This is a genomic window from Azonexus sp., from assembly GCF_041909095.1.
Classification (GTDB): Bacteria; Pseudomonadota; Gammaproteobacteria; order Burkholderiales; family Rhodocyclaceae; genus Azonexus.
Window position 1 is genome coordinate 1 of record NZ_JAYREB010000003.1, and the last position, 111872, is coordinate 111872.

Sequence of the window (111872 nt, forward strand, 5' to 3'; positions counted from 1 at the left end):
GTTCGGTAGCTGAACATCTCCGATTGGGTTATGTCGGCACTGCGCATGAAATCGCTATCTCGTTGAATTCGAAAGACAAATTATACCATTTGCATGGAATTTGCAGGGTTTTTCAACAGCCTGTTAACGGCGGCCGCCGGGGAAAACTAAAGCGCCATCAGGTGGGGTTGCAACCAGCGTTTGAGCGAGGCGAGGTCGAGGGCGCCGCTTTGCCGGGCCACTTCGCGACCGTTCTGGAAGACGGCCAGGGTCGGGATGCTGCGGATGTTGAAGCGGCCAGCCAGTTGCTGCTGTTCTTCGGTATTGACCTTGAGGAAGCGGGCGGCTGGTTCAAGGTCGATCGCTGCCTGGTGGAAGGTTGGCGCCATCATCCGGCAGGGGCCGCACCAGGGCGCCCAGAAATCGACGACCAGCGGCAGTTCGCTGCGCAGCAGGTGGCGCTCGAAACTGGTGCCGTCGACTTCCAGCGGCTCGCCGGTGAACAGGGGCTGCTTGCACTGGCCGCAGTTCGGGCTGGCGGCAAGGCGGGCGGCAGGCAGGCGGTTGACCGCGGCGCAATGGGGGCAGACGAGGTGCAGGGTATCGCTCATGAGGGGCTCCGTTGTATCAGTAATTTCTGATATGCGGGCGCCGCCCGGGATTTCAAGAGGGCGCGCCGAAGCGTCGGGCTTCGCTGGCTTCCGTGGCGAGGCTGGCGGCATCCGGTTCGCCCCGGGTGTCCCAACCGGCTAGGTGGCGCTCGGTGATGTCGGCGAGGGCGGCGATCCAGTCCGGAGCGTCGTTGAGCGCCGGGATGTAGTGATATTCCTTGCCGCCGGCCTTGAGGAAGTCATCACGGCCTTCCTGGGCGATTTCTTCCAGGGTTTCCAGGCAGTCGGCGGAGAAGCCCGGGCAGATCACGTCGACCCGGCGCACGCCGGCCTTGCCCCAGGCTTCCAGGGTCGGTGCCGTGTACGGCTGCAGCCATTCGGCCTTGCCGAAGCGTGACTGGAAGGTGATCAGGTATTGCTCGGCGGCGAGGCCGAGGCGTTCGGCGAGCAGGCGGCCGGTCTTGTGGCATTCGCAGAAGTAGGGGTCGCCGAGATCCAGCGAGCGCTTGGGCAGGCCGTGGAAGCTGATCAGCAGGCGGTCGCCGGCGGCGGGCCGGCCGACCTGCTGCCAGTGCTTGCGTACCGAGGCTTCGAGCGCAGCCAGGTAGCCGGCGTCGTCGTGGTAGTGGCGCAGAAAGCGCATTTCCGGCTGGTTGCGCGTCTGCAGCAGCCAGCGGGCCGCCTCGTCGACGACGGTGGCGGTGGTGCTGGCGGCGTATTGCGGGTACATCGGGACGATCAGGATGCGTTCGTGGCCGGCGGCCTTCAGGCGGTCGAGGACGCTGCCGAGCGATGGCTGGCCATAGCGCATCGCCCAGGTGACGCTGACGCGGTGGCCGCGCTCGCCCATGTGTCCCTGCAGCAGCTTGGCCTGGCGTTCGGTGTACACCCGCAGCGGCGAGCCGTCCGCCGTCCAGATGCTGGCGTACTTGGCGGCGGATTTCTTCGGTCTGGTGTTGAGGATGATGCCGTTGAGGATCGGCCACCAGACCAGGCGCGGGATTTCGACGACGCGTGGGTCGGCGAGGAACTGCCCGAGATAGCGGCGCAGGGCCGGCGCCGTTGCGGCGTCAGGGGTGCCGAGATTGACCAGGACGACGGCGGTGCCGCGCGGGCTGCCGTGGCGGTGCGGCGGTTCGGGCTGGAATTTTGGCATCGGGGGGTCAGTTTTCGTTCTTGTGGGAGAGTGCCGAGGAGAGCAGGCGGGCGGTGATGTCGACGATGGGGATGACGCGTTCGTAGGCCATCCGGGTCGGGCCGATGACGCCGAGCGAGCCGACGATCTGGCCATCGACAGCATAGGGGGCGGTGATGACGCTGCATTCGTCGAGGGTGGCGATGCCGGATTCGCCGCCGATGAAGATCTTGACGCCTTCGGCGCGGCTCGAGACGTCGAGCAGGCGCATCAGGCTGGAGCGTTGTTCGAAGAGGTCGAAGAGTTCGCGCAGGCGCTTCATGTTCGATGACAGTTCCTCGACATCGAGCAGGTTTCTTTCGCCGCTGATCACGTAGGGCTGGGCGCTCTCGCTGAGGGCTGCGTCGCCGGCATCCAGGGCCAGCGTCATCAGCGGCTTGATGTCGTCGCGCAGTTGCTGGATCTCGCCGGCCAGGCGCTGGCGAATCTGCTCGAAATCGAGGCCGGTGAAATTCTGGTTCAGGTAGTTGGCGGCGCTGGTCAGTTCGCTCGGCGAGTAGGCGCGGTCGCAATTGAGGATGCGGTTCTGCACGTCGCCGTCGGCGGTGACGATGATGAGCAGGATGCGCTTGTCCGACAGGCTGAGGAATTCGATCTGCCGGATGCGGTTGGCGGTGCGCCGGGGAGCGATGACGACGCCGGCGAAATGGGTCAGGCTGGACAGCAGTTGCGAGGCGTTGGCGATGATCTGCTTCGACGGCAGCCCGTGCAGCGCATCTTCGATGGCGCCGCGCTGGTGTGCTTCGAGCGGTTGCACGGTGAGCAGGTTGTCGACGAACAGCCGGTAGCCGCGGGCGGTCGGGATGCGCCCGGCCGAGGTGTGCGGGCTGGCGACGAAACCGGCTTCTTCGAGGTCGGCCATGACGTTGCGGATGGTGGCCGGCGACAGTTCGAGCCCGGAGAATTTGGACAGGGCGCGCGAGCCGACCGGTTGCCCGTCGGCAATGTAGTGTTCGACCAGAGTCTTGAGCAGGGTGCGCGAGCGATCATCAAGCATGCCGCCGATTCTACCGAAAAGCAGCGGCGGCACGGCAAGGCGTTTTTTATGCAAGAATTCGCACCCATGAACCGCCTCCGTCATCCCCGCACGATTGCCCTGGTCGGCAAATACCACAGCCCGGAAATTGCCGAGTCCTTACGCCGTCTGGCCGAGTACCTGCACGAGCGCGGCGTCTCGGTCTTCGTCGAGCGCGAGACCGCCGAACACATCGGCAAGCGGGTCGATCTGGCGCGCTGGGTCACCTGCGGTTTCAACGACATCGGCGCCCACGCCGACGCCGCCATCGTCCTCGGCGGCGACGGCACCATGCTCAACGCGGCGCGCCGGCTGGCCCGCTACTGCGTGCCGCTGGTCGGCGTCAATCAGGGGCGGCTCGGCTTCATGACCGACATCGCCCGCGACGACATGCTCAGTTGCATGGACGATCTGCTTGACGGCCGTTTCCAGCGCGAGAACCGCATGCTGCTGGCGGCCGAGGTGATGCGCGACGGCAAGGAACTGGCGAGCAACATGGCGCTCAACGACGTTGTCGTGGATAAGGGCGCGATCGGCCGGATGATCGAGTTCGAACTGTTCATCGACGGTGAATTCATCTACAACCTGCGCTCCGACGGTTTGATCGTGTCAACGCCGACCGGCTCCACCGCCTATTCGCTGTCCGCCGGCGGCCCCATCCTGCATCCGACGCTGACCGGCATCGCGCTGGTGCCGCTGTGTCCGCATGCATTGACCAACCGCCCGGTGATCGTCAACGACAATGCCAACATCGAACTGCGCATCGTCCGCGCCGACGAGCCGCGCGTACACTTCGACGGTCAGTTGACCCTCGACCTGCAACCCGGCGACAGCGTCCGCCTGTACCGCTCCGAGCACACCATCTGTTTCCTGCACCCGCCCGGCTACAGCTACTTCGCGATGCTGCGCCAGAAGCTGCAGTGGAGCGAACGGCCAAAGGGAAGCTGATGCTGCGCCACCTGACCTTGCGCGATTTCGTCATCGTCGACCGCCTGGAGCTGGAATTCGCCGCCGGTTTCGGCGCGCTGACCGGTGAAACCGGTGCCGGCAAGTCGATCCTGATCGACGCCCTGGCCCTGGCGCTCGGCGAGCGCGGCGATGCCGGCGTCGTTCGCGCCGCTTGCGACAAGGCGGAGATTGCCGCCACCTTCGACATTGCCGGCCTGCCGGCGCTCACCGCCTGGCTCGACGAGAACGGCCTGGATGCCAGCGAGGACCTGCTGCTGCGCCGCGTGGTCGATGCCAATGGCCGCTCGCGCGCCTGGATCAACGGCTCGCCGGCGACCGTTCAGCAACTGCGCGAAGTCGGCGAATGGCTGGTCGATATCCACGGCCAGCATGCCCATCAGTCCTTGTTGCGGGCCGACGCCCAGCGTCAGTTGCTCGACGGCCATGGCGGCTTGCTCGAACTGGGGCGCGAGGTCGCTGCGGCCTGGAAAGCCTGGCGCGACGCTGAACAGGCCTGGCAGGCGGCGAATGATGGTATGCAGGCACTGTTACGCGAACGCGAACAGCTCGAATGGCAGGTCGGCGAACTTGCCGCGCTGGCTTTTACCGCCGACGAATGGGAAACGCTGGAAGGCGAGCATCGCCGCCTGGCTCATGCCGCCAGCCTGATCGAGGGCGCCCAGTTCGCGCTCGCCGTGCTGGCCGATGACGATGCCGCCTGCGAACGACAGATCGACCAGGTGTCGTCGCGGCTCGCCGATCTGGCCGCCTACGATCCGGCGCTGGCCGATGTCGCCGGCGTGCTCGCCTCGGTGCAGGCCGAGCTTGCCGATGCCGTGTCGACGCTGCGCCGCTATGCCGACCGTGTCGATCTCGATCCCGGGCGCCTGGCGGAAGTCGAGAAACGGATTGAGGCGATCCTCGCCCAGGCCCGGCGCCACCGTGTGACGCCGCCGGAGTTGCCGGCCTTGCTTGCCGGCTGGCAGCAGCGCCTCGCCCAATTGGCGGCCGCCGCCGACGTGGATGCGCTGCGCGCGGCGGCTGATGCAGCGCAAGCCGCTTACCGGACCCTGGCGCAGCGTCTGTCGGCCGGGCGACAGACGGTCGCTGCCGAGATGGGCGAGCGGGTGAGCGAGATCATGCGCCGCCTGGCGCTGTCTTCCGGGCGCTTCGAAATTGCCTTGCCGGCGCTCGACAACCCCGCGGTCTACGGTCTCGAACAGGTCGAATTCCGTATCGGCGGTCTCGCCGGCAACGATGCCAGGCCGTTGGCCAAGGTGGCTTCCGGCGGCGAACTGTCACGCATCAGTCTGGCCATCCAGGTGCTCACCTCGCGCTCGGCCAGTGTGCCGACGCTGATCTTCGACGAGGTCGATGTCGGTATCGGCGGTGGTGTTGCCGAGATCGTCGGCCGTTTGTTGCGCGAACTGGGGGGCGAGCGCCAGGTGCTGTGCGTCACCCACCTCGCCCAGGTCGCAGCGCAGGCCGACTGGCAGTGGCAGGTCAGCAAGACGACGCGCGAAGGTGTCACGCTCTCGGCAATTCAGCCGCTCGACGGTGAAGGGCGGGTGGGCGAGATCGCCCGCATGCTGGGCGGCGTCGAATTGACCGGAATCACGCTGGAGCACGCCCGCGAAATGCTGCGCGCTGGCGCCGAGCAGCCGCGCTGAAGCGGCGGGAGGCTTATTCGTCGGTGCCGGGGGTGGTCTGGTGCTTGCTGCAGATGCCGTAGATGTACAGCGCGTGGTCCTGGATTTTGAAACCGCGCTCTTCGGCGATCAGCTTCTGCCGGCGCTCGATTTCCGGATCGTAGAACTCTTCGACCCGGCCGCATTCGACGCAGACCAGGTGGTCGTGGTGCTTGCCGTGGTTGATTTCGAAGACCGCCTTGCCGGCTTCGAAGAAGTGGCGCTCAAGCAGGCCGGCCTGCTCGAACTGGGTCAGCACCCGGTAAACCGTCGCCAGACCTATGTCCATGTTTTCCGCGATGAGCATGCGATAGACATCTTCCGCAGTCATGTGCCGCATCGTGCCCTTTTCGAACAACTCAAGAATCTTGAGGCGCGGGAAGGTGGCTTTCAGGCCGATGCTTTTGAGGCTCTGCGGGTCACTCATCGTGTGGGGTTCCTGGTGTTACGCGGGGCTGGGCAAGGAGGATTTCGGGTATGATATACCGCTTCAACGCCGTTACGAAATTTCCGGAAGCCCGCATGCGCCGTTACCGTACCCTGCTTCTTGCCTTGGCCTGCACGCTGCCTGCGGCGTGTTCCTACAAGCCGAGTTTCATCAACGAATACAAGATCGACGTCCAGCAGGGCAATGTGCTGACTCAGGACATGGTCGCCCAGCTCAAACCCGGGCAGACCCGCGAGCAGGTCCGTTTCATCCTTGGCAGTCCGTTGATCACCGACATTTTCCATCAGCAGCGCTGGGATTATGTGTACCGCTTCCGTGAAGGCAGTAGCGGCAAGGTTCAGTCCCGTCGCTTTTCGGTGTTCTTCGATGCCGGGGATCGGCTGGAGCGGGTGAGCGGCGATGTCGAGGTGGCGACGGTGGCGGAATTGACGACGCCGGTGGAGCGGATGCGGCTGGTGGACCTGGGGACGATTTCCCCGGAAGCGGCCGCCGAGGATGCGCCGCCGCCCGAAGAGCCGGGATTCTTCCGGCGCATGATCAAGAAGATCGGATTCTAGAACCATGAACAAGGCAAGAATCGGCATCGTTGGTGCCGGCGGTCGCATGGGCCGCATGTTGATCGAGGCGGTGCTCAAGGATCAGGGGGCGCTTCTCGGTGCCGCCTTCGACGTTCCGGGTAGCCCGGCAATCGGCAGCAACGCCGGGGCGCTGGTCGGCATGGCGAGCGACGTCGTGATCACTGACGACATTGCCGCCGGGTTGGCGCAGGTTGATTGCCTGATCGACTTCACGCGTCCGGAAGGGACGCTGGCGCACCTCGCACTCTGTCGCCAGGCTGGTGTGGGTATGGTCATCGGCACCACTGGTTTCGATGCGGCCGGCAAGGCGGCGATTGCTGCAGCGGCGAACGATGTGCCGGTGGTCTTTGCTGCCAACATGTCGGTTGGCGTCAATCTGGTGTTCAAGTTGCTCGATACCGCCGCCCGCATTCTCAACGAAGGCTACGACATCGAGATCGTCGAGGCGCACCACCGGATGAAGGTCGATGCTCCTTCCGGGACGGCATTGCGCATGGGCGAGGTGGTGGCTTCGGCGCTTGGTCGGGATCTCGCCGAATGCGCGGTCTATGGCCGCGAAGGCGTGACCGGCGAACGCGATCCGTCGACCATCGGTTTTGCGACGGTGCGTGGTGGCGACATTGTTGGCGATCACACGGTGATGTTCTGTGCGCTCGGTGAACGCGTCGAAATCTCGCACAAGGCGAGCAGCCGGGTGCCTTACGCGCTGGGCAGCCTGCGCGCGGCGCGCTTCATCGCCGGGCGGAAAAACGGCCTGTTCGACATGCAGGACGTGCTCGGTTTGCGCTGACGACGATGAAATCCCGCTTGCTGCAGCGTCAGCTCGAAGAGTTGTTCGGCGGCGAAGGGGAGGCCGGCTACCGGCAATGGCTGGCAGCGGCCCGGCAGCAGGGGGCGGCGGCTTTGGCCGATGACGTCGAGCGTTTGCTGCAGCGCGTCGATGCTTCCTTTGGAGCGCTGACCGGTTTTGCCAAATGGAACAGCGTGCTGTCCGGCGACGCGCTGGCCGACTGGAACCTGCGCAGCGGCACCATCGACTCCGGGCGACACTGGAAGGAAATGCTGGGCTATGCCCAGGGCGACCTCGACGATTCAATCATCCAGTGGCAGCGCCTGCTGCATCCGGAAGATCAGCGGCTGTTGCAGTCGCGGATGGCGGCGCATGTCCGCAACCGTGATCGTTGGTTCGAGCTGGAATGCCGCCTGCGCGCCAAGAGCGGTGGCTGGCAGTGGTTCATGGTGCGCGGTGCGGTGGCGGCCCGCGATGGCGATGGCGAGCCGGCGCGGATGCTGGTCCTGCAGCGCGACATCACCCAGATCAAGGTGGCGCAGGCCGACCTGATCGCTGCCAAGGAGACGGCGGAATCGGCCAACAAGGCGCGCGGCGCCTTCCTGGCCAACATGAGTCACGAAATCCGGACGCCGATGAACGGCATCATCGGCATGACCGAGCTGGCGCTCGATACCGAGTTGGATGCCGAGCAGCGCCACTACCTGAAAACCGTCAAGTCGTCGGCAGAGTCGCTACTCACCATCGTCAACGACATTCTCGACTTTTCGAAGATCGAAGCCGGGCGGATGGAAGTCGAGGCGGTCTCTTTCATCCTTTCCGATGTCGTCATGGAGGCGGTCCGCGTCCTCGCCGTCAATGCGCACCGCAAGGGGCTGGAGCTGGTCGTCGATATCCGTCCGCAGGTGCCGGAGCGCCTGGTCGGCGATCCGACGCGCTTGCGTCAGGTGATCATCAACCTGCTCGGCAATGCCATCAAGTTCACCGAGACCGGCGAGGTGGTGATCAGCGTCGAACTTGTCGATCCGTCGGCCGGTAAGCCCGAACTTTGCGTGACCGTGCGCGATACCGGGATCGGGGTGCCGAAAGACAAGCAGCAGGCCATCTTCGATGCCTTTTCCCAGGCCGACGTGTCTACCACCCGGCGTTTCGGCGGGACCGGCCTTGGTCTGGCGATCTGCGCCAAGCTGGTGCAGTTGATGAACGGCCGGATCTGGCTGGAGAGTGAGCCGGGGCAGGGCTCAGCCTTCCATTTCACGGTCGGTTTGGGGGGCGATGCGGCGATTGGTGCGCCGCCGGCGTGTACGCAGTCTTTCCACGGTCGTCACGCGCTGATCGTCGACGACAATCCGGTGGCTGGCCAGTGCCTGCGCGACCTGCTGCAGCGTCTGGGGTTGCAGGCCTCGCTGCTCAGTGACCCGGTGCAGGCGGTGGCGGTGATGAACAAGCGCCGCGGCATGGATTATCCCTTCGATTACCTGTTCGTTGACGCGGCGATGCCGGCACCGGCTGGCATGGCCCTGGTCGAGACCTGGCGCAACTCCGGGCGTCTGGAGCGGATGATGGTGATGCTGACGACGGAGAACCAGCGCCACGATCTGGGGCGTTTGCGCGAACTCGGCGTCGCGGTGCATCTGCTGAAGCCGGTCGGGATCGGCGATCTCGAGGTTGCGCTGGGCTTGGCAGAGGCCTCCGGCCGCGGCGCCGAAGAGGCACTGACGCTGGCTGCCTTCGATCCCGGTCTTGGCGAGGTGGCGAACGAAGCGGTCGATTTACGCGTGTTGCTGGCGGAAGACAATCCGGTCAATCAGGAACTCGCGCTGCGCTTGCTCGAGCGGCGCGGTTACCGGGTCCGGGTGGCAAACAACGGTGCCGAGGCAGTCGACATGTTCGATGAAGGAGCCTTTGATGTCATCCTGATGGATCTGCAGATGCCGGTGATGGGGGGTATCGAAGCTACCGAAACCATCCGTTCTCGCGAAATGCGGCGCAGCTGGGTGATCTCGCACGAGCTGAAACCGATCCACATCATCGCGATGACCGCCAACGCGATGGACAGCGACCGTGAGCGCTGCCTGGCTGCCGGCATGAACGATTACCTGTCCAAGCCGCTGCGGCCGGAAGCCTTGTTTGCTGCCCTGCGTCGGGTTGCCGGCGAAGAGGATTTGCCACTGGTGCCGGCGCTGGCGGCAACTGCATCGGCAACGCCGTCGGCGATGCAGGCGCTGGATCTGAAGTCCGCCCTCGACAATTTGGGCGACATTGACCTGCTGGCGACCATGGCCGAGATGTTTCTCGGTGAATGGAAGGGGCATCTCGATAATCTCGCGACGGCGCTGGGCGCGCGGGAGGCCGTGGCGAGCCGGCTGCATGCGCATACGCTGAAAGGCTTGCTGGCGATGTTTCATGCCGAGCAGGCGCGTCAGCACGCGTTGGATATCGAGCGTGAGGTGATGCGGGAAGCGGTCGACTGGGGGCGTTGTCAGGATATTTTCCATGCCTTGGCGGCAGAGATGGAAAGCATCCGGCCGCGTTTGCAGTCCTTCGTCGAGAATCGCGTAATGCCTTGAATTTGCCTGAAAAGGGCCTTGTCGGCTAAAATGGCAAGGTTAAAAAGCACAAGCGGGGAGGCGCGAGCCTTCCCGCTTGGCACATGAACGAGCAGAAAAATTACAGGAGAGCTGACGTGTCGCTGCTGCCCTCATTCACACCCGCCATCCTCGCCCTCGCCGACGGGACGGTTTTCAAGGGCCAATCCATTGGCGCCGACGGCGTAACCAGCGGTGAAGTCGTTTTCAATACCGCCATGACCGGCTACCAGGAAATCCTGACCGATCCGTCGTATTCCCGCCAGATCGTCACCCTGACCTATCCGCACATCGGCAACACCGGCTGCAATGTCGAAGACTTCGAGTCGCGCGCCAATTTTGCCGCCGGCCTGGTGATCAAGGATTTGCCGCGTCTGGCCTCGAACTGGCGCTGCCAGGAAGACCTCGGCGCTTACCTGAAAAAACACGGCATCGTCGCCATCGCCGGCATCGATACGCGCAAGCTGACCCGCATCCTGCGTGAAACCGGCGCCCAGGCCGGCTGCATCCTCGCCGGTGACGTCGACGAAGCAAAGGCGCTGGCCGCCGCTCGTGCCTTCCCCGGACTGGCCGGCATGGACCTGGCCAAGGTCGTCTCGGCGACCGAACGCTACACCTGGAGCGAAGCCGAGTGGACGCTCGACGGCTACCAGCAGCGTGGCGAAGCGCGTTTCCATGTGGTCGCCTACGACTTCGGCGTCAAGAGCAACATCCTGCGCATGCTCGCCGAACGCGGCTGCAAGCTGACCGTCGTCCCGGCCCAGACGCCGGCTGCCGACGTCCTTGCGCTGCAGCCGGACGGCGTCTTCCTGTCCAACGGCCCGGGCGACCCGGAACCCTGCGACTACGCCATTGCCGCGATCCGCGAAATCCTTGCCGCCGGCGTGCCGACCTTCGGCATCTGCCTCGGCCACCAGCTGCTGGCCCTGGCCTCCGGCGCCAAGACGCTGAAGATGAAGTTCGGCCACCACGGCGCCAACCACCCGGTCAAGGACATGGACACCGGCCAGGTGCTGATCACCAGCCAGAACCACGGTTTCGCGGTCGATCCGGCGTCGATGCCGGCCAACCTGCGGGTCACCCATGTCTCGCTGTTCGACGGTTCCAACCAGGGGATCGCCCGCACCGACGTGCCGGCCTTCTCCTTCCAGGGGCACCCGGAAGCCAGCCCCGGCCCGCACGACGTGGCCTACCTGTTTGATCGCTTCCTCGACACCATGACGCGCGGCGTGGCTGCGCTCAACAACGCGCAATAAGCGGCACAGAGAGAGATTACGATGCCGAAACGTACAGACATCAAGAGTGTTCTGATCATTGGCGCCGGCCCGATCATCATCGGCCAGGCCTGTGAATTCGACTATTCCGGTGCGCAGGCCTGCAAGGCGCTGCGTGAAGAGGGTTACAAGGTCATCCTGGTGAACTCGAATCCGGCGACGATCATGACCGATCCGGAAATGGCCGACGTCACCTACATCGAGCCGATCACCTGGCAGGTCGTCGCCAAGATCATCGAGAAGGAACGGCCGGACGCGCTGCTGCCGACCATGGGTGGCCAGACCGCGCTCAACTGCGCGCTCGACCTCGACCGTGAAGGCGTGCTCGCCAAGTTCAACGTCGAGCTGATCGGTGCTTCCAAGGAAGCCATCGACAAGGCCGAGGACCGCCAGAAGTTCAAGGACGCGATGACCAAGATCGGTCTCGGTTCCGCCAGGTCGGCCACCGCGCACAGCATGGAAGAGGCCTACCAGGTGCAGGCGATGATCGGCTTCCCGACCATCATTCGCCCGTCGTTTACGCTCGGCGGCACCGGCGGCGGCATCGCCTACAACATGGAAGAGTTCGAGACCATCTGCAAGCGCGGTCTCGAAGCCTCGCCGACCAACGAGCTGCTGATCGAAGAGTCGCTGCTCGGCTGGAAGGAATACGAAATGGAAGTGGTCCGCGACAAGGCGGACAACTGCATCATCGTCTGCTCGATCGAAAACCTCGATCCGATGGGCGTGCACACCGGCGACTCGATCACCGTCGCCCCGGCGCAGACGCTGACCGACAAGGAATACCAGCTCCTGCGTAACGCCTCGATCGCCGTGCTGCGCGAAATCGGCGTCGACACCGGCGGTTCCAACGTGCAGTTCTCGATCAATCCGAAGGATGGTCGCTGCATCGTCATCGAAATGAACCCGCGCGTCTCGCGCTCGTCGGCGCTGGCTTCCAAGGCGACCGGCTTCCCGATCGCCAAGATCGCCGCCAAGCTGGCCGTCGGCTACACGCTGGACGAGCTGGCCAACGACATCACCGGCGGCAAGACGCCGGCCTCGTTCGAGCCGTCGATCGACTACGTCGTCACCAAGGTGCCGCGTTTCGCGTTCGAGAAATTCCCGCAGGCCGACAGCACGCTGACCACCCAGATGAAGTCGGTCGGCGAAGTCATGGCCATGGGCCGGACCTTCCAGGAATCGCTGCAGAAGGCCCTGCGCGGGCTGGAAGTCGGCGTCGATGGCTTCAACCTGAAGACGGTCGACCCGGAAACCATCGACGAGCAACTGGCCCGGCCGACGCCGGACCGCCTGTGGTACGTCGCTGACGCCTTCGGCATCGGCATGTCGGTCGAGCGCGTCTTCGAGCTGACCAAGATCGATCCTTGGTTCCTCACCCAGATCAAGGAGATCGTCGATCTCGAACTGGCCGTGGAAAAGCGCGAGTTCTCGTCGCTGACCGCCGAAGAAGTCCGCTTCCTGAAGCAGAAGGGCTTTGCCGACCGTCGTCTGGCTTATCTGCTGAAGACCAGCGAGTCCGAGTTCCGCGCCCGCCGTCACGCCCTCGGCGTACGGCCGGTGTACAAGCGCGTCGATACCTGCGCCGCCGAATTCTCGACCGGCACCGCTTACCTCTACTCGACCTACGACGAGGAGTGCGAAGCGCAGCCGACCGACAAAAAGAAAATCATGGTCCTGGGCGGCGGTCCGAACCGCATCGGCCAGGGCATCGAATTCGACTACTGCTGCGTGCATGCCGCGATGGCGATGCGCGAAGACGGTTACGAGACGATCATGGTCAACTGCAACCCGGAAACGGTTTCCACTGACTACGACACTTCCGATCGCCTCTACTTCGAGCCGCTGACGCTGGAAGACGTGCTGGAAATCTGTGCCATCGAGAAGCCGGTCGGCGTTATCGTCCAGTACGGTGGCCAGACCCCGCTGAAGTTGGCGCTGGCTCTCGAAGCCAACGGCGTGCCGATCATCGGCACGACGCCGGAATCGATCGACATCGCCGAAGACCGCGAGCGATTCCAGAAGCTGCTGCACGAGCTCGGCCTCAAGCAGCCGCCCAACCGCACGGCGCGCACCGAAGAGGATGCCCTGCGTCTGGCGCAGGAAATCGGCTACCCGCTGGTCGTTCGCCCGTCCTACGTGCTCGGCGGCCGGGCCATGGAAATCGTCCATGAGCAGAAGGACCTCGAGCGCTACATGCGCGAAGCGGTCAAGGTCTCCAACGATTCGCCGGTGCTGCTCGACCGCTTCCTCAACGACGCCGTCGAATGCGACGTCGATGCCCTGTCCGACGGCGAGGAAGTGATCATCGGCGGCGTCATGGAACACATCGAACAGGCTGGCGTGCACTCCGGTGACTCGGCCTGCTCGCTACCGCCGTACTCGCTGTCCGCCGCCGTCCAGGACGAACTACGTCGGCAGACCAAGCTGATGGCCAAGGCGCTCAACGTCTGCGGTCTGATGAACGTGCAGTTCGCGATCAAGGACAACGACGTCTACGTGCTCGAAGTCAATCCGCGCGCCTCGCGCACCGTGCCTTACGTGTCCAAGGCGACCGGGCTGCAACTGGCGAAGATCGCCGCCCGCTGCATGGCCGGCCAGAGCCTGAAGGCCCAGGGCATCACCAAGGAAGTCGTGCCGCCTTACTTCTCGGTCAAGGAAGCCGTCTTCCCCTTCGTCAAATTCCCGGGCGTCGATACCATCCTCGGCCCGGAAATGAAGTCGACCGGCGAAGTCATGGGCGTCGGCACCAGCTTTGCCGAAGCCTTCGTCAAGTCGCAGCTCGCCGCCGGCGTCAAGTTGCCGTCATCCGGCAAGGTCTTCCTGTCGGTCAAGGACAGCGACAAGCCGAAGGCGGTCGAGATCGCCCGCCACCTGCACGAAGCTGGTTTCCAGCTCGTTGCCACGCGCGGCACGGCACACGCCATCGCCGCCGCCGGCCTGCCGGTGCAGCCGGTGAACAAGGTGACCGAGGGCCGTCCGCACATCGTCGACATGATCAAGAACAACGAGATTTCGCTGATCATCAACACCGTCGAGGAAAAGCGCGGCGCGATCAACGACTCGCGTTCGATCCGGACTTCCGGCCTGCAGGCGCGGGTGACGATGTACACGACGATCTGGGGCGCTGAAGCCGCGGCCGAAGGCATCCGCAACCGGGGCGAACTCGTGGTCTATCCGATCCAGGCGCTGCACGCGCAGCTTCACTGAAACCAACCAGAACCACCGCCGGGCCGCCCGATTAGGGCGCCGGCGGTTTTGCTTTTGCAGGGAAATGAGATGAGCAAAGTTCCGTTGACCGTAACCGGCGCCGAAAAACTCCGCGAGGAACTGCATCGGTTGAAGACCGTCGATCGCCCCTGGGTGATCGCCGCGATCGCCGAGGCGCGTGCCCACGGCGATCTATCCGAAAACGCCGAATACGATGCCGCCAAGGAGCGCCAGGGCTTCATCGAAGGGCGCATCCAGGAGGTCGAGGGCAAGCTGTCGAACGCCCAGATCATCGATCCCAAGCTGCTCGACGCCGATGGTCGCTGCGTTTTCGGCGCCACCGTCGAAATGGAAGACCAGGATTCCGGCGATACGGTGACTTACCAGATCGTCGGCGAGGACGAGGCCGATATCAAGACCGGCAAGATTTCGGTCAATTCGCCGGTGGCCCGCGCGCTGATCGGCAAGTACGCCGGCGACATCGCGCAGGTCCAGGCGCCCGGCGGCATCCGCGAGTACGAAATCATCGACATCCGTTACGAATAAGCATGCGTCGCCTGTCGGAAGCTTTCTACCAGTTTGCAATCACGCTGTGGGTTGGCGGTTTGTGGGCGATTGGCTATCTGGCAGCGCCGGTGCTGTTCGCCGAGCTCGGCGACCGCCAGCTGGCCGGGGTGCTGGCTGGCAAGCTGTTCGCGCTGATCGGCTGGTTCGGACTCGGGGCGGCGCTTTACCTGATGGTTTTCCTGTTTGCCCGGTCCGGCGCGCGTGCGCTCCGCCAGGCCGGGTTCTGGCTGGTTCTGCTGATGGCGGGAATGGCGGCAGTACAGGTGTTCGGCATCCAGCCGCTGATGGCGCAGCTCAAGCTCAATGCCCTGCCGCGCGAAGTCATGGAAAGCGTGTTCCGCGACCGTTTTGCGACATGGCACGGCATTTCCAGCATCGTCTATCTGCTGCAGAGTCTGTGCGGGCTTGGGCTGGTCCTGTGGAGCGGCCGCGGCTTGCGCTGATCAGCCCTGGTAGCTGCGCTTGGTACGGCGCGGTGCCGTCGGACGGGGTTTTGCCGTATCCTTGGCAGCGGCTTTTTCGGGATTCTCGCGATAGACGACGAGCAACTTGCCGATGTGCTGGACCGCCGATGCCGACAGTTCGCTGCAGATGCGCTCCAGGTAAGCCAGTCGATCGTCGCGGCTGTCGCCATAGACGCGGATCTTGATCAGTTCGTGGGCCTTCAGGCAGACGTCGATTTCCTTGAGGACGGCGTCGCTGAGGCCGTTTTCGGAAATCGAGACGACCGGGTTGAGGCCGTGGGCCTGGGCGCGCAGTTCGCGAACCTGGGCAGAAGTCAGTTGTTGCATTGGAAAACCTTTCAAAAACGGCATTTTACCGAATGAAACGAACCAGAACCAGCAAGGCGTGGATGCGCGAGCATATCAACGATCCTTATGTCCAGCTTGCCAGGAAGGAAGGCTGGCGTTCGCGCGCCGCCTTCAAGCTGATGGAGATCGACGACAAGGACAAGTTGCTCAAGCGCGGCGAGGTCGTCGTCGACCTGGGGGCGACCCCCGGTGGCTGGTCGCAGGTTGCCGTGGAGCGCGTGGGGGGCGGTGGTCTGGTGTTTGCGCTCGACCTGCTGGAGATGGCGCCAATCCCCGGTGTGCATTTCATCCAGGGTGATTTCCGCGAGGACGAGGTGCTGCGCCAACTGGAAGAATTGCTCGGCGAGCGTCGGGTGGGGCTTGTCATGTCGGACATGGCACCCAATATGTCCGGGGTGCCCCTGGTCGATCAGGCCCGGGTCATGCATCTGGCGGAACTCGGTCTGGAGTTTTCGCAGGCGCATTTGAAACCGGATGGCGCTTTTCTGGTCAAAGTTTTCCAGGGAAGCGACTATGAGGCTTTCGTCAAGGCGATGCGTGCGGCTTTTCAGACCGTCGTGGTGCGCAAGCCGGATGCCTCGCGTGATCGCAGCCCGGAGATTTACCTGCTCGGTCGCAACTTGCGCTGACGGATTTTGTTTAGAATGACATTTTTGTCGCTCGACGTAATTGAAGGAGTGCCCACTTGAACAACATGTTCAAAAACCTCGCGATCTGGATGGTGATCGGCCTCGTGCTGATGACCATCTTCAACCAGTTCAATACGCGGCAGGTCGCGGCCGGCGGTGTCGAGTACTCGCAGTTCCTGGAAGAAGTGAAGCAGGGAAGGATCGACAAGGTGGTCATGGAAGGTCGCACGCTGAAGGCGACGACCAAGGAAGGCAAGCGCCTGACCGTCTATTCGCCGCCCGACCTGTGGCTGGTTTCCGACCTGCTCAAGTACGACGTCAAGATCGAGGCCAAGCCGGAGGAAGAACCATCCTTCCTGATGAACATCTTCGTCAGCTGGTTCCCGATGCTGCTGCTGATCGGCGTCTGGGTCTTCTTCATGCGCCAGATGCAGGGCGGTGGCAAGGGCGGCGCCTTCTCCTTCGGCAAGTCGAAGGCACGTATGATGGATGAGGCGCAGAACACCATCACCTTCGTTGATGTTGCCGGTTGCGACGAGGCCAAGGAAGAAGTCCAGGAGATCGTCGATTTCCTGCGCGACCCGTCGAAGTTCCAGAAGCTTGGCGGCCGTATTCCCAAGGGCGTGCTGATGGTCGGCAACCCGGGGACCGGCAAGACCCTGCTCGCCAAGGCGATTGCCGGCGAGGCCAAGGTGCCGTTCTTCTCGATCTCCGGTTCCGACTTCGTTGAAATGTTCGTCGGTGTCGGCGCCGCGCGTGTCCGCGACATGTTCGAGAACGCCAAGAAACACGCTCCGTGCATCATCTTCATCGATGAAATCGACGCCGTCGGTCGCCATCGCGGCGCCGGTCTCGGTGGTGGCAACGACGAACGCGAACAGACGCTGAACCAGTTGCTGGTCGAGATGGACGGTTTCGAAGGCCACTCCGGCATCATCGTCATCGCCGCCACCAACCGTCCGGACATCCTCGACCCAGCACTGTTGCGCCCGGGGCGCTTCGACCGTCAGGTCGTCGTGCCGCTGCCGGACATCCGTGGTCGCGAGGAAATCCTCAAGGTGCACATGCGCAAGGTGCCGATTGCCGGCGACATCAAGGCCGACATCATTGCTCGCGGCACCCCCGGCTTCTCCGGTGCCGACCTCGCCAACCTGGTCAACGAGGCGGCGCTGTTCGCCGCCCGCGCCAACAAGCGCCTGGTCGACATGGAAGACTTCGAGAAAGCCAAGGACAAGATCATGATGGGCGCCGAGCGCCGCAGCATGGTGATGACCGAGGAAGAGAAGATGAACACGGCCTACCATGAGTCCGGTCACGCCGTCGTCGCCAAGCTGGTGCCGAAGTCCGATCCGGTGCACAAGGTCACGATCATTCCGCGCGGTCGTGCGCTGGGCCTGACCATGCAGTTGCCCGAGCAGGACCGTTACGCCTACGACAAGCAGTACCTGCTGTCGCGCATTGCAGTTCTTTTCGGTGGTCGCATCGCCGAAGAACTGTTCATGAACCAGATGACGACCGGCGCGTCGAACGACTTCGAGCGGGCGACGGCGATGGCGCGCGACATGGTGACGCGTTACGGCATGTCCGAGCTTGGTGTCATGGTCTATGGCGAGAACGACGGCGAAGTTTTCCTTGGTCGCTCGGTGACGCAGCACAAGAATGTCTCCGAGGCGACGATGCAGAAGGTCGATGCGGAAATTGGCCGCATCATCGATCAGCAGTACGCGCTGGCCCGCCAGTTGCTGGGAGACCATCGCGACAAGGTTGAGGCAATGACCAAAGCGCTGCTCGACTGGGAAACCATCGATGCCGAGCAGATCGATGACATCATGGCCGGCAAGCCGCCGCGCCCGCCAAAGCCGGCACAAAGCCTGTCCCGGTCTACGCCGCCGGACGAAAAGCCCGGTGCCGAACCGAGCGCCCCGGCGACTGCCTGATCCATGCCATGCTGACCCAGCCGGGAGCGGGAACGCTCCCGGTTTTCTTTTGATGAACACGATACACTGCGGCGCATATCGTCTCGGGGGCGAACGCCCCCTGCTGATGGGCATCGTCAATCTGACGCCCGATTCCTTCTCCGGCGACGGCCTGGCCAGTGATACGGCGCAAGCCATTGCCCACGCCCGGCGACAGCTCGAAGCGGGAGCCGATATCCTCGATCTCGGTGCCGAGTCCTCGCGTCCCGGGGCGCAACCGACGCCGGCCGACGAGGAGTTGCGCCGCCTGCTGCCGGTGCTGAAGGAGCTGGCTGGCTGGGGGGTGCCGATTTCGGTCGATACCTACAAGCCGCAGGTCATGCGGGCGGCACTCGCGGCTGGTGCCGCGATGATCAACGACATCAGCGGGCTGGCGACCGCGGAGGCGCTGGCCGCCGTTGCCGGTAGTGATTGCGGCGTCTGTGTCATGCACATGCAGGGCAACCCGGGCAGCATGCAGCAGGCGCCGCTCTATCAGGATGTCGTTGGCGAAGTTTCGACCTGGCTGGCTGCGGCGGTCGAGCGTTGCCAGCGGGCGGGGATCGTTCGCGAGCGCATCGTCGTCGATCCGGGATTTGGCTTCGGCAAGACGCTGGCGCACAATCTGGCATTGTTTCGCGCCATCGAGACCGCTTGCTGGGGCGGTTTGCCTGTGCTGGTCGGGGTTTCGCGCAAGTCGATGCTGGGCCAGATCACGGGGCAGCCGGTCAGCGAACGGCGTGCGGCCAGTGTTGCCGCGGCCTTGCTGGCTGCGCAGCGTGGTGCGGCGATCCTGCGCGTGCATGATGTCGCGGAAACCAGGGATGCGTTGGCCGTCTGGTCAGCGATCGAGAATCGAGGGAACGATGAGTAGAAAATATTTCGGAACTGACGGTGTACGCGGACAGGTAGGTCAGGCGCCAATCACCCCAGACTTCGTGATGCGTCTCGGCTATGCGGCGGGCAAGGTGCTGCTCGAGACGACGCAGATGCCCGCAGGTGAACGGCCGGCGGTGCTGATCGGCAAGGACACGCGGATCTCTGGCTACATGCTGGAATCGGCGCTCGAGGCGGGTTTGTCCGCGGCGGGGGTCGATGTCTTCCTGGTCGGCCCGATGCCGACGCCGGCCATTGCCTATCTCACCCGTGCCCTGCGTCTGCAGGCGGGTATCGTCATTTCGGCGTCGCACAATCCCTACTACGACAACGGGATCAAATTCTTCTCGGCCCAGGGCAGCAAGTTGCCCGACGAGGTCGAGCGGGCGATCGAGGCGGCAATCGACCAGCCAATGGTCTGCTCGCCGTCAGCCGGCTTGGGCCGGGTTCGTCGGATGGACGATGCGCGGGGGCGGTATATCGAGTTCTGCAAGAGCACTTTTCCCAATGAAAGTGATCTGCGGGGCTTGAAAATCGTCGTTGATTGCGCCCACGGTGCGGCATATCACATCGCTCCCGATGTCTTTCATGAACTGGGTGCCGAAGTGGTGAAGATCGGTGTCTCGCCCAACGGCATGAACATCAACGACAAGGTCGGGGCGACCGCGCCGCAGGCCTTGCGCGATGCCGTGCTGGCCAATCGCGCCGATCTCGGGATTGCGCTCGATGGCGATGCCGACCGGATTCAGATGGTCGATGCGGAAGGCAACCTGTACGACGGTGACCAGTTGCTGTTCGCCATTGTCTGCCAGCGCGCGAAAAAGGGGGCGGTGCACGGCGTGGTCGGTACGCTGATGAGCAATCTGGCGCTCGAGCATGCCTTGCAGGAAATGGGAATTCCCTTCGAGCGGGCCGCCGTCGGCGACCGCTACGTTGTCGAAGGCTTGCGGCGCAACGGCTGGCTGTACGGTGGCGAGAACTCGGGTCACATCCTGGTCCTCGATCGCCACTCGACGGGTGACGGGATCGTTGCCGGGCTGCAGGTGCTGGCAGCCTTGCGCGAGAGTGGCGGTAGTCTGAAATCGCTCCTCGGCGGGCTGCTGCTGTACCCGCAGAAGCTGATCAACGTGCCGGTTGTCAAAGGTTTTGCCTGGCAGGAGAGCCCGGCCATCGTCGCTGCTCAGGCGACCGTTGAACAACGGCTGGCGGGGCGCGGGCGGGTCTTGTTGCGTCCTTCCGGCACCGAGCCGCTGTTGCGGGTGATGGTCGAAGGCGAGGATGCCGATGAAGTGGCTCGGGCTGCCGAGGAGATTGCGGCGGTGGTTCGGGCGGCGGCTAACTGAGCCAGGGTGGTGCAAGATTGACCGGCGCCTGAGCCGGTCGCTATAATTCCGCAATTTTCCTCCACAGGGGTCGCCATGTCTGATCGCCGCAAGCTCGTAGCCGGGAACTGGAAGATGCATGGCAATCTGTCGCGAAATCGGGATTTGCTGGCCGAAGTGCTGGCTGGCTGTGCCGATCTGAACTGCGATGTGCTGGTCTGCCCGCCTTTTCCGTATCTGGCTCAGGCGCAGGCGATGCTGGCTGGAACCCGGGTGGCGCTTGGGGCGCAGAATGTCAGCGAGCACGGCGAAGGGGCGTTCACCGGTGAGGTGGCGCCTTCGATGCTGCTTGATTTTGCTTGTACCCATGTTCTGGTCGGTCACTCGGAGCGGCGCAGTCTATACGGCGAGTCTGATGCGGTGGTGGCTGCCAAGTTCGCGGCGGCTCGCCGGGCGGGGCTGGTGCCGGTGCTCTGTGTTGGCGAGACGCTGGACGAGCGCGAGGCGGGGCAGACCGTGGCAGTGGTCGCCCGGCAATTGCAGGCGGTTGTCGCGCAGGTCGGCATTGCCGCGCTGGCTGATGCCATTGTTGCCTACGAGCCGGTTTGGGCGATTGGTACCGGGCGGACGGCTTCGCCCGAGCAAGCGCAAGCGGTGCATGCGGAGATCCGTGCGCAGCTGGCGGAGCATGATCCGGAGGTGGCGGCTGCTCTGTTGATTCTTTATGGTGGAAGCGTAAAGCCGCAGAATGCGGCGGAGTTGTTCAGTCAGCCCGATGTCGATGGTGGTCTGGTCGGTGGGGCTGCGCTGGTGGCAAGTGATTTTCTGGCGATTTGTCGCGCCGCAAACTGATAGGCATATAAATACATGAACTGGTTGTTTTCCCTGCTTCTGACGGTCCATATCCTGGTGGCTCTGGCAATCATCGCGCTCGTGCTGATGCAGCACGGCAAGGGGGCCGACATGGGGGCTGCCTTCGGTAGCGGTTCTTCGGGTAGTCTTTTTGGTGCTTCCGGGTCGGCCAATTTTTTGAGTCGTACCACGGGTGTGCTTGCAACGGTCTTTTTTCTGACCAGTCTTTCCTTGGCCTATGTTGCATCCGATAAGCCAAAAACGACTGGTAGTCTGATGCAAGAATCTGTACAATCGCAGTCTGTTCCTGCGGCGGCTCCGGCTGCTGGGGATGTGTCAGGAAGTCCTGTGGCAGGGGGTTCCAAGGCGCAAGATATTCCGAAATAATAAAATTAAACAGTTCGTCCTGCTACATGTACGGGCGGGTTGTGCAGATGTGCCGACGTGGTGAAATTGGTAGACACGCTATCTTGAGGGGGTAGTGGCGCAAGCTGTGCGAGTTCGAGTCTCGCCGTCGGCACCAGAGCACTGGAAGTTTCCGGTATGGCCGGAGCTTCTTCGGAACAACGACAATTTGGCGGCGGATGATGGAAACCTATTTTCCTATTCTGATGTTCGTTCTTGTGGGGGTTGCTGTCGGTGTACTGCCGGTGGCGATGGGGTTTGTTCTCGGGCCGCGGAAGCCCGATGCAGAAAAGCTTTCCCCTTACGAGTGCGGTTTTGAGGCGTTCGAAGATGCGCGCATGAAGTTTGATGTGCGCTATTACCTGATCGCCATCCTGTTCATTCTCTTCGATCTGGAAGTCGCCTTCCTCGTGCCGTGGGCGACGATCTTCAAGGATATCGTGGCGACCGATGCCATCAAGGTTTTCGGTTTCGTCGAGATGCTGATTTTCGTCGCCATCCTGACCGTGGGCTATGTCTATGCCTGGGCCAAGGGCGCGCTGGAATGGGAATAAGGTCGAGAGATGGCGATTGAAGGAATCCTGCAGGAAGGTTTTGTCACCACCACGGCTGACAAACTGATCAACTACATGCGCACCGGCTCGATCTGGCCGATGACTTTCGGTCTGGCCTGTTGTGCCGTCGAGATGATTCACGCCGGTTGTTCGCGCTACGACCTTGACCGCTTCGGGATTGTTTTTCGTCCCAGTCCGCGCCAGTCGGATGTGATGATCGTTGCCGGTACCCTGACCAACAAGATGGCGCCGGCGTTGCGCAAGGTCTACGACCAGATGGCCGAGCCGCGCTGGGTTGTCTCGATGGGTTCCTGTGCCAACGGTGGTGGCTATTACCACTACTCCTACTCGGTGGTGCGCGGTTGTGACCGCATCGTGCCGGTCGACATCTATGTGCCGGGCTGTCCGCCGACGGCCGAAGCGCTGCTCTACGGGCTGATCCAGCTACAGAACAAGATTCGCCGCACCAATACCATTGCCCGCTAATTTTCGAGGCTGATTCCTTATGTCTGCCAAGCTGGAAGCGCTTAGCCAAAAATTGCAGGAACGTTTCGGGGATAAGCTGCAGTCAACAAGGCTTGCCCTGGGCGAGTTGACCGTGGAAGTTGCCGCGGCCGACTATTCCGAATTCATGAAATCGCTGCGTGATGAGGCTGATTTCTCCTTCGAGGAGCTGATCGACCTCTGCGGTGTCGATTATTCCACCTATGGCGATGGTGCCTGGACGGGGCGTCGCTTCGCCGCCGTCACCCATCTGTTGTCCATTGCTCACAACTTCCGCTTGCGGGTGCGCGTCTTCGCCGAAGATGATGCCTTCCCGGCGGTGGATTCGGTGACCTCGTTGTGGAAGAGTGCCAACTGGTTCGAGCGCGAGGCCTTTGATCTTTACGGCATCGCCTTCGTCGGCCACGAGGATCTGCGCCGCATCCTGACCGACTACGGCTTCATCGGCCACCCCTTCCGCAAGGATTTCCCGATTTCCGGGCATGTCGAGATGCGCTACGACCCCGATCAGGCGCGCGTCATCTACCAGCCCGTCACCATCGAACCGCGTGAAAACACGCCGCGCATCGTCCGCGAAGACACCTACGGAGATCCGGCACATGGCTGATATCCGCAATTTCACCCTGAACTTCGGTCCGCAGCACCCGGCGGCGCACGGCGTGCTGCGTCTGGTGCTGGAACTGGACGGCGAAGTCGTTCAGCGTGCCGATCCGCACATCGGCCTGCTCCACCGGGCGACCGAAAAGCTCGCCGAAACCCGGACCTGGGTGCAGTCGGTGCCGTACATGGATCGCCTCGACTACGTGTCGACGATGTGCAACGAGCACGCCTACTGCCTTGGCGTCGAGAAGCTGTTGCAGATCGAGGTGCCGGAGCGCGGCAAGTACATCCGCACGATGTTCGACGAGATCACCCGTCTCCTCAATCACCTGTTGTGGATCGGCTGTCACGCGCTCGACGTCGGTGCGATGACCATGGCGCTCTACACCTTCCGCGAGCGCGAAGACCTGATGGACGCCTACGAGGCGGTCTGCGGCGCGCGTCTGCATGCGGCCTATTACCGGCCGGGCGGTGTCTACCGCGACCTGCCGGATCGCATGCCGCAATATCGTGAGTCGACCTGGACCAGCGCCAAGAAGGCGAAGGAACTCAACGACAATCGCAGCGGCTCGTTGCTCGATTTCATCGAGGACTTCACCGAGCGTTTCCCGAAATACCATTCTGAGTACCACACCCTGCTGACCGACAACCGGATCTGGAAACAGCGTCTGGTCGGTGTTGGCGTGGTCAGCCCGGAGCGCGCCATGCAGCTCGGCTTCACCGGCGCCATGCTGCGCGGTTCCGGCATTGCCTGGGACTTGCGCAAGAAGCAGCCCTACGCTGCCTACGACAAGGTCGATTTCGACATCCCGCTCGGCGTCAATGGCGACAGCTACGACCGCTATCTCGTCCGCATGGAAGAGATGCTGCAGTCGAACCGCATCATCAAGCAGTGCGTCGACTGGCTGCGCAAGAACCCCGGCCCGGTGATCACCGACAACCACAAGGTGGCGCCGCCGAAGCGCGAAGCGATGAAGTCGAACATGGAAGAGCTGATCCACCACTTCAAGCTGTTCACCGAAGGTATCCATGTCACGCCCGGCGAAGCCTATGCGGCGATCGAGCATCCGAAGGGCGAATTCGGCATCTATTTCATTTCCGATGGCGCCAACAAGCCTTACCGCATGAAGATTCGTGCGCCCGGCTTTGCCCATCTGGCGGCGATGGACGAAATGGCGACCGGCCACATGCTGGCCGACGTCGTGACGATCATCGGTTCCCAGGATATCGTTTTTGGCGAGATTGACCGCTGATGTTTTCCGCTGACACCCTACAGAAATTCGCCCGCGAGGTCGCCAAGTACCCCGCCGATCAGAAACAGTCGGCGGTCATGGCCTGTCTGGCCCATGCCCAGGAAGAGAAGGGCTGGCTGCCGCCGGAAGCGATCGAGGCGGTCGCCGACTACCTCGGCATGCCGCCGATCGCGGCCTACGAAGTGGCTTCCTTCTACAACATGTACGACCTCAAGCCGGTCGGCAAGTACAAGATCACGGTCTGCACCAACCTGCCGTGCGCGCTGTCCGGCGGCTATCACGCTGGCGAGTACCTGCAGCAGAAGCTCGGTATCGGTTACAACGAAACGACCGCCGACGGCAAATTCACGCTCAAGGAAGGCGAGTGCATGGGGGCCTGCGGCGATGCGCCGGTGTTCATCGTGAACAACCGCTCGATGTGCAGCCACATGCACCCGGAACAGATCGACAAGCTGCTCGAGGAGTGCAAGTAATGGCCATGATGGGGGCGATCAACCCGGTCCTGATGGCCGGTCTCAAGGGCGACGATGGCTGGTCGCTGAAGGATTACGTGGCGCGGGGCGGCTACGAGCAACTGAAGCGCATCCTGCAGAGCGGGATGACTCAGGAAGACGTGATCAGCGAGGTCAAGAAGTCCGTGCTGCGCGGTCGTGGCGGCGCCGGCTTCCCGACTGGTCTGAAGTGGTCCTTCATGCCGCGTTCCTTCCCGGGCGACAAGTACATCGTCTGCAACACCGACGAAGGCGAGCCGGGGACGTTCAAGGACCGCGACATCATGCGCTACAACCCGCATGCCGTCATCGAAGGCATGGCCATCGCCGCCTTCGCGATGGGCGCGACGCGCGGTTACAACTACGTGCATGGCGAAATCTGGGAAATCTACCAGCGCTTCGAGGCTGCGCTCGACGAGGCCCGCGCCGCCGGTTTCATCGGTCAGAACATTCTTGGCTCGAGTTTCAGCTTCGAGTTGTTCGCCCATCACGGTTATGGCGCCTACATCTGCGGCGAGGAAACCGCGCTGCTCGAATCGATCGAGGGCAAGAAAGGACAGCCGCGCTTCAAGCCGCCGTTCCCGGCCTCTTTCGGTCTCTACGGCAAGCCGACGACGATCAACAACACGGAAACCTTCGCTTCCATCCCCTTCATCCTGAACATGGGCGGCGAGGAATTCCTCAACCTGGGCAAGCCGAACAACGGCGGCACCAAGCTGTTCTCGGTGTCCGGCCACGTCAATCGCCCGGGCAACTATGAAATTCCGCTCGGCACGCCGTTCGCGACGCTGCTCGAGATGTGCGGCGGCATGCGCGGCGGGCGCAAGCTGAAGGCGGTGATCCCCGGTGGTTCGTCGGCGCCGATCATGCCGGCCGAGGTGATCATGGACTGCACCATGGACTACGACTCGATCAGCAAGGGTGGATCGATGCTCGGTTCCGGCGCCGTCATCGTCATGGATGAGACGGTGTGCATGGTCAAGGCGCTCGAGCGCCTGTCCTTCTTCTATCACGAAGAGTCCTGCGGCCAATGCACGCCCTGCCGCGAAGGCACGGCCTGGATGTACAAGGTGGTGCATCGCATCGAAAACGGGCAGGGCAAGCCGGAAGACCTGGATTTGCTCAACAGCGTGCTCGGCAACATCGCCGGTCGCACCATCTGCGCGCTCGGCGACGCGGCGGCTTTCCCGGTGCAGAGCTTCATCAAGCACTTCCGCAGCGAATTCGAATACCACATCGAACACAAGACCTGTCTGGTGCCCAAGGATGTGCAGTGGGCCGGCAGCGGTTTCCACAAGATCCCGGCCTGACGGGTTGTTCAAGAAAACTGGCTACAAGGTAGCGACATGCTAGAAATCGAAATCGACGGCAAGAAAGCGCAAGTGCCCGACGGCAGCACGGTGATGGATGCCGCGCAGCAGTTGGGTGTCTACATCCCGCATTTCTGCTATCACAAGAAACTCTCGATTGCCGCCAACTGCCGCATGTGTCTGGTGCAGGTGGAAAAGGCGCCGAAGCCCTTGCCCGCGTGCGCGACACCGGTGACCAACGGCATGAAGGTGTTTACCCACTCCGATCTCGCCGTCAAGGCGCAGAAGGGAGTGATGGAATTCCTGCTCATCAACCATCCGCTCGATTGCCCGATCTGCGACCAGGGCGGCGAATGCCAGCTGCAGGACATGTCGGTCGGCTACGGCCCGATGCAGAGCCGCTACACCGAGGAAAAGCACGTCGTCTTCCACAAGAACGTCGGCCCGCTGATCTCGATGGAAGAAATGAGCCGCTGCATCCACTGCACGCGCTGCGTTCGCTTTGGTCAGGAAATCGCCGGCATCATGGAACTCGGCATGGCCAACCGCAACATGCATTCCGAGATTCAGACCTTCGTCGGGCGCTCGGTCGATTCCGAACTCTCCGGCAACATGATCGACCTCTGCCCGGTCGGCGCGCTGACCTCGAAGCCCTTCCGCTACACCGCGCGTTCCTGGGAACTGCAGCGGCGCAAGTCGGTCAGCCCGCACGACTCGGTCGGTGCCAACCTGGTCGTTCAGGTCAAGCACGATGCCGTGATGCGCGTGCTGCCGCGTGAGAACGAGGCAGTCAACGAGTGCTGGATTTCGGACAAGGAACGCTTCGCCTACCAGGCCCTCAATTCCGATCAGCGTCTGACCAAGCCAATGGTCAAGCAGGGTGGCGAATGGGTCGAATGTGACTGGAACGTCGCGCTCGACTATGTCGCCCACGGCCTCAAGGACATCGTCCGCGACCACGGTGGCGATGCGGTCGCCGCGCTGGCGACCCAGAACGCGACGGTCGAGGAGCTCCATCTGCTGGGCAAGCTGATGCGGGGCCTGGGCAGTGGCAACGTCGATTTCCGTACCCGCCAGTCCGACTTCGCCAGCGATGGCAAACGCGCCGGCGCCCCGTGGCTGGGCCTGCGCCTGGCCGAGATCAAGGATCTCGACGCGGCGCTGGTGATCGGTTCCTTCCTGCGCAAGGATCATCCGCTGATCGCCCAACGTCTGCGCCAGGCCGCCAAGAAATTCACCAAGGTCAGCCTCGTTTCGGTAACGGCGGACGACCAGTTGATCAACCTGCATGGCCGTCTGACCGTGGCGCCTGCGCAACTGGTCTTCGCGCTGGCGGCGGTGGTAAGCGCCGCGGCTGAAGCCAAGGGGCTGGCGGTGCCGGCCGGCCTGGAAAATGTCGCCGTCTGCGACGAAAGCCGCAAGATCGCGCAAAGCCTGGTCGAAGGCGAAAAGCGCGCACTCTTCCTCGGCAACGTCGCCACGCAATCGGCCGACGCCACGCAGATTCATGCCCTGACCTGCCTGCTCGGTGAAATCACCGGCGCCAGCGTCGGCTTCCTGGGCGAGTCCGCGAATACCGTCGGCGCCCACCTGGCTGACGCGCTGCCGAGCGCAGCCAATGCCCGCCAGATGTTCGAACAGCCGCGCCAGGGCTATGTCCTGTTCGGTGTCGAACCCGAATTCGATTGTGCCAATCCGCAACAGGCCCTGGCCGCGTTGCGTCAGGCCAGGATGGTCGTCGTCATGTCGGCGTTCAAGCATGACCCGGCGCTCGACTACGCCGACGTGATGCTGCCGCTGGCGCCTTACACCGAAACCTCCGGCACCTTCGTCAATATCGAAGGGCGCATCCAGTCCTTCAACGGCGTCGTCAAGCCGCTTGGCGCTGCACGTCCGGGCTGGAAGGTGCTGCGCGTGCTCGGCAACGTCCTGGCGCTCGACGGCTTCGATTACATGAGCAGCGAGGCAGTGCGCGACGAGGCGCTGGGTAGCGGCAAGGAATTTGCCGCCGGTCTCGACAACGCGCTGAGCGGTGTCGCCGTGGCCTTGCCGGCCGCCGCCAATGGCGGCTTGCAGCGCATCGCCGACGTGCCGATCCACTTTGCCGATGCCATGGCACGCCGCGCACCGGCTCTGCAACAGACGGCCGACGGCAAAGCGCCGACCCTGCGCGCCGCTTCCGCAACCCTGGCGGCGCTGGGAATTGAATCCGGCGCAACCGTCAGTGTTCGACAGGGTGATGGGGTTGCCACCCTGCTGGCCCAGGCCGACGACAAGGTACCGGCCAACTGTGTCCGCGTTGCCGCGGCCCATCCGACGACCGCAATGCTGGGCGAGATGTTCGGCGCGATTTCCGTGGAGCGTGCATAAATGGACGCACTGATGAATTTCGGACAGGGAATCTTCGGCGGCGTCTGGCCGGCGGTGTGGACCCTGATCAAGATCGTTCTGATCGTTGCCCCGCTGCTGCTGGGCGTTGCCTACCTGACCTGGGTCGAGCGCAAGGTGATTGGTTACATGCAGGTCCGTATCGGTCCCAACCGGGTCGGCCCCTACGGCCTGATCCAGCCGATCGCCGACGGTCTGAAGCTGTTGCTCAAGGAAGTCATCGTTCCCAGCAGTTCGAGCAAGGGCGTCTTCATCATCGCGCCGATGCTGGCGATGGCGCCGGCGCTGGCGGTCTGGGCCGTGGTGCCGTTCGGTGACGGTCTGGTGCTCGCCGACATCGACGCCAGCCTGCTCTACATCATGGCGATCAGCTCGATCGGCGTGTACGGGATCATCCTCTCCGGTTGGGCGTCGAATTCCAAGTACGCCTTCCTCGGCGGTATCCGTTCCGCAGCGCAGATGGTGTCCTACGAAATCGCCATGGGCTTTTCGCTGATTACCGTGCTGATGGTTTCCAACAGCCTGAACCTCGGTGAGATCGTCAATGGTCAGGCAAGTGGCCGTTTCGCCGATTTCGGCCTCGGTTTCCTGTCCTGGAACTGGCTGCCGCTGCTGCCGATGTTCGTGGTCTACCTGATCGCCGGCACCGCCGAACTGAACCGCGCGCCGTTCGACCTCGCCGAAGGCGAATCGGAAATCGTCGGTTTCCACGTCGAATACTCCGGCATGGCCTTCGCGCTGTTCTTCCTCGCCGAATACGCGAACATGATCCTGGTCTCCGCGCTGACCTCGCTGCTGTTCCTCGGCGGCTGGCTGTCGCCGGTCGGCTTCCTGCCCGACGGCATCCTCTGGCTGTTCGCCAAGATGTTCTTCGTGCTCGTCCTTTTCCTGTGGTTCCGCGCCACCTTCCCCCGTTATCGCTATGACCTCTTGATGCGCCTGGGCTGGAAAGTCTTCCTGCCGCTGTGCCTGATCTGGCTGGTTGTCGTCGGGGCGTGGATGCTGTCCCCGCTGAACATCTGGAACTGAGGAGAATAAGAATGGGTTCGATGATGGAAGTCTTCAACAGCCTCTTCCTCAAGGAGCTGTTGAAAGGCATGTCGGTGACGGGCAAGTACTTCTTTGCCCGCAAGATCACCGTCCAGTATCCGGAAGAAAAGACGCCGCAAAGTGGCCGTTTCCGCGGTCTGCACGCCTTGCGCCGCTACGAGAACGGCGAAGAGCGCTGCATCGCCTGCAAGCTGTGCGAGGCGATCTGCCCGGCGATGGCGATCACCATCGAGGCCGAGCCGCGCGACGACGGTTCGCGGCGCACCACCCGCTACGACATCGATCTGACCAAGTGCATCTTCTGCGGTTTCTGCGAAGAAGCCTGCCCGGTCGACGCGATCGTCGAAACGCGCATTTTCGAATACCACGGCGAAAAGCGCGGCGACCTCTACTACACCAAGCAGATGCTGCTGGCCAACGGTGAGCGCTACGAAGCGCAGATCGCCGAAGACCGCGCGCTTGATGCGCCCTACCGCTGACAGGTGCCCGCGATGGATTTCCCGACTGCCGTTTTCTTCTTCCTCTCCGCGATCCTGGTGTTTGCCGCGCTGCGCGTAATCACTGCGCGCAACCCGGTTTATGCCGCGCTGCACCTGATGCTTGCCTTCTTCACCTGCGGTGGCATCTGGGCGCTGCTGCAGGCGGAGTTCCTGGCGATCGCCATCATCCTCGTCTATGTCGGCGCGGTCATGGTGCTCTTCCTGTTTGTCGTCATGATGCTTGACATCAATCTCGACCGCATCCGCGAGGGCTTCTGGCAATACCTGCCGCTCGGCGCCGTGCTCGGCCTGCTGATGGTCCTCGAGATGGGCCTGGTGCTCGGCAGCAAGTACTTCCAGGTGCCCGCCGCCGAGGCTGTCGTTCCGGCCGGCGTATCGAACACCAAGGAAATCGGCACGCTGATGTTCACCGATTACGTGTTCCCCTTCGAACTCGCGTCGATCATCCTGCTCGTCGGCATGATTGCTGCCATCGTGCTGACCTACCGCGGTCCGAAGAAATCGAAGATTTCCAATCCGAATACGCAGGTCTTCGTCAAGGCCAAGGACCGCATGCGCGTGATCCAGATGCCTGTTGAAAAAGACTGACCCGGGGCTAACATGCTGACGCTTTCCCTCTCTCATTTCCTGATCCTTGGCGCGATCCTGTTCGCGATCAGCGTGGTCGGCATCTTCCTCAACCGGAAGAACCTGATCGTTCTGCTGATGGCAATCGAGTTGATGCTGCTCGCGGTCAATATGAACTTCGTCGCCTTCTCGCACTATCTGGGCGATCTCTCCGGGCAGATCTTCGTCTTCTTCATCCTGACCGTCGCCGCCGCCGAGGCCGCCATCGGCCTGGCGATCCTGATCGTGCTGTTCCGCAACCTCAAGAGCATCCACGTGGATGACCTGGGCAGCCTGAAGGGTTAACCATGGAAATGCAAAAACTCTACCTGCTCGTGCCGATGGCGCCGCTGATCGGCGCCATGATCGCCGGCCTCTTCTGTCGTGTCCTCCCGCGCTGGCTCGCTCATACCGCAACCATCGCCGGTGTAGCCACTGCCTTCGTCGCCTCGCTGTTCATCTTCCAGGACGTGATGGCCGGCAACACCTACAACGGCCCGGTCTATACCTGGCTGACCAGCGGCGATTACAAGTTCGAGGTCGGTTTCCTGATCGACACCCTGACCGTGACGATGATGCTGGTCGTCACCTTCGTCTCGCTGATGGTGCATATCTACACCATCGGTTACATGCACGACGATCCGGGCTACAACCGTTTCTTCAGCTACATCTCGCTGTTCACCTTCTCGATGCTGATGCTGGTGATGGCCAACAACTTCACCCAGCTCTTCTTCGGCTGGGAAGCGGTCGGTCTCGTCTCCTACCTGCTGATCGGCTTCTGGTACACCCGGCCGACGGCGATCTTCGCCAACATGAAGGCCTTCCTGGTCAACCGCGTCGGCGACTTCGGCTTCATCCTCGGCATTGGTCTGGTGCTGGCGCATTTCGGTACGCTCGACTACGCCGAAGTGTTCAAGCTGGCGCCTTCGCTTGCCGACGCCAAGATCAACATCTGGGGCGATCAGCAGTGGTCGTTGATGACCGTTACCTGCATCTGCCTGTTCATCGGCGCCATGGGCAAATCGGCGCAAGTGCCGCTGCACGTCTGGCTGCCGGACTCGATGGAAGGCCCGACCCCGATCTCTGCGCTGATCCACGCCGCGACCATGGTTACCGCCGGCATCTTCATGGTGTCGCGGATGTCGCCGTTGTTCGAGCTGTCCACGACGGCACTGTCCTTCGTCATCACCATCGGCGCCATCACCGCCCTGTTCATGGGCTTCCTTGGCATCATCCAGAATGACATCAAGCGCGTCGTCGCCTACTCGACGCTGTCGCAACTCGGCTACATGACCGTCGCCCTCGGTGCTTCGGCCTACTCGGTGGCGATCTTCCACCTGATGACGCACGCCTTCTTCAAGGCACTGCTCTTCCTCGCCGCCGGCTCGGTGATCATCGGCATGCACCACGACCAGGACATCCGCAATATGGGCGGCCTCCGGAAGTACATGCCGATCACCTGGATCACCTCGCTGATCGGCTCGCTGGCGCTGATTGGTACGCCTTTCCTGGCCGGGTTCTACTCCAAGGATTCGATCATCGAAGCGGTCAAGTTCTCGCACATCCCGGGTGCCGGCTTCGCCTATTTCGCGGTGCTGGCCGGGGTCTTCGTCACCGCCTTCTACTCCTTCCGCATGTACTTCCTCGTCTTCCACGGCGAAGAGCGCTTCGGCAAGGCGGACGACGCCCACCATCATGAACACCATGGCGATCACGACGACGAAGAAGTCGCCCACGATCACCACCATGGTCTGGCACCGGGCCAGAAGCCGCACGAAACGCCGTGGGTGGTGACGTTGCCGCTGGTGCTGCTGGCGATTCCGTCGCTGGTCATCGGCTACATCGCCATCGGTCCGATGCTCGGTGGCGACTTCTTCAAGGGCGTCATTCATGTCGATGAAGCCGCCCACCCGGCGCTGTCGCACTTCCTCGAGCATTTCCACGGCGCCGCCGCCATGGGCCTGCACGCTTTCACGACACCGCCGTTCTACCTGGCACTGGCCGGCGTGGTGCTGTCCTGGTTCTTCTACATGAAGCGGCCGGATATCCCGGCGGCGATCCAGCGTCGCTTCTCGGCGATCAACACGATTCTCGAAAACAAGTACTACTTCGACCAGATCAACGAGACCGTCTTCGCCGGTGGCTCGCGCCTGCTCGGCAAGGTGCTCTGGCGCGGTGGCGACGTCGGCATCATCGACGGCCTGATCGTCAATGGCTCGGCCAAGCTGGTCGGCTGGGTCTCGACCATCACCCGGCTGTTCCAGACCGGCTACGTTTATCACTACGCATTCACCATGATCATCGGCCTGCTGGCCATGATGACCTGGTGGATCAACCGCGCATAGCATGAATCGCCCGCAGAACAGCAAGGAATAACATGTCGAATTACCCGCTGCTATCTCTCGCCATCTGGGTTCCCATCGTCGCAGGCGGTATCGTCCTGCTGACCGGTGGCGACCGTAATGCGCCCATGGCCAGGATGCTCGCCCTGGTCGGCGCAGTACTTGGTTTCCTGGTCACCCTGCCGTTGTGGACCGGGTTCGATGTGTCGCAGGGCGCCATGCAGTTCGTCGAACTGCATAGCTGGATTCCGCGATTCAACATCCACTATCACCTTGGGGTCGATGGCATCTCGATGTTGTTCGTGATCCTCAATGCCTTCATCACGATCATCGTCGTTGCTGCCGGTTGGGAGGTGATCAAGGAGAAGGTCGCCCAGTACATGGCCGCCTTCCTGATCATGTCCGGGCTGATGAACGGCATCTTCACCGCGCTTGACGGCATCCTCTTCTACGTCTTCTTCGAAGCTTCGTTGATCCCGCTCTACCTGATCATCGGCGTCTGGGGCGGTCCGCGCCGGGTGTACGCCGCGTTCAAGTTCTTCCTCTACACCCTGTTCGGCTCGCTGCTCTTCCTGATTGCGCAGATGTTCCTGTTCTTCCAGTCCGGCGGCAGCTTCTCGATTCTCGACTGGCACCAGTTGCCGCTTGGCATGGCGCCGCAGATCGGCGTTTTCCTCGCCTTCCTGATCGCCTTCGCGGTCAAGGTGCCGATGTGGCCTGTTCACACCTGGTTGCCGGATGCCCACGTCGAAGCGCCGACCGGCGGTTCCATCGTCCTGGCGGCAATCGGCCTCAAGCTGGGCGCCTACGGTTTCCTGCGCTTCTCGCTGCCGATCGCCCCGGATGCATCACACGAATTGTCCGGGCTGGTCATCGCGCTGTCGCTGATTGCTGTGGTCTACATCGGCTTCGTCGCGCTGATCCAGGAAGACATGAAGAAGCTGGTCGCTTACTCGTCGATCGCCCACATGGGCTTCGTCACGCTGGGCTTCTTCATGTTCAGCGCGATGGGTATCGAAGGCGCGCTGGTGCAGATGGTTTCGCACGGTTTTGTTTCCGGCGCGATGTTCTTCTCGATCGGCGTCATGTACGACCGCGTGCATAGCCGGCAGATTGCCGATTACGGCGGTGTCGTCCACACCATGCCGAAGTTTGCCGCGCTGTTCATGCTGTTCTCGATGGCCAACGCCGGCCTGCCGGCGACTTCCGGTTTCGTCGGCGAATTCATGGTCATCCTGGGCGCCGTCAAGTTCAACTTCTGGGTTGCCTTCGCTGCCGCGACCTCGCTGATCCTTGGTGCGGCCTACACCCTGTGGATGTACAAGCGGGTGATTTTCGGCGAAGTCGCCAACCATCACGTCGCCGAACTGAGCGACATCAATGGCCGCGAATTCGCCATCCTCGCCGTACTCGCCCTGTGCACCCTGTGGATGGGTCTCTATCCCCAGGCCTTCACCGACTTCATGCACGCATCGGTCAATGACCTGCTGCGTCACGTGGCCATCAGCAAGATTCAATAAACGGTAGCCGACATGTTCGACAATTTCGTTGTTCCCGATCTCCTGCCCGCTGCATCGGAAATTTTCCTGGCGGCGATGTTGCTGGTCATCCTGATGGTCGACCTGTTCGTCAAGGACAGCCGCCGGACGCCGACCTTCCTGCTGACCCAGTTGACGTTGCTCGGCTGCGCCGCGATCCAGGTCTATACCAGCACCGCCGACATCACCTACACCTTCAGCAACATGTTCGTCGACGACATGATGGCCGACCTGCTGAAGCTCTTCGTCTATATGACGATGATCGTCGTCTTGTTCTACTCCCGCGGTTATCTGTTCGACCGCCCGACGATGAACAAGGGTGAGTACTACGTGCTGGCGCTGACCGCGACCCTGGGCATGATGGTGATGATCTCGGCCAACAACTTCGTCACCATCTACGTCGGTCTCGAATTGCTGTCGCTGTCGCTCTACGGCATGGTGGCGATGAACCGCGATAGCGTCGCTTCCACTGAAGCGGCGATGAAGTACTTCATCCTTGGTGCGCTGGCTTCCGGCATGCTGCTCTACGGCATGTCGATGATCTACGGCGGCACCGGCACGCTGGAAATCACCAAGATCGCCGAGACCCTCTACAACGCCGAAAGCAACCGCACCGTGCTGGTCTTCGGCCTGGTTTTCCTGGTCGCCGGGCTGGCTTTCAAACTCGGCGTGGTTCCTTTCCACATGTGGGTGCCTGACGTCTACCACGGTGCGCCGACGACGGTGACCCTGCTCATCGGCTCGGCGCCGAAGCTGGCCGCCTTCGCCATCGTCATGCGGCTGCTGGTCGGTGGTCTGATCACCCTGGCGGCGGATTGGCAGGACATGCTGATTGTCCTCTCGGTGCTGTCGATGGCCGTCGGCAACCTCGCCGCCATCGCCCAGACCAGCCTGAAGCGGATGCTGGCCTATTCGGCGATCTCGCACATGGGCTTCATGCTGCTCGGCATCGTCACCGGCGTCGTTTCCGGTGACGCGCGTTACGCGCTCAATGCCTACAGCTCGTCGATGTTCTACGTGATTTCCTACGTGCTGATGTCGGCCGGTACCTTCGGCATGATCCTGCTGATGGCTCGCGCCGGTTTCGAGGCGGACAATCTCGACGACTACAAGGGACTAAACAAGCGCAGCCCGTGGTTCGCGGCGATCATGATGATGCTGATGTTCTCGATGGCAGGCGTGCCGTTCTTCATCGGCTTCTTCGCCAAGTTCTCGGTGCTGCAGGCGGTGGTCGCCGCCGATTACCTGTGGCTGGCGATCGTCGCCATCCTCTTCTCGTTGATCGGGGCCTTCTACTACCTGCGCGTCGTCAAGCTGATGTACTTCGATGCGCCCACCGACGAAACGCCAATTTCGGCCGGTCTCGACATGCGCCTGCTGATTTCGGCCAACGGCCTGGCGGTCGCGGTTCTGGGCGTCTTCCCGCAGGTGCTGATGTCGCTCTGCGCATACGCGCTGCTGCGCTCGCTGTAAATCGCGTTTTCAGATTGAACTGACGCCCCGCTGGTCGGGGCGTTTTTTCTGGAGTGAATCATGGGGGCGGATAGCCATCTGCGCGAAGCCGAAGTGGAAAGCGAATCGGTTTTCAAGGGCGTCATGCTCGACGTCAGGCGGGATCAAGTGCGTCTGCCCGATGGCAAGATCTCGGTCAGGGAATATATCCGCCATCCTGGCGCGGTGGTGATCCTGGCGCAGTTGCCCAATGGCAATCTGCTGTTTGAGCGCCAGTTCCGTTATCCGCTACGCCAGGTGTTTCTCGAACTGCCGGCCGGCAAGATCGATCCCGGCGAGACGCTTCTTGACACCGCACAACGCGAACTGCTCGAGGAGACCGGCCATCAGGCTGAGGCATGGGAGCATCTGGGGACGATGCATCCCTGCATCGGTTATTCCGACGAGCGGATCGAGATTTTCCTGGCCCGCGGCTTGCGCTCAGTTGGTGCGCAGGCGCTCGATCACAACGAATTTCTGGATGTCTTGCAGCTTTCACCGGCGGCTGCCCGGGAAGCGATCTTCGCCGGCGAGATTACGGACGCCAAAACGATTACTGCGCTTTACTGGCTGACACGCTGAGCCAACCAGGACGGCCGCAACACGGTGCGGCCCATGAAGGGGCAATTCAGTCCCGGTCGTTTGACCGCAGGCACCTTGCCAGATGAATTCCCACACCTACTGCAAGCGCCAGCAGTAGTGCTTTCAGCGGGTCGGCGTCGCCCTCGATCAGCCATTGTCCACCGGTCACCCCGAGGAAGACCGCCAGGCTTTCGTGGAGTGGCAGGTCGCCCGACACGGCAAGACGGTTCAACGCTGACGCATGACCGGGATGCTTGCCAGTTGCGGGGTTGCTGCCGGCGGTGGAACGAGGCCGAGCAGGTAGTGGCGGGCGGCGGCGATGAAGGCCTTGATGTTGGTTTCGAGCATGATGTCCTCTTCCATTTCCTGGGATGGTGCCGGGTTCGTCATGGCGGTCATTCTAGGTAAATCCGCCGGGCGAGGCTGTGCTTGCTGCGTGGCGGCGAAGTAACCACAAGGCTGCGTATGATGACGGTGTGTAACCGTGCAGCTACTGGTGTGCCATCCAGCGTAAAGTGAAGCGGGCACCACCAAGCGGTGACGCAGAGGCGTAGGCGGTTCCGCCGTGCAGTTCAAGAACGCGTCTGGCGATCGCTAGGCCCAGACCATAGCCGCCGGTTGAACGATCGCGCGAGCGATCGAGGCGGGTGAAGGCCGAGAAGATGTGTTCGCGCTCGCTTTCCGGAATACCGATGCCGTCGTCGTCGACATGCACGGCAATCTGGTCGCCGAGGAGTTCGCTGCTGACCCGGATTTCCCGGGCTGCGTACTTGAAGGCATTGCGCAGCAGGTTGCGCAGTGCGTAGGGCATGGCCTTGCGATCGAGGTCGACCCGCAGGTTTTCCGGCAACTGGCTGGTGTCGACGCTGACATTCAATTGACGGCCGAGCAGCCTGACTGAATCGACCTCGTCACCTAGCCAGTTGGCAAAGGCGACGCTGGAAAAATGGGCTTCGGGGGCTTCGCGTTCGAAACGCGCGTAGGTCAGGCTGGTGTCGATCAATTGATCGAGTTCGTCGAGGTCGGCCTCCATCATCGCCCAGAGACGCTGTCGTTCCGCAAGTTCGGCGGTTTCCGAGAGCATTTCCAGCGCGAAGCGCATGCGGGCGATCGGCGTGCGCAGTTCATGCGAAATGCCGCAGGAAAGCTCCCGGTGCGTGGCCAGCAATTGCCGGACGCGCTCAGCCATGCTGGTCAGGGTATCGGCAAGCGGAGCGAACAGTTGGGTGTGCACGACGGGCGGTGCTGCTTCGAAGTTGCCGTCGCCAAGGTCGCGCGCCGTCTGGCGCAGCGATTCGAGGTCGCGCCAGACCGGTCGCACCCAGAACCAGAGGGCGATCGCGAAGATGACGCCGATCAGGCTCCAGGTCAGCAGGCGTAGCCGCAGATCAAGCGGCAGGCGTTCATTGTGTTCGGGATTGCGGGTGGCCGACAGGGGGCCGACGACCAGCACTTTGCTGCTGGTGCCCAGACGGTGATACATCACGTCGTGGTCGTGGGCGATGGCGATGTCGCCGGCGTCCAGTTTTTCTACCTGGGCGCTGGTCAGGCGGATGTCAAGCGAGCGGCGCTCGACGATGTCGAGCTTGTAGGAAAACTTGTCGTCGATCTCCCGGATCTTGCGTTCCCACTGGCGGCGTGGGTGGCGGAACAGTTCATCCTCGATCAGGGTGATGGTGCCGCGCATGAAGCGGCGGGCATAGTCGTCGGTAATGCCTTGCTGCGCCGTCGAGATGATGAAATCGGCGATGAAGGCGATGGCGACGAAGGAGCCCATCGCCAGCAGGTAGAAATTGAGGAAGAGCTTGGACAGACTGTAGCGGCTGCCCCGCCAGCGCGGCAAGGAAACCCGGAACAACGAACGGGCCAGGCCCTGGCGACCTGCTTTGCCGGTGTCGCCGGTATCCGCCTCAGTTCCAGTCATGCTTGCTGAACAGGTAGCCCTTGCCGCGCACCGTCTTGATGCGGGTCGGGTTTTCCGGGTCGTCGTTCAGCTTCTTGCGCAGGCGGGAGATGCGGGCGTCGATCGAGCGGTCGAGGCCGTCGAAGCCGATGCCGCGTAATTCCTGCAGCAGATCGTCGCGCGACAGCACGTTGCCGGCGTGGCTGGCGAGCAGCCAGAGGAGGTCGAATTCGGCAGTGGTCAGGTCGATCGCCTGGCCATTGAGGGTGGCGGTGCGGGTTGCCTGGCTGATGCGGAACTGGCCGAAGACCTGCGAGTCGCTGTCGCTGGGGTCATCGCCGGCCACCGGCAGGCGGCGCAGCAAGGCCTTGATCCGTGCCAGCAGGACGCGCGGTTGCACCGGTTTGGCAATGTAGTCGTCGGCGCCGAGTTCAAGGCCGAGAATCTGGTCGAAATCCTCGTCGCGGGCGGTCAGCATCAGGATGACGCCGCGGTAGTGCTGGCGGATGCCACGGCAGACCTCGAAGCCGTCCTTGCCGGGCAGCATCACGTCGAGTATCACGAGGTCGGGCTGTTCGGCGAGGATGCGGGCCTCGGCGGTATCGCCGCGGGGCTCGATGCTGACTTCGAGATCGTTGCGGGACAGGTATTCGGCCGTCAGTCCGGCCAGACGTTCGTCGTCTTCGACAAGCAGGATGCGCGTGGTCATGGGCGCCAGTTTAGCGAGCGAAGGGGCGGCGGTCCACAGGGAAAATCAACCAGCAGCAATGCTGCTGGCCCTTTCTTTTTGCCGTGGCCGGTGATGGCTGCTCAGGGCTGGATCGCAGAGGCGGCTGGTCTCGGTGTCCGGAAGCGCCAGTCGCCCTCCGATCAGCAGCGCGCAGTACTGCCCGGAAGGGAGGGGGGGGCTGAAAAGAAAGCCTTGTCCTTCCTCGCAATCGAATTCCCGCAGCAGGTCCAGTTGTTCCCTGCACTCGACCCCTTCGGCGACGACGCCAAGCCCCAGTTTGTGAGCCATGGCGATGACCGCCTGGGCGATCGCCGCCGCATCCGGTTCAAGATGCAGGTCGCGGATGAAGCTGCGGTCGATTTTCAGGATGTCGAGCGGTAGCCGGCGCAGGTAGGCGAGACTGGAGTAACCGGTGCCGAAATCGTCGAGGGAGATATGGGCGCCGAGGTCGCGAATTTCGCGCAGTACCTGCGAGGTGTGCTCGAGGTCGTGCATGACTACGCTCTCGGTCAACTCGAATGCCAATTGTTCTCCGGCGATGCCGTACTCGGCGAGCGTTCGCCGGATGCTGGCCGCCAGGTTGTCACGCCGGAACTGACGGGCCGACAGGTTGATGGAAATCCGTCCGCTTGGCAGGCCGTGCTCGCGCCATTGCCGGAGATCGCGGCAAACCTGTTGCAGCACCTGTTCGCCGAGCTCGATGATCAGTCCGCTTTCTTCAGCCAGTGGGATGAATTCGCCGGGCGGGATCATCCCCCGTTGCGGATGCTGCCAACGCACCAGTGCTTCGGCGCCGATGATCGCGCCGCCGGCCAGTTCGACCAGCGGCTGGTAGTGCACCACCAGTTCGCCGTGGGCGATGGCGTGGCGCAAATCGCCCTCCAGACTGAGAGGGTCGATGACGGACGGTCGCGTCGTCGGCATGAAAAAGCGGTAGCTGTTGCGCTCCCCCGCTTTCGCCTGATGCATCGCGATATCGGCATGGCGCAGCAGGGTCTCTCCCTGCTCGCCGTCGCGCGGATAGACGGCAGCGCCAAGCGAGGCGGTGATGACAATTTCACGATCGGCGCAGGGAATCGGTTGATTGATTGCGTGCAGGATTTTGCTGGCGGTGTTGGCCAGTTCGTCCGCGGCCGTCAAGCGGCCGATGACAACGACAAATTCGTCGCCGCCGAGGCGGGCCACCGTGTCGGTGTCGCGGACGCACTCGCGCAGGCGCTGGGCGACCACTTTCAGGACTGCGTTGGCCGATTCGTGGCCCAGGCTGTCGTTGATCCAGCGGAAGCGATCCAGGCCCAATTGCAGTACCCCGCTCATCAGGCCATCAGTGCGGGCCTGGAGAATCGCCTGGGCGATCCGGTCGCCGAGCAGGTTGCGGTTGGCCATCCCTGTCATGGGATCGTGGGTGGCGTGGAATTCCAGCTGCTTTTCGTAGTTGATGCGTTCGCTGACGTCGTTGATGATGCTGACGAAATGTGTCGTGAAACTGCCACTTTCGTCGCGGACGGGGGCAATGAACAATTCGTTCCAGAACAGCGAGCCGTCCTTGCGATAGTTGCGCAGGATGGCATGCGCCTGGCGGCGCTTGCGCAGGGCTTCGCGGATCGCGGCCAGGCCGCGTTGCTGGAGATCCTGGCCGACCAGGAAGCGACCGCTGCGGCCAATGACTTCCGCCGCCCGGTAGCCGGTGATCCGCTCGAAAGCAGGATTGACGTAGACAATGGGATGATCGAGCTGGGTTGAGGAAGTGATCATGACACCGTTGAGACTTGAATCGAGCGCCCGGGACAGTTGCCGCAAGCGGGATTCGAGCTGTCTGCCGGCGCTCGCCTGGCGGATGCGGGACAGGGTGGCGCCCATGTTCTTGGCCACGATGTCGAGCGCAAGCCGCTCGGCAGCCGTAAAATCCTGTCCGGTTTTCTCGATGTGCAGTTTTCCCTGGGTTCGTGCTTCGTCGAGGTGCAGGGTCAACGTCGCCGTCGCTGCCGTTTGGGGGGATCCGGCAGGCGCTACGGCGACGTGGGCGATGACGCTGGTGTCCGCTTCGCTGCCCTCTGGTGTCTCGTTGCCAGCAAGCGCAACGCCAGCCGAGAGATAGCCGCCGCGATCGACAAGGAGTTGGCATTGTTGGCGTAACATTGACGCCTCCTCGGAGGCTGACAGCCGTGGCGTATTGCACGCCGCGAGCAGGGCGAGCAGATGCTCGCTGTCCCGCTGTGGGGAAGGGTTGGGCAAAACTTGTCTCCGCAATAATGTGGCCTTTTCGGCGCTTTATTTTTACATTTTGCGGTAATCAAACCATGTTCGCAAGATTTTTGCGAAATATTGTCCGGTATTGTTGGTTTTGGAGGTTTTGATGTTCGCTGTTTTTTCCGGGTTTTTCGCCCGCTATCCCTTGCGGGCCTGGTTCGCTGCGCTGGCCTTGGGTGGTTTTGGTGTTGCTGCGGCTGGCTTGCAGTTGCAGCACTTGCTCAGTCTTTCCCCTTGTCCTTACTGCATCTTTCAGCGCGTGCTGTATCTCCTGATTGGCGGGCTGGCCTTGCTGGGTTTTCTGATGCCACTTCTCGCGCCGCTCTGGGCACTGGCGATTGGTGGGCTGGCCTTGCTCGGGGTCGGGATCGCGGCCTACCAGACCTGGATGCAGGCTTATCCCGATCTGGCGCCGGAGTGCGGTTTCAGCGATCCTGACGTGATCGAGCGTCTGGTCGATTGGTTGGGTATGGAGTGGCCGTCGCTGTTCATGGCCACCGGTTTCTGTTCGAGCAAGGAATGGGTTTTCCTTGGGCTGTCGATGGCCAACTGGTCGTTGCTGCTGTTTGCCGGGATTGCGCTGTACGCGTTGCTGCTGGGAAAGCGGGGTAACTGATCCTGGAGGCAATAAAAAACCCGCCGGCGGCGGGTTTTTTAATCGGCTGAACTTACTTCAGCTTGATTTCCTTGTAGGCCACATGCTTGCGGGCCTTCGGGTCGTACTTCATGAATTCCAGTTTTTCAGGCGTCGTGCGCTTGTTCTTGGAAGTGGTGTAGAAGTGACCGGTACCCGCGGTGGATTCCAGCTTGATCTTTTCGCGACCGCCTTTGCTAGCCATTTGTCAGTTCCTCTTGATTAGATTTCGCCGCGGGCGCGGAGGTCGGACAGGACGGCATCGATGCCCTTCTTGTCGATGACGCGCAGACCGGCGTTGGAAACGCGCAGACGGACGAAGCGGTTCTCGCTTTCGACCCAGAAGCGACGATACTGCAAATTCGGCAGGAAGCGGCGCTTCGTTTTGTTATTGGCGTGGGAAACGTTGTTCCCAACCATCGGGCCTTTACCCGTTACTTGGCAGACTCGCGCCATGATGGTGCTCCAGAATTGGCTAGAAGAAAGCCCGTGATTCTAACCGGAAGGTATTGTCAGGGCAAGTTTTTTTCGCTTCAAATCAACCCGCGTTCGGCGAACGAGAGCGGGCGGGCGTTGCCGGCAACGATGAAGTGGTCGAGCAGGCGGACGTCGACCAGCGCCAGCGCCTGCTTGAGGCTGCCGGTGAGCAACTGGTCGGCGTTGGAGGGTTCGGCCAGGCCCGAAGGATGGTTGTGCGCCAGGATGACGGCGGCGGCATTGGTGCTCAGGGCGCGCTTGACCACTTCCCGGGGATAGACCGAAGTTTGGGTCAGGGTGCCGGTAAACAAGGTTTCCGCAAGCAGCAGCCGGTTCTGGGCGTCCAGCCAGAGCGCCATGAAGACTTCGTGCTGGTGCATCGCGAGTTGCAGGCGCAGCCAGTCGCGGACCAGTTCCGGCGAGCTGAAGTTGTCGCGTTCGCCCATTTCCTCAACGAGCGCGCGGCGCGCCAGTTCAAAACTGGCCTGCAATTGCGCTGCCTTGGCCTGGCCGATGCCCGGCGTTGCCGCCAGTTGCGCCAGCGGTGCGGTGGCCAGCTTGCTCAGGCGACCGTCGTGGCGGCGCAGCAGGTCGCGGGCGAGGTCGACGGCGCTGCGGCCCCGTACGCCGACGCGTAGGTAGATCGCCAGCAGTTCGGCGTCGGAGAGCGCTTGCGGCCCGAGGGTGAGCAGTCTCTCGCGGGGTCTTTCGCTGGCCGGCCAATCGGTGATCGCCATGTTCCGGACTCCAGTAGAATACGGGTCCGGCTATCTTACCAATAAATGACAATGGAATTAAGTGGCAAGCGTATCGTGCTCGGTGTCACGGGTGGTATCGCCGCCTACAAGGCGGCGGAACTGGTCCGCCTGCTGGTGCGCCAGGGGGCAGATGTCCAGGTGGCGATGAGCGAAGGGGCAACCCACTTCGTCACGCCGACCACCTTCCAGGCCCTGTCCGGCAAACCGGTATTCACCGACCAGTGGGACCCGACGATGCCCAACGGCATGGCGCACATCGATCTCTCGCGGCAGGCCGACCTGATCCTGGTGGCGCCGGCGACGGCGGATTTCCTGGCACGCATCGTTCATGGCCTGGCTGACGATCTGCTGGCGACCATGGTGCTGGCACGCGCTTGCCCCTTGCTGGTGGCGCCAGCGATGAACCGCCAGATGTGGGAGAACCCGGCGACACAGCGCAACGTCGCGCAACTGGCGGCGGACGGCGTCGGCCTGCTCGGTCCGGCCAGCGGTGCCCAGGCCTGCGGCGAAGTCGGACCGGGGCGGATGCTCGAGCCCGAGGAAATCGTCGAACGGGTGATTGATTTCCTGGCCGCCAAATGCCTGGCCGGGCGGCGCTTGCTGATGACTGCCGGACCGACTTTCGAAGCGATCGATCCGGTGCGCGGCATCACCAACCTGTCGTCCGGGCGCATGGGCTACGCGATCGCCCGCGCCGCTCGGCAGGCCGGTGCCGAAGTTACTCTGGTTTCCGGACCGGTGGCGCTGGCGGCGCCGCTGGGGGTTGAGCGGATCATGGTGCGCAGCGCACTCGACATGCACGGCGCGGTGATGGCGCGGGCGGCGGCTACGGATATCTTCATCGGCGTTGCCGCGGTCGCCGATTACCGGGTTGCCAATGCCGCCGAGCACAAATTGAAGAAGGACCACGGCGGCGTGCCGGCGATCGAACTGGTCGAGAATCCGGACATCCTGGCCGAGGTTGCGGCCTTGCCGGGCGGCCCGTTCTGCGTCGGCTTCGCCGCGGAAAGCCGCAATCTCGAGGCCTACGCGCAGGCCAAGCGGCAGAAGAAGAAAATCCCGCTGATCGCCGGCAACCTGATCCAGGACGGCTTCGGCGGTGACGACAACCGTTTGGTGCTGTTCGACGACCACGGCAGCCATCCTCTCGCGCCGGCCAGCAAGGACCTGCTGGCCCGGCAACTGATCGAACACATTGCCCGACTGACAGGAAACTCCTAATGCATCGCATCGACGTCAAAATTCTCGACTCCCGCCTCAAGGACAACCCGCCGCACTACGCGACGCCCGGCTCTGCCGGCCTGGACCTGCGCGCCTGCCTCGACGAGGCGCTTGAACTGGCGCCGGGGCAGACCGTGCTGGTGCCGACCGGTCTGGCCATCCATCTTGCCGATCCCGGCCTGGCGGCGATGATCCTGCCGCGCTCGGGGCTCGGCCACAAGCACGGCATCGTTCTCGGCAACCTGGTCGGGCTGATCGACAGCGACTATCAAGGGCAGTTGATGGTGTCGATGTGGAACCGCGGCCAGCTGCCGTTCAACATCGCGCCGCTCGAGCGCATCGCCCAGCTCGTCGTGGTGCCGGTCCTGCAGGTCGGTTTCAACGTGGTTGACGAATTTTCCGCCAGCGATCGTGGCGAAGGTGGCTTCGGCAGCACCGGGCATGCCTGAAGTCTTGCAAGTCCTGCGCAAGCAAATTACGATTTGCTGAAGTTCATTACAAAATCAACGGCGGAGACGAAAGATGAAGGGATTGGCAAGATTTGCGGTCGGGTTCGCGGTCGTGGCAGGCCTGGCCGGTACGGCCTGCGCTCAGGATGCGGCAGCGCTGGCGCGCGCCGAGGAAATTGTCGGCGGGCGTTGCTTCCTCTGCCACGGCATGGAAGGGGAAGCGGCGAGCGCGGTCTTTCCCCGGCTGGCCGGTCAGCACTGGGAGTACATCGCCAAGCAACTCGGTGACTTCAAGTCGGGCAAGCGCAAGAGCGAGACGATGAAGCCGCAGTCCGAGGAGCTGACCCCGGAGGACATGAAGGCACTGGGACATTTCTTCGAGAAGAAGCAGGTGCCCGGACGTGAAGTCAGCGATGCCGATCTGGTCGCCGTCGGCCGCTTCGTTTTCCAGCGCGGTAACCAGTTCTCCGGCCTGCCCAGCTGTTCCAGCTGCCATGGCGCCAAGGGTCACGGCACGCCGCAGCTGCCGCGCCTGGCCGGGCAGCATCCGCGCTATACCGAGGAACAACTGCGCCTGTTCAACAACCGCGAGCGGACCAACGACAACGCGGTGATGCATACCGTCGCCTCCAAGCTGTCCGATCTCGAACGGCACGCGGTCGCCGCCTACATCGCGACGCTCGACTGAGCACCGGCTGAAAGAAAAACGGCCGCCCGCGGGCGGCCGTTTGCATTGGTGGGCGAGGTTCAGGCCAGCATGTCGGCCCAGATGTTTTTCGCCCAGGCCAGCGCCACCTTGCCTTCGAGCTCGTTGCGCGCCGCCGAGACGCCGCCGGCGCCCTTGACCGGTTGCACCAGCTTGGTCGCGGCATCGTACTGATGCACCGAGGCGACGTGGATGACGTTCTTCGAATCGACGAAGCTGTAGCAGGTGTTCATCACCACCGGCGCCGGACTGGGTTCCTGGCCGGCGAGCAGGTTGAGGATCGCCGCCGCTGCCAGCTTGCCATGCTGGTTCGCCATGTGGCCGGACTTGGGCATCGTCGGTGCCGGGAAAATGGCGTCGCCAAGGACGTGCACCCCCGGCGTGCTGGTCGATTCCATCGACAGCCAGTTGATATCCACCCAGCGGTTGTTGACCAGCTTCAGCCCCGACTTGGCGGCGATGTTGCCGGCGCGCATCGGCGGGATGATGTTGAGCACGTCGGCCTTGAACTGGTCGAATTCGAGGATCGCCGTATTGTTGGCGACGTCGATATCCTTGACCTCGCTGTTGTTGCGGTACTCGATCATGCCCTTGTAGAGGTCGGCCCAGGCCTTCATGAACAAGGCCTTTTTCGACTGGACGTCCTCGTTGGCGTCGAGGATGACGACCTTCGATTTCGGCTTGGCCTTCTTGAAATAGTTGGCGACCAGGCAGGCACGCTCGTACGGCCCGGGTGGGCAGCGGTACGGTGCCTTGGGGAGGGCGATCGCGTAGACGCCGCCGTCTGGCATCGCTTCCAGTTGCTGGCGCAGGGCAACGGTTTGCGCGCCGGCTTTCCAGGCGTGCAGGATTTTCTGCTGAGCCGTGGCATTGTTCAGGCCGGGAATCTGCTCGAACATGAAATCGACCCCGGGCGAGAGGACCAGCCGGTCGTAGCTCAGGCTGCCGCCCTTGGCCAGCGTCACCGTGCGCTTGCCGGCATCGACGCCGAGCACTTCGTCCTGAACCACGCGTACGCCCCACTTGTTCCTGAGGTTGTCGTAGCTGACGGTGATGTCTTCCATCGTCTTGTCGCCGCCGATCACCAGATTGGAGATCGGGCAGGAGATGAAGGTCGGATTGCGCTCGACTAGGGTCACCTGGACGCCGCCCTGGCTCCACATGCGCAGGTACTTGGCGATCGTCGCCCCGCCGTAGCCGCCGCCGACCACGACAACGTGGCCGCCGGCCTTGGTGCCGGCGGTGCAGCCGTAGAGCGAAGCCATGGCGCCGGCAGCGGCGCTCATCTTGAGAAAGTCGCGTCTTTTCATCAGCATCATTGTCGTATCCCCCTTATTTCTGCGCCGCGAAGTATTCGGCGATCAGCTGCAACTGCTCGTCGGTATAGCCGCGCGAAATCTGGTGCATGATCGATGCCGGCTTGTCGCCGCTCTTGAAGTCGGCGAGTTTCTGCAGCAGTTTTTCCTTGCTCTCGCCAGCGAGGGCGTCGAGGCCGCTGCCGGGAACGGCCTTGCCGTTGGTGCCGTGGCAGTTGGCGCAGGTGGCAGCGAGATTGCGGCCAAGGTTGGGGTCTGCTGCATGCGCAGTTGCCGCAGCAAGCAGCAGACCGGCGAGAGCCGTTGATTTCAGAAGTTTCATCGAGACTTCTCCTTCCTCTGGGATGTTGTCGATTTGGCGCGGGATCCGGGAGTTTTTTCGATTGCCGTGATCTGCGTGTTGCCAAGGGTATAGCAGTTTTGCAGCAAACACATGCTGCGACGCAGCAATATTTGTTGTTGACTATATAGACACTCAGTTATACATTGGCCTTGACTTAGATCAAAAACGACATGGACGAGACAAGCCAACTCTTCGATCAGGTAGCGCATTATTTCAGCCTGCTGGCCGATCCGACGCGTCTGCGCATCCTTTCCTGCCTGTGTGGCGAGGAACGTCCCGTCCATGAAGTCGTTGATCAGGTTGGTCTGACACAAGCGAACATTTCCCGGCATCTCAACCTCCTCTATCGGTCAGGGGTCGTGGGGCGACGTCGGGACGGGAATTCCGTGTTCTATCGCGTCATCGATCCGAATTTCGTCGATATCTGCCGGACAGTCAGCATCAGCGTTGCCAGTCAGGATATCGGCGAACATCTCGGGGTGACGGTAGAGCGCGGCAATCGTTGAATTCCACAAGCGGAGGGGATGAAACATATGGGTGATTTGTCGAAACTGCCGGGGCGGCTGCAGCGAGCACCGGAAAACTTCCTGAGCGACGACCAGGTCAAGTCCGTCGCGGCCGGGCGGCGGGATTTCCTGCGCAAGAGCTTTCTCGCTGCCGGCGCCGCGCTCGCGGCGCCGGTCGCGGCGCGGGCCGCCGAGGGCGATCCGGCGATTCTCAACCTGCCCAGCTGGACGACCACGCTGGGCTTGCCGGTGGCGATGAACCCCTACGGTCAGCCGTCGAAGTACGAGAGCCAGTTGTTGCGCCGTGAATCGCCGGGCCTGACCCGGGTCGGCCAGGCTTCGGTGTCGTTTACGCCGCTGCAGGGGCTGTTCGGGATCATCACTCCGTCCGGCCTGCACTTCGAGCGCCACCACCAGGGCTGGCACGATGTCGATCCGGCGCAGCATCGCCTGATGATCAACGGCTCCGACCCGGCTTTCCTGAAGAAGCCCAAGGTCTACACCATGGATGAACTGATGCGCCTGCCGTCGGTGTCGCGCATTCACTTCATCGAATGCGGCGCCAACACCGGTCTCGAATGGGGCAACGTCGCGGTGCCGACCGTGCAATACACGCACGGCATGCTCTCCTGCTCCGAATTCACCGGCGTGCCGCTGCGCCTGCTGCTGGAAGACTGTGGTGTCGATTACAAGAAGGCTCGCTACGTCCTGGCCGAAGGCGCTGACGGTTCGTCGATGACGCGGACGATCCCGATGGAAATGGTCGAGAACGGCGAGGTTTTCGTTGCCTACGGTCAAAACGGCGAGATGCTGCGGCCGGAAAACGGTTATCCGCTGCGTCTCGTTGTCCCCGGCGTGCAGGGGGTTTCCTGGGTCAAGTGGCTGCGTCGCATCGAAGTCGGCGACCAGCCCTACGCGACCAAGGACGAAGCCGTTCATTACATCGACCTGATGCCGGACGGCAAGCATCGCCAATACACCTCGATCCAGGAATGCAAGTCGGTGATCACGACGCCGTCGGGCGGCCAGCGTCTGCTCGAGAAGGGTTTCTACAACGTTACCGGCATCGCCTGGTCGGGACGCGGCAAGATCACCCGGGTCGATGTCTCCTTCGACGGCGGCATCAACTGGAAGACGGCGCGCATCGAAGGTCCGGTCCAGAACAAGGCGCTGACCCGTTTCAACGTTGACTGGGTGTGGGACGGCAAGCCGGCGATGCTGCAGTCGCGCGCCATCGACGAAACCGGTTACGTCCAGCCAGCCTACGGCCAGCTGCGCGAAGTGCGCGGCAGCAAGTCCATCTATCACAACAACGCCATCCAGACCTGGAAGGTCGCCGCCAACGGGGAGGTCAGCAATGTTCAGGTTCTCTAAAGCACTACTGGCCGTTGCCATCGCTGCGGCTGCCTGCTCGGCGCAAGCCTTCGACAACTTCGGTCTGGGCCGGCAGGCAACGCCGGCCGAAGTGGCGGCCTGGGACATCGACGTCCGTCCGGATTTCAAGGGGCTGCCCAAGGGTTCGGGCGACGTGCAGCGGGGCAACGACCTGTTCGAGGCGAAGTGCGCTTCCTGCCACGGATCTTTCGGTGAGTCGAACGAAGTGTTCACGCCGCTGATCGGCGGTACGACCAAGGAAGACATCGCCAAGGGCCGCGTCGGCGGCTTCCTGACCGACAGCATTCCGCAGCGCACGACTTTCACCAAGGTGTCGACCATTTCGACCCTGTGGGATTACATTTACCGGGCCATGCCGTGGACGGAACCCAAGTCGCTGAAGCCGGACGAGGTTTACGCCATTCTTGCCTATTTCCTGAACCTGGCGGACATCGTTCCTGCTGATTTCGTGCTCTCGGACAAGAACATTGCCGAAGTGCAGAAGCTGATGCCCAACCGCTACGGCATGACGACCGACCACGGCATGTGGCCGGGGGCGCCGGCGGCCAAGGGCGGTATCGGCAATGGCGGCAAGCCCGACGTCAAGAATGTGGCTTGCATGAAAAATTGCAAGAAGGAAGTGCGCGTCGGCTCGGTGTTGCCGGATTACGCCCGCACCGCGCACGGCAATCTGGAAGAGCAGAATCGCAGTTTTGGACCGGTGCGCGGCGTGCGTACCGTCGATTGAGCAAGCAAGAGGCAGGGAAGCGGTTTCCCCATTTTAAAGAGGAGAAGTCATGAACAATCAACGTCGTAATGTACTGAAGACCGGGACCGGCGCTGCCGTGCTCGGCGCGCTGGCGGCTGCCGGCATCATCAAGCCGGGCATCGCCCTGGCCGACTGGAACAAGGCCGCCTTCGAGGCGAAGAGCATGGCCGACACACTGAAAGCTCTTGGCGCCACGCAACCGGCCGACAGCAAGGATGTCCAGGTGACCGGTCCGGATATCGCCGAAAACGGTGCCGTGGTGCCGGTCGGCGTGACCTCGGCGATTCCGGGAACGACGATGATGGCGATCCTGATCGAGAAGAACCCGAACGCGCTGGCCGCCAGCTTCGTCCTGCCGGCCGGGACCGAAGCCAACGTCCAGACCCGGGTCAAGATGGGCCAGACCTCGAACGTCTACGCGCTGGTCAAGGCTGGCGACAAGTTCTTCCTGGCGACCAAGGAAATCAAGGTCACCCTCGGCGGCTGCGGCGGCTGATCCTTCACTGAATTCAAGGAGATAGATATATGGCAACGAAGCCCATGCGAATCCGCGCCTCCGTCAAGGATGGCGTTACCGAAGTCAAGGCCCTGATCGCCCATGAAATGGAAACCGGTCAGCGCAAGGACTCGAACGGTGCCGTCATTCCGGCCTGGTTCATCACCGAAATCACTGCCACGCACAATGGCAAGGTCGTTCTCTCCGGCGAGATCGGTACCGCCGTTTCGAAGAACCCCTACCTGGCCTTCCGCTTCAAGGGTGGCGCTGCCGGCGACAAGGTGGCGGTGTCCTGGAAGGACAACAAGGGCGAGGCGCGGACCGACGAAGTCGCCATCGCCTGAGACCCGCTTGGGTGGCGGGCCAGGGGAGGCCGCCACCCGTACCGGTCAGGCGCCGCAGAGCGCAACCGGCTGATGCAACAACGCTTACAACGGAGGAGTTCATGAACAAGCGGCTGAAAACACTAGCCCTGGCCCTCGTATTGTCCGTCGCCGGGCAGGCCCAGGCCGAGGATACCAGTGCCAAACTGCTGGATGGCATCAACGAATACCGCGATGCCCTGGCGGACGGCAATCCTTCCGAACTGGTCGCTGCCGAAGGCGAGGAGTTGTGGAAAACGGCGCGCGGACCGAAGAACGCGACCCTGGAACGCTGCGACCTCGGGCTTGGCCCCGGCATCGTCAAGGGCGCCAGCGCCCAGTTACCGCGCTATTTCAAGGATACCGGCAAGGTCCAGGACCTCGAGACGCGCCTGATGACCTGCATGGAAACCCTGCAGGGGATAGACCCCAAGGAAGTCGTCAAGGCCAAATGGCTGAAGGGCGAACGCGAGAAGATGGCGGCTCTGGTCGCCTATGTCGTCACTCAGTCGAACGGCCACAAGGTCAAGGTCGATATGCGTCCGCCCGCCATGAAGCAGATGTATGAGATGGGCAAGATGGCCTTTTACTATCGCGCCGGACCGATGGATTTCTCCTGTGCCACCTGCCACGGCGACCAGGGCAAGCGCATCCGCATGCAGGAACTCCCGGATTTGCGCAGCCACGCGGGGGCGGCGGCGGGTTGGGGCAGCTGGCCGGCCTACCGGGTGTCGAACGGTCAATTCTGGACCATGCAGCACCGGCTCAACGACTGCTTCCGGCAACAGCGGACCGCCGAGCCGATCTATGGTTCCGACGTGACCATCGCCCTCTCCGTCTACCTGGCGGCCAACGCCAATGGCGGCAAGGTCGTGACCCCCGGCATCAAGCGCTAAGGAGACGAAGATGAAGAAAATCACCACAGTCGTCCTTCTGCTGGCTGCCTTGCCGACGGCCTGGGCCGGTAGCGAGGATACCTACGCCGAGTTCAAGGCGATGATGGACCGCTCGTTCCAGACGACCGGCATCGCCGCCAAGCACCGGATGTATCAGCTCGATCTGCAGAAAGCCTGCTCGCAGGACAAGCCGCCGGCCAAGGCCGTGCAGGCGAAGATCGAGGCCGAGCAGTTGAAGACCATCCGCTATCCGGCCGACGGCAAGTACTTCGGCGACTGGAAGGCCGGCGAGAAGATTGCTGTCGACGGTCGCGGCCTGACCTGGACCGACAAGACCCCGCACAACAACGGCGGCGGCTGCTACAACTGTCACCAGATGAGCCATCACGAAGTCTCCTACGGCACCATCGGTCCCAGCCTGCTCGAATACGGCAAGACCCGGGGCAACAGCGACGACATCGTCAAATACACCTGGGGCAAGATCTACAACGCCAAGGCCTTCAACGCCTGCAGCAACATGCCGCGCAATGGCGACGCGGAAATCCTGACCGAAAAACAGATGAAGGACCTGATGGCCTATCTGTTCGACCCCCAGTCGCCGGTCAACAAGAAGTAAAACCGATGTGACCCAGCCCGGCGGATTCCCGCCGGGCTTTTCTTCAGGGAACCATTCATGAGCATGAATCGTCGAGAGTTTCTCCAGGTGCTGGCGGTGGCTGCCGCCGGCGGCATGTCCTTGCACAGCGAACTGGCGCTGGCCGAGAAGGGCGCCGGCAAGCTGTACGACCTGCCGAAGTTCGGCAACGTCAGCCTGCTGCACATCACCGACTGCCACGCCCAGCTGAACCCCATCTATTTCCGCGAGCCGAGCGTGAACCTCGGTTTCGGCGAGCAGTTCGGCAAGGTGCCGCACCTGGTTGGTGACAAGCTGCTCAAGCACTTCGGTTTCAAGCCGAACAGCATCGAGGCGCATGCCTACACCTATCTGAATTTCGAGAAGGCTGCCGAAACCTACGGCAAGGTCGGCGGTTTCGCCCACCTGGCCACCCTAGTCAAGCGCATGAAGGCGCGCAACCCGGGGGCGCTGCTGCTCGACGGCGGCGACACCTGGCAGGGTTCCGGCACCGCGCTGTGGACCAACGCCCAGGACATGGTTGATGCCTGCAAGGCGCTCGGCGTCAATGTCATGACCCTGCACTGGGAAGCCACCTACGGCGAGGCGCGGGTCAAGGAAATCGAGGAAAAGGACTTTGCCGGCGTCGTCGACATCGTCGCCCAGAACGTCAAGACCGCCGACTTCGGTGATCCGGTGTTCAAGCCCTACGTGATCAAGAACATGAACGGCGTGCCGGTCGCCATCGTCGGCCAGGCCTTCCCGTACACGCCGATCGCCAACCCGCGCTGGCAGGTGCCGAACTGGAGCTACGGCATCCAGGAAGAGAACATGCAGGCGGTGGTCGACGAAGCCCGCGCCAAGGGCGCCCAGGTCGTCGTCGTCCTGTCGCACAACGGCATGGACGTCGACCTGAAGATGGCCTCGCGCGTGCGCGGCATCGACGCCATCCTCGGCGGCCACACCCACGACGGCATGCCGGCGCCGGTGGTGGTGAAGAACGCCGGTGGCCAGACCCTGGTCACCAACGCCGGTTCCAACGGCAAGTACCTCGGCGTCCTCGACTTCGACGTCAAGAACGGCAAGATCGCCGGCTACCGCTACAAGCTGCTGCCCGTCTTCGCCAACCTGCTGCCCGCCGACCCGGCGATGCAGGCGCTGATCGACAAGGTCCGCGCGCCTTACCTGAGCAAGCTCAACGAGCAGCTCGCCGTCAGCGAAGGCACGCTGTACCGCCGCGGCAATTTCAACGGCACTTTCGACCAGGTCATCGTCGACGCGCTGATCAAGGAAAAGGACGCCGAAATCGCCTTCTCGCCCGGCTTCCGCTGGGGCACCTCGCTGCTGCCGGGGCAGCCGATCCTGATGGAGCACGTGCTCGACCAGACGGCGATCACCTACCCGTGGACGACGGTCAGCAACATGAGTGGCGAGATGATCAAGACGGTACTCGAAGACGTCTGCGACAATCTGTTCAACCCCGATCCCTACTACCAGCAGGGCGGCGACATGGTGCGCGTCGGCGGCCTGCAGTACACCTGCGACCCGACCGCCAAGGCCGGCCAGCGTATCAGCAACATGATGCTGCGCGGCCAGTTGATCGACCCGGCCAGGACCTACAAGGTCGCCGGCTGGGCACCGGTCTCGGAAGAAGCGAAGGATGCCGGCGAGCCGATCTGGGAACTGGTCGCCCGCTACCTGCGTGACGTCAAGACACTCAAGCCTGTTCAACTCAACATGCCCAAGCTCAAGGGAGCCGACGGCAATCCGGGGATCGCCTTATGAAATCGCTCAAGTTTGCCCTGGCCGGCCTGACGCTGGCCTTTTCCACCCTGACCCTCGCCGCCGACTGGGCGCCGGGTTCGACCGACTGGAGCAAGCTGCCGGAAATCAAGGTGAGCAAGGCCGGCCTCTACCTGACGCCGCAGCAGGCACAGGACATGAAGGTGACGAATCCGAAGGGCGTCGGCTTCTTCGATATCCGCACCCGCGCCGAAGCCATGTACGTCGGCATGGCAAGCACCGTCGATGCGCTGGTGCCCTTTGTCGAGCACCAGGAAATCATGAGCGACTGGGACGACAAGCGGACCATGTACAAGCTGGAACCGAACCAGGATTTCGTCGCCGAGATCGATCGCCGCATGCAGGCACTGGGCCTGGGCAAGGACGCCCCGGTGATCCTCATCTGCCGTTCCGGCGACCGCAGCTCCAAGGCTGCCGACCGACTGCTCGCCGCCGGCTACGGCAAGGTCTATAGTGTCGTTGAGGGTTTTGAAGGTGACCGGGCCAGCGAAGGACCGAAAAAGGGACAGCGTGTCGTCAACGGCTGGCGTAACGCCGATCTTCCCTGGAGCTACAAGCTCGACAAGGCAAAAATGTATTTCCCGCGCTAAGCGGAATTCGGGCTTGTGTCCGGCAGGGTCTGTGATATATTGATGTATGAGAATAGTCTTATATAAAAATATTTCGATTCGTTTCGCTAACGTGGGAAGGAGACCTGAATGAAACAAGAAGTCGTTGAACAATTGGTCGAGGCGGCGGGGAAGGGCCGTCTTGATCGTCGTGCGTTCCTGACGCTGGGGGCGGCTGGTGCCGGGACGATCCTGCTGCGGCCGGCGACGGCCCAGGCTGCTCCGCGCGTCAAGACGACGGCAAATATCGTCATCGCCGGTGCCGGGGCGGCCGGTCTGGCGGCTGCCTCGCATCTTGCCGCCCGCCTCGACGGGGCCAAGATCACGCTGGTCGATGCGCGCAAGGAGCATTTCTACCAGCCTGGCTTCACGCTGGTCAGTTCCGGCATCAAGCCGGCTTCCTACGTCGTTTCGGCAACCCGCGACTACGTGCCGGCCGGGGTCGAACTGGTTGAGGAAGGGGTCGCCGAATTCGATCCGGAAGGCAAGAAGATCGTCACCAGCAGTGGCAAGGCGATCGCTTACGACTATCTGGTTGTCGCCACCGGTTGCAAGCTGGACTACGCGGCGATTGCCGGCATGGATGTCGAGCAGATCGGCAACAATGGCCTGGGCAGCATCTACCATAGCCCGGCCAAGGCCGAAGCCACCTGGCGCGCCATGTCGAACTTTGCCGACAACGGCGGCGTTGGCGTCTTCCTGCGGCCGGGGACGGAAATGAAGTGTGCCGGGGCGCCGCTCAAGTACACCTTCATCACCGACGATTACCTGCGTCGCCGCGGCAACCGCGGTAAGGCCGAACTGATCTACAACGCCAACAACAAGGCGCTGTTTTCAGTGCCCATCGTCCATGAGAAGGTGCGCATGCTGTTCGAGGACCGCGGCGTCAAGGTCAATTACGAGCGCATCCTGGAATCGATCGACCTAGGCAAACGGATTGCCGTTTTCAAGACGGCGCTTGGCCCGATTGAACTGCAGTACGACTTCATCAACGTTATTCCGCCGATGCGGGCACCGGACGCCGTGCGCAACAGTGCGCTGCGCTGGCAGGAAGGCGGCTGGGCCAACGATGGCTGGATCGAGGTTGACAAGCACAATCTGCGGCACAAGCGTTTCGACAACGTTTTCGCCGTCGGCGACGTCGCCGGCGTGCCCAAGGGCAAGACTGCGGCGAGCGTCAAGTGGCAGGTGCCGGTCGCGGTCGATCATCTGGTCGCGCAGATCGAAGGCAAGGAATCGTCGGCGCATTACGGCGGTTATACCTCCTGCCCGCTGATCACCCGTCTCGGCCAGGCGATGTTGATCGAGTTCGACTACAAGGACAACCTGACGCCGTCCTTCCCAGGTGTGATCGCGCCGCTCGAAGAGCTGTGGATCAGCTGGGTGATGAAAACGATGGCGCTGAAGCCTACCTACATCAGCATGTTGCGCGGTCGCGCCTGATTTTCGAAGGAGTCAAACGATGAAAGAACTTGATCCGCTGGTTTTCCTCGCCGTTTTTCAGGAAATGCTTGGGCCCTTGCTGTGGCTGATGCTGCTCGTCATCATCGCTGGTACGGCAGCTTTTGTGGCGTTGCTGGCCAAGGAAAAGGGCATCAATTCCAAGCGTCTGGTGCGGGCTGAACTCTCCGGCCTGCTGGGCGGCGTGCTGGCCCTGGTGTTGATGGCCAAGGTCTCGTCGTCGGGTTTCACCGATGCCGGTGGTCCCGCCGACTGGTTCCTGATCGCGTTGGTCTTCGGCCTCGGCCTGATCGGCACGGCGATTCTGGTTTATACCGTGATTGGCTGGCGCAAGCCGGTTGTCAATGCCTGATTGATTCAGGGGCGGGCGGTCGCGTTGCGGCGCGACGGCCCGTCCAGCAATTTGTCCGCCAGACCGGCACCGCCCCACATGCCGATCAAGGCCATCCATGCCGTCAGTGCAAAGATGGCCGCTCCCGACACCCCGGCACCGACCGCGCAGCCGCCGGCGAGCATTCCGCCAAAGCCCATGAACAGTGCGCCAGCGATGTAGCGGCGCATGCTGTGGCCATCCTTGAAGCCTTCCAGCTTGAGTTCCCTGCCCCCCAGCGCGGCGAGGAAGGAGCCCAGTACCACGCCCGGGACCAGGCCGATATCGAAATCCCAAGGTTGACCGGGCGGCGACAGCACCAGCATCAGCACGTTCGCCGAAGGGCCGGTGAAGCTCAGGCTTTGCACCGGCATCACTTCAAAAGCGTGGCTGCCGATGACGAAGGTGGCGAGCCAGGCGAGGGCGACGCTCAGGCCGACGCCGATCGCGCAGCTCCATTCGCGGACACTGAGGCGGGCGCGTCGGCAGAAGATGATCGCGGCCACCAGCCAGGCGAGGCCGAAGAGCAGACCGCCAACATTGCCGAGATGGGCGCTGACCAGCAGGTCGCGGGCGCTGCCTTCGATCGTCCACCAGCTGGAAATCCAGTTGCGTAGCGGTGACAGCAGGCCGCTCAGTGACGCTTGCGCGGTAACCGCGAAGATCAGGCCGGTGAGAAGGGCGCGCAGGTTGCCGTTGGCGGCGAGCACCAGCATGCGGGAGGAGCAGCCGCGGGCGAGGATCATGCCGATGCCGAACAGCAGGCCGCCGACCAGAGCGCCGGAAAGGCTGCCGCGGGCGGCCAGCTGGCGGGCTTGCGAGACGTCGAGCCAGCCGGCGATGATCCAGGCCTGGGTGGCAATTACCGCCGAGGCGAAGGCGAACAACCAGATCGCCAGGCGGCCGTCGTTTTCGCGGCGCCAGAATTCGACCACCGCCGAACGCAGGCAGAAGCGTGAGCGCTGGGCAAAGATGCCGAACAGGACACCGATCAGCAAACCGGCGACGGTGATCACCGTTTTTTCGCCGAAGCGTTCGAGGAGGGCGGTGAAGTCCATCTTTTGCGGGCCTCCGGCGATCGTTCAGTGGCGCTGGGTCAGAACAGTTCGATATCGCCGTCGCTGCTCTTGCCCGGTGCGCCGTGAACGGCGTGCTGGCGCAAGGCATCGGTCTTGACGTGGGAGTCGACGAGCAGTTGCACGAGTTGCTGGCTGCGCTTGCGGAAGCGCTGGATGCCGTCGTTCTCGTCGCGGTCATTGTGCAGGCTGAGGAAGGCGTGCATGTAGGTGCCGACGTTTTCGGTGCGCTGGCTGATGCGGGTGATCATCTGGTTGACGATGTCCTCGAACTGCATTGCCATCACGCCGTCGAGGGTAAGGTCGCGCATGCGCTCGGTGATCGAGGTGATGTTGGTCGAATGCTCGCGCGCCTTCTCGGTCAACTCGATCAGTTCCTTGCCCAGTTCCTCCAGTGTTGCCCGCGAGCGGTCGGCAACGCTGAGGTCGATGTGGCTGGCGGCATTGACCCGGTCGCCGACTTCACGCAGCGATTTCAGGATGTCGTCGAGGGCGGTGCGGATGTCGATGTTGAATTCGCCGGTGCGCGCCGCCAGCGAACGCACTTCGTCGGCGACGACGGCGAAGCCGCGGCCGGCCTCACCGGCGCGGGCGGCTTCGATTGCCGCGTTGAGGGCGAGCAGGTCGGTCTGCTTGGTGATGCCGGAAATGTCGTTGAGCGTGCCGGTGATGCGTCCCACCTTGTCCTGCATCTGGCTGAAGCTCTCGGCGACGCCCTGGCTGGTGGTGCGCAACTGTTCCATCTTGCCGACGAATTCGGCGATCAGCGTGTTGGTTTCGGCGAAGAAGCGCTGCAGGCCGGCCTGCTCGGCGGCGTGGCTGTCGTCCGAGCCGGTCACGCTGAGCATTTCGTCGATCAGCGACTGCAGGATGTGGCGCTGGTCGTTGGATTGCGATTCGAGGCCGGTCAGGCTGCCGCTGATCCGATTCACCGAATCGCGGATCAGCGCCCTGGCCTCCAGCATTTCCTGCTCCAGCGACGAGAACTGCAACTCGGCATGCGCCATCGCCTCGTCCGAAAGCACCTGATACTCGGACATGACCGCGGTCAGTTCCTTGACGTAACCCTGTTGTTTGGATTTCCAGCGTTCGCGTTCGGTCAGCGAAAGGATCGCGGCAGCGATCAGCAGGATGGCGATGAGCAGGAACCAGTGGCCGGAAATGCCGGGCGAGGCGAGCGACCAGGCCCAGAGGAGCAGGGCGGCGCCAGCGCTGCCCCGGATCAGTAGATCGTCGAATCTTTTCATGCCGAATCCAGGATGAAGCGGTAATCCCCGCATTGTACGGGGATTGCCGCGTCGCCGGATATGGCTTTCAGGCCATGCTCTTCAGGTGCTGGATGATTTCCCCGGCCATGGGCTGGGCGTCGCCGTAGAGCATCCGGCAATTGTCGGTGTAGAAGAGCGCGTTTTCAACACCGGAATATCCCGTACCCTTGCCGCGCTTGATGACGATGACGTTCTGCGCCTTGTCGGCGTCGAGGATCGGCATGCCGTAGATCGGGCTGGCCTTGTCGGTACGGGCGCTCGGATTGACCACATCGTTGGCGCCGATCACCAGCGCGACGTCGGCCTGGCCGAACTCGCCGTTGATCTCCTCGAGGTCGAAGATCTTGTCGTAAGGGACGCCGGCTTCCGCCAGCAGCACGTTCATGTGCCCCGGCATGCGCCCGGCCACCGGGTGGATGGCGAACTTCACCTCGACCCCGGCTTCCTCCAGCAGTTCGGTCATTTCCCAGACCTTGTGCTGAGCATGCGCCACCGCCATGCCGTAGCCCGGGACGATGATCACCTTGCTCGCGTAGCGCATCATCGCCGCTGCGTCGATCGCGCCGACTTCCTTCATCGAGCCGCTGATCGCTTCGCCCGGGCCGGAGGCGACCATCGGCGTGAACAGGATGTTGGACAGCGGTCGGTTCATCGCCTTTGCCATCAGCTGCGTCAGCAGCGTGCCGGCAGCGCCGACGACGATGCCGGCGATGATCAGCGCCGGGTTGCCCAGCACGTAGCCCTCGAAGCCGACGGCCAGGCCGGTGAAGGCGTTGAACAGCGAGATCACCACCGGCATGTCGGCGCCACCGATCGGCAGGGTGACGATCAGGCCGAGGACCAGGGCGATGACGAAGAAGGCAATCACCAGTTCCGGCCGCTCAGGTGCCAGGGCGATGACGACCAGACCGAGGCCGACGGCGATGACGGCGAGCAGTACGTTCACCGCGTTCTGCGCCGGCAGTCGGTAAGCCTTCCTGAGCACGCCTTGCAGCTTGGCCCAGGCGACGCAGGAGCCGGTGAAGGACACGGCGCCTATCAGCGCGCCGAGCACCGCCAGCGTCGTCGCCACCAGGCCGTGCATCTCGCCCTTGGCGAACTCGACGGCGGCAATCGCTGCCGCCGCACCGCCGCCCATGCCGTTGTAGATGGCAACCATCTGCGGCATGTCGGTCATCTTGACCTTCTGCGCCGAAATCCAGGCGGCGCCACCGCCGATGACCAGGGCCAGGGCCATCAGGCCCAGATTCTGCAGGCCGGGGATGAGGAAGGTGGCGGCAATCGCCAGCAGCATGCCGTAGCCGGCGATGACGATGCCGCGCCGGGCCGAGGCCGGCGAGCTCATGCCCTTGAGGCCGAAGATGAACAGCAGGGCGCCGACGAACCAGGCGCCCTGAACGTAGAAGGGGGCGGTCATTGTGCGCCCTCCTTCTTTTTGAACATGGCGAGCATGCGCTCGGTGACCACGTAACCGCCGGCCGCGTTGGCGGCGCCGAGGGCGACGGCGAAGAAACCGATGGCCTGTTGCAAGGGCGTTTCGGCCATGCCAAGGACGATCATCGCGCCGACCACGACCACGCCATGGACGAAATTGGATCCCGACATCAGCGGCGTGTGCAGGATCACCGGCACCTTGGCGATGATCTCGTAGCCGGTGAAGGCGGCGAGCATGAAAATGTATAAAGCCAGTAAGCCGTCCATCAGGCGTCTCCCAGGATTTGCTTGACCGTGGCATGGACCGTCGCGCCGTCACGGCAGAGAACGGTGCCGGCGACGACTTCGTCGCTCCAGTCGATGTTCAGGGCGCCGTCCTTGATCCACGGCGAAAGGAAGTTGTAGATGTTCTTGGCGTACAGCTCGGAGGCGTGCGTCGGCATGCGCGACGGCAGGTTGAGCGGGCCGTGGATGTTCACGTCGTTGGCGATGACGTGTTCGCCCGGTTGCGTCAGCTCGCAGTTGCCGCCGGATTCGGCAGCCATGTCGACGATGATGGCGCCGTATTTCATGCGCCCGACCATGTCGCGGGTGACGATCACTGGTGCCTTCTTGCCGGGAATCGCCGCGGTGGTGATCACGACGTCGGCGGCGGCGACCGCCTTGGCCAGCTTCTCGGCCTGCGCCGCCTTTTCCTCGGCGGTTAGCTCGCGGGCGTAGCCGCCGGCACCGTCGGCGGAAACGCCGGTGTCGACGAACTTGGCGCCGAGCGATTCGATCTGCTCCTTGGCCGCGGCGCGCACGTCGTAGGCTTCGACCATGGCACCGAGGCGCTTGCAGGTGGCGATCGCCTGCAGGCCGGCGACGCCAGCGCCGATGACGAGCACCCGCGCCGGGCGGATGGTGCCGGCGGCGGTGGTCAGCATCGGGAAGAACTTGGTGCAGCGGGCGGCGGCGATCAGGCCGCACTGGTAGCCGGAACAGGCGCCCTGGCTGGACAGCGCGTCCATGCTCTGGGCGCGCGAGATGCGCGGCAGCAGTTCGAGGGAGAAAGCGGTGATGCGGCGGGCGTTCAGGGCCGCCAGCCTTTCCTTCGATTCATACGGTTTCAATAAGCCGATCAGCACCGCCCCTTCCGGCATCGCCGCAATCTCGTCGAGCGACGGTGGCGTCACGCGCAGGATCACGTCGGCGCTGGCGTAGGCGCCGGCCAGGCCGGGCATGAAATCGACGCCGGCGTAGTCGGGGTCGAGAAAATGGCTTTGCACGCCGGCGCTCTGCTCCATGCGGAGCCGGGCGCCGAGCGCGGCAAATTTCTTGGCTGTCTCGGGAACGAGCGCGGTGCGGCTTTCGCCAGCGTGCGATTCGCGAGCAACCGCCAGGGTCAATGGCATCGGGATCTCCTTGCTGCAGTCATTGCAGGGTTAATTTTTCCACGCAAAGATAAGGGTAATCTTAATGACGAAACAATCAGGATTGCTGATCAATTAATAAGTAATTGCTTATCTATTCCGGCGAGATTTGCGCCTTGTCGCTCCCCGCCGCCGTTTCGTCGTTGTCCGGGCGGCTGTTGAGGAAACGCAATTCCTGCGGGTAGGGGAAGAAATCCTCGACATGCCCGGCCCGGATCTTGGTTTGCGCTTCCTGCCAGAAGGCCGGCGTCAGCAGATCCTTGTGGTGTTTCAAGAACAGCTTGCGCACCTGTGGCGAGCCGAGCAGGAAGGTGGCGAACTCCTCGGGAAAGACGTCGCCGCGGTGGACCGGGTACCAGACCTCGCCCGACATCTCGGTTTCGAAATCCGGCGCCGGCGGAATCCGGCGGAAGTTGATGTCGGTCATGTACTCGATCTCGTCGTAATCGTAGAAGACGACGCGGCCGTAGCGGGTGACCCCGAAGTTCTTCCACAGCATGTCGCCGGGGAAGATATTGGCTTGCGCCAGTTCGCGGATCGCGCTGCCGTATTCCTTGATCGCGTGTTCGAGTCCTTCCAGGTTGTTCGATTTGTCCATCCGGTCAAGGTGGATGTTGAGCGGCTCCATCCGGCGCTCGATGTAGAGGTGCTTGATGATCAGCTGGTCGCCCTCAATCTCGTATTTGGACGGAGCAAGCCGGTGCAGTTCGTCCATCACTTCGTCGTCAAAGCGGGCCAGTGGCAGGCTGACGTTGGAAAATTCCAGGGTGTCGGCCATCCGGCCGACGCGGTCGACCTGCTTGACCATCAGGAACTTCTTCTTGACCGTCGCCTGATCCATTTCCTTGGAGCTGCCGAAGATGTCCTTGATGATCTTGAACACGTAAGGGTAGGAAGGCAGCGTGAACACCAGCATGACCAGGCCGCGGATGCCGGGGGCCATGATGAACTTGTCTTCCGAGTGGTGCAGGTGATAGATGCAGTCGCGGAAGAACATCGTCTTGCCCTGCTTGCCGAGGCCGAGCATGACGTAGATTTCCGAGCGCGGCTTGTTCGGCATGATCGAGCGCAGGAACTGCACGTAGCCCGACGGTACTTCCATGTCGACCATGAAATAGGCGCGCGACAGCGAGAACAGCAGGCCGATCCGCCAGGCGTCGAGCAGTACGGTGTCGAGGAAGAGTTTGCCTGCGCTGTCGTGCAGCACGGGGATGGTGAACGGGTATTCCAAGGCGCCGTTGATCGCCTTGCCGATGATGTAGGCCGCCTTGTTGCGGTAGAAGGCGGAGCCGAGGACCTGGATCTGGAAATTCACCTCGCGGCGCGGCATGCCCTTCAGGTGGCGGCGGATCGCGTGGTAGACATAGTTGACGTCGCGTTCGAGGTCGGCGAACGGGCGCTGCCAGGCGAAATCCTCGACGATCTCGCGGATCGCGCCGCGCAGGCCGCTGGCCGTGGCATAGTAGCTACGGTAAATGGGGTCGAGGTCGGCTTCGAGGTTTTCCGTCGAGATGGTCGGCCGGACGAACAGGAAATCGTTGTGAAAATAGGAGCGGTCGAGAATCTTGGTGGTTACCGAATTGAAGAAGGTTTCCGCCAGTTCCGGCTGCTTGTGGTTGAGCAGCAGGCCGATGTAGAGCAGCTTGACCTGCTGCCAGATCGTGTCATCGATATGGCTGGCGTCGAACTCGGCACGCAGGCGGTCGACGCATTCGTCGACGCGGTCGTCGTAGAAGCGGATGCGTTCCTTGACCGCGCGATGTACCCCCAGCCAGTCCCCCTGTTCGAAGCGCAGCTTGGCCTCGCGGCAGGTCTGGCGGAACAGCGAATAGTGCCGGTTGAAACCCTGGATCATCGCCAGCGCGATCTGGTGTGCGCTGCTGCCATACAGACCGACCGAAATCTTCATCGTCCACTCCACGGGAAGTGCGCCTGATTCTAGCATCGGCCCCGGCTGCCGCTGCTGGCTGCGCAATATGAAACGCTATCTCACCGTTGACCGAAGGGCTGGCCTTGCGGATACTCCCAGGGCTTCGTAAGCACCGCGCAAGGGTGTTGATATACGCTGCACCCGCATATTCATAAAAGCCATCGACAAGGGGTTAGCATGTCTGCAGAGGAATCCAGGATCATCTATACGCTTACCGACGAGGCGCCGCTGTTGGCGACGTGCGCCTTTCTGCCGGTCATCCGCACGTTCACGGCGCCAGCCGGGATCACCATCGAGAAAGCCGATATTTCGGTGTCGGCACGCGTCATCGCCGAATTTCCGGAATACCTGACGGAAGCACAGCGCCTGCCGAACACCCTCGGCGAGCTGGGCAAGAAGTGTCTCGAACCCGAAACCAACATCATCAAGCTGCCCAACATCTCGGCCTCGGTTGCCCAGTTGAAGGCCTGCATCAAGGAACTCCAGGACAAGGGCTACGCCCTGCCCGACTTCCCGGAAAACCCGAGTACCGACGAGGAAAAGGCGATCCGCCTGCGCTACAACAAGTGCCTCGGTTCCGCCGTTAACCCGGTGCTGCGCGAAGGCAACTCCGACCGCCGGGCGCCGGCCGCCGTCAAGAACTACGCCAAGAAGCATCCGCATTCGATGGGCGAGTGGAAACAGTGGTCGCAGACCCATGTCTCGCACATGCATCACGGCGACTTCTACCACGGCGAAAAGTCGCTGACCATCGACAAGGCCCGCCGCGTGCGCATGGAATTGATCGCCAAGGGTGGCAAGGTCAGCGTGCTGAAGCCGGAAGTGAAGTTGCTCGAAGGCGAGATCATCGACTCGATGTTCATGAGCAAGAAGGCGCTTTGCGACTTCTACGAGGCCCAACTCGAAGACTGCCGCCAGTCCGGCATTCTCTTCTCGCTGCACGTCAAGGCGACGATGATGAAGGTTTCGCACCCGATCGTCTTCGGCCATTGCGTCAAGATCTACTACAAGGATGCCTTCGAGAAGCACGCCAAGACCTTCGATGAACTGGGCATCAACGTCAATAACGGCATGGTCGACCTCTACGAGAAGATCAAGGCGCTGCCGGAATCGAAGCGCGACGAAATCATCCGTGACCTGCACGCCTGCCAGGAACATCGTCCGCGTCTGGCGATGGTCGATTCGGCCAAGGGCATCACCAACTTCCACTCGCCGAACGACATCATCGTCGACGCCTCGATGCCGGCGATGATGCGCCAGGGCGGCAAGATGTGGGGCGCCGACGGCAAGCAGTACGACAGCAAGTGCGTCATGCCGGAATCGACCTTTGCCCGCATCTACCAGGAAATGATCAATTTCATGAAGTGGCACGGCAATTTCGATCCGCGGACCATGGGCACCGTGCCGAACGTCGGCCTGATGGCGCAGCAGGCCGAGGAATACGGCTCGCACGACAAGACCTTCGAAATCGCCGAGGACGGCATCGCCAACATCGTCGATATCGACAGCGGCGAAGTCCTGCTGACGCAGAACGTCGAAGCCGGCGACATCTGGCGCATGTGCCAGGTCAAGGACGCGCCGATCCGCGACTGGGTCAAGCTCGCCGTCACCCGTGCCCGCAACTCCGGCATGCCGGCCGTCTTCTGGCTCGACCCCTACCGTCCGCACGAAGCCGAGCTGATCAAGAAGGTTGAGACCTATCTCAAGGATCACGACACCAGCGGCCTGGAAATCCGGATCATGAGCCAGGTGCGCGCCATGCGCTTCACGCTCGAACGCGTTGCCCGTGGCCTGGACACGATTTCGGTCACCGGCAACATCTTGCGCGATTACCTGACCGACCTGTTCCCGATCATGGAACTCGGTACCTCGGCCAAGATGCTGTCGATCGTCCCGCTGATGAACGGCGGCGGCATGTACGAAACCGGTGCTGGCGGTTCGGCGCCCAAGCACGTCCAGCAGCTGACGCAGGAAAACCACCTGCGCTGGGATTCGCTCGGCGAGTTCCTGGCCCTCGCGGTATCGCTGGAAGAACTCGGCATCAAGGAAGGCAACGCCCGCGCCAAGCTGCTGGCCAAGACGCTCGACGCCGCCACCGGCAAGCTGCTCGACAACCGCAAGTCGCCGTCGCCGAAGACCGGCGAGCTCGACAATCGCGGTTCGCAGTTCTATCTCGCCATGTACTGGGCGCAGGAACTCGCGGCGCAGAAGGAAGACGCCGAACTGGCCGCGCACTTCGCCAAGCTGGCCAAGACGCTGACCGACAGCGAAGCGACCATCGTCGCCGAGTTTGCCTCGGTGCAGGGCAAACCGGCCGATATCGGCGGCTACTACAAGGCCGACGCCGACAAGTGCAAGGCGGTGATGCGGCCGAGCCCGACCTTCAACGCCGCGCTGAAGACGATGCGCGCCTGAGCGGACTGATCGCCACGGACATGCCGGCAAGGCCTCCACTTCGGTGGGGGCCTTTTTCTTGCGACTGCCGCCGCGCGTGCCAATAGCTGCCAAGGTCGGCGATTTGTTTCATAATTCGCCGACCGGCCCGAGGGAGACACGCGGCCGGGCCGCCCGGAGGCCACGGCTTCCGTTGCCCGAATACCCATCGAGGAGTAGCCATGACATCTCACATCCAGGTTCCGCAAGGCGGTGCGAAAATCGTTCCCGGACAGCCGGTCCCGAACAACCCGATCATTCCCTTCATCGAAGGCGACGGCATCGGCATCGACATCACGCCGGTGATGATCAAGGTGATCGACGCCGCAGTTGAGAAAGCCTACGGCGGCAGCCGCAAGATCCATTGGATGGAAGTTTACGCCGGCGAGAAGTCGACGCGCATCTACGGGCCGGACGAATGGCTGCCCAAGGAAACCTTCGACGCTCTGAAGGAATACTCGGTGTCGATCAAGGGGCCGATGACGACGCCGGTCGGCGGCGGCATCCGTTCGCTCAACGTCGCCTTGCGCCAGGAACTCGATCTTTACCAGTGCGTGCGGCCGGTGCGTTACTTCCCGGGCGTGCCCAGCCCGCTCAAGCATCCGGAACTGGTCGACATGGTCATCTTCCGCGAGAACACCGAGGACATCTACGCCGGCATCGAGTGGGCCGCCGGTTCGGAAGGCGTCAGGAAGGTCGTCGACTTCCTGCAGCAGGAAATGGGCGTGCGCAAGATCCGCTTTCCGGAAAGCTCGGGCATCGGCATCAAGCCGGTCTCGGTCGAAGGCACGACGCGCCTGGTCAAGGCGGCGATCCAGTACGCCATCGACAACGACCGCAAGTCGGTGACCATCGTGCACAAGGGCAACATCATGAAGTTCACCGAGGGCCTGTTCCGTGACACCTGCTACCAGGTGGCGAAGGACGACTTCGGCGCCGAACCGATCGACGGCGGGCCGTGGTGCCGCGTGCGCAACCCGCATACCGGGCGCGAGATCACGATCAAGGACGCCATCGCCGATGCCTTCCTGCAGCAGATCCTGCTGCGCCCGGCCGAGTATGACGTGATCGCGACCACCAATCTGAACGGCGACTACATTTCCGACGCACTGGCGGCGCAGGTTGGCGGCATCGGCATCGCGCCGGGCGCCAACATTTCCGACCAGTACGCCTGCTTCGAGGCGACGCACGGCACGGCGCCGAAGTACGCCGGGCTGGACAAGGTCAATCCCGGCTCGCTGATCCTCTCGGCCGAGATGATGCTGCGTCACCTGGGCTGGAAGGAGGCCGCCGACCTCGTCATCAAGGGCATGGAAGCGGCGATCGGCGACCAGCAGGTGACCTACGATTTCGCCCGCCTGATGGCCGGTGCCAACGAAATTTCCTGCTCGGAATTCGGCGACGCGATGATCGAGCGGATGTAAGCGCCAGCCCCGCTGGCCCCGGCAGGCCCCCGCAAGGGGGCTTCGCCTTTCAGGAGACAGGAACAGGATGCGAGCGTGCTGATCAATTGCGTGGCCTACGAGAACGGGACCCGGCTCAACGAGATCGCCGTCGAGGAAATCAGCGATTATCTGGAGCGGCCCGGCTGTTTCGTCTGGGTCGCCTTGCGCGACGCGACGCCCGAGGAACTGGACATCATGCAGGAGGAGTTCCACCTGCACGAACTGGCCGTCGAGGATGCACGCAAGGGACAGCAGCGACCGAAGGTCGAGGATTACGGCGATTCGCTCTATGCCGTCATGCACCTGATCGAGCCGGAGGTCGACGCAGGCTACCGGCTCGGCGAGGTCAATGTCTTCGTCGGCCCCAATTACGTGCTTTCGGTGCGCAACCGCAGCCAGCAGGATTTCCTCGGCGTGCGCGCGCGCTGCGAGCGCGAACCGCATCTCCTGCAACACGGTTCCGGTTTCGTCCTCTACGCGCTGATGGACGCCGTCGTCGACCGCTATTTCCCGGTCGTCGACCGCCTCGAATCGGAGCTGGAGAGCATCGAGGACTGCATCTTCGACCGCGGCACGGCGCGCGCCAACATCGAGCGGCTCTACGAACTGAAGCGCCGGGTGATGCTGCTCAAGCACGTCGTCGCGCCGCTCATGGAGGTTGCCGGCAAGCTCGCCAGCAACCGCGGGCCGGCGCTGTGCAGCGGCAACCGCGAATATTTCCGCGACGTCTACGACCACCTGCTGCGCATCGACGCCTCGGTCGATACGATCCGCGAAACCATCGGCACGGCGATCCAGGTCAACCTGTCGATGGTGGCCATCGAAGACAGCGAAGTCAGCAAGCGGCTCGCCGCCTGGGCCGGGATTTTCGCCATTGCCACCGCCTTCGCCGGAATCTGGGGCATGAACTTTGCGCAGATGCCCGAGTTGCAGTGGCAATACGGCTATCCGGCGGCGTTGGCGCTGATCGTCTCGACCTGTCTCATCCTCTACCGGCGCTTCAAGCGCGCCGGCTGGCTCTAGGCCCTCAGCACGACGTGAATTCACGACCCATCGCCGTCTTCGATTCCGGCCTCGGCGGCCTGACCGTGCTGCGCGCCTTGCGCGCCCGGCTACCGCACGAAGATTACTGCTACTTCGCCGACACCCGTTTTCTGCCCTACGGCGACAAGCCGGAAACCTTCCTGCGCGAGCGCGGCGTGCGCATCGCCGCGGGGCTCGCCGAGCGTGGCGCCAAGGCGCTGGTGATCGCCTGCAATACGGCAACCGCCGCCGCTGCCGAAGCGATCCGGGCGGCGACGACTTTGCCCGTGGTCGCCCTCGAACCCGGCGTCAAGCCGGCCGCCGCGCTCAGCCGCAGCGGCGTTGTCGGCGTCCTGGCGACGACGCGGACGCTGGCCAGCGAGCGTTTCCAGCGTTTGTGCGCGAGTCACGCCAGCCATCTGCGGGTGTTGCCGCAGGCCTGCCCCGGGCTGGCCGACGCGATCGAGATGCACGGCGCCGAAAGCGCCGAGGTCGACGCCTTGCTCGAGCGTTTCGTGCCGCCGCTGGCCGCTGCCGACGCCGATGTCGTCGTCCTCGGCTGCACGCATTACCCCTGGGTGGCGGCGGCGATTGCCCGCCGCCTGCCGGCCGGCGTCGAACTGCTCGACACCGGCGAGGCGGTCGCCCGTCAACTCGAACGCCTGCTCGCCGGCCAGGGGCTGGTCGGCGGTGGCGCCGGCCATCTGAAGCTGATGACCAGCGGCTCGCCGCTGCAGGTCGAGGCGACGGTCGAGCGGCTGCTGGGGAGAAAGATTCCGGTCGAACATTGGGAGCCCTGACATGAGCGAAACACAGAAACCTCTGGCCGGCCTGCGCGTGGTCGAGCTCGGCAGCCTGATCGCCGGACCCTTCTGCAGCCGCATCCTCGGCGAGTTCGGTGGCGAGGTGGTCAAGGTCGAACCGCCCGACGGCGGCGATCCCTTGCGCAAGTGGCGCAAGCTCTACGAAGGCACGTCGCTGTGGTGGTACGTGCAGGCGCGCAACAAGAAATCGGTCACCGCCAACCTCAAGCACCCGGACGGCCGCGACTTCGTCCGCCGCCTGATCGCCGGCGCCGACATCCTGGTCGAGAACTTCCGTCCCGGCGTGCTGGAAAAGCTCGGCCTCGGCTGGGAACAACTGCAGGTCGACAACCCCGGTCTGGTCATGGTGCGCCTTTCCGGTTTCGGCCAGAGCGGGCCGTACAAGGATCAGCCCGGCTTCGGCGCGGTCGGCGAATCGATGGGCGGCCTGCGCTACGTCACCGGTTTCCCGGATCGGCCGCCGGTACGCACCGGCATCTCGATCGGCGATTCGATCGCCGCGCTGTGGGGTGCCATCGGCGCGCTGCTGGCGCTACGCCACCGCGAGGTCAACGGCGGGCCGGGGCAGGTGGTCGACGTCGCGCTCTACGAAGCGGTGTTCGCGATGATGGAATCGCTGGTCCCGGAAGCCGACGTCTTCGGCTTCGTGCGCGAGCGCACCGGCAACATCATGCCGGGCATCACGCCGTCGAACACGCACACCACGCGCGACGGCAAGCACGTCACGATCGGCGCCAACGGCGATGCCATCTTCCGCCGCCTGATGCTGGCGATGGATCGGCCGGACCTCGCCGACGACCCAGGATTGGCCGACAACGCCGGCCGCGACGCGCGACGCGATGAAATCTATGGCTTGATCGACGCCTGGTGCGCGGCGCGCGACGAGGCGGAAATCCTCGCCCTGCTGGAACAGGCGGCAGTGCCGTCGTCGCGCGTCTATTCGGTGCTCGACATGTTCGCCGACCCGCAATTCATCGCCCGCCAGATGTTCCAGTCGGCGACCTTGCCGGACGGCAAGACGTTCCGGGTGCCCGGCATCGTTCCCAAACTGTCGGCGACGCCGGGTGCGTGCGGCGACATCGGCCCGGCGCTCGGCGCCCATACCGACGCCATTCTCGGCGAACTCGGCTATGACCCGGCGCGCATTGCGGCAATGCGCGCCGACGGGGCGATTTAAGCGAGGCTCAGACGTGGAAGCGGCTGACCAGCTGCTTCAGGCTGCGGGCGATTTCCTGCAACTGATGGGCGGAGGCCGCCGTGCTGCGGATGGTCGCCGTCGTTTCCTCGACCATGTTGGCGATCTGCTCGACGCGCTGGGCGATCGAGGTGCTGGCTGAGCTCTGCTCGCGGGTTGCGTCAGCGACATCGCCGATCCGCTCCAGCGTGCGGCGGGCGCCGTCCTCGATTTCGCGCAGCGACTCCGACGCTGATTCGGCCAGCGCCACGCCCTGCTGGACTTCCGGCAGCGCGGCATTCATCGCTTCGACGGCGCCGACCGTGTCGCCCTGGATGCCGACAATCATCTGCTCGATCTCGGTCGTCGCCAGCGAAGTCCGTTCGGCCAGCTTGCGCACTTCGTCGGCGACCACCGCGAAACCGCGGCCCTGTTCGCCGGCACGCGCCGCTTCGATCGCCGCGTTGAGCGCCAGCAGGTTGGTCTGGCCGGCGATGTCCTTGATCACGTTGGCAATGTTGGAAATCTGCCGGGCGCGTTCTTCCAGCGCGTGGATGCGGGTCGAGGCGTCGGACACGGTATCGGCGATCTGGCGGATCGCCGCCGCCGCCTTGTCCACCCGTTGCGATCCCTGGCCGGAGAGCTTGACGGCGTTGGTCGAATCGTCGGAAGTGTCGCGCGCGCTGTCGGAAATGTGGTTGGAGCTGACCGTCAGCTGCTCGATCGCCGCCGCCATTGACGAGGTCGCGTCGGATTGCTGCTCGGCGGCGGTGGCGACCTGATCGGAGGCGCTGCTGATCTGTTCGGCGTTGCTGAGCAGGCGGCCGGCGTCGTTGTTGATCTCGGCGACCATCTGGCGCAAGGCACCGACCATGCTGCCGAGCGCATGCAGCAGGCTGCCGGCCGGCGCCTGGGCGATGTCGGTGTTCAGGTCGCCGCCGGCCACGCGCGACATGATCGCCGCCGCCGCGGCCGGTTCGCCACCGAGCTGATTGATCACGCTGCGGCTGACCAGGAGTCCGGTGAACAGCAGGATGACGAGGAGCAGCGCAGAAATTCCGCCGAGCAGCAGGGCGGTTTCGCTGAATGCCTGGTCGACGTCGTCGATGTAGATGCCGGTGCCGATCACCCAGTTCCATTGCGGGAAGAGCACGGCGTAACCGAGTTTCGGCTCGGCCTCCTTCTGGCCGGCGCGCGGGAACCAGTAATCGACGAAGCCGCCGCCTGCCTTGGCGGCGCCGATCAGTTCACGAATGATGTACTTGCCGTGGGTGTCCTGCATGTCGATCTTGTTTTGCCCCTCCAGCTGCGGATTGCCGCCGTGCAGGAAATAGACGCCGTCGGTGTCGAAACCGAAGAAATAGTCGTTTTCTCCGTAGCGCAGCCCGCGCAGGCTGTCGCGTGCCGCCTGCTTGGCCTGTTCCTCGGTCAGCGCGCCGCTGCTCGCCAGCTGGTGCTGATGCTTGACGATGCCGAGCGCCACTTCGACCAGGTCGCGGGTCTTGTCCTGGCGGTCATGCAGCATCCCTTCGCGGATTTCGAACAGCGAAATCAGGCACAGGACGAGCAGGCCGATCAGCATCAGGCCACTGAGAATATGCATGCGCGTCGTGACGCGCAGATTTGCCAAACCGCTCATTTTTGGCTCCCTGTTGCAAGTGGTTCTGTTATCGAATAATGCCTCTAGTCTATAGCCAAACCATTTTTTTGATATAGGCTAAAGGTTACATATCGGTTAATTTTGTTATTTGTGGCGTTTTAGTTAAGTCGGAAGCGTACCGGCAGCAGCACTTCCAGCGGCGCGTCGGCGGGCAGGGCGCGCAAGCGACGCACTGCCTCCAGCGCCGCCTGGTCGAGCAGATCGTGGCCGCTGCCGGCCTCGATGCGGGCGGCGACGACATTGCCATTGGCGTCGAGCATCATGAACACCAGAGCTTCGCCTTCGAGGCCGAGGCGGATCGCTTCTGCCGGGTAGAACAGGCCGGCCTGTTGCTGGCGGGCGAACTGCTCGCGGATCGTCTGTGTCCAGGCGCTGGACGTCGCGCCGTGCTTCTCTGGCGTCGTCGGGCGGGTGGCGGGTTGCGCCGGGCTAGGTTTCGGGGGCTCGGGGACGATCAGTTCCGGTACAGGCGGCAAGGCTTGCAGTTGTGCCTGCAGCGGTGGCGGGCGGGGCGCCGGCGGTGCCTCGCTGGCCAGCCAGTTCCCGGCGAGAAAGGGGGCGGCGTGGATCAGCAGCGACACGCAAAAAGCCGGTAGCAGGAAACGATGCGTTCGGAGCATGAGAGAATGTTGCCTGTTCGCAGCGCAGACAGGAAGTCGGATGAAGGGAATGGCAGGCAGATTCGGAGCGGCAATGATAATCGGGATGGTGCTGGTTTGCCCGGTCCGGGCCCAGACCTGGTTGGGCGGCGAGGTCAGCCTGCCCGATCCGGTGAGCTTCGCCAACCGGATGGAGCTGGGCGACGTGGCCCAGGCCAAGGCCTGGCTGGACGCCGGCATGGCCCCCGATTTCATGGGTAGCCGGATCGGTTCCGGGCTGATGATCGGTGCCTGGGAGGGCAATATTCCCTTGATGCGTCTGTTCCTGTCGCGCGGCGCCAGTCTGACCCTGAACAACGCCAACGGCGAGACGGCGCTGGTGCTGGCCGCATGGCGCGGGCAACTTGATGCCGTCAAGTGGTTGGTCGAGCGCGGGGCGCCGGTCAATGCGCCGCCGCGCCAGTGGTCGGCGCTGCACTACGCGGTGTTCGGTGGACACACAGCGGTGGCCGATTACCTGCTGGCGCAGGGCGCCGATATCGATGCCCGCAGCACCAACGGTTCCTCGGTGTTGATGATGGCGGTGTATGAGGGTCATGAAGCGCTCGCCCGGCAACTGATCGAGCGTGGCGCCAGGCGCGATGTGCGCAACGACTGGGGCGACGGCGCGCTGGAATGGGCGATGCGCAACAACAACCTGGGCATCGCCCGCCTGGTTGGCGATCCGGAAAGCTACCAGCAGGCGCTGAATCAACCCAAGGAGCACTGGGGGACGCCGCAGCGCTCGCTGTTCATGAGCCGCGAGCTGGAGGCGCTGCTGGCGATGCGCAAGCAACTGGAAGAGCGCAAGATGCCGACCGCCGATATCGATCGCCTGATCGCTGCCGAACGCGTCCGGCTGGTCCGTCAGCAAACGGAGCAGCCGGTGGCGCCGCGGGCGACGGCGCTGGAAATCAGCGCCAGCCGCGCAAAGCCCGGTGAGCAGTCGGTGCGGGTAGTCGGTCAGGAGGCGCCGGGGAAAAACCGGAAAGTGCCGCCGGCGACCTATTTCGGCAAGCCGAAGATGCCGCCCAAGGCGCCGGTGAAAAATTACTGAGGCATGCCGGGCGGATTGCCAAGGCTGGTCGGCTCGGGCAGACTCTCGGCGAGACGGGTTTCAAGGAGTGACGGGCATGCTGTATGTGGCGAGGGACGCCGAAGGGCGGGTTTGCGAGTTGCACCCGGTGCCGCTGGACGGTGCCACCGAGGAAGTGGCGGCCGACAACCCGGAAGTGCTGCAGTTCATCCACGAGCGCTGGCGGGAAAGCCAGCTCAACGAACTCGACCGCGATTTCGTCCGCGTCATCGAGGACACCATCGAATTGCTGATCGCCAAGGGCGTCATCATGTTCACCGACCTGCCGCCGAAGGTGCAGGAGAAGATGCTGCGGCGTAAGGAAGTCCGCCAGTTCAACGGCTTCGAGACCGGTTACGGCAGCAACGACATCATCCCGCTGTAGGCGCCGTTTCAGGCGCTGTTTTCCCCCTCGGTCTGCAGCACCGCGCGCACCAGTTCGGCCAGCGTGCGGGCGCCCATCTTGTCCATCACCCGGGCGCGGTGCGCTTCGACCGTTTTCATGCTGATGTTCAATTCGTCGGCAATCTGCTTGTTCAGCTTGCCGGCGACCACCAGATCCATCACTTCGCGTTCGCGCAGCGTCAATTGTTCGAGGCGGCGGCTGACGGCGCTGCTCTGGCTGCGGCGCTGGGCGTTCTGGCAGTCGACGGCGAGGGCGCGGCGGATGCGCGACAGCAGATCCTCGTTGTGGAAGGGTTTCTCGATGAAGTCGCAGGCGCCACGTTGTAGCGCGGCGACCGCCATCGGCACGTCGCCGTGTCCGGTGACGAAGATCACCGGCAGTGGCGAACCGCGCTGGCTCAACAGCTCGTGCAGTTCGAGCCCGCTCATTTCCGGCATCCGGACGTCGAGCACCAGGCAGCCGCGCATGCCCTCGTGCCAGGCGGCGAGGAAATGCTCGCCGGATTCGAAGCAGGCGACGGCGTAGCCTTCGCCTTCGAGCAACCAGTGCATCGAGTCGCGCATTGCTTCGTCGTCATCGACGACGTAGATCACTTGTTGGGCGTCATTGCTCGGGTTCATCGCTTGCCTCCTGCGGCAGGGTGAAGTGGAAGGCGGTGCCGCCCTCGCGGCGCCTTTCCACCCACAACCGGCCTTGGTGAAATTCTACGATGGAACGGCAGATCGGCAGGCCGATACCCATGCCGTCCGGCTTGGTCGTGTAGAAGGGGGTGAAGATGCGTTCGATGTCCTCGTCGGCGAGGCCGTGGCCGCGGTCGGCGATGCTCACCTCGACCATGCGGCTGTCGCGGCTGCGCGCCGAGATCTGCAGCCGCCGCTGTTCGGCCGGTAGCTCGCCCATCGATTCGATGCCATTCTTGATCAGGTTGAGCAGCACCTGCTCGATCATGATGCGGTCGACGAAGACGCGCGGCAGCTTGTCCGGCAGGTCGATCAGCAGCAGCGTGCTCGAGCGCTGCGCCTCGATGTCGGCGAAGGCGCGCGTCTCGTCGATCAGCTCGGGCAGTCCGATCGCCTGCCGGTGCGGCTCGCCCTTCCTGACCATGTCGCGCATGCGGCGAATGATCTTGCCAGCGCGCTCGGCCTGGTCGGAGGCCTTCTGCATTGCCGCCAGCAGGTCTTCGTTGCGGTAGTTCCCGGCCTGCATGCGCTTGACGCAGCCGGCGCAGTAATTGGCAATGGCCGACAGCGGCTGGTTCAGTTCGTGCGCCAGCGACGAGGCCATCTCGCCCATGGTGATCAGGCGCGAGGTCTGGTCGAGGCGCTTCTGCTGCTGCTGCTGGACTTCGTCGATACGCTTGCGGTCGGTGATGTCGGCGGCGATCTGGACGATCACCGTGCGCCCGTCGACCCAGCGGATGGCCCGCTCGTGCAGGTGGTACCAGTGGCCGGACAGGCGGTGGCGGACTTCGCCGTCGAACAGTTCGCAGGGCAGGTCGTCGGGCTTCAGGCTGCGCGGGTCACGGCTCAGTTCGCCGGGGTCGGGCCGGCAGGGTTCGGTGACCACGGCGCTATCGCGGCCGACGGCGTCGAAGCCGAAGATGTTCTGGAAGGCGCGGTTGGCGAAGAGGATTTCGCCGCTGTCGCTGGCCGCGACGTGCACTGCCGAGTCGAGGCCGTCGATCACCGTCTCGAAGCGCTCGTGGGCGCGCTCGAGTTCGGCCCGGGCGCGGCGCGGCTCGGTGATGTCGTTCATCGACGCCATCCAGCCGATCTGCCGGCCCTGGGTGTCGATCAGCGGTGAGAAATAGAGGCGGACGTAGAAGCGCTCGCCGTTCTTGCGCATGATCCGCATCTCGAAGCCGCCGGGTGGCGCCTGGCCAGCGAGTGCCATGTCCACCGTGTGCTGGAGCGCAGCGAACTCCTCGGGCGGCCAGTAGGGATAGGGCGGCATGATGCCGACCAGTTCGCTCTCGTCGAAGCCGGTCATCCGGCAGAAAGCGGCGTTGACGAAGGTGATGCGGCCTTCCAGGTCGATCGCCCGGAGCCCGGTGATCAGCGATTGCGACATCGCCAGGCGGAAGGCGTAGGCGGCGCGCAGCTGCTCCTCGGTCTGCGCCCGGTGCTGGGCGTGGCGGCGCAACTGCAGCATGGCGACCGAGGTGATCGCGGTGAGGACGATGATCAAGAGCGCCGGCAGGAAGGTCAGCCAGGCGCCGCCGCCGCGATAGGCGACGATTTCCAGGCCGAGCCGGTTGTTCGGCAGATTGAGGACGATGTGCCCGGAAATCTCGCGGTCGCTCGGTTTGACCGAGGTGTTGCGGAACACCTCGCGCTCCTGGGCGTCGAGCACGCTGAGGCTGTAGCGGGTGGTGAAGGCGGTCGGCAGCGAGGCACGCAGCAGGCTTTCCAGCGACTGCAGGGCGATGAAGGCGCCGAGGTCGGCGCTGCTGCGCTGCACCGGGACGATGATGTCGTGCTGCGGTCGGCGGTCGATGTCCGGGTAGTCGTCGGAAATCATCTCGCGGCGGATGCGCAGGGCCTCCTGCAGCGCCGCCAGGCGGCTGCCCTGCAGACGTTCACCGACATAGGTGATGGTCGATTCGTTGGGCGCCACCCATTCCACGTAGCCGTCGGTATCGACCCAGACGATGGCGAGGATCTCCGGGTTGTCCCGCACATAGCGGCCGGCGCGGACCTGGAAGGCCTCGTAGTCGAGCTGCATGAACTCCTGGTCGCGACCGAGCTGGCCGAGGAACTCGAGGTGGCTGAAGAGGCGGTTCTCGAGCGTCCGCTCGGCCCAGTGCATGTCGCCCTCCAGCGCCGATTTCGCGGTGTCGCGCTCGCGCCACTGCAGGAGGCCGGTGATCACCAGCATGGCCAGCGCGAAGATGCCGATCGCCAGGTAGGGGGCGTTCAGCAGCCAGGGCTGGCGCGGCGAGGGAGCGGGCGGCTTGGGGAACATGACGGGATTCTTGGGCGGCCCGCCGGGATCAGCCATTGGTACTTACCCTTACTTGAGCAGGAAGTCGGCGAGCAGCGGCAGCAGCGCCGCCGTGAGCAGGCCGTTGAGGCCCATCGCCAGCGCCGCGAAGGCGCCTGACTGTTCGTTGATCTGGAAGGCGCGGGCGGTGCCGATGCCGTGCGCGGCGACGCCCATCGCAAAGCCGCGGATCGCCGGATCGTGCACGCGGATCGCCGAAAATAGCCGTTCGCCGACGATGGCGCCGAAGACGCCGGTGCAGATCACCAGCACCGCGGTCAGCGAGGGCAGGCCGCCGATCTTTTCGGCGATGCCCATGGCGATCGGCGTGGTCACCGATTTCGGTGCCAGCGAGGCCTGCGTCGCGCTGTCGGCGCCGAGCAGGCGGGCGATGGCGACTGCCGAGACGACGGCGGTCGCGCTGCCCGCCAGCAGCCCGGCCGAGATCGGCAGCAGCAGCTTGCGCACGCGGCGGAACTGCAGGTAGAGCGGCACCGCCAGCGCCACCGTCGCTGGGCCGAGCAGGAAATGCACGAACTGGGCGCCAGCGAAGTAGGTCTCGTAGGCGGTGCCGGTGAGTCCGAGCAGCGTGCCGAGGATGGCCACCGCGATCAGCACCGGGTTGGCCAGCGGGTGCTGGCTGCTCTTGCGGTACAGCGCGTGCGCCAGTTGGTAGGCAAGGAGGGTCACGGTCAGGCCGAGCAGCGGCGAGGCCGCGAGATAAACCCAGATTTCGCCGATCGGTCCACTCATTTTTCCTCTCCTTCGCTCAGGCGCTGGCACAGGCGCATCGTTCCCGCCGTCACCAGCAGTGCGGCCAGCGTGCTGAGCAGCAGCGAGGCGACGAGCGCCGGCCATTCTTCGCCGATGCGCGAGAAATGCAGGACGATGCCGGTGCCGGCCGGCACGAACAACAGCGACAGATGCTGCAGCAGGCCCTGGCTGGTCGTGCGCAGGTTCTCGTCGGGGCCGTCGCGCAGCACCAGCAGCAGGAACAGCAGCAGCATCCCGGCGACCGGGCCGGGCAGCGGCAGGGCCAGCCAGCGGACGAAGACTTCGCCGATCAGCTGGCAGACGAGGAGGAGGGAGAGGGCAGCGAGCATGGCGGCGTTCCTTGAAGCAAGGCCGTCAGTGTATTTGTGCCCGAATGTTTTGTTAATTCGCCGATTCGGCGAATGATCTTTTACGGATTGTCATTAATGCAGGTCAGTAATCCTCATCCGTCGTCCACATCTCCGGCGTGAAGCGGATCACCCGGTTGCGCCCGGTTTCCTTGGCCTGGTAGAGCGCCAGGTCGGCGAACTTGACCGCCTGCCAGAAGGTGGCGCTGTCGCCGGGGAAGTCGGCAATGCCGATGGAAATCGTTTTCTGGATCACCGTGCCGCCGACCTGCACCTTCATCGCCTCGACCTCGCCGCGGATCTTCTCGCCGATCAGGCAGGCGTGTTCGGCGTTGCTGTCGAGCAGGATGATCAGGAATTCCTCGCCGCCGTAGCGGATCACCAGGTCGGAGGCGCGCACCGCCTGCTTGAGCACGCCGGCCAGCGCCTTGATCACGGTGTCGCCGGCATCGTGGCCGTAGGTGTCGTTGACCATCTTGAAGAAGTCGAGGTCGAGCATCATGATCGCCGCGTGCGCCCGTTTGCGCTGCACGCCGGCGATCAGCGTGTCGACGTATTCCTCGAGGAAGCGGCGGTTGTTGAGGCCGGTCATCGGGTCGCGCAGCGTCGCATCGCGCAGGTTCTCCATCAGCCGCTTGGTTTCCAGCACCGGCGCGGTTTCCCGCAGGTAGACCTGGAGCAGCGGGGCGCACTCGTGCAGTTTTCTCTCCTCGTCCGGCGTGCAGATGATCTGGACGATGCTGCCGACGGCGCCCGACTGGATGATCGGGAAGCAGACGTGGCGGCGCGGCCCGACTTCCGGCGGCGGCTGGAAGGCGTAGCAGATTTCCGGGTTGTCGATGCCGTCGACCGGGTGGCCGGTGCGGCGTACCCGGCAGGCTTCCGGGCGGACCAGGATTTCCGGGTCGCACCAGCGGCAGCCGTCGGCCGGCCGGCCGTCGACGATCAGGCTCTTCATCTGCTTCTTGTGGCTGAGGATTTCGTAGAGCGAGAACTCCTGGCGGCCGAATTCCTTCTGCAGCGTGCTGGAAAGGCGGGTGTAGATTTCCGACTTGGTTTCGTCTTCCTCGATCGCCTGCTTGAAATGCGCCGCCTTCGACAGCCCCTCGACCATGTCGATGGTTGCCGTCAGCAGGTTCTCGCCCGGCGTCGCCGGCCGTTCGGTGAGGCGGGCGACGCTGGTGCCGATGCGGTTGAGGCCGCTGTCGAGGAAGGCCAGGAGGCGGTTCATGTCGCGCGCTATCTGGCCGATTTCGTCCTTGGTACGCTGCTCGATCTGCGTCTTGAAGTCGCCGTCGAGCGCCTTCTGCACCGCCGCTTCGACCGCTACCGCGGTGTTCGCGATCGGCCGCAGCAGGCGCCGGGCGAGCAGCACCAGCAGCACGGCAAACAGCGTCACCGCGCCGGCGATGCCGCCCACCGTCAATACTGCCTTGTCGCGCAGGCCGTCGATCGACATCGTCATCGTCACCGTGCCGAGCACGCTGCCCTCGGTGACCTGATGGCATTGCAGGCAGTTCGGCGTGCCGTGGGCGGTGGCGATGTAGGGAATGGTGCCGCGGAAGACGGTTTCGCCGTCTTCTTCGACGACGCCGAAGGACGGCTTGCCGCTCGCCATCACCTGGCGTTCGGTGGCGTCCGCCTGGCTTTCCAGATTGAGGCCGCGGCCGAACTGGCGTTCGACTTCCGGCGAGCGGACGACGCGCGCCGAGCGCAGGCCCTGCACTTCGAGGATGCGCTTGAGGAAGCTCTCGCGGCGGTCGATGACGCCGTTGATCATCGACTCGGTCAGCGCCACCCGCACCAGCTCGCCGGCCGAGCGGATGTGGTCGGTCGCCGAGGCGATCGAGAAAGTGCGGAAGGCGTAGAGGCTGATCGCCACCAGCACGGCGAGCAGCGACACGGCAATCGCCGAGAAGAACAGCGTGACCTTGGTGTTGAGATTCACGATGACGATCCCGCAACACGGTTTCCGAAGTGCGACATTATGTCCGAGCTGCCTTCTATTACGAAGGTGTTAGCTGGCGATGCTGCGGGAATCGCCGGGTTTCTTGATCAGGATCAAGCAGCGCCGGGCAGCGACCATCGCTTTGCGCCAGGTCAGTGCTGGCGTTTATGATGATGTCAATTTCAACCCTTCCCGGAAGACATCGAGATGAACGCATTGCCCTTCGCCAGGCACTTCGGCCTGCTTGCCCTTGCGCTGGCCACCCTCAATCCCGCCCTGGCCGAAAGCCCCGGTCTGCTGCCCGCCCTCAACATCGACCTGACGCAGACCACGGTTTCCGGCATCTCGTCCGGCGCCTTCATGGCCGTCCAGTTCGGTGTCGCCCATTCGGCCTCGGTGCGCGGCATTGCCGCCACTGCCGGCGGCCCCTACTTCTGCGCCGGCAAGGACGCCTGGGCCGGGGCCGGTGTCGGTAAGGCGATTGCCCGCTGCATGCAGGGTGATCCCGCCTATCCGGCGCGGCCGATCACCCCGGCCGACCTCGACGACATGACCGCCGCCGCCCGCGCCTGGGCCGTCCGTGGGCTGATCGACCCGCTCGCCAACCTGGCGCGGCAACGCCTCTGGCTGTTCCACGGTAGCAACGACGGCATCGTCAAGCAGCCGGTCAACGCCGCGCTCGACCAATGGTTCGCCGGCTTCGCCCCGGCCAGCCAGCGTTTCACCCAGGACAGCTTCAATGCCGGTCACGCCCAGATCAGCGCCGCCTGCGTCGGCAGTGCTTGCCAACCCTGCGCCAAGACCGGCGGCGATTTCATCAACGCCTGTTCCGCCAATGCCGAGGGTGCGCCCTACGACGCCGCCGGCGCCGCATTGCAGATGTTCTACGGGCCGCTGGTGCGGACTGCCAGCGACGCTCTTGGCAGCAAGGCGCAAGCCTTCGATCAGCGCATCCACACCCGGCGCGCCGGCGCAGCCATCGCCCCGCTCAAGATATCAATGGCCGAGCAGGGCTACGTCTACGTGCCGAAGGATTGCGCCGACGGCGCGGCTTGCCGCTTGCACATTGCCTTCCACGGTTGCCAGCAGCAGGCCGAACTGCTTGGTGAGGCCTTCGTGAACAAGGCCGGCTTCAACGAATGGGCCGACGCCAACCGGGTCGTCGTCCTTTATCCGCAGGCGGCCGCCGCCGTTGCGCCGCCGCTGACGCCGCTCAATCCGCAAGGCTGCTGGGACTGGTGGGGCTACAACGACTTCGGCTGGGACATGGTCGGCCATTACGCCACCGCCGGCGGTGACCAGATCGCCAGCGTCTGGAGCATGGCCGAACGCCTGGCTGGTGGCAGTGGGGGCGCGACGCCGACCGTCGTCGCCGGAGTGCCCGAGCTGCGCGCCGCCGACCGCGCCGACAACCAGATCGTCCTCACCTGGCAGGCCATGCCCGGCGCCACCGCCTACCGCCTGCAGCGCGACGGTGGCGTGGTTGCCGAAATCGCTGCCGACTCCCTGCCATCCTGGGTCGATAACGGCCTCCAGCCGGATACCGCCTACACCTACCGCCTGCTCGGCATCGACGCCGGGGGGCAGGAAATTCCCCACGCCAATACCCTGATCGTCCAGACCAGCAAAGCGCCCGCTGCCTGCGATCCCTATTTCTCGCTGGCGCAGAATCGGCCAGTGACCCGGAAGAACCGGCCGACGCGCAAGACATGTCCCTGAACGTTCGCCGGTCGGCGCATCTATAATGGCGAGCCAGACTCCGCTTGCCGGACTTGGTCCGACGACCTTTCCCGGCCTTTCGGCGCATCAAATTCCGGTGCCGTGCTGCGGTGTCGCTCAGGATTACACAGGACATGGACGAAACTGCACAATTATTCGACGACGTGGCGCACTATTTCAGCCTGCTTGCCGACCCGACGCGCCTGCGCATCCTGTTCACCCTGTGTCAGGACGAACGCCCGGTCAATGATGTCGTCGAAAAGGTTGGCCTGACCCAGGCCAACATCTCGCGTCACCTCAACATCCTTTACCGGGCCGGCGTCCTCGGCCGCCGCCGCGACGGCAACCAGGTCTTCTACCGCGTCATCGACCCCAATTTCGTCGACATCCTGCGTACCGTCAGCGTCACCGTCGCCAGCCGGGATATCGGGGAATTTCTCGGCGCCGAGGCGAAGGATTGATCGACTGGAGGGGATAACTGGTTCGCAGTTTGCGAACTGAGAACCAGAGGCTTCCTCCAAGCTAAATGCATCGGGTTTCGAGAAACACAAAGTCGTCTGGCGCCACTAAAATGCCGCGATGCTTACCCCACACCAGTCCCGCTTCTTCGCCTGGCAACTGACGCGCCGCGCTGCGTCGGATTCGATGGAATCCTTCGCTTCAACTCTGGTCGATGCGCAGGTCGATCTGAATCCTCATCAGGTTGATGCGGCACTCTTCGCCTGTCGCAATCCGCTCTCGCGCGGCGTCATCCTGGCTGACGAAGTGGGTTTGGGGAAAACCATCGAAGCCGGGCTGGTCATAGCCCAGCATTGGGCCGAAAGGCGGCGCCACATTCTGGTCGTCGTTCCCGCCAACCTGCGCAAGCAGTGGTATCAGGAACTGCTGGAAAAATTCGCGCTGGAGTCCGGTATCCTGGAAACGCGCAGCTATAACGCCCTGCGCAAGGCCGGGCAGATGGCGCCCTTTGATTGTCCGGACAAGATCGTCATCTGTTCCTACCAGTTTGCCAAAGCCAAGGCCGACGATCTGCGGCGGATCAATTGGGATCTGGTGGTGTTCGACGAAGCGCACCGGCTGCGTAACGTTTACAAAACTGGCAACGTTATCGCCCGCACGCTCAAAGAGGCGGTTGCCCACGCTGCCGGCAAGGTACTTCTGACGGCTACGCCGCTGCAGAATTCACTGCTCGAACTCTATGGTCTGGTCAGCATGATCGACGAACGGGTGTTCGGCGACATCGACAGCTTTCGTCAGCAGTTCGGTCAGATCAGCCGCGAGCAGACTTTCTCCGATCTGCGCTCCCGGCTGGCGCCTGTCTGTCTGCGTACCCTGCGGCGGCAGGTGCAACCTTATGTGTCTTACACCCGGCGGATTCCCATCGTCGAGGAGTTCACCCCTTCCTCGGACGAAATCCAGCTAACCGGGATGGTGTCCGAGTATTTGCGGCGCCCCGAACTGAAAGCTCTGCCCACCGGCCAACGGCAACTGATCTCGCTGGTCCTGTGGAAGCTGTTGGCCTCCTCCACTCACGCCATCGCCGGGGCGCTGGGCGTCATGGCGGATCGGCTGGAAAAGCAACTCGGTGCATTGCCGCCCGACGATGTCACGGAAACCCTCAATGCCGATTACGAGGCTCTGGGCGAAACCGCTGACGAATGGGAGGCCGAGGAATCGGCAGAGGGCGAACCGTTGGCGGAGCGTAGCGCCATCGAGCGCGAAATGAACGAACTAAGGCAATTTCAGGCACTAGCCAGTGGTATCCGGCAGAACGCCAAGGGGGTTGCCCTGATCAAGGCACTGGACAAGGCCTTTGCCGAACTCGAAAACCTCAGGGCCGCGCGCAAGGCCATCATTTTCACCGAATCGAAACGCACCCAGGCCTACTTGCTCGAACTGCTCGCTGAAACGCCCTACGGCCCCGGTGTCGTCCTGTTCAACGGCACCAACTGCGACGAGCAGGCGCAGAAAATCTACCAGGCCTGGCTCAAGAAGCATGCCGGCACCGACCGCATCAGCGGCTCGCGCACGGCGGATACGCGGGCGGCGCTGGTCGAGCACTTCCGCGAATGCGACAACCTGGCCGGCAGCATCCTGATTGCCACCGAAGCCGGCGCGGAAGGCATCAACCTGCAATTCTGCTCGCTGGTCATCAACTACGACCTACCCTGGAATCCGCAGCGCATCGAACAGCGCATCGGCCGCTGCCATCGTTATGGTCAGAAACACGATGTCGTTGTGGTCAATTTTGTCGACCTCTCCAATGAGGCTGACAAGCGGGTCTACGAACTGCTGGCGCAAAAATTCCACCTGTTCGAGGGCGTATTCGGCGCCAGCGACGAAGTGCTGGGCGCCATCGGCTCGGGCGTCGACTTTGAAAAACGCATCGCCGAAATCTACAAAACCTGTCGCAGTCACGAACAGATCAAGGCCAGCTTCGAGCAACTGCAACTCGACCTCTCCGGCGAAATCAACCAGGCCATGGTCAAGACCCGGCAACTGCTGCTGGAAAACTTCGACGAAGAAGTCCAGAACAAGCTGCGCATCCGCGATGCGGACGGCAAGGCCACGCGTGGGCGTTTCGAGACCATGCTGCTCGATCTGACCAAAGCCGCCCTGCAAGATGAAGCCGAATTCGACGAAGCGGGCTTTCAACTCAACACCCTGCCGGCGCCGGAACTTGCCGCCCACGTTCCCCTCGGGCGTTACGAACTGCCGCGTCGCAGCGGCGAAGCCCACCTCTATCGCGTTGGTCATCCACTCGCCGAATGGATCATTGCCCGTGCCAAGCAAGGCGAGCTGCCACCCGCCCGCCTGCGCTTCGACTATGACGCCTACGCCAGACAGAACGGCCGCCTGACTACGCTGGAACGCCTGCGTGGCCAGTCCGGGCAACTCCAGGTCGAACTGCTGACCGTGGAAGCGCTAGGCCGCAAGGAAGAGCGGCTGATTGTTTCGGCCGTCGATACCCAGGGCAAGCCGCTACCGGATGATGACGGTGAAAAGCTGCTGCGCCTGCCGGCCAGTATCGAGTCCGCTCTGGCTGAAAAAAATCCCTCTCCAGCCTTGTTGACCGCAGGAAATTGCCGTCGCGAGGTTGCGTTGGCCGAAATCAACCAGCGCAACCTCAATTACTTCGAGGCCGAGGTGCAAAAGCTCGACGCCTGGGCTGACGACCTCAAATTGGGGCTGGAACAGGAACTCAAGGAACTCGACCGGCAGATCAAGGAAATCCGCCGCGAAGCTTCGTCGGCGCTGACTTTGGAAGAAAAGATCAACTGCCAGAAACGTCAGCGCGAACTGGAACAAACCCGTAACCGCAAACGCCGGGAAATGTTCGACCGGCAGGACCAGATCGACGAAGAGCGCGGGCGGCTGATTGACGAGTTGCAGGCGGGCTTACAGCAACGGATTGATTCCAATGTGCTATTTTTTGTGGCTTGGGAACTTCAGTAATTGCCTTGAGGGGAGCAAGCAATGAATCCGAGTGAGGAATTGGCGGCCAAGATTCTGGATCGCCTTGAAAAAAAACAATTGGTTTCCGGGAGTCAGCGCAAACGCATCGCTGACAAACTGACTCAAGGCAAAATGAAGCAAGAAGATTGGCAGGCCGCTATTGAGTTCTCCTTAGCCGAAGGAGAAAAGCATGGCAGCTAAGACTCCGCTGCGTTCCCTATCCATCCAGGCATTGCGCGGTGCAACGACGCCACTTTCCGTCGCGTTTGAATCGAACAAGAGCCTGACGCTGATTTACGGCGAGAACGGCACCGGCAAAACAACGCTTTGTGACGCCTTCGATTTTATCGGTAATGGCAAGGTGGGATCGCTGGAAGGGCGAGGCCTGGGAAGCATGGCTGCTTATTGGCCGTCGGTAGGCAAGAACAAAAGCGAAATCATTGTTGCGCTCGAAACATCGTCTGGAAAATGGACTGCCTACTTCGGTAAAAAGGGCGTCGAAGTCAAACCTGCAACAGGGATGCCGAACACATCGGTTCTACGGCGCAGCCGACTTCTCCAGCTGCTCCAGGACACGCCCGCGAATCGTTACGATGTCATTCGCCCATTCATCGACATCTCTCCTATTGAGGCTTCGGAAAACGAACTCAGGAAGCTGATTACAGAAATCGACCGCCAACAGACCATGGCGAGCGCAGTGATCAGTGAAAACCGCACAGCCATCGAAGAGCGGTGGGCGGCGGCCGGCAAGCCAGGGACGGACTACATGACTTGGGCGGAAGCCGAGTCAAAAAAAAGTACGGCTGAACTCGACGACAATCTGCGCCGACTGCGTACTCTTGCGTCGGCACTTGCTCAACTGGAAAGCGACGTACAGCGGGTGCGGCAAGCAGATGAAAAGGCTATTTCCAGCCAGCGCCAACTTGGCTACGAAGAAAATGCCTTGACTCAAGCCAAAGCCTCCTGCCTTGCCGACGACGTGTCGACCATCGAGTTGCTGTTGGCGGCGAAAAAGCATCTCGAAGGGCTGCAACATGTCGACCAGTGTCCGCTTTGTGGCAGTGCCGAATTTGCTGCTGGCTTGCCCGTTCAAGTGACGCAACGGCTTGAGTTGTTGCGTGCGCTTCAGTCGGCGCTTGAGGCAAGGAACCTTGCAGCAAATGCAGTGGCCCAGCAGCAATCGATTCTCGAAAACGAACAGCACCGCCTGAGCGAATCGCTCAATCAATTTCGCCAAGCCTGGGAAGGCGCGCAGGAGGTGTTTCTGGCCAATGGTGGTGATGACGCACCAGTGCTCCAATCCATCTCCGCCGCCATTCCTGATCCCGACGAGCTTCTTGGCATAAGCCAACAACTCAATCGCCAAACCGAAGCACTGGAAGCTTCAAAAGCTGGCATTCAGTCACTCAAGCTGGCTTTGGATCGTTACCGTTCCAACTATGAGAGACAAACGCAAATTAGCCGGGTTTTGCCCAATTTGCGCCAATCCTTGAAAGTGATGGAAGAAGAGCGCCGTGCCTACGTCGACGCCAAATTGCAGGCAATTGCGTTGGAGGTCGGGCGCCTGTACGAAAAGCTCCATCCTGGAGAAGGGCTAAACAAAATCAGCCTGAAACTTGATCCGGCGAAACGCGGTTCCTTGGAACTGGGAGCTGAGTTTCTTGGGCAACAGGATGCGCCACCGCATGCCTACTTTAGTGAGTCGCACCTGGATTCGCTCGGACTTTGCATCTTCCTTGCGCTGGCTGGGTTGCAAGGGCGAGAGAACACCATTCTGGTGCTGGACGATATTCTCGGCAGCATCGACGAACCGCATGTGGATCGACTGATCGCCCTGCTTTATGAAGAGTCGCAGCAATTCCTGCACTGTGTTCTGACGACCCACTATCGCCCGTGGAAAGAAAAATACCGCTGGGGTCACATGCGTCCGCCTTTTTGCCAGTATGTGGAACTGAAAAATTGGAGTCCGGGAAGGGGCGTCTCGCATGGCAAGGGGGCGCCGATGCCGGTGGCCGAGCTTGGTAAACTACTGGCGGACGAAACGCCCAGCCCGCAACTGCTTTGCGCAAGCGCTGGAGTCGTGCTGGAAGCTACCTGTGACTATCTGACCGCCCACTACGAATGTTCCGTTCCCAGGCGCAAAGGCAAACCCACGTTGGGTGATTTGCTGCCGTCCATCGACAAGAAATTGAAAAACGTACTCAAGGTCGAGAGCCGTCAAACTGACGGTAGCTACCTGGCGACAGAATTGGGGCCGATTTTCGAGCAACTACAGAACACCATGCAGGTGCGCAATATTTTTGGTTGCCACTTCAACGAACTGGCGATGCATTTGCCGGATCAAGATGCCATCGATTTCGCCCGACTCGTTTATCAGGCAGCAGAAGCTTTGTGTTGCCCGGAAGAAGGATGGCCAATGGTGGAAAAAGCCGGTTCATACTGGGCGACGCGTTCCGAAACGCGGCGCCTGCACCCTTATAGAAAACCTTCGTAACACATGACGCAAAAACAAAAACTCGAACTCACCTGGATCGGCAAGGACAAGCGGCCGAAGCTGGAGCCGCGCATTCTAGTGGAGGAAGCGGAGAAGTCGTGTCACGCCCTGTAGCGGGTGTCGTACTATAAAACCTGATTCGTTATTGAAAATGAATGGAATATTCCGATGATTCGCGAATTGGAAGTCAGAAGTCTGCGAGCTTTACGTTATGTATCCGTCAGTCTCGAGCCCTTTCTTGTCATGGTGGGGCCTAATGCCTGCGGGAAAAGCACCTTGTTCGATGCGCTATTGCTGGTGCGCGATGTCCTGACCAGCGGTTTGGATGCGGCGGTGTATGGGAGTTCGCGAATGAATATTGCTCCCCGAGCCGTAGACCCTCGTGATCTCACATGGTTGCGGGAAGGGGGCGGGGTCGAAATTGCAATTACCTTGGAATTGCCCAGCGAGTTGGTCAAGAGGCTGGATGGGCGCTATCGCTTCGCACGCTATGAAATGGGGATTAGAACTGAAGGTGCTCTCGGCTTTAACCACGAAGCACTATGGCTTTGCAATGAATTGAAAAAGCCCGCCGAAGCCTTGGCCAAAGGGCAGATTGATCTTTTCCCCAATCAGCTAGACGTACCTTCGCATATCGTTCGCCCCTCGAATACCAAAACGCCTGTGGGGTGGCGAAAGGTAGTCAGTAAAACCGTGGAAAGCGGAAATGACTACTTCCGTTCCGAAACTTCTGACTGGAACAACCTTTTTCGTCTGGGGCCAAGCAAAAGCGCATTAGCCAATCTGCCCGAGGACGAATTGAAGTTTCCGGCGGCCACCTGGACCAAGCGCGTGTTGATGGAAGGTGTTCACCGTTTGATGCTGAATGCTGAAAAAATGCGCCTCTCTGCCCCAGCCGGATCTCCAAGCGATTTCTTGCCTGATGGCTCCAATCTCCCCTGGATTGTTCATGAACTTGAGAAGAGTGATAGTTTGGGAAGAAAAAAGGAGTGGGTGCAGCATCTGGCGTCGACCTTGGAAGATTTGGAAGACGTTGTTACCAGAGAAAGGCCCGAGGATCGATCTCGCTATTTGGAGTTGCGTTACAAGAACGGCTTGACCGCGCCATCCTGGGTACTATCGGACGGGACTTTGCGTTTGCTTGCGCTAACTCTTTTGGCGTATGCCCCCAAGGCGCCCAAGCTGATTCTGATCGAGGAGCCGGAGAACGGGGTTCACCCCAAAGCGATTGAAACGGTCATGCAATCGCTTTCTTCGATCTACGATTCGCAAGTTTTGTGTGCAACGCACTCGCCAGTGGTTCTCAGCCAGATGAAGGCACAACAGGTTCTCTGTTTCGGCAAAACAGCGGAGGGATCGGTTGATATCGTCAGAGGAAGCCAGCATCCCAGGTTGAGGGATTGGCAGTCGGCGCTGAACTTGGGTGACCTTTTCGCAACAGGGGTGTTGGGATGAGGGATTGCCTTTTTCTAGTCGCGGACAAGAACATGGAAGGTGTGCTGAAAGGTTTTCTCTCAAAACCGGATTTTCATCTGGCCTTGGGGTGTGCCCCCTTCGTTTTCGATCCCAAGCAGGATTTGGTTGTTGCCCATGGGCAGAACGATCCCGGTTTGTACACGCGAGCCAATGCCCTGCTACAGCCATTTGTACAAACACATAAACATGCGGTCGTCATCGTGGATGCCGCCTGGGAGGGTTCGCCCGGATACGAGGCGATTATGCAGAGAGTACAGGAGCACATCATTAATGCGGGTTGGCACGGAGATTCCGGCTGTGCGGTGGTGATCGTTCCGGAATTGGAGAATTGGGTCTGGCAGGATAGTCCGCAGGTCTGCACGCATCTGGGATATTCCGGGAGTTTTCAACAATTGCGCGCCGAACTGGAGAGCCTCGGATTCTGGAATGCGGGCGAACCCAAGCCGCGTCAGCCCAAGGAGGCCGTGGAACAGACGTTGAGGCAGGCGAGGAAGCCACGGTCCTCGGCCATTTATCAGAGCCTGGCGGCGCAGGTTTCCGTGAAACGCTGTACGGATTCGGCCTTGAATTCCCTGCTGGAATCCGTTCGCCGTTGGTTTCCGAGAGACATCAAGTAAAGCAACACATGACGCAAAAGCAAAAACTCGAACTCACCTGGATCGGCAAGGACAAGCGGCCGAAGCTGGAGCCGCGCATTCTGGTGGAGGAAGCGGAGAAGTCGTATCACGCCCGGCAGCGGGTGACGGATCGGGATATTTTCGACAACCAGCTGATCTTCGGTGACAACCTGCTGGCCTTGAAGGCGCTGGAGGCGGAGTACGCGGGCAAGGTCAAGTGCGTGTTCATCGACCCGCCCTACAACACCGGCAGCGCCTTCACCCATTACGACGACGGGCTGGAACATTCGATCTGGCTGGGGCTGATGCGCGACCGGCTGGAAATCCTCCGCCGCCTGCTGGCTGAGGATGGCTCGCTGTGGATCACCATCGACGACAACGAGGCGCACTACCTCAAGGTGTTGTGTGATGAGGTGTTTGGGCGGGCGAATTTCGTGGCGAACTTGGCTTGGCACAAGAGAGTTTCACCAGCCAATGACGCAAAATATTTCAGTGGCGATTTTGACCATGTTCTGGTGATTGCGAAGAATAAGGAAGTTTGGCGCCCTAACCGCTTAGAGAAAAACGAATCTCAGCTAGCAAATTACCGGAATCCAGATAACGATCCCAGAGGGGTTTGGAATTCGGCTGCCTACACCTGCGCTAAAACGGCAGAGGAACGACCTAATCTTTATTACCCAATCGTCAACCCATTTTCTTTGGAAGAGGTCTGGCCCAGTCGCACCAGAGTTTGGGCATATGACCGAAAGACACACGAAAAAAATGTTGAGGCGGGGCTTCTTTATTGGGGAAAGAGCGGCGAGGCGAAAATGCCTCGCATCAAGAAATTTCTGACCCAATCGAAACCTGTAGTGCCGCGTTCAATTTGGGGATATGACGAGGCAGGGCACAATCAAGAGTCAAGGTTGGAGATTGACCGGCTCTTTCCCGGAGACCCGTTTACTACTCCGAAACCTGAACGGCTAATCAAGAGAGTCTTGGAGATCGCATCTACTAATGGCGACCTCGTCCTTGACTCCTTCGCCGGCTCCGGCACCACCGGCGCCGTGGCCCACAAGATGGGCCGGCGCTGGATCATGATCGAGCTGGGCGAGCACTGCCATACCCACATCATCCCGCGCCTGAAGAAGGTCATCGACGGCGACGATCCCGGCGGCGTGACTTCTGCGGTCAACTGGCGGGGCGGCGGCGGTTTCCGTTACTACCGGCTGGCGCCGTCGCTGTTGGAAAAGGACCGCTGGGGCAACTGGGTGGTCAATCCGGAATACAACGCGGCGATGCTGGCCGAGGCAGTGTGCAAGCTGGAAGGCTTCAGCTACGCGCCGTCGGAAACCCATTTCTGGCAGCACGGCCATTCCAGCGAAAGCGATTTCATCTACGTGACGACGCAGACCCTGGGCGTCGAGCAACTGGCGCAACTGGCCGAGGAAGTCGGCGAAGCCCGTTCGCTGCTGGTCTGCTGCGGCGCTTTTCGTGGCCTGACCGCCGCGCAGGCCGGGCAACGCTGGCCGAACCTGACCTTGAAGAAGCTGCCCAAGATGGTGCTCTCCCGCTGCGAGTGGGGGCACGACGATTACAGCCTTAACGTCGCCAACCTGCCGCTGGCCGAAAAGCCGCCGGCCGACCCGGTGCAGCAGGGGCTGTTCGGGGAGGAGGGGGCGTGACGCCGGGCGGCAAGTTGCGGGAAGCGGCAATTTGTAAGCCGTCCTTACAAGTTCGCGAAGCGCGTGGGCCGCGGGTTTGCCAGGGTGGTTTGCGGTGAGTGGCAAGAAAATCATCGTAATCGCCGGGCCGAACGGTGCGGGAAAGACGACGTTTGCGCGTGCCTTTTTGCCGAAGGAAGCGGATTGCCCGCGTTTCATCAATGCCGACCTGATTGCGGCCGGCCTCTCGCCGTTTGCGCCGGAGGCGGAGGCGGTCAAGGCTGGGCGGCTGATGTTGCGCGAGATCGGGATTTGCGTGGAGCGCGGAGAGAGTTTTTCCTTCGAGACCACGCTTTCCGGTGTGGCCTATGCGAAACATATCGAGACTTGGCGCGCTGCCGGCTATCACGTCAGCCTGTTCTTCCTGGCCTTGCCTTCTCCGGAAATGGCCATCGCACGGGTGGCCGAGCGGGTGCGCCAGGGCGGGCACGACATTCCCGAACCGGTGATCCGGCGACGGTTTGAAGCTGGGCGGCGCAACTTCGATGAACGCTACCGCTGGGCGGTGGATGCTTGGGCGCTGTATGACAACGCGGGCGAGGAGCCCATCCTGATTGAATGGGGAGAGAACACATGACGCGGGAAGAAATCGGCAAGGCGAAAGACAAGGATCTGGCCGCCTCGCTGGGCGCTATGCGGCGGGCCGCGCAGATGGCACGCGAGCAGGCCATCCGTACCGATACGGCCATTGTCGTGACGCGGGACCAGCGGCTGGTGCGGGTGACGGCGGATGAACTGCGTAATGAGGAGCGCAAGTGAACGTTGAAGCCGTTGTCCGCTCCCTGTCGGGACGCCTGAGCCTGCGCGCGCCGCAACGGGAATCGCTGGAACAGCTGGCGCGGGCCATCGCCCTGGCACCGGAGTCCCTGGCCCATGGCGAGCGCGATTTGCCGGCGATTCTGGCGCAGATGCAGGCGGCGTTTCCCGCGCTCAAGGATTTCGACCGGGAGTTTCCCTCGCTCTGCTTCGCGCTGGCCACCGGCGTTGGCAAGACGCGCCTGATGGGCGCGTTCATCGCCTACCTGTACCAGGCGCACGGCATCCAGAATTTTTTCGTGATGGCGCCGAACCTGACCATCTACAACAAGCTGATTGCCGATTTCACGCCGAATACGCCGAAGTACGTGTTCAAGGGTGTCGCCGAGTTCGCGGCAGCGCCGCCGGAAATCATTACCGGCGACAACTACGAGCAGCGCGGCGCCAATGTGCAGGGCGGTCTGCTGTCGCCGGTGACGATCAATATCTTCAACATTTCCAAGATCAATTCGGAAGTGCGCGGCGGCAAAAGCCCGCGCATCAAGCGGCTGTCGGAATATATCGGCCAGAGCTATTTCGACTACCTGGCGGCCTTGCCCGACCTGGTGTTGCTGATGGACGAGTCGCACCGCTACCGGGCGAGCGCCGGGGTGCGGGCGATCAACGAACTGAAGCCGCTGCTCGGGCTGGAACTGACGGCGACGCCCTTCGTGGAAAGCGCCAAGGGGCCGGTTCCGTTCCGCAATGTGGTGGTCGATTACCCGCTGGCACGGGCGCTGGACGACGGTTTCGTCAAATCGCCGGCGGTGGTGACGCAGAAGAATTTCAACCCGGCCCAGTATCCGCCGGATGTGCTGGAACGCATCAAGTTGCAGGATGGCGTGCGCCTGCACGAGGCGACCAAGGTGGAACTGACCACTTACGCCCACCAGAACGGCGTGCGCCTGGTGAAGCCCTTCATGCTGGTGATTGCGCGCGATACGACGCATGCCGGGGCTTTGCTGAACCTGATCCAGTCCGACGAGTTCTTCGAGGGACGTTATCGGGAGAAGGTGATTCAGGTGGACAGCAGCAAGTCGGGTGCCGATGAGGAGGCGATGATTGCCCGGCTGCTGGCGGTGGAAAGCGTTGACGAGCCGACCGAGATCGTCATTCACGTCAACATGCTGAAGGAAGGCTGGGACGTGACCAACCTCTACACCATCGTGCCGCTGCGCGCTGCCAATGCGCGCACGCTGATCGAACAGTCAATCGGGCGCGGCCTGCGTCTGCCCTATGGCAAGCGTACCGGTGTGGCGGCGGTGGATCGGCTGAACATCGTGGCGCACGACCGTTTCCAGGAAATCGTCGATGAGGCGAACAAGCCGGATTCGACCATCCGTTTGCAGCAGTTGATTCTCGATGCGCCGGAGGAAGAAGCGCGCAAGGTGAGCGTTGATGTGCCGTCTACGGTGGATGCCCTGCTTGGGCTGACAACCACGCCGCTACCTGGTGTGGTGGGGGCTGCTGCCGCCACACCGATTTATACCCAGGCGCGGGAAATCGAAGTGGCACGGCTGGCCCGGCAGGCGGTGGCGGCCTACGAGGTGCAGCGCAACCGGGTACCGACCAGCAGCGCCTTGCTGCAGGAACAGATTCGCCAGGAGATCGTGGCGACGGTACGGCAGCAGATGGCGCCCGCCCAGGGCGAACTGCTGGCGGAAGAAGAAGCGGTGGACGTCGAGGCCGTGGTGGCCCGGACCATTGCAACGGTGGTCGAGAACAGCATCGACATTCCACGCATCGTGGTCGTGCCGGCGGGCGAGGTGGTCGGCGGTTTCAAACCCTTCACGCTGACGACGGGCGGCTTTGCCTCCTTGCAGCCGGGCGAGCGCGACATCCTGATCCAGGACCTGCATAACCACGAACAGGATACCTTGTCGGCGCAGGTGGGCATCGTCGAGCAACGGCCGGAGGATTACATCGTCCATGCTCTGATGGATTTCGATGACATCGACTACGACACCCACGCCGAATTGCTCTACGACCTGGCCGGGCAAGCGGTTGCCGCCCTGCGCCAGCGGCTGGCTTCCGAGGAAGAGTTACGCAATGTGCTGGATGGCTATCGCCGGCTGATTGCCGATAATATCCACGCCCAGATGCTGGCCCATTACGACGAAGGGACGACCGCCTACACCGTCGAGGTGAAGCGCGGCTTCACGGCGATCAAGCCGTGCAGCTATTCGGCGATGGCGGGCGAGGTCCATCACTTCCGCGAGACGGTGGCTGAGGTGGGCAAGATCAAGCAGATGCTGTTCGGTGGTTTCGAGAAATGCCTGTATCCGCTCCAGAAATTCGATTCGGATACCGAGCGACGCTTTGCGGTGCTTCTCGAAAGGGAAGCCTTGAAGTGGTTCAAGCCGGCCAAGGGGCAGTTCCAGATTTTCTATCGCCTGGGCGCCGAGCAACCGGAGTACGTGCCGGATTTCGTGGTGGAAACGGCAAGTGAAATCCTGATGTGCGAAACCAAGGCGCGCACCGATCTGGCGTCCGAGGAGGTCAAGGCCAAGGCGCTGGCTGCTGCGCGCTGGTGTCGCGATGCTTCCGGTTACAACGCAGCCGAGGGCGGCAAGCCCTGGCGCTATCTGCTGATTCCGCATGATGAGGTGGCGGATAACCGGACGCTGGCTTATCTGGGACGCTTTGCCGTGCAGGGATAGCGGTTCGGTTTTCGCCCTTTTCGGCGCTCGGCCGCAGGACATTGCGCTCCCGCAAAAAAAGCGCCGGGTTTCCCCGGCGCTTCTTCATTCTCTGTCGGAGTCGGGCGTCTGGGCGCCTTTTTTCCGGGTACTGCTTAAGCCATCGCCTCGTACAGGGGCAAGGTCAGGAACTCCGGGTATTCCGGGGTCAGCGACATCTTGTCGAAGATTTCGGCGGCTTGGTCGTAGGTGGCCGTGTCTTCGCCTTGGGCGGTGACGGTGGCTTTTACCTTGGCGAGCTCTTCGACAATCATCGGGCGAACAAGTTCCACGGAAATTTTGCGGCCGTCGTCGAGGATGCCCTTCGGCGAAACGACCCACTGCCAGACCTGCGAGCGCGAGATTTCGGCGGTGGCGGCGTCTTCCATCAGGTTGTGGATGGGCACGCAGCCGTTGCCGGCCAGCCAGGAGCCGAGGTAGTGGATGCCGACGTTGATGTTGTTGCGCAGGCCGGCTTCGGTGATTGGGGTGGTCGGGCGGAAATCCAGCCATTGAGCCGGGCCGAAGGAGCCTTCGACCTGCTTGTCGAATTGGTTCGGACGGTCACCGAGCACCTTGACGAACTCTTCCATGGCGATCGGCACCAGACCCGGGTGGGCCACCCAGCCGCCGTCGAAGCCGTCGTTGGCGTCGCGGGTCTTGTCGTGGCGAATGCCGGCCAGGGCCTTTTCGTTGGCGACCGGGTCGTTCTTGATCGGGATCAGGGCCGACATGCCGCCCATCGCCGGGGCCCCGCGCTTGTGGCAGGCCTGCACGAGGGCCAGCGCGTAGCCGCGCATGAAGGGCACTTCCATGGTGATGGCGCTGCGCTGGGCCAGGCAGAAGTCCTGGTTCTTCTTGAACTTTTTGATGCAGGAGAAGATGTAGTCCCAGCGACCGGCGTTGAGGCCAGCGGAGTGGTTGCGCAGTTCGTACAGGATTTCTTCCATCTCGAAGGTGGCGAGGATGGTTTCGACCAGCACGGTGGCCTTGATCGTGCCTTGCGGGAGGCCGACGTGGTCCTGGGCCATGACGAAGGCGTCGTTCCACAGGCGGGCTTCCAGATGGCTTTCCATTTTTGGCAGGTAGTAGAAGGGGCCGGCGCCGCGGGCGATCTGTTCCTTGGCGTTGTGGAAGAAAACCAGGCCGAAGTCAAACAGGCCGCCGGAGACGCGCTGACCGTCAACCAACACGTGCTTTTCGTCGAGGTGCCAGCCGCGCGGACGGATCTGCAGGGTGGCGATCTTGTCGTTGAGCTTGTATTCCTTGCCGTTCTCGTTCTTGAACGAGAGTTCGCGGCGGATCGCCTTGTACAGGTTCACCTGGCCCTGGATCTGGTTTTCCCAGTTCGGGCTGTTGGAATCCTCGAAGTCGGTCATGTAGGAGTCTGCGCCCGAGTTAAAGGCGTTGATGATCATCTTGGCCTCGACCGGGCCGGTGATTTCGACGCGGCGGCACTGCAGGGCCGCCGGCACCGGGGCGACCTTCCAGTCACCGCTGCGGATGTGGGCGGTTTCCGGCAGGAAGTCCGGCATTTCGCCGGCGTCGATACGCGCCTGACGCTCGATGCGGGCCTTCAGCAGTTCCTGGCGGCGGGCTTCGAAAGCACGGTGCAGCTTGGCGACGAATTCGAGGGCCTCGGTGCTGAGGATGAATTCCCATTCGGGCTGGATCGGGGCAGTGATTTGCACGCCGGCGGGCAGGGTGATGGCCATGATGTCTCCTGAAGGATGGGTGAAGTTGAGAAGGAAATTCAGCTACGCAGGCCGCCGACCCAGGCGAGGACATCGCTCAGTTGGCGGCCGCTGCCGTGCGGCGTTACGTCGAGGACGTCGGCCGGCTGGTTGGTGCGATTGACCCAGAAGGTGGTGAAGCCGAACCAGGTGGCGGCGCAGGCATCCCAGGCATTGGCCGAAACGAAGAGGATTTCCTCTTTCGGCAGCCGGAAGGCGTCGACGGCGAGTTGGTACACCTCGGGGGCGGTCTTGAATTTATGCACGCTGTCGGCGGAAAGGATGTGCGCGAACAGGTGGTTCATGTCGTTGTACTTGACGGCGATGTCGAGCATCGAATGCGTGCCGTTGGACAGGATGGCGAGCGGGAAACCCATCGCCTTCAGCGCTTCCAGCGTCGCCAGGTTTTCCGGGAAGGGGCGCAGGCAGGCGTACTGGTTCATCAGGTGCTGGCGCTGGCTGTCGTTCATCGGCAGGTCCAGCGCGCGGGCGGCGAAGATCAACGCGTCGCGGGTGACTTCCCAGAAGGTCTTGAACTGGCCGCTCATTGTCCGGATACGCGTGTACTCGACCTGCTTGGCCCGCCACAACAGGGTCAGCGCCTTGCCCTGGCTGGGGAAGTACTCCTCGGCCAGCGCTTCCATGCAATAGACGTCGAACAGCGTCGCGTAGGCGTCGAAGGCGATGGCTTTGGGCGAGGTGGTGGTTTCCGGCGTGATCATGGACATGGAGTTTATTGCTACCAATAAGATAAGATAAGCGGCAAAAGAAGCGGTTATTCTTTTACTAAAAGTACAAAGTTAAATGGATACTTTCAAGCAGATTTCGGCATTTGTAAACGTCGCGACACGCGGCAGCCTGTCCGCCGCGGCCCGTGCCGAAGGCGTGACGCCGGCCATCGTCGGCCGCCGGCTCGATGCGCTGGAGGCCAGGCTCGGCGTCAAGCTGCTGATCCGCACGACGCGCAAGCTGACGCTGACCTTTGAGGGGCAGGCTTTTCTGGAAGATTGCCAGAAGGTGCTGACCGATCTCGCCAACGCCGAGGCCGCGGTGTCGCTGGGCGGTGTGCAGGCGAGCGGTTACCTGAAGGTTTCGGCGCCGGCTGGGTTCGGCCGCCAGCACGTGGCGCCGCTGGTCGGCGACTTCATGCGCGCCAACCCGGAAGTGCGGGTCAATCTCAACCTCTCCGACCGCCTGGTTGACCTGATCAACGAGAACATCGACTGCGCCATCCGCATCGGTGAACTGACCGATTCCAGCCTGGTCAGCGTGCGTCTGGGCGAGATGCGGCGCATGGTGGTGGCCAGCCCGGCCTATCTGGTCGAACACGGCGTGCCGCGCTCGCCGGACCATCTCGCCGGCCACAACTGCCTGTCGCTCGGCCAGCAGCGCGGCTGGGTGTTCCGCGATCCGGCGAGCGGCAGCATCGATACCTTGAAGGTGACCGGCGATTTCGAATGCAACGACGGTGCCGTCCTGCACGAATGGGCGCTGGCCGGGCGCGGCCTGGCCTGGCGCTCGCTGTGGGAAGTTGGCCGCGACCTCAAGGAGGGGCGCCTGACTTCGGTGCTCGACGCCTGGCAGGCGCCGCCGATGGGCATCTACGCGGTGTTTCCGCAACGCCGCCACTTGCCCTTGCGGGTCCGCCTGTTCATCGACCTGCTCAAGGAAAACTACAGCCGGCCGAGCTACTGGGAGCTGCGCTGACGATGCGGAGGCCGGTTTATCGCGCGCTTGGCGTGCTGTCGGTGCTGCTCGGGATGATCGGCGTCGTCCTGCCGCTGCTGCCGACGACGCCTTTCCTGATCCTCGCCGCCTTCTTCTTTGCCCGTTCGCATCCTGAATGGGAGGCGCGGCTGCTGGCAGATCCGCGGGTCGGTCCGGCGATCCTCGCCTGGCGCGAGCGGGGGGCGATCCCGCTGCTGGCCAAGCGGCTGGCGACGCTGCTGCTCGGCATCAGCGCCGTCGTCGGCTGGTTCGGCCTGGCCGGCGACTGGGGCTACCTGCCGGCCAGTTGCGGCGCCCTCATCCTGCTGTGGATGTGGTCGCGTCCGTCGGCTTGAGCGACTGACAGCTACCGTCCGGCCAGACGACGGCATCGCGGCCCTGGCGCTTGGCTTCGTACATGCGGCGGTCGGCACGCCAGACCAGGGCCTCGCAGGCGGCAATGCCTTCCTCGTCGCTGCAGGCGATGCCGAAGGAGGCCGTCATCTGCCGGCCGTCCGGGCGCTGTCCCAGGCCCTGCTGGCGCAGGCGCAGCAGCAACATCGGCACCTTGTCGAGCGGCGTGTCGGGCAGGACGGCGACGAATTCCTCGCCGCCCCAGCGGATCAGCAGGTCGCTGCGGCGCAGGCCGGCGCGCAGGTTGTCGGCGAGCAGGCGCAGGCACTGGTCGCCGGCTTCGTGGCCGAACAGGTCGTTGATCTCCTTGAAGCGGTCAAGGTCGATGAAGGCGACGGTCAACGGCTTGCCGGCCATGTGGTTGAGCCGGAACAGGAGCTTCAGCGCATCCTCGCCGGAACGCCGGGTGTAGGCGCCGGTCAGCGGGTCGTGCATGGCGCGCACGACCAGTGTCGCCATGTAGTGACACTGGCTCATGCCGGAGAACATGGCAACGCCCAGCATCATCAGCATGAACCACAGGGTGCCGCCGTATTGCGCCAGGTCGGGCGCGGTGCCGCCGAGGATCAGGCCAGTCAGCCCCATGCCGATTACCGGCAGCGCGAAGAGCAGGGCTTCGAGCGCGGTCAGCGGGAAAATGGCGAGGCCGCCAAGGACGACGGTCGGCAGGTAGGCGTAGAGCTGGGCGACAAGCTTCTGGGGACTGGTCTGGCTGGCCTGGGCGAGCATTTCCGCCGACAGCAGATGAAACAGCGAAGGCACCAGCAGCAGGACCAGCAAGGCCGCCAGCGCCTGGGCGTAGGGCCGGGTCAGCGAGGCTTCGCGCGGCCAGGCGAGGGCGGCGAAAATGGCGGTGGAGGCGAGGCGCAGGCCGATCAGTTTGCCGGCGGTGGCAAGGTCAAAGATGACGAGGTCGATGACTGCGAAAAACGGGACCAGGATCGCGAACAGGCCGGCGATCAACTGGACGCGGGCGACGATCACCGATGCCGCGTGGCGGCGCAGTTCGTTGCTGCGGCCGGCCGGGGTCAGCATGTCGAGCAGCTGCTTGCTGCTCAGTTGCGAGGGGGCGAGGATGTTTTCGCTGATGCGCGTGCGCAGCGATTTCACGATGTCACGCGCCGGCGGCTGGCGTCGCGCCAGGCTGGAAAAAGGCCGGGGCCGTCCAGCGACGGCCCCGGCTGAGTGTTGGCGATGGCCTGCATCAGCGAATCAGGCGACGCTGGCCTTGCGCAGCAGCCCGTAGAGTTCGTCCTTGAGCGCCAGCTTTTCCTTCTTCAGCGTCTCGATTTCGACCGGGCTCGCCGGTTCGATGTGGCTTTCCATGTTCTTGATCTTCTGATCCAGTTCGTTGTGCTGGTCGAAGAGGTTCAGGAAGTGACGGTCCGTGGTCTTCAGTTGGGTGATCAGGTCACGGTATTCGGGAAACATGATGCTCTCCTTGTTAGTGTCGTTGTGTCCGTCTCCATTGTACGACCGGGGCTCGGCGCTGGTAAGGGGGCGCGCTCAGTAACGGTGATAGCCCATGCCGACGAAAGGCGGTATGCGGCCGACCAGGCTTTCGAGGAGGATCAGTTCGGCGTCGGTATGGTTGATGATCCGGGCCGGCACCATCATCCGCTGCCGGTCGGCGTTCAGGTAGAGCGGGTGGTCGTGGTAGGTGGTGGCGATCGTTTCAAGGATCGCCGTCTCGCCCGGGGCGCTGATCTCGGCCTCGCCGTAGCACAGGCAGAAATACACCTGCGCCGCGCTCGCCTCGATGTAGCAGGCGGTGCCGCGGATGCCGATGGTGGCGGTCGGCGTCTGCAGACTCTTCTCGCCCTTGCCGAAAACGCCCATCAGCCTGCCTTGCAGAATGCGCAGGACGCGCCGGGTGGTGTTGTCCTCGATGAGCTGGACGGTGGAGTTGGCGCGTTGCAGGTAGGCATCGCTACCGATGATGTAGATCGCCTGGGCATCCTTGCCGGTGACGATGCGGTCGCCGGGGGTAATCGCCATGCGCGGGTGGGCCGGCTTGCCGTTGACCGTGACCTCGCCGCTGAATTCGTGCAGGCCGGGTGGCGGCAGCGCCTGACCGGCAGCCCAGGCGTGGCTGGCGAAGGAAAAGCGCTCGCACACCGCGAGTGTGGCGAGATGGCGGATCAGCTGGCGACGGTTCATCGTTGATTTTCTCCGTTGGGACTGGTGGCTGGCTGGTAATGCCGCGCTCCGTCAAGCGTAACCAATCGGCGGCGCAAGCACTCGGCGCAAGCAAAAAAAATTTCGCGCCGGGCCGGGGGGCTCCGATGGCCTTGCGCGGATCGCTCCAGCCACGGAAGATGGTTGCTGTCCGCGTGGAAGCAGGTGTAGATGGATGATGAAACAGTATTCGGGAAACTTGCAGCCTTGCGAGGTAGCGGTCATCGGCGCCGGTGTCGGCGGCTTGAGTACTGCCATCCGTCTTGCCAGACTCGGTTTGTCGGTGACCGTGTTCGAGCGCCTTGAGCGGGTTGGCGGCTTGTGCGGTACGGTCGCCCTCAACGGGCGGCGTTATGTGGTCGGCTGCAACGATTTCGGCCACGGTCTGCGGCGCGACCTGAAGGCGCTCGGGATCTCCTTGCCTTTTGAGCACAAGAAGGCCCGCATCCATTTCGCCGGTAAGCATTACAGCATGCCGCCCGACCTGCAGACGATCCTGAACTTCGCCCGCCGCCTGCCGTCGTTTGCCCGTTACGTCCTGGGTTTGCGGCAGGCGCGGCGGTCGGCTTACGCCAAGGTCCGTTTCCTGGACGAGTTGGTCGACGAAGCGGGTGTCAGCGGACGTTTTGCCGACATCCTGATGCTGCCGGCCTACCTGATGGGGGTGCCGCCGGACCGTTTTCGTGTCGACTCCATCCTCGACGAGTTCAGCTTCCATTACGGCTACGCCAATCCGACGACACCGGTCGGCGGTCCGCAGGCGCTGGCCGATGCCCTGTACCAGCGCCTGCTGGCGCTGGGGGGCAAGGTCGTCCTCGGTTGCGAGGTGACCGGGGTTGAGGCGGTAGACGGAAAGAAACTGATCCATACCAGCCAGGGCAGCCATGCGGTCGATCTGCTGGTGTCGACCTTGCTGAAGCCTGGGTATTTTCCGCCCGCTTTCGAATCCGGGCTGCCGCTGTCGATGCTCTGGCTGGACATCGATTCAGCCTACCGTCTGCCGTCCGGGATTCATACGCACCTGTATTACCCGCCGGGAATCCGCCAGTGGTTTGGCGACATCTACGCCGGACGGATGCCGGCCGAGTTCGGCTTCCACTTCTTCTGCAGCGATCTCGGCGTGCAGGACGGGGTCAATACGGCGAGCGTCTATTGTCATCTGCCGCGCGGGCTGGCCGAGGATGCCGCGATCCAGACGGCCGCGCAGGCTTACATCCTGGACCGGATCGAAAGCCTGCTGCCCGGCATCGGCGGCTATCTGCGAGCTTGCACGATGATTTCGCCGGCGATGTTCCGGGAGATGCACGGCATGGACCCGGTGCTGACGCCGGTCATCGCACCGGCCGGTTTCCCGCAGCCGGACAACCACGCGCCGGAGGACGACATTTACTACGCCGGGGCGGCTGCCTTCCCGCCGGGCATGCACGCGGGGGCGGCGATTCGTTCGTCGGCCTACGTCAGCGACCTGATTGCCCGGCGCCTGGCGGAAGGGCGCTGACCCGCGTCAGGGTTTGCGGAAAACGTGCCGGATTTCGACCTCCGGCGGCCGGTTTAGCAGGCGGAAGACCGGGCCGACGAAGGGGTTGAGGATGCGCCTTGTGGTGCGCAGGGCCATGCGTACCGGCGAGATGGTGGCGCCCAGTTCCTGCTTCAGGTCGTAGGTGGTGAGGCCGAACTCGATGCGCGGCATGCCGAGCCGGATCGCCGTCTCGATCAGCGCGTAGCCACCATAGATCCACAAGCCGTCGTGGGCGGCCTGATGACGGCCGAAGAACATGAAGCGCATGAGCTCGCCATCGAGCATCAGCAGGATGTGGCCGACCAGCGTTTCCTGGCGGTAGAACAGCATGACCTTCGCCTTGCCGGCGAGACGCTGTGCGAGTTCCCGGTAGAACGCCGGGGTCAGCACTTCGCGCTGGTACTCGTCGGCATGTTCATGGACGACCTGCCACTGTTGGTGCAGGGTGTCGGCGAGGTCGGCGAAATCGTCGCGGATTTCGTAACGGAACTGCTGCTCCCGACACTGGGCGAGGTAATGCAGCAGCTTGCGCCGGTAGTGGCTGCGCATCGCAGCGATGTAGGCCTCCGGCGTCGGCCAGGTGACTTCGACGTAGGTGTTGGGCAGGCTTTCCAGCCAGTGGTAGCCGAGCGCTTCGAAATTGGCCTGGTGCGCCCAGGCTGCTCCTTCGAAGTCGCGCATGACGATCAGCAGTTGTCCGTCGCGCCGGGCGATTTCCTGCAATGTCTGGTCCAGCGCCTTGCCCACTGCGTCGCCCGCTACGTCGGGGGCCAACGCGAAGGGCTCGCTGCCCGGGGTGACTGGCGTGCCGCATTCGAGGATGCTGAACTTGAGGAAATTCGGCATCAGCCGACGCAGCTGGGTCAGCAGCTTGCGCAGACCGGGCGGGGCGAAGATCGCCAGGTCAGTGGTGATCGAGTAGAAACCGGCGATGCCGATCGGTCGTTCGGTGCTGTCGAAGAAGAGGATGTAGCGGTAGCGGAAGTCGTTGATCCCCGAGTGTTCCAGCACTTCCCAGAAGCGGCGCGAATAGACCAGCGAATGGCCGGCGCCGAGAGCGTCCCAGGCATCCGCTGGAACTTCGGCGATGTGGTCGAATACGGCAGTTCTCACTCGGTTCATGGGTTTGCTTCAGTGCCTTGCAATGTCACGATGGACGGTCCGGAGCATAAGCGATGCAGGCCGGAATCCCAAACTCGGGTCAACGTAGCTCTACGGTGCCACCCCAGGGCATCACCGGTACCGTCGAGATGGCGTTGGCCGGGGCACCTTCGATCAGGCGCCGGCTGATTGCCAAATAGACGATCACCTTGCGTTTTGCGTCGTAGCTGCGGTGGATGCTGGTTTCCTTGAACAGCAGCGAAGTGTTTTCGCTGAAGACGATCTCGTTGCCCGGAAGTTTGGCAGGGAGCGTGATCGGGCCGGTCTGGCGGCAGGCGATGGAGAATTGCGAGGGGTCTTCGGCCAGTCCCAGACTGCCCTTGATGCCGCCCGATTTGGCCTGGCTGACATGGCAGGTGACGCCGGGAATCTTCGGGTCGTCGAAAGCATAGACGCAAACCCGGTGGTTGGCGCCGATCAATTTCCAGGCCGTGGTGACGCAGCCGATTTCCTCGGCCTGAGCTGTCGCGCTGAGCAGCAGCATCAAAGCCAGATGGCGAGGTTTCATTCTCTTGCTTCCGGAAAAGGTGTCGGTCGGTATCGAGCATACCAACATGTTTTCCTGGCGGCCAACGAAAAAGGCCGGCCCCTTGTGGGGACCGGCCTTTGCTGCCGCGGGATGGTGCGGCGGCGTTGCTTAGTGGAACTGTTCTTCTTCGGTCGAGCCGGTCAGCGCCTTGACCGAGGAGGAGCCGCCCTGGATCACGGTGGTGACTTCGTCGAAGTAGCCGGTACCGACTTCCTGCTGGTGCGAAACGAAGGTGTAGCCTTGTTCGCGAGCGGCGAATTCCGGTTCCTGAACCATGTCGACGTAGTGCTTCATGCCTTCGCCGCCGGCATAGGCCTTGGCGAACTTGAAGGTGTTGTACCAATTGACGTGGATACCGGCCAGCGTGATGAACTGGTACTTGTAGCCGAGCGCCGACAGTTCTTCCTGGAAGGAGGCGATCTGCGAGTCGGAGAGGTTCTTCTTCCAGTTGAAGGACGGCGAGCAGTTGTAGGACAGCAGCTTGCCCGGGCAGGCGGCCTGGACGGCCTGGGCGAATTCGCGGGCGAAGCCGATATCGGGCACGCCGGTTTCGCACCAGACGAGGTCAGCGTACGGGGCGTAGGCAACACCGCGGGAGATCGACTGTTCCAGACCGTTCTTGACGCGGTAGAAGCCTTCCTGGGTGCGCTCACCGGTGAGGAAGGGCTTGTCGTTCTCGTCGTAGTCGGAGGTGATCAGGTTGGCGGCTTCGGCATCGGTACGAGCCAGGATCAAGGTCGGCACGCCCATGACGTCAGCGGCGAAACGGGCAGAGATCAGCTTTTCCACGGCTTCGCGGGTCGGCACGAGGACCTTGCCACCCATGTGGCCGCACTTCTTGGCGGCAGCCAGTTGGTCTTCGAAGTGCACACCGGCAGCACCCGAGGCGATCATGTTCTTCATCAGTTCGAAGGCGTTCAGCACGCCGCCGAAACCGGCTTCAGCGTCGGCGACGATCGGCAGGAAGTAGTCGATGAAGCCTTCGTCGCCCGGATTGATGCCACGCGACCACTGGATTTCGTCAGCGCGCTTGAAGGTGTTGTTGATGCGGCGAACCATGGTCGGCACCGAGTCGTAGGCGTACAGCGACTGGTCCGGGTACATGGTTTCCGAGGTGTTGCCGTCGGCGGCAACTTGCCAGCCGGACAGATAGACGGCTTCCAGGCCAGCCTTGGCCTGTTGCATGGCCTGACCGGCGGTGATGGCGCCGAAGGCATTCACGTAACCCTTCTTGGCACCGCCGTTGACCTTTTCCCAGAGGACCTTGGCGCCGCGCTGGGCCAGGGTGTATTCCGGCTGCAGGGAGCCGCGCAGGCGAACCACGTCAGCAGCGGAGTAGCCGCGCTTGACGAGCTTCCAACGGGGGTTTTCGGCCCAGTCCTTTTCCAGGGCGGCGATTTGCTGTTCGCGAGTGCTCATGTCTATTCCTCAGTAGTTGGGTTGGGAGGTCGGGTTGTTGCGCCGGGACGGAAAATCTCAGGCGATGGGTGGAGTATAGAGAAAATCGTGCATGGCAGCAATGGTCTTATATAAGACATAAGATAATAATTTTTTGTTTTAAAACATTGCGTTACGTGTAATTTTTTGCGATGTGAAATGCGATTCGCGCCCGTGAAATGCAGTGCAGCAATCTGGGCGACGATAACACGCCTGGGCGGCTCAACATTGTGGCTTGACTGCAACGGTGATTGGGTGTTGAATTCAGCAAATTTACTAAATCTGATTGCTTATGGAATTTCTCAAACGCCTCTACGACTGGAACGAGCGCACGTTCTGGAACTCGCTGACCAAGAAGCTGATGAGTTTCCTGCTGCTCTTTTTCATCGATCTCGTCTATCTGGCGATCTATCTCGACCAGCAGCGGACGGTTGCCGAGACCCTGAAGGCGTCGGGAGCGTCGGCGGAAGCGATGCAGCGCATTGCCGACAGCCTTGATCATGGCCTGATCCTGATGATCACGCTGACGGTCGTCGCCTTGGGCTGGAACCTGCTGCAGATTCTCTACATCCGCTATCTGATCCTGCGCCCGGTGCGCATGATTGCCCGGATCTTCGACGAGATCGCCCGCGGTGAGGGTGACTTCTCGCGCAACCTGCCGACCATCACGCACGACGAGTTGCGTTCCCTGGCCGAGGCGTACAACCGCTTTGCCGACAAGATGCGCGAGATCATCAGCGAGGTGCGCAAGATGAGCGTCAGCATTGCCCGCGAAGCAGTGGTGGTCAAACGCTCGGTCGCCGCGACCGCCGAACGCGCCAACCAGCAGGGACAGATCGCCGATTCGGTGTTCGGGGCGAGTGGTGAGGCGGTGCAGGCGATTCAGGAGGTGTCGAGTTCGGCCGACCTGATTTCGCATTCGACCGACAACAATCTGGCAACGGCCCGTCATTCGCTGGCCGAGATGCAGGAAATCGTTGCCAAGGTGCAGGGGGTCAGCGACAAGCTCAACAGCTTCAATGACACCGTCGGCCATCTCGCCGAGCGCTCCGACAGCATCCGGCAGATCGCCGGGCTGATCAAGGAAATTGCCGACCAGACCAACCTGCTGGCGCTCAACGCGGCGATCGAGGCGGCGCGGGCCGGCGAGATGGGACGGGGTTTCGCGGTGGTGGCCGACGAGGTGCGCAAGCTGGCGGAACGGGTCAACAAGGCGACCGAGGAAATCTCCAGCAACATCGGCGGCATGATCGACCTGGTGCGCGAGACGCAGCGCGAGAACGAGGTCATCAACGGCGACATCCGCCAGGCGCGCTCGGTGGTCGAGCGCTCTTCCGGCGATTTTCAGCAGATGGTCGGCAATTTCGAGCGCACCGGCGATCAATTGACGCAGATTGCGGCGGCGATGGAAGAGCTGTCGGCGACCAACGCCCTGGTCCATGATTCGGTGCGCGAGGTGCATGGGTTGTCGGTCGAAGTGGTCGGCAGCATGAAGGATTCCGAGCAGACCTCGCAGATGCTGAGCAAGGCGACCGAAAGCGTGCAGGAGCTGGTGTCGCGCTTCAAGATCGGCCGCGGCGCTTTCGATTTCAACGTGGACAAGGCGCGCCTGTTCCGTGACCGGGTGCAGGAGAAGCTGGCCCAGTTGGCGGCGTCCGGCGTCAATGTCTGGGACCAGGACTACCGGCCGCAGCCGGACACCAACCCGCAGAAATATCTGGTGAGTTATTGCAGCGCCTTCGAGCAACAGATGCAGCCACTGCTCGAAGAGGCGCTCGCCAGCCTGCGTGGCGGGGTCTATGCGCTGATTGTCGACGCCCGGGGTTACGGGGCGATCCACAACCGCAAATATTCCCGGCCGCTGACCGGCAACTACCAGAACGATCTGGTCGGCAACCGTACCCGCCGCATCTGGGACGATGCCACCGGCCAGCGTGGCGCAAAGAATACCTTGCCGCTGCTGGTCCAGACCTATGCCCGCGATACCGGGGAAATCCTCTCCGAGATCAATCTGCCGATCGAGCTTGCCGGCCGCCACTGGGGCGGGGTGCGGGTCGGTTGCGACAGCGAGGTCCTGCTCGAGACCTGATGCGGGCGCTTGGGCTGGCGGCCAGCCGTCAGTCGTCGAGCAGGCTGGCGCCCTGCTTGGCGCCGTGCCCGGTGCGCTGATCCATCTCGCGTTCGGCATTGCCCGCCTCGCGCAGCAGGCGCTGGGCAAGGTCGTTGGCGGTCTGTTCCAGTTGCCGGCAACTGGGCATCGTCGGCAGGGCGAGGATACCGCGGTCGATCCGTTGCGCGGCATCGCGGGCGATGCGGACGTGCTCCATTTCGTGATTCTTCAGTGCCGCCAGATAGTGCTCGAAGCGTTGCCGGATTGCCGGATCGGCGGTGGTCAGGCGCGGCAAGGTCACTTCTGCCGAGAGCCGGGTCCGGTTGGCGGTGATGCGGCAGCGGCCGTCAGCCTCCTCCCACCAGCGGAATTGCCAGCTTGTCTGCCAGGCTGTATAGCCGTGGAAGCGCATGCCGTCCTGACGGATCGGCGTCGCCGCGTTGAGGGCGGCGAGCAGGGTCATGCCGGGCCGGTGCGGGCTGGCGTAATACCTGAAGTTCAGGCTTTCCTCGACTGCGGCGCCGGCCGGCAAGACGGCGAGCGCGCACAGGTTGAGGGCGAGTCGGCGGCGCAGCTTCAGAGCAATGGCCGGGCGGCGACCAGGACGCCGTCCTCGTCGGCGTACAGCCATTCGCCCGGATGGAAGGTGACGCCGCCGAAAGTCAGCGCCAGGTTACGGTCGCCGACCCCTTTCTTGACCGTCTTCTGCGGGTGGGTGTTGAGCGCGCGAACACCGATGTCGATGCCGTTGATGTCGCCGGAGTCACGGATGCAGCCGTACACGACGACGCCCTCCCAGCCGTTCTTGTGGGCGAGGATCGCCAGTTGGTCGCCGACCAGCGCGCAGCGCAGCGAGCCGCCGCCGTCGATGACCAGTACCTTGCCCGAGCCGGGTTCGTTGAAGATTTCACGAACCAACGTGTTGTCCTCGAAAATCTTCAGCGTGACGATTTCGCCGCAAAATGCGGTGCGTGCGCCGTAGCGCTGGAACATCGGGGCGACGACGCGGACGGTCTTGCCCAGTTCGGCTTCGTACTGGTCGCAAAGGTCGGGGGTCTTGAAGCTCATTTTGGGGTCTCCGGAATAGAAAAAGCCGTGCAATCTTGCACGGCTTTTCGGGTTGGGCGCAATCGTCAGGCGACCGCTTCGGCTTTCTCTTCCTCGAAATCGAGCTTGATCTTGCCGTCCGCGTCGAGATCGACGTTGACCCTGCCGCCATTGGCCAGGCGGCCGAACAGCAGTTCGTCGGCGAGCGCCGAGCGGATCGTGTCCTGGATCAGGCGGGACATCGGGCGGGCGCCCATCAGCGGATCGAAACCCTTGTCGGCGAGCATTTCCTTGACCGCGTCGCTGAAGTGCGCCTCGACCTTCTTCTCGTGCAGCTGTTCTTCCAGTTGCATCAGGAACTTGTCGACGACGCGCAGGATGATGGCGCGGTCGAGGGCCCGGAAGGAGATCGTCGCGTCCAGCCGGTTGCGGAATTCGGGCGTGAACAGCCGCTTGATCTCGGCCATTTCGTCCCCGGCTTCCTTGGTTGCGGTGAAGCCCATCGACGCCTTCTGCAGGTCGGCGGCGCCGGCATTGGTCGTCATGATGATGACGACGTTGCGGAAATCCGCCTTGCGCCCGTTGTTGTCGGTCAGCGTGCCGTGGTCCATGACCTGCAGCAGGATGTTGAAGATGTCCGGATGCGCCTTCTCGATTTCGTCGAGGAGCAGCACGCAGTACGGCTTCTTGGTCACCGCTTCGGTCAGCAGGCCGCCCTGGTCGAAGCCGACGTAGCCCGGCGGGGCGCCGATCAGCCGGGAGACGGCGTGACGCTCCATGTATTCCGACATGTCGAAACGGACCAGTTCGATGCCCAGACAGTAGGCGAGCTGGCGGGCGACTTCGGTCTTGCCGACGCCGGTGGGCCCCGAAAAGAGGAAGGAGCCGATCGGCTTGCCCGGATTGCCGAGGCCGGAGCGGGTCATCTTGATCGCCTGCGCCAGCGCGTCGATCGCCTTGTCCTGGCCGAAGACGACGTTCTTCAGGTCGCGGTCGAGGTTCTTCAGCGCGCTGCGGTCGTCCATCGAGACGTGTTGCGACGGGATGCGGGCAATCTTGGCGACGATTTCCTCGATGTCGGTCTTGCCGATCGTCTTCTTCTGCTTCGACTTGGGCAGGATGCGTTGCGCCGCGCCGGCTTCGTCGATGACGTCGATCGCCTTGTCCGGCAGGTGACGGTCGGTGATGTAGCGGGCCGACAGCTCGACCGCCGAGGTCAGCGCGGTGGCCGAATACTTGATGCCGTGGTGCGCCTCGAAGCGCGCCTTCAGGCCCTTCAGGATGTCGATCGTCTCGGCCACCGAGGGTTCATTGACGTCGATCTTCTGGAAGCGGCGCGACAGTGCGCTGTCCTTCTCGAAGATGCCGCGGAACTCGGTGTAGGTGGTGGCGCCGATGCACTTCAACTGGCCGGACGAGAGCGCCGGCTTGAGCAGGTTCGAGGCGTCGAGCGTGCCGCCCGAGGCCGAACCGGCACCGATCAGGGTGTGGATCTCGTCGATGAAGAGAATCGCGTTCGGATTGTCCTGCAGCGACTTCAAGACCGCCTTCAGGCGCTGCTCGAAATCCCCCCGGTACTTGGTCCCGGCCAGCAGGGCGCCCATGTCCAGCGCGTAGACATTGGCGTGGGCGAGGATTTCCGGCACTTCGCCCTCGACCACCTTGCGCGCCAGACCTTCGGCGATCGCCGTCTTGCCGACGCCGGCTTCGCCGACCAGCAGCGGGTTGTTCTTGCGCCGCCGGCACAGCGTCTGGACGACGCGTTCCAGTTCCTTGTCGCGGCCGATCAGCGGATCGATCTTGCCCTGCAGCGCCAGCGCGTTGAGGTTGATCGTATATTGCTCAAGCGGGCCGGCATCGGCTTTTTCGCCTTCGGTTTCGATTTCGCCTTCCGGTGCGGCCTTCTGCTGCGGCACCTTGCTGATGCCGTGGGAAATGTAATTGACCACGTCGAGCCGGGTGACGCCCTGCTTCTGCAGGAAATACACCGCGTGCGAATCCTTCTCGCCGTAGATGGCGACCAGCACATTGGCGCCATTCACTTCCTTCTTGCCGGAAGACTGCACGTGCAGGATGGCGCGCTGGATCACGCGCTGGAAACCGAGCGTCGGCTGGGTGTCGATATCGTCCTCGCCACCGACCACTGGCGTGTGTTCGTTGATGAAATTGGTCAGATCCTTGCGTAGCACGTCGGGCTTGGCCCCACACGAGCGCAGGGCGTCGGCGGCTGATGGATTGTCGATCAGGGCGAGCA

106 protein-coding genes and 1 tRNA gene (1 of these 107 running past the window's edge) are annotated in these 111872 nt (G+C 62.8%); 68 read left to right on the forward strand and 39 right to left on the reverse strand.

All coding sequences use genetic code 11. From position 1 onward, the window contains the following. Positions 1-146: 146 nt before the first annotated feature. The 3 genes from trxC to hrcA are packed head-to-tail and all read right to left on the reverse strand — an operon-like array spanning position 147 to position 2782. Positions 147-590 carry a thioredoxin TrxC gene (gene trxC / locus ACE3OV_RS08185; protein ID WP_374326499.1) on the reverse strand — a complete coding sequence of 148 codons (444 nt, stop codon included), beginning with the start codon at positions 588-590 and terminating at the stop codon, positions 147-149. 52 nt (positions 591-642) lie between these two features. Beyond that, positions 643-1746, reverse strand: coding sequence for a ferrochelatase (hemH, locus tag ACE3OV_RS08190; RefSeq protein WP_374326500.1), 1104 nt, complete (start codon positions 1744-1746; stop codon positions 643-645). Between the two features lie 7 nt (positions 1747-1753). Beyond that, entirely contained in the window at positions 1754-2782 is a 1029-nt protein-coding gene (gene hrcA / locus ACE3OV_RS08195) for a heat-inducible transcriptional repressor HrcA (protein WP_374326797.1), read from the reverse strand. Positions 2783-2830: 48 nt separating this feature from the next. On the opposite strand from hrcA, the gene ACE3OV_RS08200 reads away from it, so the two are divergent. Together ACE3OV_RS08200 and recN are read left to right on the forward strand one after the other, a co-directional pair. Beyond that, positions 2831-3748 carry an NAD kinase gene (locus ACE3OV_RS08200; RefSeq protein WP_374326501.1) on the forward strand — a complete coding sequence of 306 codons (918 nt, stop codon included), beginning with the start codon at positions 2831-2833 and terminating at the stop codon, positions 3746-3748. Further along, on the forward strand, positions 3748-5418 hold the full coding sequence (gene recN / locus ACE3OV_RS08205; protein WP_374326502.1) for a DNA repair protein RecN: 1671 nt from the start codon (positions 3748-3750) through the stop codon (positions 5416-5418). Before ACE3OV_RS08200 ends, recN begins: the two co-directional genes overlap by 1 nt. A gap of 13 nt (positions 5419-5431) precedes the next feature. On the opposite strand, the gene fur is transcribed toward recN, so the two are convergent. Further along, positions 5432-5863, reverse strand: coding sequence for a ferric iron uptake transcriptional regulator (gene fur / locus ACE3OV_RS08210; RefSeq protein ID WP_374326503.1), 432 nt, complete (start codon positions 5861-5863; stop codon positions 5432-5434). 95 nt (positions 5864-5958) lie between these two features. Here fur and ACE3OV_RS08215 point away from each other — a divergent pair, with 95 nt between their 5' ends. From ACE3OV_RS08215 to ACE3OV_RS08245, 7 genes are all read left to right on the forward strand, one after another. After that, positions 5959-6441: an outer membrane protein assembly factor BamE gene (locus tag ACE3OV_RS08215; RefSeq protein ID WP_374326504.1), complete on the forward strand. Its 483-nt coding sequence runs from the start codon at positions 5959-5961 to the stop codon at positions 6439-6441. A 4-nt stretch (positions 6442-6445) separates the two neighbouring features. Next, on the forward strand, positions 6446-7252 hold the full coding sequence (dapB, locus tag ACE3OV_RS08220; RefSeq protein ID WP_374326505.1) for a 4-hydroxy-tetrahydrodipicolinate reductase: 807 nt from the start codon (positions 6446-6448) through the stop codon (positions 7250-7252). A gap of 5 nt (positions 7253-7257) precedes the next feature. Continuing rightward, on the forward strand, positions 7258-9822 hold the full coding sequence (locus tag ACE3OV_RS08225) for a response regulator (protein ID WP_374326506.1): 2565 nt from the start codon (positions 7258-7260) through the stop codon (positions 9820-9822). 83 nt (positions 9823-9905) lie between these two features. Continuing rightward, positions 9906-11096, forward strand: coding sequence for a glutamine-hydrolyzing carbamoyl-phosphate synthase small subunit (gene carA / locus ACE3OV_RS08230; protein WP_374326507.1), 1191 nt, complete (start codon positions 9906-9908; stop codon positions 11094-11096). 21 nt (positions 11097-11117) lie between these two features. Beyond that, on the forward strand, positions 11118-14324 hold the full coding sequence (carB, locus tag ACE3OV_RS08235) for a carbamoyl-phosphate synthase large subunit (RefSeq protein ID WP_374326508.1): 3207 nt from the start codon (positions 11118-11120) through the stop codon (positions 14322-14324). A 69-nt stretch (positions 14325-14393) separates the two neighbouring features. Beyond that, positions 14394-14870 carry a transcription elongation factor GreA gene (greA, locus tag ACE3OV_RS08240; RefSeq protein ID WP_374326509.1) on the forward strand — a complete coding sequence of 159 codons (477 nt, stop codon included), beginning with the start codon at positions 14394-14396 and terminating at the stop codon, positions 14868-14870. Between the two features lie 2 nt (positions 14871-14872). After that, positions 14873-15334, forward strand: a complete 462-nt coding sequence (locus ACE3OV_RS08245) for a DUF4149 domain-containing protein (RefSeq protein WP_374326510.1) — start codon at positions 14873-14875, stop codon at positions 15332-15334. Here ACE3OV_RS08245 and ACE3OV_RS08250 read toward each other — a convergent pair whose 3' ends face one another. After that, positions 15335-15682 carry a YhbY family RNA-binding protein gene (locus ACE3OV_RS08250; RefSeq protein WP_374326511.1) on the reverse strand — a complete coding sequence of 116 codons (348 nt, stop codon included), beginning with the start codon at positions 15680-15682 and terminating at the stop codon, positions 15335-15337. Between the two features lie 32 nt (positions 15683-15714). Between ACE3OV_RS08250 and ACE3OV_RS08255 the strand changes: the two genes are divergently transcribed. The 22 genes from ACE3OV_RS08255 to ACE3OV_RS08360 all read left to right on the forward strand — a co-directional run bounded on the left by ACE3OV_RS08255 (position 15715) and on the right by ACE3OV_RS08360 (position 36951). Next, a complete protein-coding gene (locus ACE3OV_RS08255) occupies positions 15715-16332 on the forward strand; it encodes an RlmE family RNA methyltransferase (protein WP_374326512.1) in 618 nt (205 codons plus the stop codon). A gap of 56 nt (positions 16333-16388) precedes the next feature. Next, positions 16389-18269, forward strand: a complete 1881-nt coding sequence (gene ftsH / locus ACE3OV_RS08260; protein WP_374326513.1) for an ATP-dependent zinc metalloprotease FtsH — start codon at positions 16389-16391, stop codon at positions 18267-18269. A 52-nt stretch (positions 18270-18321) separates the two neighbouring features. Next, complete coding sequence (folP, locus tag ACE3OV_RS08265) at positions 18322-19161, forward strand: dihydropteroate synthase (RefSeq protein WP_374326514.1); 840 nt, start codon at positions 18322-18324, stop codon at positions 19159-19161. Beyond that, positions 19154-20506, forward strand: a complete 1353-nt coding sequence (gene glmM, locus ACE3OV_RS08270; protein WP_374326798.1) for a phosphoglucosamine mutase — start codon at positions 19154-19156, stop codon at positions 20504-20506. Before folP ends, glmM begins: the two co-directional genes overlap by 8 nt. A gap of 75 nt (positions 20507-20581) precedes the next feature. After that, positions 20582-21337, forward strand: coding sequence for a triose-phosphate isomerase (gene tpiA / locus ACE3OV_RS08275; protein WP_374326515.1), 756 nt, complete (start codon positions 20582-20584; stop codon positions 21335-21337). Between the two features lie 15 nt (positions 21338-21352). Further along, on the forward strand, positions 21353-21724 hold the full coding sequence (gene secG, locus ACE3OV_RS08280; protein ID WP_374326516.1) for a preprotein translocase subunit SecG: 372 nt from the start codon (positions 21353-21355) through the stop codon (positions 21722-21724). Between the two features lie 51 nt (positions 21725-21775). Beyond that, positions 21776-21860, forward strand: a tRNA-Leu gene (locus tag ACE3OV_RS08285). 61 nt (positions 21861-21921) lie between these two features. Then, positions 21922-22296: an NADH-quinone oxidoreductase subunit A gene (gene ndhC, locus ACE3OV_RS08290; protein WP_374326517.1), complete on the forward strand. Its 375-nt coding sequence runs from the start codon at positions 21922-21924 to the stop codon at positions 22294-22296. 9 nt (positions 22297-22305) lie between these two features. Next, the gene (locus ACE3OV_RS08295; protein WP_374326518.1) at positions 22306-22782 is read left to right on the forward strand and encodes an NADH-quinone oxidoreductase subunit B family protein; all 477 of its coding nucleotides are present in this window, start codon (positions 22306-22308) and stop codon (positions 22780-22782) included. A 19-nt stretch (positions 22783-22801) separates the two neighbouring features. After that, entirely contained in the window at positions 22802-23407 is a 606-nt protein-coding gene (locus tag ACE3OV_RS08300; RefSeq protein WP_374326519.1) for an NADH-quinone oxidoreductase subunit C, read from the forward strand. Beyond that, positions 23400-24653, forward strand: a complete 1254-nt coding sequence (locus ACE3OV_RS08305) for an NADH-quinone oxidoreductase subunit D (protein ID WP_374326520.1) — start codon at positions 23400-23402, stop codon at positions 24651-24653. Before ACE3OV_RS08300 ends, ACE3OV_RS08305 begins: the two co-directional genes overlap by 8 nt. Further along, complete coding sequence (nuoE, locus tag ACE3OV_RS08310; protein WP_374326521.1) at positions 24653-25126, forward strand: NADH-quinone oxidoreductase subunit NuoE; 474 nt, start codon at positions 24653-24655, stop codon at positions 25124-25126. The genes ACE3OV_RS08305 and nuoE overlap by 1 nt, the downstream gene beginning before the upstream one ends. Further along, positions 25126-26454 carry an NADH-quinone oxidoreductase subunit NuoF gene (gene nuoF / locus ACE3OV_RS08315; RefSeq protein WP_374326522.1) on the forward strand — a complete coding sequence of 443 codons (1329 nt, stop codon included), beginning with the start codon at positions 25126-25128 and terminating at the stop codon, positions 26452-26454. Before nuoE ends, nuoF begins: the two co-directional genes overlap by 1 nt. 36 nt (positions 26455-26490) lie before the next feature. Continuing rightward, positions 26491-28824 carry an NADH-quinone oxidoreductase subunit NuoG gene (gene nuoG / locus ACE3OV_RS08320; protein WP_374326523.1) on the forward strand — a complete coding sequence of 778 codons (2334 nt, stop codon included), beginning with the start codon at positions 26491-26493 and terminating at the stop codon, positions 28822-28824. Then, complete coding sequence (gene nuoH / locus ACE3OV_RS08325; RefSeq protein WP_374326524.1) at positions 28825-29871, forward strand: NADH-quinone oxidoreductase subunit NuoH; 1047 nt, start codon at positions 28825-28827, stop codon at positions 29869-29871. Positions 29872-29882: 11 nt separating this feature from the next. Then, positions 29883-30371, forward strand: a complete 489-nt coding sequence (nuoI, locus tag ACE3OV_RS08330; protein ID WP_374326525.1) for an NADH-quinone oxidoreductase subunit NuoI — start codon at positions 29883-29885, stop codon at positions 30369-30371. A 12-nt stretch (positions 30372-30383) separates the two neighbouring features. Continuing rightward, complete coding sequence (locus tag ACE3OV_RS08335; RefSeq protein ID WP_374326526.1) at positions 30384-30980, forward strand: NADH-quinone oxidoreductase subunit J; 597 nt, start codon at positions 30384-30386, stop codon at positions 30978-30980. A gap of 15 nt (positions 30981-30995) precedes the next feature. Beyond that, complete coding sequence (gene nuoK / locus ACE3OV_RS08340; protein ID WP_301332271.1) at positions 30996-31304, forward strand: NADH-quinone oxidoreductase subunit NuoK; 309 nt, start codon at positions 30996-30998, stop codon at positions 31302-31304. Positions 31305-31306: 2 nt separating this feature from the next. Then, entirely contained in the window at positions 31307-33343 is a 2037-nt protein-coding gene (gene nuoL, locus ACE3OV_RS08345) for an NADH-quinone oxidoreductase subunit L (protein ID WP_374326527.1), read from the forward strand. Between the two features lie 32 nt (positions 33344-33375). Next, positions 33376-34860, forward strand: coding sequence for an NADH-quinone oxidoreductase subunit M (locus ACE3OV_RS08350; protein ID WP_374326528.1), 1485 nt, complete (start codon positions 33376-33378; stop codon positions 34858-34860). Positions 34861-34872: 12 nt separating this feature from the next. Next, positions 34873-36351, forward strand: coding sequence for an NADH-quinone oxidoreductase subunit NuoN (gene nuoN / locus ACE3OV_RS08355; RefSeq protein WP_374326529.1), 1479 nt, complete (start codon positions 34873-34875; stop codon positions 36349-36351). Positions 36352-36411: 60 nt separating this feature from the next. Beyond that, positions 36412-36951 carry an NUDIX domain-containing protein gene (locus ACE3OV_RS08360; RefSeq protein WP_374326530.1) on the forward strand — a complete coding sequence of 180 codons (540 nt, stop codon included), beginning with the start codon at positions 36412-36414 and terminating at the stop codon, positions 36949-36951. A 46-nt stretch (positions 36952-36997) separates the two neighbouring features. On the opposite strand, the gene ACE3OV_RS08365 is transcribed toward ACE3OV_RS08360, so the two are convergent. From ACE3OV_RS08365 to ACE3OV_RS08385, 5 genes are all read right to left on the reverse strand, one after another. Then, positions 36998-37183, reverse strand: coding sequence for a hypothetical protein (locus ACE3OV_RS08365; protein WP_374326531.1), 186 nt, complete (start codon positions 37181-37183; stop codon positions 36998-37000). Then, a complete protein-coding gene (locus tag ACE3OV_RS08370) occupies positions 37180-37350 on the reverse strand; it encodes a hypothetical protein (protein WP_374326532.1) in 171 nt (56 codons plus the stop codon). Before ACE3OV_RS08370 ends, ACE3OV_RS08365 begins: the two co-directional genes overlap by 4 nt. Positions 37351-37441: 91 nt before the next feature. Beyond that, the gene (locus ACE3OV_RS08375) at positions 37442-38875 is read right to left on the reverse strand and encodes an ATP-binding protein (protein ID WP_374326533.1); all 1434 of its coding nucleotides are present in this window, start codon (positions 38873-38875) and stop codon (positions 37442-37444) included. Continuing rightward, positions 38862-39563 carry a winged helix-turn-helix domain-containing protein gene (locus ACE3OV_RS08380; protein ID WP_374326534.1) on the reverse strand — a complete coding sequence of 234 codons (702 nt, stop codon included), beginning with the start codon at positions 39561-39563 and terminating at the stop codon, positions 38862-38864. Before ACE3OV_RS08380 ends, ACE3OV_RS08375 begins: the two co-directional genes overlap by 14 nt. A 45-nt stretch (positions 39564-39608) precedes the next feature. After that, positions 39609-41723, reverse strand: a complete 2115-nt coding sequence (locus ACE3OV_RS08385; RefSeq protein WP_374326535.1) for a putative bifunctional diguanylate cyclase/phosphodiesterase — start codon at positions 41721-41723, stop codon at positions 39609-39611. A gap of 217 nt (positions 41724-41940) precedes the next feature. Here ACE3OV_RS08385 and ACE3OV_RS08390 point away from each other — a divergent pair, with 217 nt between their 5' ends. Continuing rightward, positions 41941-42450, forward strand: coding sequence for a disulfide bond formation protein B (locus ACE3OV_RS08390; protein ID WP_374326536.1), 510 nt, complete (start codon positions 41941-41943; stop codon positions 42448-42450). Between the two features lie 52 nt (positions 42451-42502). Here ACE3OV_RS08390 and rpmG read toward each other — a convergent pair whose 3' ends face one another. The 3 genes from rpmG to radC all read right to left on the reverse strand — a co-directional run bounded on the left by rpmG (position 42503) and on the right by radC (position 43682). Continuing rightward, positions 42503-42673, reverse strand: a complete 171-nt coding sequence (gene rpmG, locus ACE3OV_RS08395; RefSeq protein WP_374326537.1) for a 50S ribosomal protein L33 — start codon at positions 42671-42673, stop codon at positions 42503-42505. A gap of 17 nt (positions 42674-42690) precedes the next feature. After that, on the reverse strand, positions 42691-42924 hold the full coding sequence (gene rpmB / locus ACE3OV_RS08400) for a 50S ribosomal protein L28 (RefSeq protein WP_374326538.1): 234 nt from the start codon (positions 42922-42924) through the stop codon (positions 42691-42693). A 77-nt stretch (positions 42925-43001) separates the two neighbouring features. Further along, complete coding sequence (gene radC, locus ACE3OV_RS08405) at positions 43002-43682, reverse strand: DNA repair protein RadC (protein WP_374326539.1); 681 nt, start codon at positions 43680-43682, stop codon at positions 43002-43004. 51 nt (positions 43683-43733) lie between these two features. On the opposite strand from radC, the gene coaBC reads away from it, so the two are divergent. From coaBC to ACE3OV_RS08420, 3 genes are all read left to right on the forward strand, one after another. Next, complete coding sequence (coaBC, locus tag ACE3OV_RS08410) at positions 43734-44924, forward strand: bifunctional phosphopantothenoylcysteine decarboxylase/phosphopantothenate--cysteine ligase CoaBC (protein ID WP_374326799.1); 1191 nt, start codon at positions 43734-43736, stop codon at positions 44922-44924. Further along, the gene (gene dut / locus ACE3OV_RS08415; RefSeq protein ID WP_374326540.1) at positions 44924-45373 is read left to right on the forward strand and encodes a dUTP diphosphatase; all 450 of its coding nucleotides are present in this window, start codon (positions 44924-44926) and stop codon (positions 45371-45373) included. Before coaBC ends, dut begins: the two co-directional genes overlap by 1 nt. A gap of 73 nt (positions 45374-45446) precedes the next feature. Next, the gene (locus ACE3OV_RS08420) at positions 45447-46061 is read left to right on the forward strand and encodes a cytochrome c (RefSeq protein WP_374326541.1); all 615 of its coding nucleotides are present in this window, start codon (positions 45447-45449) and stop codon (positions 46059-46061) included. Positions 46062-46120: 59 nt separating this feature from the next. Here the strand turns inward: ACE3OV_RS08420 and ACE3OV_RS08425 are convergent, their stop codons facing one another. Next, positions 46121-47398, reverse strand: coding sequence for an FCSD flavin-binding domain-containing protein (locus tag ACE3OV_RS08425; RefSeq protein ID WP_374326542.1), 1278 nt, complete (start codon positions 47396-47398; stop codon positions 46121-46123). A gap of 13 nt (positions 47399-47411) precedes the next feature. Continuing rightward, entirely contained in the window at positions 47412-47717 is a 306-nt protein-coding gene (locus ACE3OV_RS08430; protein ID WP_374326543.1) for a cytochrome c, read from the reverse strand. A gap of 191 nt (positions 47718-47908) precedes the next feature. Between ACE3OV_RS08430 and ACE3OV_RS08435 the strand changes: the two genes are divergently transcribed. From ACE3OV_RS08435 to ACE3OV_RS08485, 11 genes are all read left to right on the forward strand, one after another. Continuing rightward, complete coding sequence (locus ACE3OV_RS08435) at positions 47909-48244, forward strand: ArsR/SmtB family transcription factor (RefSeq protein ID WP_374326544.1); 336 nt, start codon at positions 47909-47911, stop codon at positions 48242-48244. Between the two features lie 27 nt (positions 48245-48271). Continuing rightward, entirely contained in the window at positions 48272-49618 is a 1347-nt protein-coding gene (soxC, locus tag ACE3OV_RS08440) for a sulfite dehydrogenase (RefSeq protein ID WP_374326545.1), read from the forward strand. Then, positions 49602-50366, forward strand: a complete 765-nt coding sequence (locus ACE3OV_RS08445) for a c-type cytochrome (protein WP_374326546.1) — start codon at positions 49602-49604, stop codon at positions 50364-50366. The genes soxC and ACE3OV_RS08445 overlap by 17 nt, the downstream gene beginning before the upstream one ends. 49 nt (positions 50367-50415) lie before the next feature. Further along, positions 50416-50883 (forward strand): thiosulfate oxidation carrier protein SoxY, encoded by a 468-nt coding sequence (gene soxY / locus ACE3OV_RS08450; protein ID WP_374326547.1) that lies wholly within the window; start codon positions 50416-50418, stop codon positions 50881-50883. Positions 50884-50912: 29 nt separating this feature from the next. Then, positions 50913-51227 carry a thiosulfate oxidation carrier complex protein SoxZ gene (soxZ, locus tag ACE3OV_RS08455; RefSeq protein WP_374326548.1) on the forward strand — a complete coding sequence of 105 codons (315 nt, stop codon included), beginning with the start codon at positions 50913-50915 and terminating at the stop codon, positions 51225-51227. Between the two features lie 101 nt (positions 51228-51328). Beyond that, on the forward strand, positions 51329-52141 hold the full coding sequence (gene soxA, locus ACE3OV_RS08460) for a sulfur oxidation c-type cytochrome SoxA (protein WP_374326549.1): 813 nt from the start codon (positions 51329-51331) through the stop codon (positions 52139-52141). A 10-nt stretch (positions 52142-52151) separates the two neighbouring features. Continuing rightward, a complete protein-coding gene (gene soxX, locus ACE3OV_RS08465; protein WP_374326550.1) occupies positions 52152-52757 on the forward strand; it encodes a sulfur oxidation c-type cytochrome SoxX in 606 nt (201 codons plus the stop codon). A gap of 57 nt (positions 52758-52814) precedes the next feature. Then, positions 52815-54539, forward strand: coding sequence for a thiosulfohydrolase SoxB (gene soxB / locus ACE3OV_RS08470; RefSeq protein WP_374326551.1), 1725 nt, complete (start codon positions 52815-52817; stop codon positions 54537-54539). Next, complete coding sequence (locus ACE3OV_RS08475; RefSeq protein WP_374326552.1) at positions 54536-55147, forward strand: rhodanese-like domain-containing protein; 612 nt, start codon at positions 54536-54538, stop codon at positions 55145-55147. Before soxB ends, ACE3OV_RS08475 begins: the two co-directional genes overlap by 4 nt. A gap of 108 nt (positions 55148-55255) precedes the next feature. Next, complete coding sequence (locus tag ACE3OV_RS08480) at positions 55256-56608, forward strand: NAD(P)/FAD-dependent oxidoreductase (protein ID WP_374326553.1); 1353 nt, start codon at positions 55256-55258, stop codon at positions 56606-56608. A gap of 19 nt (positions 56609-56627) precedes the next feature. Continuing rightward, the gene (locus ACE3OV_RS08485) at positions 56628-56978 is read left to right on the forward strand and encodes a DUF5368 domain-containing protein (RefSeq protein ID WP_374326554.1); all 351 of its coding nucleotides are present in this window, start codon (positions 56628-56630) and stop codon (positions 56976-56978) included. Between the two features lie 5 nt (positions 56979-56983). Here ACE3OV_RS08485 and ACE3OV_RS08490 read toward each other — a convergent pair whose 3' ends face one another. The 6 genes from ACE3OV_RS08490 to aceK all read right to left on the reverse strand — a co-directional run bounded on the left by ACE3OV_RS08490 (position 56984) and on the right by aceK (position 64095). Beyond that, positions 56984-58054: a YeeE/YedE family protein gene (locus ACE3OV_RS08490; protein ID WP_374326555.1), complete on the reverse strand. Its 1071-nt coding sequence runs from the start codon at positions 58052-58054 to the stop codon at positions 56984-56986. A 38-nt stretch (positions 58055-58092) separates the two neighbouring features. Further along, positions 58093-59319 carry a methyl-accepting chemotaxis protein gene (locus tag ACE3OV_RS08495; protein WP_374326556.1) on the reverse strand — a complete coding sequence of 409 codons (1227 nt, stop codon included), beginning with the start codon at positions 59317-59319 and terminating at the stop codon, positions 58093-58095. A 67-nt stretch (positions 59320-59386) separates the two neighbouring features. Next, the gene (locus ACE3OV_RS08500; protein ID WP_374326557.1) at positions 59387-60757 is read right to left on the reverse strand and encodes an NAD(P)(+) transhydrogenase (Re/Si-specific) subunit beta; all 1371 of its coding nucleotides are present in this window, start codon (positions 60755-60757) and stop codon (positions 59387-59389) included. After that, the gene (locus ACE3OV_RS08505) at positions 60754-61041 is read right to left on the reverse strand and encodes an NAD(P) transhydrogenase subunit alpha (protein ID WP_374326558.1); all 288 of its coding nucleotides are present in this window, start codon (positions 61039-61041) and stop codon (positions 60754-60756) included. The genes ACE3OV_RS08500 and ACE3OV_RS08505 overlap by 4 nt, the downstream gene beginning before the upstream one ends. Next, positions 61041-62168 carry an NAD(P) transhydrogenase subunit alpha gene (locus ACE3OV_RS08510; protein ID WP_374326559.1) on the reverse strand — a complete coding sequence of 376 codons (1128 nt, stop codon included), beginning with the start codon at positions 62166-62168 and terminating at the stop codon, positions 61041-61043. Before ACE3OV_RS08510 ends, ACE3OV_RS08505 begins: the two co-directional genes overlap by 1 nt. A gap of 112 nt (positions 62169-62280) precedes the next feature. Continuing rightward, positions 62281-64095: a bifunctional isocitrate dehydrogenase kinase/phosphatase gene (aceK, locus tag ACE3OV_RS08515; protein ID WP_374326560.1), complete on the reverse strand. Its 1815-nt coding sequence runs from the start codon at positions 64093-64095 to the stop codon at positions 62281-62283. A 198-nt stretch (positions 64096-64293) separates the two neighbouring features. Between aceK and ACE3OV_RS08520 the strand changes: the two genes are divergently transcribed. The 5 genes from ACE3OV_RS08520 to ACE3OV_RS08540 all read left to right on the forward strand — a co-directional run bounded on the left by ACE3OV_RS08520 (position 64294) and on the right by ACE3OV_RS08540 (position 71018). Continuing rightward, a complete protein-coding gene (locus ACE3OV_RS08520; protein ID WP_374326561.1) occupies positions 64294-66531 on the forward strand; it encodes an NADP-dependent isocitrate dehydrogenase in 2238 nt (745 codons plus the stop codon). Between the two features lie 200 nt (positions 66532-66731). Next, complete coding sequence (icd, locus tag ACE3OV_RS08525; RefSeq protein WP_374326562.1) at positions 66732-67973, forward strand: NADP-dependent isocitrate dehydrogenase; 1242 nt, start codon at positions 66732-66734, stop codon at positions 67971-67973. Between the two features lie 75 nt (positions 67974-68048). Further along, entirely contained in the window at positions 68049-69017 is a 969-nt protein-coding gene (corA, locus tag ACE3OV_RS08530; RefSeq protein WP_374326563.1) for a magnesium/cobalt transporter CorA, read from the forward strand. A 14-nt stretch (positions 69018-69031) separates the two neighbouring features. Continuing rightward, entirely contained in the window at positions 69032-69817 is a 786-nt protein-coding gene (gene murI, locus ACE3OV_RS08535) for a glutamate racemase (RefSeq protein ID WP_374326564.1), read from the forward strand. Between the two features lies 1 nt (position 69818). Then, positions 69819-71018 (forward strand): CaiB/BaiF CoA transferase family protein, encoded by a 1200-nt coding sequence (locus ACE3OV_RS08540; RefSeq protein ID WP_374326565.1) that lies wholly within the window; start codon positions 69819-69821, stop codon positions 71016-71018. 7 nt (positions 71019-71025) lie between these two features. On the opposite strand, the gene ACE3OV_RS08545 is transcribed toward ACE3OV_RS08540, so the two are convergent. After that, a complete protein-coding gene (locus tag ACE3OV_RS08545; protein WP_374326566.1) occupies positions 71026-72654 on the reverse strand; it encodes a methyl-accepting chemotaxis protein in 1629 nt (542 codons plus the stop codon). Between the two features lie 119 nt (positions 72655-72773). After that, positions 72774-73295 carry an energy transducer TonB gene (locus ACE3OV_RS08550; protein ID WP_374326567.1) on the reverse strand — a complete coding sequence of 174 codons (522 nt, stop codon included), beginning with the start codon at positions 73293-73295 and terminating at the stop codon, positions 72774-72776. A 73-nt stretch (positions 73296-73368) separates the two neighbouring features. On the opposite strand from ACE3OV_RS08550, the gene ACE3OV_RS08555 reads away from it, so the two are divergent. Both ACE3OV_RS08555 and ACE3OV_RS08560 read left to right on the forward strand, forming a co-directional pair. Beyond that, the gene (locus ACE3OV_RS08555) at positions 73369-74370 is read left to right on the forward strand and encodes an ankyrin repeat domain-containing protein (protein WP_374326568.1); all 1002 of its coding nucleotides are present in this window, start codon (positions 73369-73371) and stop codon (positions 74368-74370) included. 76 nt (positions 74371-74446) lie between these two features. Continuing rightward, positions 74447-74773, forward strand: coding sequence for a hypothetical protein (locus ACE3OV_RS08560; protein WP_374326569.1), 327 nt, complete (start codon positions 74447-74449; stop codon positions 74771-74773). Positions 74774-74781: 8 nt separating this feature from the next. Here the strand turns inward: ACE3OV_RS08560 and ACE3OV_RS08565 are convergent, their stop codons facing one another. The 5 genes from ACE3OV_RS08565 to ACE3OV_RS08585 all read right to left on the reverse strand — a co-directional run bounded on the left by ACE3OV_RS08565 (position 74782) and on the right by ACE3OV_RS08585 (position 80845). Continuing rightward, positions 74782-75414, reverse strand: a complete 633-nt coding sequence (locus ACE3OV_RS08565; protein ID WP_374326570.1) for a response regulator transcription factor — start codon at positions 75412-75414, stop codon at positions 74782-74784. After that, complete coding sequence (locus ACE3OV_RS08570) at positions 75398-77758, reverse strand: PAS domain S-box protein (RefSeq protein WP_374326571.1); 2361 nt, start codon at positions 77756-77758, stop codon at positions 75398-75400. The genes ACE3OV_RS08565 and ACE3OV_RS08570 overlap by 17 nt, the downstream gene beginning before the upstream one ends. 48 nt (positions 77759-77806) lie before the next feature. After that, the gene (locus tag ACE3OV_RS08575) at positions 77807-78529 is read right to left on the reverse strand and encodes an LrgB family protein (RefSeq protein ID WP_374326572.1); all 723 of its coding nucleotides are present in this window, start codon (positions 78527-78529) and stop codon (positions 77807-77809) included. After that, positions 78526-78879: a CidA/LrgA family protein gene (locus ACE3OV_RS08580; protein ID WP_374326573.1), complete on the reverse strand. Its 354-nt coding sequence runs from the start codon at positions 78877-78879 to the stop codon at positions 78526-78528. Before ACE3OV_RS08580 ends, ACE3OV_RS08575 begins: the two co-directional genes overlap by 4 nt. A 103-nt stretch (positions 78880-78982) precedes the next feature. Then, entirely contained in the window at positions 78983-80845 is a 1863-nt protein-coding gene (locus tag ACE3OV_RS08585; RefSeq protein WP_374326574.1) for a diguanylate cyclase, read from the reverse strand. Positions 80846-81052: 207 nt separating this feature from the next. Here ACE3OV_RS08585 and ACE3OV_RS08590 point away from each other — a divergent pair, with 207 nt between their 5' ends. The 11 genes from ACE3OV_RS08590 (at position 81053) to ACE3OV_RS08640 (ending at position 95765) form a co-directional block, all read left to right on the forward strand. Next, complete coding sequence (locus ACE3OV_RS08590; RefSeq protein WP_374326575.1) at positions 81053-82564, forward strand: hypothetical protein; 1512 nt, start codon at positions 81053-81055, stop codon at positions 82562-82564. 134 nt (positions 82565-82698) lie between these two features. Beyond that, positions 82699-83025, forward strand: coding sequence for an ArsR/SmtB family transcription factor (locus ACE3OV_RS08595; RefSeq protein WP_374326576.1), 327 nt, complete (start codon positions 82699-82701; stop codon positions 83023-83025). Positions 83026-83143: 118 nt separating this feature from the next. Beyond that, positions 83144-86020, forward strand: a complete 2877-nt coding sequence (locus tag ACE3OV_RS08600; RefSeq protein WP_374326577.1) for an SNF2-related protein — start codon at positions 83144-83146, stop codon at positions 86018-86020. 21 nt (positions 86021-86041) lie between these two features. Continuing rightward, the gene (locus ACE3OV_RS08605; RefSeq protein WP_374326578.1) at positions 86042-86221 is read left to right on the forward strand and encodes a hypothetical protein; all 180 of its coding nucleotides are present in this window, start codon (positions 86042-86044) and stop codon (positions 86219-86221) included. Continuing rightward, complete coding sequence (locus tag ACE3OV_RS08610; RefSeq protein ID WP_374326579.1) at positions 86211-88514, forward strand: AAA family ATPase; 2304 nt, start codon at positions 86211-86213, stop codon at positions 88512-88514. The genes ACE3OV_RS08605 and ACE3OV_RS08610 overlap by 11 nt, the downstream gene beginning before the upstream one ends. Positions 88515-88682: 168 nt before the next feature. After that, positions 88683-89969, forward strand: a complete 1287-nt coding sequence (locus tag ACE3OV_RS08615; protein ID WP_374326580.1) for an AAA family ATPase — start codon at positions 88683-88685, stop codon at positions 89967-89969. A gap of 32 nt (positions 89970-90001) precedes the next feature. Next, the gene (locus tag ACE3OV_RS08620) at positions 90002-90607 is read left to right on the forward strand and encodes a hypothetical protein (RefSeq protein WP_374326581.1); all 606 of its coding nucleotides are present in this window, start codon (positions 90002-90004) and stop codon (positions 90605-90607) included. 8 nt (positions 90608-90615) lie between these two features. Continuing rightward, complete coding sequence (locus ACE3OV_RS08625) at positions 90616-92271, forward strand: site-specific DNA-methyltransferase (protein WP_374326582.1); 1656 nt, start codon at positions 90616-90618, stop codon at positions 92269-92271. Positions 92272-92365: 94 nt separating this feature from the next. Further along, positions 92366-92887, forward strand: coding sequence for a zeta toxin family protein (locus ACE3OV_RS08630; protein ID WP_374326583.1), 522 nt, complete (start codon positions 92366-92368; stop codon positions 92885-92887). After that, positions 92884-93069, forward strand: coding sequence for a hypothetical protein (locus tag ACE3OV_RS08635; protein WP_374326584.1), 186 nt, complete (start codon positions 92884-92886; stop codon positions 93067-93069). The genes ACE3OV_RS08630 and ACE3OV_RS08635 overlap by 4 nt, the downstream gene beginning before the upstream one ends. After that, positions 93066-95765 (forward strand): DEAD/DEAH box helicase, encoded by a 2700-nt coding sequence (locus ACE3OV_RS08640; RefSeq protein ID WP_374326585.1) that lies wholly within the window; start codon positions 93066-93068, stop codon positions 95763-95765. Before ACE3OV_RS08635 ends, ACE3OV_RS08640 begins: the two co-directional genes overlap by 4 nt. 134 nt (positions 95766-95899) lie before the next feature. Here ACE3OV_RS08640 and aceB read toward each other — a convergent pair whose 3' ends face one another. Continuing rightward, positions 95900-97498, reverse strand: coding sequence for a malate synthase A (gene aceB, locus ACE3OV_RS08645; RefSeq protein WP_374326586.1), 1599 nt, complete (start codon positions 97496-97498; stop codon positions 95900-95902). A 38-nt stretch (positions 97499-97536) separates the two neighbouring features. After that, the gene (locus ACE3OV_RS08650; RefSeq protein WP_374326588.1) at positions 97537-98244 is read right to left on the reverse strand and encodes a haloacid dehalogenase type II; all 708 of its coding nucleotides are present in this window, start codon (positions 98242-98244) and stop codon (positions 97537-97539) included. A gap of 76 nt (positions 98245-98320) precedes the next feature. Here ACE3OV_RS08650 and ACE3OV_RS08655 point away from each other — a divergent pair, with 76 nt between their 5' ends. Together ACE3OV_RS08655 and ACE3OV_RS08660 are read left to right on the forward strand one after the other, a co-directional pair. Then, a complete protein-coding gene (locus tag ACE3OV_RS08655; protein ID WP_374326589.1) occupies positions 98321-99223 on the forward strand; it encodes a LysR family transcriptional regulator in 903 nt (300 codons plus the stop codon). Between the two features lie 2 nt (positions 99224-99225). After that, positions 99226-99579, forward strand: coding sequence for a YbaN family protein (locus ACE3OV_RS08660; protein ID WP_374326590.1), 354 nt, complete (start codon positions 99226-99228; stop codon positions 99577-99579). Here ACE3OV_RS08660 and ACE3OV_RS08665 read toward each other — a convergent pair. From ACE3OV_RS08665 to ACE3OV_RS08675, 3 genes are all read right to left on the reverse strand, one after another. Continuing rightward, a complete protein-coding gene (locus tag ACE3OV_RS08665) occupies positions 99542-100747 on the reverse strand; it encodes a diguanylate cyclase (protein ID WP_374326591.1) in 1206 nt (401 codons plus the stop codon). The two genes, ACE3OV_RS08660 and ACE3OV_RS08665, sit on opposite strands and share 38 nt — an antisense overlap. A 102-nt stretch (positions 100748-100849) precedes the next feature. Further along, on the reverse strand, positions 100850-101068 hold the full coding sequence (locus ACE3OV_RS08670) for a YdcH family protein (RefSeq protein ID WP_374326593.1): 219 nt from the start codon (positions 101066-101068) through the stop codon (positions 100850-100852). A gap of 75 nt (positions 101069-101143) precedes the next feature. Further along, positions 101144-101797 (reverse strand): hypothetical protein, encoded by a 654-nt coding sequence (locus ACE3OV_RS08675; protein WP_374326594.1) that lies wholly within the window; start codon positions 101795-101797, stop codon positions 101144-101146. A gap of 193 nt (positions 101798-101990) precedes the next feature. Here ACE3OV_RS08675 and ACE3OV_RS08680 point away from each other — a divergent pair, with 193 nt between their 5' ends. Then, positions 101991-103313 carry a phytoene desaturase family protein gene (locus tag ACE3OV_RS08680; protein ID WP_374326595.1) on the forward strand — a complete coding sequence of 441 codons (1323 nt, stop codon included), beginning with the start codon at positions 101991-101993 and terminating at the stop codon, positions 103311-103313. Positions 103314-103319: 6 nt separating this feature from the next. On the opposite strand, the gene ACE3OV_RS08685 is transcribed toward ACE3OV_RS08680, so the two are convergent. The 3 genes from ACE3OV_RS08685 to aceA all read right to left on the reverse strand — a co-directional run bounded on the left by ACE3OV_RS08685 (position 103320) and on the right by aceA (position 106443). Continuing rightward, positions 103320-104456, reverse strand: a complete 1137-nt coding sequence (locus tag ACE3OV_RS08685) for a GNAT family N-acetyltransferase (protein ID WP_374326596.1) — start codon at positions 104454-104456, stop codon at positions 103320-103322. Positions 104457-104535: 79 nt separating this feature from the next. Next, complete coding sequence (locus ACE3OV_RS08690) at positions 104536-105003, reverse strand: CreA family protein (protein ID WP_374326597.1); 468 nt, start codon at positions 105001-105003, stop codon at positions 104536-104538. Between the two features lie 129 nt (positions 105004-105132). Beyond that, complete coding sequence (aceA, locus tag ACE3OV_RS08695; protein WP_374326599.1) at positions 105133-106443, reverse strand: isocitrate lyase; 1311 nt, start codon at positions 106441-106443, stop codon at positions 105133-105135. Between the two features lie 310 nt (positions 106444-106753). On the opposite strand from aceA, the gene ACE3OV_RS08700 reads away from it, so the two are divergent. Beyond that, positions 106754-108550 carry a methyl-accepting chemotaxis protein gene (locus ACE3OV_RS08700; protein WP_374326600.1) on the forward strand — a complete coding sequence of 599 codons (1797 nt, stop codon included), beginning with the start codon at positions 106754-106756 and terminating at the stop codon, positions 108548-108550. A gap of 28 nt (positions 108551-108578) precedes the next feature. Here ACE3OV_RS08700 and ACE3OV_RS08705 read toward each other — a convergent pair whose 3' ends face one another. From ACE3OV_RS08705 to clpA, 3 genes are all read right to left on the reverse strand, one after another. Continuing rightward, entirely contained in the window at positions 108579-109202 is a 624-nt protein-coding gene (locus tag ACE3OV_RS08705; RefSeq protein WP_374326601.1) for a DUF922 domain-containing Zn-dependent protease, read from the reverse strand. Beyond that, positions 109148-109639: a ribonuclease E activity regulator RraA gene (gene rraA / locus ACE3OV_RS08710; RefSeq protein ID WP_374326603.1), complete on the reverse strand. Its 492-nt coding sequence runs from the start codon at positions 109637-109639 to the stop codon at positions 109148-109150. Before rraA ends, ACE3OV_RS08705 begins: the two co-directional genes overlap by 55 nt. A 65-nt stretch (positions 109640-109704) precedes the next feature. After that, on the reverse strand, positions 109705-111872 hold the 3' portion of the coding sequence (clpA, locus tag ACE3OV_RS08715; protein ID WP_374326605.1) for an ATP-dependent Clp protease ATP-binding subunit ClpA. It continues 91 nt past the right edge of the window; 2168 of the gene's 2259 nt are visible here — the last part of the coding sequence; its start codon lies off the right edge, out of view; its stop codon occupies positions 109705-109707.

Bases quoted from the DNA above. Each gene is read 5' to 3' on its own strand.
- trxC (WP_374326499.1), bottom strand. From the start codon at position 590: ATGAGCGATACCCTGCACCTCGTCTGCCCCCATTGCGCCGCGGTCAAC.
- hemH (WP_374326500.1), bottom strand. From the start codon at position 1,746: ATGCCAAAATTCCAGCCCGAACCGCCGCACCGCCACGGCAGCCCGCGC.
- hrcA (WP_374326797.1), bottom strand. From the start codon at position 2,782: ATGCTTGATGATCGCTCGCGCACCCTGCTCAAGACTCTGGTCGAACAC.
- ACE3OV_RS08200 (WP_374326501.1), top strand. From the start codon at position 2,831: ATGCAAGAATTCGCACCCATGAACCGCCTCCGTCATCCCCGCACGATT.
- recN (WP_374326502.1), top strand. From the start codon at position 3,748: ATGCTGCGCCACCTGACCTTGCGCGATTTCGTCATCGTCGACCGCCTG.
- fur (WP_374326503.1), bottom strand. From the start codon at position 5,863: ATGAGTGACCCGCAGAGCCTCAAAAGCATCGGCCTGAAAGCCACCTTC.
- ACE3OV_RS08215 (WP_374326504.1), top strand. From the start codon at position 5,959: ATGCGCCGTTACCGTACCCTGCTTCTTGCCTTGGCCTGCACGCTGCCT.
- dapB (WP_374326505.1), top strand. From the start codon at position 6,446: ATGAACAAGGCAAGAATCGGCATCGTTGGTGCCGGCGGTCGCATGGGC.
- ACE3OV_RS08225 (WP_374326506.1), top strand. From the start codon at position 7,258: ATGAAATCCCGCTTGCTGCAGCGTCAGCTCGAAGAGTTGTTCGGCGGC.
- carA (WP_374326507.1), top strand. From the start codon at position 9,906: ATGAACGAGCAGAAAAATTACAGGAGAGCTGACGTGTCGCTGCTGCCC.
- carB (WP_374326508.1), top strand. From the start codon at position 11,118: ATGCCGAAACGTACAGACATCAAGAGTGTTCTGATCATTGGCGCCGGC.
- greA (WP_374326509.1), top strand. From the start codon at position 14,394: ATGAGCAAAGTTCCGTTGACCGTAACCGGCGCCGAAAAACTCCGCGAG.
- ACE3OV_RS08245 (WP_374326510.1), top strand. From the start codon at position 14,873: ATGCGTCGCCTGTCGGAAGCTTTCTACCAGTTTGCAATCACGCTGTGG.
- ACE3OV_RS08250 (WP_374326511.1), bottom strand. From the start codon at position 15,682: ATGCAACAACTGACTTCTGCCCAGGTTCGCGAACTGCGCGCCCAGGCC.
- ACE3OV_RS08255 (WP_374326512.1), top strand. From the start codon at position 15,715: ATGAAACGAACCAGAACCAGCAAGGCGTGGATGCGCGAGCATATCAAC.
- folP (WP_374326514.1), top strand. From the start codon at position 18,322: ATGAACACGATACACTGCGGCGCATATCGTCTCGGGGGCGAACGCCCC.
- glmM (WP_374326798.1), top strand. From the start codon at position 19,154: ATGAGTAGAAAATATTTCGGAACTGACGGTGTACGCGGACAGGTAGGT.
- tpiA (WP_374326515.1), top strand. From the start codon at position 20,582: ATGTCTGATCGCCGCAAGCTCGTAGCCGGGAACTGGAAGATGCATGGC.
- secG (WP_374326516.1), top strand. From the start codon at position 21,353: ATGAACTGGTTGTTTTCCCTGCTTCTGACGGTCCATATCCTGGTGGCT.
- ndhC (WP_374326517.1), top strand. From the start codon at position 21,922: ATGATGGAAACCTATTTTCCTATTCTGATGTTCGTTCTTGTGGGGGTT.
- ACE3OV_RS08295 (WP_374326518.1), top strand. From the start codon at position 22,306: ATGGCGATTGAAGGAATCCTGCAGGAAGGTTTTGTCACCACCACGGCT.
- ACE3OV_RS08300 (WP_374326519.1), top strand. From the start codon at position 22,802: ATGTCTGCCAAGCTGGAAGCGCTTAGCCAAAAATTGCAGGAACGTTTC.
- ACE3OV_RS08305 (WP_374326520.1), top strand. From the start codon at position 23,400: ATGGCTGATATCCGCAATTTCACCCTGAACTTCGGTCCGCAGCACCCG.
- nuoE (WP_374326521.1), top strand. From the start codon at position 24,653: ATGTTTTCCGCTGACACCCTACAGAAATTCGCCCGCGAGGTCGCCAAG.
- nuoF (WP_374326522.1), top strand. From the start codon at position 25,126: ATGGCCATGATGGGGGCGATCAACCCGGTCCTGATGGCCGGTCTCAAG.
- nuoG (WP_374326523.1), top strand. From the start codon at position 26,491: ATGCTAGAAATCGAAATCGACGGCAAGAAAGCGCAAGTGCCCGACGGC.
- nuoH (WP_374326524.1), top strand. From the start codon at position 28,825: ATGGACGCACTGATGAATTTCGGACAGGGAATCTTCGGCGGCGTCTGG.
- nuoI (WP_374326525.1), top strand. From the start codon at position 29,883: ATGGGTTCGATGATGGAAGTCTTCAACAGCCTCTTCCTCAAGGAGCTG.
- ACE3OV_RS08335 (WP_374326526.1), top strand. From the start codon at position 30,384: ATGGATTTCCCGACTGCCGTTTTCTTCTTCCTCTCCGCGATCCTGGTG.
- nuoL (WP_374326527.1), top strand. From the start codon at position 31,307: ATGGAAATGCAAAAACTCTACCTGCTCGTGCCGATGGCGCCGCTGATC.
- ACE3OV_RS08350 (WP_374326528.1), top strand. From the start codon at position 33,376: ATGTCGAATTACCCGCTGCTATCTCTCGCCATCTGGGTTCCCATCGTC.
- nuoN (WP_374326529.1), top strand. From the start codon at position 34,873: ATGTTCGACAATTTCGTTGTTCCCGATCTCCTGCCCGCTGCATCGGAA.
- ACE3OV_RS08360 (WP_374326530.1), top strand. From the start codon at position 36,412: ATGGGGGCGGATAGCCATCTGCGCGAAGCCGAAGTGGAAAGCGAATCG.
- ACE3OV_RS08370 (WP_374326532.1), bottom strand. From the start codon at position 37,350: ATGACCGCCATGACGAACCCGGCACCATCCCAGGAAATGGAAGAGGAC.
- ACE3OV_RS08375 (WP_374326533.1), bottom strand. From the start codon at position 38,875: ATGACTGGAACTGAGGCGGATACCGGCGACACCGGCAAAGCAGGTCGC.
- ACE3OV_RS08380 (WP_374326534.1), bottom strand. From the start codon at position 39,563: ATGACCACGCGCATCCTGCTTGTCGAAGACGACGAACGTCTGGCCGGA.
- ACE3OV_RS08385 (WP_374326535.1), bottom strand. From the start codon at position 41,723: ATGTTACGCCAACAATGCCAACTCCTTGTCGATCGCGGCGGCTATCTC.
- ACE3OV_RS08390 (WP_374326536.1), top strand. From the start codon at position 41,941: ATGTTCGCTGTTTTTTCCGGGTTTTTCGCCCGCTATCCCTTGCGGGCC.
- rpmG (WP_374326537.1), bottom strand. From the start codon at position 42,673: ATGGCTAGCAAAGGCGGTCGCGAAAAGATCAAGCTGGAATCCACCGCG.
- rpmB (WP_374326538.1), bottom strand. From the start codon at position 42,924: ATGGCGCGAGTCTGCCAAGTAACGGGTAAAGGCCCGATGGTTGGGAAC.
- radC (WP_374326539.1), bottom strand. From the start codon at position 43,682: ATGGCGATCACCGATTGGCCGGCCAGCGAAAGACCCCGCGAGAGACTG.
- coaBC (WP_374326799.1), top strand. From the start codon at position 43,734: ATGGAATTAAGTGGCAAGCGTATCGTGCTCGGTGTCACGGGTGGTATC.
- dut (WP_374326540.1), top strand. From the start codon at position 44,924: ATGCATCGCATCGACGTCAAAATTCTCGACTCCCGCCTCAAGGACAAC.
- ACE3OV_RS08420 (WP_374326541.1), top strand. From the start codon at position 45,447: ATGAAGGGATTGGCAAGATTTGCGGTCGGGTTCGCGGTCGTGGCAGGC.
- ACE3OV_RS08425 (WP_374326542.1), bottom strand. From the start codon at position 47,398: ATGATGCTGATGAAAAGACGCGACTTTCTCAAGATGAGCGCCGCTGCC.
- ACE3OV_RS08430 (WP_374326543.1), bottom strand. From the start codon at position 47,717: ATGAAACTTCTGAAATCAACGGCTCTCGCCGGTCTGCTGCTTGCTGCG.
- ACE3OV_RS08435 (WP_374326544.1), top strand. From the start codon at position 47,909: ATGGACGAGACAAGCCAACTCTTCGATCAGGTAGCGCATTATTTCAGC.
- soxC (WP_374326545.1), top strand. From the start codon at position 48,272: ATGGGTGATTTGTCGAAACTGCCGGGGCGGCTGCAGCGAGCACCGGAA.
- ACE3OV_RS08445 (WP_374326546.1), top strand. From the start codon at position 49,602: ATGTTCAGGTTCTCTAAAGCACTACTGGCCGTTGCCATCGCTGCGGCT.
- soxY (WP_374326547.1), top strand. From the start codon at position 50,416: ATGAACAATCAACGTCGTAATGTACTGAAGACCGGGACCGGCGCTGCC.
- soxZ (WP_374326548.1), top strand. From the start codon at position 50,913: ATGGCAACGAAGCCCATGCGAATCCGCGCCTCCGTCAAGGATGGCGTT.
- soxA (WP_374326549.1), top strand. From the start codon at position 51,329: ATGAACAAGCGGCTGAAAACACTAGCCCTGGCCCTCGTATTGTCCGTC.
- soxX (WP_374326550.1), top strand. From the start codon at position 52,152: ATGAAGAAAATCACCACAGTCGTCCTTCTGCTGGCTGCCTTGCCGACG.
- soxB (WP_374326551.1), top strand. From the start codon at position 52,815: ATGAGCATGAATCGTCGAGAGTTTCTCCAGGTGCTGGCGGTGGCTGCC.
- ACE3OV_RS08475 (WP_374326552.1), top strand. From the start codon at position 54,536: ATGAAATCGCTCAAGTTTGCCCTGGCCGGCCTGACGCTGGCCTTTTCC.
- ACE3OV_RS08480 (WP_374326553.1), top strand. From the start codon at position 55,256: ATGAAACAAGAAGTCGTTGAACAATTGGTCGAGGCGGCGGGGAAGGGC.
- ACE3OV_RS08485 (WP_374326554.1), top strand. From the start codon at position 56,628: ATGAAAGAACTTGATCCGCTGGTTTTCCTCGCCGTTTTTCAGGAAATG.
- ACE3OV_RS08490 (WP_374326555.1), bottom strand. From the start codon at position 58,054: ATGGACTTCACCGCCCTCCTCGAACGCTTCGGCGAAAAAACGGTGATC.
- ACE3OV_RS08495 (WP_374326556.1), bottom strand. From the start codon at position 59,319: ATGAAAAGATTCGACGATCTACTGATCCGGGGCAGCGCTGGCGCCGCC.
- ACE3OV_RS08500 (WP_374326557.1), bottom strand. From the start codon at position 60,757: ATGACCGCCCCCTTCTACGTTCAGGGCGCCTGGTTCGTCGGCGCCCTG.
- ACE3OV_RS08505 (WP_374326558.1), bottom strand. From the start codon at position 61,041: ATGGACGGCTTACTGGCTTTATACATTTTCATGCTCGCCGCCTTCACC.
- ACE3OV_RS08510 (WP_374326559.1), bottom strand. From the start codon at position 62,168: ATGCCATTGACCCTGGCGGTTGCTCGCGAATCGCACGCTGGCGAAAGC.
- aceK (WP_374326560.1), bottom strand. From the start codon at position 64,095: ATGAAGATTTCGGTCGGTCTGTATGGCAGCAGCGCACACCAGATCGCG.
- ACE3OV_RS08520 (WP_374326561.1), top strand. From the start codon at position 64,294: ATGTCTGCAGAGGAATCCAGGATCATCTATACGCTTACCGACGAGGCG.
- icd (WP_374326562.1), top strand. From the start codon at position 66,732: ATGACATCTCACATCCAGGTTCCGCAAGGCGGTGCGAAAATCGTTCCC.
- ACE3OV_RS08540 (WP_374326565.1), top strand. From the start codon at position 69,819: ATGAGCGAAACACAGAAACCTCTGGCCGGCCTGCGCGTGGTCGAGCTC.
- ACE3OV_RS08545 (WP_374326566.1), bottom strand. From the start codon at position 72,654: ATGAGCGGTTTGGCAAATCTGCGCGTCACGACGCGCATGCATATTCTC.
- ACE3OV_RS08550 (WP_374326567.1), bottom strand. From the start codon at position 73,295: ATGCTCCGAACGCATCGTTTCCTGCTACCGGCTTTTTGCGTGTCGCTG.
- ACE3OV_RS08555 (WP_374326568.1), top strand. From the start codon at position 73,369: ATGATAATCGGGATGGTGCTGGTTTGCCCGGTCCGGGCCCAGACCTGG.
- ACE3OV_RS08560 (WP_374326569.1), top strand. From the start codon at position 74,447: ATGCTGTATGTGGCGAGGGACGCCGAAGGGCGGGTTTGCGAGTTGCAC.
- ACE3OV_RS08565 (WP_374326570.1), bottom strand. From the start codon at position 75,414: ATGAACCCGAGCAATGACGCCCAACAAGTGATCTACGTCGTCGATGAC.
- ACE3OV_RS08570 (WP_374326571.1), bottom strand. From the start codon at position 77,758: ATGTTCCCCAAGCCGCCCGCTCCCTCGCCGCGCCAGCCCTGGCTGCTG.
- ACE3OV_RS08575 (WP_374326572.1), bottom strand. From the start codon at position 78,529: ATGAGTGGACCGATCGGCGAAATCTGGGTTTATCTCGCGGCCTCGCCG.
- ACE3OV_RS08580 (WP_374326573.1), bottom strand. From the start codon at position 78,879: ATGCTCGCTGCCCTCTCCCTCCTCCTCGTCTGCCAGCTGATCGGCGAA.
- ACE3OV_RS08590 (WP_374326575.1), top strand. From the start codon at position 81,053: ATGAACGCATTGCCCTTCGCCAGGCACTTCGGCCTGCTTGCCCTTGCG.
- ACE3OV_RS08595 (WP_374326576.1), top strand. From the start codon at position 82,699: ATGGACGAAACTGCACAATTATTCGACGACGTGGCGCACTATTTCAGC.
- ACE3OV_RS08600 (WP_374326577.1), top strand. From the start codon at position 83,144: ATGCTTACCCCACACCAGTCCCGCTTCTTCGCCTGGCAACTGACGCGC.
- ACE3OV_RS08605 (WP_374326578.1), top strand. From the start codon at position 86,042: ATGAATCCGAGTGAGGAATTGGCGGCCAAGATTCTGGATCGCCTTGAA.
- ACE3OV_RS08610 (WP_374326579.1), top strand. From the start codon at position 86,211: ATGGCAGCTAAGACTCCGCTGCGTTCCCTATCCATCCAGGCATTGCGC.
- ACE3OV_RS08615 (WP_374326580.1), top strand. From the start codon at position 88,683: ATGATTCGCGAATTGGAAGTCAGAAGTCTGCGAGCTTTACGTTATGTA.
- ACE3OV_RS08620 (WP_374326581.1), top strand. From the start codon at position 90,002: ATGGAAGGTGTGCTGAAAGGTTTTCTCTCAAAACCGGATTTTCATCTG.
- ACE3OV_RS08625 (WP_374326582.1), top strand. From the start codon at position 90,616: ATGACGCAAAAGCAAAAACTCGAACTCACCTGGATCGGCAAGGACAAG.
- ACE3OV_RS08635 (WP_374326584.1), top strand. From the start codon at position 92,884: ATGACGCGGGAAGAAATCGGCAAGGCGAAAGACAAGGATCTGGCCGCC.
- aceB (WP_374326586.1), bottom strand. From the start codon at position 97,498: ATGGCCATCACCCTGCCCGCCGGCGTGCAAATCACTGCCCCGATCCAG.
- ACE3OV_RS08650 (WP_374326588.1), bottom strand. From the start codon at position 98,244: ATGTCCATGATCACGCCGGAAACCACCACCTCGCCCAAAGCCATCGCC.
- ACE3OV_RS08655 (WP_374326589.1), top strand. From the start codon at position 98,321: ATGGATACTTTCAAGCAGATTTCGGCATTTGTAAACGTCGCGACACGC.
- ACE3OV_RS08660 (WP_374326590.1), top strand. From the start codon at position 99,226: ATGCGGAGGCCGGTTTATCGCGCGCTTGGCGTGCTGTCGGTGCTGCTC.
- ACE3OV_RS08670 (WP_374326593.1), bottom strand. From the start codon at position 101,068: ATGTTTCCCGAATACCGTGACCTGATCACCCAACTGAAGACCACGGAC.
- ACE3OV_RS08675 (WP_374326594.1), bottom strand. From the start codon at position 101,797: ATGAACCGTCGCCAGCTGATCCGCCATCTCGCCACACTCGCGGTGTGC.
- ACE3OV_RS08680 (WP_374326595.1), top strand. From the start codon at position 101,991: ATGATGAAACAGTATTCGGGAAACTTGCAGCCTTGCGAGGTAGCGGTC.
- ACE3OV_RS08685 (WP_374326596.1), bottom strand. From the start codon at position 104,456: ATGAACCGAGTGAGAACTGCCGTATTCGACCACATCGCCGAAGTTCCA.
- ACE3OV_RS08690 (WP_374326597.1), bottom strand. From the start codon at position 105,003: ATGAAACCTCGCCATCTGGCTTTGATGCTGCTGCTCAGCGCGACAGCT.
- aceA (WP_374326599.1), bottom strand. From the start codon at position 106,443: ATGAGCACTCGCGAACAGCAAATCGCCGCCCTGGAAAAGGACTGGGCC.
- ACE3OV_RS08700 (WP_374326600.1), top strand. From the start codon at position 106,754: ATGGAATTTCTCAAACGCCTCTACGACTGGAACGAGCGCACGTTCTGG.
- ACE3OV_RS08705 (WP_374326601.1), bottom strand. From the start codon at position 109,202: ATGGCTGTACGCCGACGAGGACGGCGTCCTGGTCGCCGCCCGGCCATT.
- rraA (WP_374326603.1), bottom strand. From the start codon at position 109,639: ATGAGCTTCAAGACCCCCGACCTTTGCGACCAGTACGAAGCCGAACTG.